This window comes from Buttiauxella brennerae ATCC 51605 (genome assembly GCF_001654925.1).
Classification (GTDB): domain Bacteria; phylum Pseudomonadota; class Gammaproteobacteria; order Enterobacterales; family Enterobacteriaceae; genus Buttiauxella; species Buttiauxella brennerae.
Genome location: NZ_LXER01000029.1, coordinates 1 through 115,343 on the forward strand (window position 1 = coordinate 1; position 115,343 = coordinate 115,343).

104 protein-coding genes, 3 tRNA genes, 1 pseudogene and 1 other annotated feature (1 of these 109 running past the window's edge) are annotated in these 115,343 nt (G+C 50.9%); of the genes and pseudogenes, 43 read left to right on the forward strand and 65 right to left on the reverse strand.

The window, feature by feature from the left end:
- Window positions 1–28: 28 nt before the first annotated feature.
- Complete coding sequence (gene folA, locus M975_RS15595) at window positions 29–508, reverse strand: type 3 dihydrofolate reductase (RefSeq protein WP_064560845.1); 480 nt, start codon at window positions 506–508, stop codon at window positions 29–31.
- Window positions 509–790: 282 nt separating this feature from the next.
- On the opposite strand from folA, the gene M975_RS15600 reads away from it, so the two are divergent.
- Window positions 791–1,405 carry a LysE family transporter gene (locus M975_RS15600; protein ID WP_064560846.1) on the forward strand — a complete coding sequence of 205 codons (615 nt, stop codon included), beginning with the start codon at window positions 791–793 and terminating at the stop codon, window positions 1,403–1,405.
- A gap of 53 nt (window positions 1,406–1,458) precedes the next feature.
- Here M975_RS15600 and kefC read toward each other — a convergent pair whose 3' ends face one another.
- From kefC to M975_RS15635, 7 genes are all read right to left on the reverse strand, one after another.
- Window positions 1,459–3,315 carry a glutathione-regulated potassium-efflux system protein KefC gene (gene kefC / locus M975_RS15605; RefSeq protein WP_064560847.1) on the reverse strand — a complete coding sequence of 619 codons (1,857 nt, stop codon included), beginning with the start codon at window positions 3,313–3,315 and terminating at the stop codon, window positions 1,459–1,461.
- Entirely contained in the window at window positions 3,308–3,838 is a 531-nt protein-coding gene (gene kefF / locus M975_RS15610; protein WP_064560848.1) for a glutathione-regulated potassium-efflux system oxidoreductase KefF, read from the reverse strand. Before kefF ends, kefC begins: the two co-directional genes overlap by 8 nt.
- A 129-nt stretch (window positions 3,839–3,967) precedes the next feature.
- Complete coding sequence (locus M975_RS15615; RefSeq protein ID WP_064560849.1) at window positions 3,968–4,201, reverse strand: YgdI/YgdR family lipoprotein; 234 nt, start codon at window positions 4,199–4,201, stop codon at window positions 3,968–3,970.
- Between the two features lie 152 nt (window positions 4,202–4,353).
- Window positions 4,354–7,578: a carbamoyl-phosphate synthase large subunit gene (carB, locus tag M975_RS15620; protein ID WP_064560850.1), complete on the reverse strand. Its 3,225-nt coding sequence runs from the start codon at window positions 7,576–7,578 to the stop codon at window positions 4,354–4,356.
- 18 nt (window positions 7,579–7,596) lie between these two features.
- Window positions 7,597–8,757, reverse strand: a complete 1,161-nt coding sequence (carA, locus tag M975_RS15625; protein ID WP_064560851.1) for a glutamine-hydrolyzing carbamoyl-phosphate synthase small subunit — start codon at window positions 8,755–8,757, stop codon at window positions 7,597–7,599.
- A 467-nt stretch (window positions 8,758–9,224) separates the two neighbouring features.
- Entirely contained in the window at window positions 9,225–10,046 is an 822-nt protein-coding gene (gene dapB, locus M975_RS15630; protein WP_064560852.1) for a 4-hydroxy-tetrahydrodipicolinate reductase, read from the reverse strand.
- Window positions 10,047–10,196: 150 nt separating this feature from the next.
- Window positions 10,197–11,264, reverse strand: coding sequence for a LacI family DNA-binding transcriptional regulator (locus M975_RS15635; protein ID WP_064560853.1), 1,068 nt, complete (start codon window positions 11,262–11,264; stop codon window positions 10,197–10,199).
- Between the two features lie 212 nt (window positions 11,265–11,476).
- Here M975_RS15635 and M975_RS15640 point away from each other — a divergent pair, with 212 nt between their 5' ends.
- Genes M975_RS15640 through M975_RS15660 form a run of 5 tightly spaced genes read left to right on the forward strand, consistent with a single transcriptional unit; the run spans window position 11,477 to window position 17,418 of the window.
- Window positions 11,477–12,652 (forward strand): Gfo/Idh/MocA family protein, encoded by a 1,176-nt coding sequence (locus M975_RS15640; protein ID WP_064560854.1) that lies wholly within the window; start codon window positions 11,477–11,479, stop codon window positions 12,650–12,652.
- Between the two features lie 2 nt (window positions 12,653–12,654).
- Window positions 12,655–13,722: a Gfo/Idh/MocA family protein gene (locus M975_RS15645; RefSeq protein ID WP_064560855.1), complete on the forward strand. Its 1,068-nt coding sequence runs from the start codon at window positions 12,655–12,657 to the stop codon at window positions 13,720–13,722.
- Window positions 13,722–14,741 (forward strand): Gfo/Idh/MocA family protein, encoded by a 1,020-nt coding sequence (locus M975_RS15650; protein WP_064560856.1) that lies wholly within the window; start codon window positions 13,722–13,724, stop codon window positions 14,739–14,741. Before M975_RS15645 ends, M975_RS15650 begins: the two co-directional genes overlap by 1 nt.
- A gap of 48 nt (window positions 14,742–14,789) precedes the next feature.
- Complete coding sequence (locus M975_RS15655; protein ID WP_064560857.1) at window positions 14,790–16,331, forward strand: MFS transporter; 1,542 nt, start codon at window positions 14,790–14,792, stop codon at window positions 16,329–16,331.
- Between the two features lie 10 nt (window positions 16,332–16,341).
- Complete coding sequence (locus tag M975_RS15660; protein ID WP_064560858.1) at window positions 16,342–17,418, forward strand: cellulase family glycosylhydrolase; 1,077 nt, start codon at window positions 16,342–16,344, stop codon at window positions 17,416–17,418.
- A 136-nt stretch (window positions 17,419–17,554) separates the two neighbouring features.
- Here M975_RS15660 and rihC read toward each other — a convergent pair whose 3' ends face one another.
- On the reverse strand, window positions 17,555–18,472 hold the full coding sequence (rihC, locus tag M975_RS15665) for a ribonucleoside hydrolase RihC (protein ID WP_064560859.1): 918 nt from the start codon (window positions 18,470–18,472) through the stop codon (window positions 17,555–17,557).
- A 100-nt stretch (window positions 18,473–18,572) separates the two neighbouring features.
- On the opposite strand from rihC, the gene M975_RS15670 reads away from it, so the two are divergent.
- The 9 genes from M975_RS15670 (at window position 18,573) to M975_RS15710 (ending at window position 28,102) form a co-directional block, all read left to right on the forward strand.
- The gene (locus M975_RS15670) at window positions 18,573–19,304 is read left to right on the forward strand and encodes a FadR/GntR family transcriptional regulator (protein WP_064560860.1); all 732 of its coding nucleotides are present in this window, start codon (window positions 18,573–18,575) and stop codon (window positions 19,302–19,304) included.
- A gap of 98 nt (window positions 19,305–19,402) precedes the next feature.
- The gene (locus M975_RS15675) at window positions 19,403–20,305 is read left to right on the forward strand and encodes a 2-dehydro-3-deoxygalactonokinase (RefSeq protein ID WP_064560861.1); all 903 of its coding nucleotides are present in this window, start codon (window positions 19,403–19,405) and stop codon (window positions 20,303–20,305) included.
- Window positions 20,302–20,949: a 2-dehydro-3-deoxy-6-phosphogalactonate aldolase gene (locus M975_RS15680; protein ID WP_064560862.1), complete on the forward strand. Its 648-nt coding sequence runs from the start codon at window positions 20,302–20,304 to the stop codon at window positions 20,947–20,949. The genes M975_RS15675 and M975_RS15680 overlap by 4 nt, the downstream gene beginning before the upstream one ends.
- 3 nt (window positions 20,950–20,952) lie before the next feature.
- Window positions 20,953–21,822: an SMP-30/gluconolactonase/LRE family protein gene (locus M975_RS15685; RefSeq protein WP_064560863.1), complete on the forward strand. Its 870-nt coding sequence runs from the start codon at window positions 20,953–20,955 to the stop codon at window positions 21,820–21,822.
- Between the two features lie 20 nt (window positions 21,823–21,842).
- The gene (locus M975_RS15690; protein ID WP_064560864.1) at window positions 21,843–23,258 is read left to right on the forward strand and encodes a sugar porter family MFS transporter; all 1,416 of its coding nucleotides are present in this window, start codon (window positions 21,843–21,845) and stop codon (window positions 23,256–23,258) included.
- 29 nt (window positions 23,259–23,287) lie between these two features.
- Window positions 23,288–24,694: an MFS transporter gene (locus M975_RS15695; protein ID WP_064560865.1), complete on the forward strand. Its 1,407-nt coding sequence runs from the start codon at window positions 23,288–23,290 to the stop codon at window positions 24,692–24,694.
- Window positions 24,695–24,708: 14 nt separating this feature from the next.
- Complete coding sequence (gene ilvD, locus M975_RS15700) at window positions 24,709–26,421, forward strand: dihydroxy-acid dehydratase (protein ID WP_064513792.1); 1,713 nt, start codon at window positions 24,709–24,711, stop codon at window positions 26,419–26,421.
- Window positions 26,421–27,323, forward strand: coding sequence for a dihydrodipicolinate synthase family protein (locus tag M975_RS15705; RefSeq protein ID WP_064560866.1), 903 nt, complete (start codon window positions 26,421–26,423; stop codon window positions 27,321–27,323). Before ilvD ends, M975_RS15705 begins: the two co-directional genes overlap by 1 nt.
- Window positions 27,320–28,102: an SDR family NAD(P)-dependent oxidoreductase gene (locus tag M975_RS15710; protein ID WP_064560867.1), complete on the forward strand. Its 783-nt coding sequence runs from the start codon at window positions 27,320–27,322 to the stop codon at window positions 28,100–28,102. Before M975_RS15705 ends, M975_RS15710 begins: the two co-directional genes overlap by 4 nt.
- Before the next feature lie 50 nt (window positions 28,103–28,152).
- Here the strand turns inward: M975_RS15710 and ispH are convergent, their stop codons facing one another.
- Genes ispH through ribF form a run of 5 tightly spaced genes read right to left on the reverse strand, consistent with a single transcriptional unit; the run spans window position 28,153 to window position 33,841 of the window.
- Entirely contained in the window at window positions 28,153–29,103 is a 951-nt protein-coding gene (ispH, locus tag M975_RS15715; RefSeq protein WP_064560868.1) for a 4-hydroxy-3-methylbut-2-enyl diphosphate reductase, read from the reverse strand.
- Entirely contained in the window at window positions 29,084–29,554 is a 471-nt protein-coding gene (fkpB, locus tag M975_RS15720; protein ID WP_034459386.1) for an FKBP-type peptidyl-prolyl cis-trans isomerase, read from the reverse strand. Before fkpB ends, ispH begins: the two co-directional genes overlap by 20 nt.
- Window positions 29,555–29,557: 3 nt before the next feature.
- Window positions 29,558–30,064: a signal peptidase II gene (gene lspA / locus M975_RS15725; RefSeq protein ID WP_064513797.1), complete on the reverse strand. Its 507-nt coding sequence runs from the start codon at window positions 30,062–30,064 to the stop codon at window positions 29,558–29,560.
- Window positions 30,064–32,880 (reverse strand): isoleucine--tRNA ligase, encoded by a 2,817-nt coding sequence (ileS, locus tag M975_RS15730; RefSeq protein WP_064560869.1) that lies wholly within the window; start codon window positions 32,878–32,880, stop codon window positions 30,064–30,066. The genes lspA and ileS overlap by 1 nt, the downstream gene beginning before the upstream one ends.
- A 28-nt stretch (window positions 32,881–32,908) precedes the next feature.
- Window positions 32,909–33,841: a bifunctional riboflavin kinase/FAD synthetase gene (gene ribF, locus M975_RS15735; RefSeq protein ID WP_064560870.1), complete on the reverse strand. Its 933-nt coding sequence runs from the start codon at window positions 33,839–33,841 to the stop codon at window positions 32,909–32,911.
- Between the two features lie 326 nt (window positions 33,842–34,167).
- Between ribF and rpsT the strand changes: the two genes are divergently transcribed.
- Window positions 34,168–34,431: a 30S ribosomal protein S20 gene (rpsT, locus tag M975_RS15740; RefSeq protein WP_064513803.1), complete on the forward strand. Its 264-nt coding sequence runs from the start codon at window positions 34,168–34,170 to the stop codon at window positions 34,429–34,431.
- 73 nt (window positions 34,432–34,504) lie between these two features.
- Here rpsT and nhaR read toward each other — a convergent pair whose 3' ends face one another.
- The 5 genes from nhaR to M975_RS23135 all read right to left on the reverse strand — a co-directional run bounded on the left by nhaR (window position 34,505) and on the right by M975_RS23135 (window position 40,197).
- Window positions 34,505–35,398 carry a transcriptional activator NhaR gene (gene nhaR / locus M975_RS15745; protein WP_064561074.1) on the reverse strand — a complete coding sequence of 298 codons (894 nt, stop codon included), beginning with the start codon at window positions 35,396–35,398 and terminating at the stop codon, window positions 34,505–34,507.
- A gap of 68 nt (window positions 35,399–35,466) precedes the next feature.
- The gene (nhaA, locus tag M975_RS15750) at window positions 35,467–36,645 is read right to left on the reverse strand and encodes a Na+/H+ antiporter NhaA (RefSeq protein WP_064560871.1); all 1,179 of its coding nucleotides are present in this window, start codon (window positions 36,643–36,645) and stop codon (window positions 35,467–35,469) included.
- A 221-nt stretch (window positions 36,646–36,866) separates the two neighbouring features.
- Window positions 36,867–38,006 carry a molecular chaperone DnaJ gene (gene dnaJ / locus M975_RS15755; RefSeq protein ID WP_064560872.1) on the reverse strand — a complete coding sequence of 380 codons (1,140 nt, stop codon included), beginning with the start codon at window positions 38,004–38,006 and terminating at the stop codon, window positions 36,867–36,869.
- 97 nt (window positions 38,007–38,103) lie between these two features.
- Window positions 38,104–40,023, reverse strand: coding sequence for a molecular chaperone DnaK (gene dnaK / locus M975_RS15760; protein WP_064560873.1), 1,920 nt, complete (start codon window positions 40,021–40,023; stop codon window positions 38,104–38,106).
- The gene (locus M975_RS23135) at window positions 40,024–40,197 is read right to left on the reverse strand and encodes a hypothetical protein (protein ID WP_167350543.1); all 174 of its coding nucleotides are present in this window, start codon (window positions 40,195–40,197) and stop codon (window positions 40,024–40,026) included.
- Between the two features lie 123 nt (window positions 40,198–40,320).
- On the opposite strand from M975_RS23135, the gene satP reads away from it, so the two are divergent.
- Entirely contained in the window at window positions 40,321–40,890 is a 570-nt protein-coding gene (gene satP, locus M975_RS15765) for an acetate uptake transporter (protein ID WP_064560874.1), read from the forward strand.
- A 55-nt stretch (window positions 40,891–40,945) separates the two neighbouring features.
- Here satP and M975_RS15770 read toward each other — a convergent pair whose 3' ends face one another.
- From M975_RS15770 to tal, 3 genes are all read right to left on the reverse strand, one after another.
- On the reverse strand, window positions 40,946–42,271 hold the full coding sequence (locus M975_RS15770; protein ID WP_064561076.1) for an MFS transporter: 1,326 nt from the start codon (window positions 42,269–42,271) through the stop codon (window positions 40,946–40,948).
- Between the two features lie 125 nt (window positions 42,272–42,396).
- On the reverse strand, window positions 42,397–42,984 hold the full coding sequence (gene mog / locus M975_RS15775; RefSeq protein WP_064560875.1) for a molybdopterin adenylyltransferase: 588 nt from the start codon (window positions 42,982–42,984) through the stop codon (window positions 42,397–42,399).
- A gap of 110 nt (window positions 42,985–43,094) precedes the next feature.
- Window positions 43,095–44,048, reverse strand: a complete 954-nt coding sequence (tal, locus tag M975_RS15780; RefSeq protein WP_064560876.1) for a transaldolase — start codon at window positions 44,046–44,048, stop codon at window positions 43,095–43,097.
- Between the two features lie 216 nt (window positions 44,049–44,264).
- Here tal and M975_RS15785 point away from each other — a divergent pair, with 216 nt between their 5' ends.
- Together M975_RS15785 and yaaA are read left to right on the forward strand one after the other, a co-directional pair.
- Entirely contained in the window at window positions 44,265–45,710 is a 1,446-nt protein-coding gene (locus M975_RS15785; RefSeq protein ID WP_064560877.1) for an alanine/glycine:cation symporter family protein, read from the forward strand.
- A 69-nt stretch (window positions 45,711–45,779) separates the two neighbouring features.
- A complete protein-coding gene (yaaA, locus tag M975_RS15790; RefSeq protein WP_064560878.1) occupies window positions 45,780–46,553 on the forward strand; it encodes a peroxide stress protein YaaA in 774 nt (257 codons plus the stop codon).
- 32 nt (window positions 46,554–46,585) lie between these two features.
- Here yaaA and M975_RS15795 read toward each other — a convergent pair whose 3' ends face one another.
- Window positions 46,586–46,894, reverse strand: coding sequence for a DUF2502 domain-containing protein (locus tag M975_RS15795; protein WP_064560879.1), 309 nt, complete (start codon window positions 46,892–46,894; stop codon window positions 46,586–46,588).
- A gap of 215 nt (window positions 46,895–47,109) precedes the next feature.
- Here M975_RS15795 and M975_RS15800 point away from each other — a divergent pair, with 215 nt between their 5' ends.
- The 3 genes from M975_RS15800 (at window position 47,110) to M975_RS15810 (ending at window position 50,663) form a co-directional block, all read left to right on the forward strand.
- On the forward strand, window positions 47,110–48,090 hold the full coding sequence (locus tag M975_RS15800) for a GlxA family transcriptional regulator (RefSeq protein WP_064560880.1): 981 nt from the start codon (window positions 47,110–47,112) through the stop codon (window positions 48,088–48,090).
- A gap of 78 nt (window positions 48,091–48,168) precedes the next feature.
- Complete coding sequence (gap, locus tag M975_RS15805) at window positions 48,169–49,179, forward strand: type I glyceraldehyde-3-phosphate dehydrogenase (protein WP_064560881.1); 1,011 nt, start codon at window positions 48,169–48,171, stop codon at window positions 49,177–49,179.
- Between the two features lie 143 nt (window positions 49,180–49,322).
- Window positions 49,323–50,663 (forward strand): AppA family phytase/histidine-type acid phosphatase, encoded by a 1,341-nt coding sequence (locus tag M975_RS15810; RefSeq protein WP_083967908.1) that lies wholly within the window; start codon window positions 49,323–49,325, stop codon window positions 50,661–50,663.
- A gap of 126 nt (window positions 50,664–50,789) precedes the next feature.
- Here M975_RS15810 and thrC read toward each other — a convergent pair whose 3' ends face one another.
- From thrC to yjjY, 6 genes and pseudogenes are all read right to left on the reverse strand, one after another.
- Window positions 50,790–52,076 carry a threonine synthase gene (gene thrC / locus M975_RS15815; protein WP_064560882.1) on the reverse strand — a complete coding sequence of 429 codons (1,287 nt, stop codon included), beginning with the start codon at window positions 52,074–52,076 and terminating at the stop codon, window positions 50,790–50,792.
- Between the two features lie 3 nt (window positions 52,077–52,079).
- Entirely contained in the window at window positions 52,080–53,009 is a 930-nt protein-coding gene (gene thrB / locus M975_RS15820) for a homoserine kinase (protein WP_064560883.1), read from the reverse strand.
- A 1-nt stretch (window position 53,010) separates the two neighbouring features.
- Entirely contained in the window at window positions 53,011–55,473 is a 2,463-nt protein-coding gene (thrA, locus tag M975_RS15825) for a bifunctional aspartate kinase/homoserine dehydrogenase I (RefSeq protein ID WP_064560884.1), read from the reverse strand.
- Window positions 55,474–55,499: 26 nt separating this feature from the next.
- Window positions 55,500–55,617 (reverse strand) — a sequence feature (Thr leader region).
- Entirely contained in the window at window positions 55,556–55,624 is a 69-nt protein-coding gene (thrL, locus tag M975_RS23010; RefSeq protein WP_072009468.1) for a thr operon leader peptide, read from the reverse strand. (Overlaps the previous feature by 62 nt.)
- 157 nt (window positions 55,625–55,781) lie before the next feature.
- A complete protein-coding gene (locus M975_RS15830) occupies window positions 55,782–56,510 on the reverse strand; it encodes a tRNA/rRNA methyltransferase (RefSeq protein WP_064560885.1) in 729 nt (242 codons plus the stop codon).
- Between the two features lie 403 nt (window positions 56,511–56,913).
- Window positions 56,914–57,055: pseudogene (yjjY, locus tag M975_RS23015) on the reverse strand (YjjY family protein).
- A 96-nt stretch (window positions 57,056–57,151) separates the two neighbouring features.
- Here yjjY and arcA point away from each other — a divergent pair.
- Window positions 57,152–57,868 (forward strand): two-component system response regulator ArcA, encoded by a 717-nt coding sequence (gene arcA / locus M975_RS15835; protein ID WP_034459438.1) that lies wholly within the window; start codon window positions 57,152–57,154, stop codon window positions 57,866–57,868.
- Window positions 57,869–57,937: 69 nt separating this feature from the next.
- On the opposite strand, the gene creD is transcribed toward arcA, so the two are convergent.
- From creD to creA, 4 genes are all read right to left on the reverse strand, one after another.
- On the reverse strand, window positions 57,938–59,296 hold the full coding sequence (gene creD / locus M975_RS15840) for a cell envelope integrity protein CreD (RefSeq protein WP_064560886.1): 1,359 nt from the start codon (window positions 59,294–59,296) through the stop codon (window positions 57,938–57,940).
- 87 nt (window positions 59,297–59,383) lie between these two features.
- Window positions 59,384–60,811 (reverse strand): two-component system sensor histidine kinase CreC, encoded by a 1,428-nt coding sequence (creC, locus tag M975_RS15845; RefSeq protein ID WP_064560887.1) that lies wholly within the window; start codon window positions 60,809–60,811, stop codon window positions 59,384–59,386.
- A complete protein-coding gene (gene creB / locus M975_RS15850; RefSeq protein ID WP_064560888.1) occupies window positions 60,811–61,506 on the reverse strand; it encodes a two-component system response regulator CreB in 696 nt (231 codons plus the stop codon). The genes creC and creB overlap by 1 nt, the downstream gene beginning before the upstream one ends.
- A 13-nt stretch (window positions 61,507–61,519) precedes the next feature.
- Complete coding sequence (gene creA, locus M975_RS15855; RefSeq protein ID WP_064560889.1) at window positions 61,520–61,990, reverse strand: protein CreA; 471 nt, start codon at window positions 61,988–61,990, stop codon at window positions 61,520–61,522.
- Between the two features lie 207 nt (window positions 61,991–62,197).
- Here creA and robA point away from each other — a divergent pair, with 207 nt between their 5' ends.
- Complete coding sequence (gene robA, locus M975_RS15860; protein ID WP_064560890.1) at window positions 62,198–63,067, forward strand: MDR efflux pump AcrAB transcriptional activator RobA; 870 nt, start codon at window positions 62,198–62,200, stop codon at window positions 63,065–63,067.
- Between the two features lie 146 nt (window positions 63,068–63,213).
- Here the strand turns inward: robA and gpmB are convergent, their stop codons facing one another.
- Complete coding sequence (gene gpmB / locus M975_RS15865) at window positions 63,214–63,861, reverse strand: 2,3-diphosphoglycerate-dependent phosphoglycerate mutase GpmB (protein WP_064560891.1); 648 nt, start codon at window positions 63,859–63,861, stop codon at window positions 63,214–63,216.
- Window positions 63,862–63,912: 51 nt separating this feature from the next.
- On the opposite strand from gpmB, the gene yjjX reads away from it, so the two are divergent.
- Window positions 63,913–64,428 (forward strand): inosine/xanthosine triphosphatase, encoded by a 516-nt coding sequence (gene yjjX, locus M975_RS15870; protein WP_064560892.1) that lies wholly within the window; start codon window positions 63,913–63,915, stop codon window positions 64,426–64,428.
- Here yjjX and trpR read toward each other — a convergent pair.
- Window positions 64,425–64,754: a trp operon repressor gene (trpR, locus tag M975_RS15875; RefSeq protein ID WP_064560893.1), complete on the reverse strand. Its 330-nt coding sequence runs from the start codon at window positions 64,752–64,754 to the stop codon at window positions 64,425–64,427. The genes yjjX and trpR overlap by 4 nt on opposite strands.
- A gap of 62 nt (window positions 64,755–64,816) precedes the next feature.
- Window positions 64,817–66,751 (reverse strand): murein transglycosylase, encoded by a 1,935-nt coding sequence (sltY, locus tag M975_RS15880; protein WP_064560894.1) that lies wholly within the window; start codon window positions 66,749–66,751, stop codon window positions 64,817–64,819.
- Between the two features lie 231 nt (window positions 66,752–66,982).
- On the opposite strand from sltY, the gene ettA reads away from it, so the two are divergent.
- The gene (gene ettA, locus M975_RS15885) at window positions 66,983–68,650 is read left to right on the forward strand and encodes an energy-dependent translational throttle protein EttA (protein ID WP_064560895.1); all 1,668 of its coding nucleotides are present in this window, start codon (window positions 66,983–66,985) and stop codon (window positions 68,648–68,650) included.
- A gap of 136 nt (window positions 68,651–68,786) precedes the next feature.
- Here ettA and nadR read toward each other — a convergent pair whose 3' ends face one another.
- The 3 genes from nadR to serB form a co-directional block, all read right to left on the reverse strand.
- Window positions 68,787–70,019 (reverse strand): multifunctional transcriptional regulator/nicotinamide-nucleotide adenylyltransferase/ribosylnicotinamide kinase NadR, encoded by a 1,233-nt coding sequence (nadR, locus tag M975_RS15890; RefSeq protein ID WP_064560896.1) that lies wholly within the window; start codon window positions 70,017–70,019, stop codon window positions 68,787–68,789.
- An 89-nt stretch (window positions 70,020–70,108) separates the two neighbouring features.
- Complete coding sequence (radA, locus tag M975_RS15895) at window positions 70,109–71,491, reverse strand: DNA repair protein RadA (RefSeq protein WP_034498619.1); 1,383 nt, start codon at window positions 71,489–71,491, stop codon at window positions 70,109–70,111.
- Complete coding sequence (serB, locus tag M975_RS15900) at window positions 71,491–72,468, reverse strand: phosphoserine phosphatase (RefSeq protein WP_064560897.1); 978 nt, start codon at window positions 72,466–72,468, stop codon at window positions 71,491–71,493. Before serB ends, radA begins: the two co-directional genes overlap by 1 nt.
- Window positions 72,469–72,575: 107 nt before the next feature.
- On the opposite strand from serB, the gene M975_RS15905 reads away from it, so the two are divergent.
- A complete protein-coding gene (locus M975_RS15905; RefSeq protein ID WP_064560898.1) occupies window positions 72,576–73,226 on the forward strand; it encodes a YtjB family periplasmic protein in 651 nt (216 codons plus the stop codon).
- 18 nt (window positions 73,227–73,244) lie between these two features.
- On the forward strand, window positions 73,245–74,261 hold the full coding sequence (lplA, locus tag M975_RS15910; RefSeq protein WP_064560899.1) for a lipoate--protein ligase: 1,017 nt from the start codon (window positions 73,245–73,247) through the stop codon (window positions 74,259–74,261).
- A gap of 58 nt (window positions 74,262–74,319) precedes the next feature.
- On the opposite strand, the gene deoD is transcribed toward lplA, so the two are convergent.
- From deoD to M975_RS15975, 13 genes are all read right to left on the reverse strand, one after another.
- Window positions 74,320–75,039, reverse strand: coding sequence for a purine-nucleoside phosphorylase (gene deoD / locus M975_RS15915; RefSeq protein WP_034459469.1), 720 nt, complete (start codon window positions 75,037–75,039; stop codon window positions 74,320–74,322).
- A gap of 141 nt (window positions 75,040–75,180) precedes the next feature.
- Window positions 75,181–76,404, reverse strand: coding sequence for a phosphopentomutase (gene deoB / locus M975_RS15920; RefSeq protein WP_064560900.1), 1,224 nt, complete (start codon window positions 76,402–76,404; stop codon window positions 75,181–75,183).
- Window positions 76,405–76,477: 73 nt separating this feature from the next.
- Window positions 76,478–77,797 carry a thymidine phosphorylase gene (deoA, locus tag M975_RS15925; protein WP_064560901.1) on the reverse strand — a complete coding sequence of 440 codons (1,320 nt, stop codon included), beginning with the start codon at window positions 77,795–77,797 and terminating at the stop codon, window positions 76,478–76,480.
- A gap of 181 nt (window positions 77,798–77,978) precedes the next feature.
- Entirely contained in the window at window positions 77,979–78,758 is a 780-nt protein-coding gene (gene deoC / locus M975_RS15930; RefSeq protein ID WP_064560902.1) for a deoxyribose-phosphate aldolase, read from the reverse strand.
- A gap of 235 nt (window positions 78,759–78,993) precedes the next feature.
- Complete coding sequence (locus tag M975_RS15935) at window positions 78,994–80,271, reverse strand: NupC/NupG family nucleoside CNT transporter (RefSeq protein WP_064560903.1); 1,278 nt, start codon at window positions 80,269–80,271, stop codon at window positions 78,994–78,996.
- Window positions 80,272–80,437: 166 nt separating this feature from the next.
- A complete protein-coding gene (locus tag M975_RS15940) occupies window positions 80,438–81,217 on the reverse strand; it encodes a TatD family hydrolase (protein ID WP_064560904.1) in 780 nt (259 codons plus the stop codon).
- Complete coding sequence (locus M975_RS15945; protein ID WP_064560905.1) at window positions 81,214–82,287, reverse strand: patatin-like phospholipase family protein; 1,074 nt, start codon at window positions 82,285–82,287, stop codon at window positions 81,214–81,216. Before M975_RS15945 ends, M975_RS15940 begins: the two co-directional genes overlap by 4 nt.
- A gap of 132 nt (window positions 82,288–82,419) precedes the next feature.
- Entirely contained in the window at window positions 82,420–82,581 is a 162-nt protein-coding gene (locus M975_RS15950; RefSeq protein ID WP_064513877.1) for a DUF1328 domain-containing protein, read from the reverse strand.
- Window positions 82,582–82,732: 151 nt separating this feature from the next.
- Window positions 82,733–83,350 (reverse strand): molecular chaperone OsmY, encoded by a 618-nt coding sequence (osmY, locus tag M975_RS15955; RefSeq protein WP_064560906.1) that lies wholly within the window; start codon window positions 83,348–83,350, stop codon window positions 82,733–82,735.
- A 342-nt stretch (window positions 83,351–83,692) separates the two neighbouring features.
- Window positions 83,693–85,282 (reverse strand): peptide chain release factor 3, encoded by a 1,590-nt coding sequence (gene prfC / locus M975_RS15960; RefSeq protein ID WP_064561080.1) that lies wholly within the window; start codon window positions 85,280–85,282, stop codon window positions 83,693–83,695.
- Between the two features lie 121 nt (window positions 85,283–85,403).
- A complete protein-coding gene (yjjG, locus tag M975_RS15965; protein ID WP_064560907.1) occupies window positions 85,404–86,081 on the reverse strand; it encodes a pyrimidine 5'-nucleotidase in 678 nt (225 codons plus the stop codon).
- 18 nt (window positions 86,082–86,099) lie between these two features.
- Window positions 86,100–86,543 carry a ribosomal protein S18-alanine N-acetyltransferase gene (rimI, locus tag M975_RS15970; RefSeq protein ID WP_064560908.1) on the reverse strand — a complete coding sequence of 148 codons (444 nt, stop codon included), beginning with the start codon at window positions 86,541–86,543 and terminating at the stop codon, window positions 86,100–86,102.
- Complete coding sequence (locus M975_RS15975) at window positions 86,512–86,934, reverse strand: DNA polymerase III subunit psi (RefSeq protein ID WP_064560909.1); 423 nt, start codon at window positions 86,932–86,934, stop codon at window positions 86,512–86,514. The genes rimI and M975_RS15975 overlap by 32 nt, the downstream gene beginning before the upstream one ends.
- A 209-nt stretch (window positions 86,935–87,143) precedes the next feature.
- On the opposite strand from M975_RS15975, the gene rsmC reads away from it, so the two are divergent.
- The 4 genes from rsmC (at window position 87,144) to M975_RS15995 (ending at window position 88,637) form a co-directional block, all read left to right on the forward strand.
- Entirely contained in the window at window positions 87,144–88,175 is a 1,032-nt protein-coding gene (rsmC, locus tag M975_RS15980) for a 16S rRNA (guanine(1207)-N(2))-methyltransferase RsmC (RefSeq protein WP_064560910.1), read from the forward strand.
- Between the two features lie 120 nt (window positions 88,176–88,295).
- A tRNA-Leu gene (locus M975_RS15985) sits at window positions 88,296–88,382 on the forward strand.
- A gap of 29 nt (window positions 88,383–88,411) precedes the next feature.
- Window positions 88,412–88,498, forward strand: a tRNA-Leu gene (locus M975_RS15990).
- A 52-nt stretch (window positions 88,499–88,550) separates the two neighbouring features.
- Window positions 88,551–88,637: transfer RNA gene (locus M975_RS15995), tRNA-Leu, on the forward strand.
- A gap of 46 nt (window positions 88,638–88,683) precedes the next feature.
- On the opposite strand, the gene M975_RS16000 is transcribed toward M975_RS15995, so the two are convergent.
- Window positions 88,684–88,923 (reverse strand): DUF1435 domain-containing protein, encoded by a 240-nt coding sequence (locus M975_RS16000; protein ID WP_064560911.1) that lies wholly within the window; start codon window positions 88,921–88,923, stop codon window positions 88,684–88,686.
- Between the two features lie 273 nt (window positions 88,924–89,196).
- Between M975_RS16000 and M975_RS16005 the strand changes: the two genes are divergently transcribed.
- Both M975_RS16005 and fhuF read left to right on the forward strand, forming a co-directional pair.
- Complete coding sequence (locus M975_RS16005) at window positions 89,197–90,261, forward strand: GGDEF domain-containing protein (protein WP_064560912.1); 1,065 nt, start codon at window positions 89,197–89,199, stop codon at window positions 90,259–90,261.
- 119 nt (window positions 90,262–90,380) lie between these two features.
- Window positions 90,381–91,169: a siderophore-iron reductase FhuF gene (gene fhuF, locus M975_RS16010; protein WP_064560913.1), complete on the forward strand. Its 789-nt coding sequence runs from the start codon at window positions 90,381–90,383 to the stop codon at window positions 91,167–91,169.
- Between the two features lie 85 nt (window positions 91,170–91,254).
- On the opposite strand, the gene M975_RS16015 is transcribed toward fhuF, so the two are convergent.
- Entirely contained in the window at window positions 91,255–92,601 is a 1,347-nt protein-coding gene (locus M975_RS16015) for a PTS sugar transporter subunit IIC (protein WP_064560914.1), read from the reverse strand.
- 431 nt (window positions 92,602–93,032) lie between these two features.
- Here M975_RS16015 and M975_RS16020 point away from each other — a divergent pair, with 431 nt between their 5' ends.
- On the forward strand, window positions 93,033–93,491 hold the full coding sequence (locus M975_RS16020; protein ID WP_064560915.1) for a YbaK/EbsC family protein: 459 nt from the start codon (window positions 93,033–93,035) through the stop codon (window positions 93,489–93,491).
- Window positions 93,492–93,538: 47 nt separating this feature from the next.
- Here M975_RS16020 and M975_RS16025 read toward each other — a convergent pair whose 3' ends face one another.
- From M975_RS16025 to pobA, 4 genes are all read right to left on the reverse strand, one after another.
- Window positions 93,539–94,243, reverse strand: a complete 705-nt coding sequence (locus M975_RS16025) for a helix-turn-helix transcriptional regulator (RefSeq protein ID WP_064560916.1) — start codon at window positions 94,241–94,243, stop codon at window positions 93,539–93,541.
- A 21-nt stretch (window positions 94,244–94,264) separates the two neighbouring features.
- Complete coding sequence (locus M975_RS16030) at window positions 94,265–94,933, reverse strand: helix-turn-helix transcriptional regulator (RefSeq protein WP_064560917.1); 669 nt, start codon at window positions 94,931–94,933, stop codon at window positions 94,265–94,267.
- 176 nt (window positions 94,934–95,109) lie between these two features.
- Window positions 95,110–95,997, reverse strand: coding sequence for a helix-turn-helix domain-containing protein (locus tag M975_RS16035; protein WP_064560918.1), 888 nt, complete (start codon window positions 95,995–95,997; stop codon window positions 95,110–95,112).
- A 45-nt stretch (window positions 95,998–96,042) separates the two neighbouring features.
- On the reverse strand, window positions 96,043–97,227 hold the full coding sequence (pobA, locus tag M975_RS16040; protein ID WP_064560919.1) for a 4-hydroxybenzoate 3-monooxygenase: 1,185 nt from the start codon (window positions 97,225–97,227) through the stop codon (window positions 96,043–96,045).
- A 293-nt stretch (window positions 97,228–97,520) separates the two neighbouring features.
- Between pobA and M975_RS16045 the strand changes: the two genes are divergently transcribed.
- From M975_RS16045 to M975_RS16060, 4 genes are all read left to right on the forward strand, one after another.
- Window positions 97,521–98,297, forward strand: coding sequence for a threonine/serine exporter family protein (locus tag M975_RS16045; RefSeq protein WP_064560920.1), 777 nt, complete (start codon window positions 97,521–97,523; stop codon window positions 98,295–98,297).
- On the forward strand, window positions 98,288–98,761 hold the full coding sequence (locus M975_RS16050) for a threonine/serine exporter (protein ID WP_064560921.1): 474 nt from the start codon (window positions 98,288–98,290) through the stop codon (window positions 98,759–98,761). Before M975_RS16045 ends, M975_RS16050 begins: the two co-directional genes overlap by 10 nt.
- Window positions 98,762–98,869: 108 nt before the next feature.
- On the forward strand, window positions 98,870–99,511 hold the full coding sequence (locus M975_RS16055; protein WP_064560922.1) for a TetR/AcrR family transcriptional regulator: 642 nt from the start codon (window positions 98,870–98,872) through the stop codon (window positions 99,509–99,511).
- Between the two features lie 116 nt (window positions 99,512–99,627).
- Window positions 99,628–100,128 carry a YjjA family protein gene (locus M975_RS16060; protein WP_064560923.1) on the forward strand — a complete coding sequence of 167 codons (501 nt, stop codon included), beginning with the start codon at window positions 99,628–99,630 and terminating at the stop codon, window positions 100,126–100,128.
- A gap of 42 nt (window positions 100,129–100,170) precedes the next feature.
- Here the strand turns inward: M975_RS16060 and M975_RS16065 are convergent, their stop codons facing one another.
- The 3 genes from M975_RS16065 to M975_RS16075 all read right to left on the reverse strand — a co-directional run bounded on the left by M975_RS16065 (window position 100,171) and on the right by M975_RS16075 (window position 103,832).
- A complete protein-coding gene (locus M975_RS16065) occupies window positions 100,171–101,187 on the reverse strand; it encodes a class I SAM-dependent methyltransferase (RefSeq protein ID WP_064560924.1) in 1,017 nt (338 codons plus the stop codon).
- A gap of 129 nt (window positions 101,188–101,316) precedes the next feature.
- Complete coding sequence (locus M975_RS16070) at window positions 101,317–102,483, reverse strand: M20 aminoacylase family protein (RefSeq protein WP_064560925.1); 1,167 nt, start codon at window positions 102,481–102,483, stop codon at window positions 101,317–101,319.
- A 14-nt stretch (window positions 102,484–102,497) separates the two neighbouring features.
- Window positions 102,498–103,832, reverse strand: coding sequence for an MFS transporter (locus M975_RS16075; protein ID WP_064560926.1), 1,335 nt, complete (start codon window positions 103,830–103,832; stop codon window positions 102,498–102,500).
- A gap of 170 nt (window positions 103,833–104,002) precedes the next feature.
- Here M975_RS16075 and M975_RS16080 point away from each other — a divergent pair, with 170 nt between their 5' ends.
- A complete protein-coding gene (locus M975_RS16080; protein WP_064560927.1) occupies window positions 104,003–104,938 on the forward strand; it encodes a LysR family transcriptional regulator in 936 nt (311 codons plus the stop codon).
- Window positions 104,939–104,986: 48 nt separating this feature from the next.
- Here M975_RS16080 and M975_RS16085 read toward each other — a convergent pair whose 3' ends face one another.
- Window positions 104,987–106,417, reverse strand: coding sequence for a 6-phospho-beta-glucosidase (locus tag M975_RS16085; RefSeq protein ID WP_064560928.1), 1,431 nt, complete (start codon window positions 106,415–106,417; stop codon window positions 104,987–104,989).
- 17 nt (window positions 106,418–106,434) lie between these two features.
- The gene (ascF, locus tag M975_RS16090) at window positions 106,435–107,892 is read right to left on the reverse strand and encodes a PTS cellobiose/arbutin/salicin transporter subunit IIBC (RefSeq protein ID WP_064560929.1); all 1,458 of its coding nucleotides are present in this window, start codon (window positions 107,890–107,892) and stop codon (window positions 106,435–106,437) included.
- A 403-nt stretch (window positions 107,893–108,295) separates the two neighbouring features.
- Between ascF and M975_RS16095 the strand changes: the two genes are divergently transcribed.
- Window positions 108,296–109,312: a LacI family DNA-binding transcriptional regulator gene (locus tag M975_RS16095; protein ID WP_064560930.1), complete on the forward strand. Its 1,017-nt coding sequence runs from the start codon at window positions 108,296–108,298 to the stop codon at window positions 109,310–109,312.
- Between the two features lie 33 nt (window positions 109,313–109,345).
- Here M975_RS16095 and M975_RS16100 read toward each other — a convergent pair whose 3' ends face one another.
- Together M975_RS16100 and M975_RS16105 are read right to left on the reverse strand one after the other, a co-directional pair.
- On the reverse strand, window positions 109,346–110,377 hold the full coding sequence (locus M975_RS16100; protein WP_064560931.1) for an NADP-dependent oxidoreductase: 1,032 nt from the start codon (window positions 110,375–110,377) through the stop codon (window positions 109,346–109,348).
- Between the two features lie 109 nt (window positions 110,378–110,486).
- Entirely contained in the window at window positions 110,487–112,007 is a 1,521-nt protein-coding gene (locus M975_RS16105) for a methyl-accepting chemotaxis protein (RefSeq protein WP_064560932.1), read from the reverse strand.
- Between the two features lie 293 nt (window positions 112,008–112,300).
- Here M975_RS16105 and proP point away from each other — a divergent pair, with 293 nt between their 5' ends.
- Together proP and M975_RS16115 are read left to right on the forward strand one after the other, a co-directional pair.
- Window positions 112,301–113,806 (forward strand): glycine betaine/L-proline transporter ProP, encoded by a 1,506-nt coding sequence (gene proP, locus M975_RS16110; protein WP_064560933.1) that lies wholly within the window; start codon window positions 112,301–112,303, stop codon window positions 113,804–113,806.
- Window positions 113,807–114,011: 205 nt separating this feature from the next.
- Window positions 114,012–115,343, forward strand: the 5' portion of a protein-coding gene (locus tag M975_RS16115) for an ABC transporter substrate-binding protein (RefSeq protein WP_064560934.1). Its footprint extends 237 nt past the window's final position; 1,332 of the gene's 1,569 nt are visible here — the first part of the coding sequence; its start codon is at window positions 114,012–114,014; its stop codon lies off the right edge, out of view.

Consider the following 115,343-nt stretch of genomic DNA (forward strand, 5'->3'; position numbering starts at 1 on the left):
CTAACCGTTTTTTTCATTCTTCAACGCCTTAACGACGTTCCAGAACTTCAAAACAGTAGCCGTGCGAGTTGAGCTCGTCGGCGTCGTGGAATTCGCTGAAGGTAGACTGCCATTCATCCGGATCGTAATCCGGGAAGTGCGTGTCCCCTTCCACTTCCGCATCAATATGCGTCAGATACAGGCGCTGTGCTTTCGGCAGGAACTGTTCGTAAACACGCCCCCCGCCAATCACCATAATCTCTTCCGCATCGCCACAGGCTTTAATGGCATCTTCTACAGATGAAACCCACTCAACGCGGTCATCGGTGCCAGGCTTGCTGCTAATAACGATATTCTTGCGACCCGGAAGAGGACGACCAATCGATTCCCAGGTCAAACGCCCCATGACGACAGGTTTATTGAGCGTAGTACGTTTAAACCATGCCAGATCGGCAGGGATATCCCAGGGCATGGCGTTTTCCATGCCAATTACACGATCTACCGCTAATGCAGCAATCAGACTGATCATTCTATTAACCCAAGGGTGGTGAAAAAATTGCCGCCACTATACGGAAAGCGCATTCTTTCGTCGACTGTCCGCAAGCCTGTCCGTAAGAATTTTTTTATTCTGCGACTGTAAACCTGTAACGCATTGCTTCCTGATACTGCTGGAACAATGAGTTAGCTTAAAATTGCCAGAAGGAACGTAAAAAATTCTTAACTGTGGAAGACCATCCACTATAAGTTTACGTGATAGCTGCGTTATAGTTGTCGCAGTTCACACTTTTCCTCTATTTTGCCGGATAAAACCATGCTGGAAACCACGCTTTTTGTCGCCACCATTGCCACTCTGGGGATGCTTTCCCCTGGGCCTGATTTCTTTCTGGTCATTAAGAATGCCGCCCGCTATTCACGCACTGCGGCAATGATGACTTCGCTGGGGGTTATCAGCGGCGTGGCAACACACATGACTTATTGTGTGGCGGGTTTAGCCGTGCTCATCACCACCACTCCCTGGTTATTCGACCTGTTGAAATATGCCGGCGCCGCATACCTGATTTGGGTTGGCTTGCAGGCGTTATTCGCACGCGGCAGCAGTAAGATGGATGTCAGCAACGTTGAGCGCCAGCAAACGACGCTCAAGAAAGCGTTTTTACAGGGCTATTTGTGCAACCTGTTAAATCCAAAAGCGACGCTGTTCTTCCTTTCGGTTTTCACTCAGGTATTGAGCGTGAACTCAGGCACCATGGAAAAACTGTGGTACGCCGGTGTCATTCTGATGCTGTCCGTGGTCTGGTGGCCGCTGTTGGTCGTGTTAATCCAAAGCGAACCCGTTCGCCGCGGCCTTGCTAAAGCACAGAAGATTGTCGATAAGCTGCTCGGTGGAATGCTGATTGCGCTGGGGATTAAAGTCGCGTTGAGTTGACTTTTACTCGAACCAATAGATTTAAAAAGCTCCCAAATTCGGGAGCTTTTTAGTTATTCCGGTTTCACTGGCGGCTCATCTGCCAGCTTCCCTGAATGAAGCCCTTCTTCCGTCCCCTGCCAACCATGACGTTGAATCACGTTGAGGTGCGCACGGTCTTCGTTAATCACCTCAGTTAGCATGGCACTGGTGCGTTTAAGCACATCGGCACGCGCCGACCAGTCGGCTGCTGGCACCATTTCTTCGACCATCTGCATATTGAAACGTCGGAAGTGATCAGCTCGTTCACGCGCCTCATAGCTGCCAACACCCAGCCCTTCAAGAGCCCGACGCCCCACTTTCAACGCCCCTTCAAATGTTTCACGCTCGGGTTGATCAACACCCAACTGGCGCAGGCGAATGAAGTGGTCAAGATCGCGTGCTCGCGCAATCACTTTCAGATGCGGGAAATGCTCCTGTACCAGCTCCGCCAGCTGCATACTGGCATCAGGATCATCAATGGCATTGATCAGCACTTCAGCTTTTGCCGCCCCGGCTGATTCCAGTAAATCCACGCGCGTTGCATCGCCATAAAAAACTTTGGTGCCAAACTTACGCAGCGTTTCTATGTGGTCCGGGTCGTGGTCGAGAACCACCATTTTCACACCGCTGGTGAGCAACAAACGCCCGGCGATTTGCCCAAAGCGCCCGAAGCCTGCAATGATGACCCGTGGTTGTTCTTCGTCGATTTCATCCGCTTCCCGAGCCTGCTCTTTACCTGATTTTTCCAGATGGTTTAGCAACACCAGCAACAAAGGTGTTGCCGCCATCGATAGCGCAACGGCAAGCGTAAGCGATTTCGCCCAGCTGTCGTCCAGCACCTGTGCCATTTTGGCGGTACCAAAAATCACGAAAGCGAATTCACTGCCCTGCCCCAACAAAACAGCAAACCAGCGCCGTTGCTTACGGGGTACGTTAAGCGGTTTTGCTACTATCCACAGCGTAATGATTTTTATCGCCAGGAAACCGAACAGCAGTGCGATGATACGCAACGGGTTTTCCTGTAGCGTCCCAAAGTCTATCGACATCCCCACGCCGATGAAAAACAGCCCCAGCAGCAAACCTTTGAACGGTTCGATATCACTTTCCAGCGCATGGCGATATTCGGAACTGGCCAGTAACACGCCTGCCAGAAAGGCGCCCATCGCCATTGAAAGCCCGGCCTCTTCCAGCAACAGACCAAAACCAAACACCATAAATAATGCCATGGCGCTGAAGACTTCACGCAGACCCGAACGTGCGACAAAACGCAGCACCGGGCGTGTGACGTAACGGCCTAACAACACGACAATCGCCAGAGCCCCCACCACTTTGAGTGCCGAAATCGAAAATGCCGCGAAGGTTGTGGTCGCGCCACTGCTCGCCAATAACGGAATCATCGCCACCAGAGGAATTGCTGCGATATCCTGGAATAGCAGCACGGCGAATGCACTGCGCCCCATTTGCGAAACCGTCAGGTTACGCTCGTTCATGGCTTGCATAGCGATGGCGGTAGAAGAAAGCGCCAGCGTCAGGCCGATTAAAACCGCCACCTGCCAACGCAGTCCTAAGAACATGCAGAACAAACCGAGCAGCAACCCACACGCCACCATTTGTAGCGCGCCACCGCCAAACACCGAGGCGCGTAGCGTCCACAGGCGTCGGGGGTCAAGCTCCAGACCAATGACGAACAGCATCAGCACCACGCCAATTTCGGCGAAGTGCAAAATAGTTTCTGCATCCGTCACCAGGCGAAGCCCCCAGGGGCCAATAATGCAGCCGGCAATCAGATAGCCCAGCACTGAACCGAGCCCCAGTCGCACCGCTATCGGCACAATTATCGCCGCAGCGCCAAGGTAAATCAGCACCTGCAACATGCTGTGGCTATCCATTGTTTGTCTCCTGCCAGTCGAGCAAGCGTTGTTTATACATTTCAGCTTCAACCTCGAGGGTATTTTCATCGCAGACAAACGTGAAATGGATGGTGAAGTGCGGTAGCCAGTTCATGCCGCAGTAAAGTGCTGTCGCTTGTAACGGCTGCCCGAGCACATCAAAACCGGGGTGGTCGCCCAGATCAAAGTGATGATCGCCGCCGCCGGTGGTCACTGCCCACATCACTTGCTTACCACGCAGCGCGGTTCCACCGTGACCATAAGCCCAACCGTGAGAAAGCACTTTATCTATCCACAATTTCATAAGAGGGGGCGTGCTATACCACTGCATCGGATGCTGCCAGATAACCAAATCTGCGCGGCTTAATGCTTCCTGCTCGGCGGCAATATCAATGTTGAAATCGGGGTATAACCCATAGAGGGAACGCACTTCTACATCGGGCAAAAGCGAGGCTTGCTCGAGCATTTTTCGGTTTGCGTGAGAGTGTTGCGGGTAAGGATGTGCATAAATAATCAAAATCATGTCGTTCTCTTGAACCGTGAGCTCTGCGTGTAAGCATAAGCCATTGTAAAAGAAAACGACACGTCACAATCCGGGCTAATCCACTGCGCACTCAGGCTGGCGGTGCGTTTTGGTTTGCAGCGCTCGCGATTAGTTTTTTAGTTCATTCATTGATTTCACCTGATCGCGGTTAATCTGCTCGGTCTTGCCTGTCTCTGCATTTTTATACGATACCATCCCGGTATCATCATCAACCTGTGGTTTGCCATCGGTCACGATAGTATTACCGTCAGTGGTTTTGACGGTCTGGTCAGATGAACACCCACTAACAAAGAGCAGCGCCAGAGCAGTCACAGATGTAGCAATCAGTTGTTTATTTCGCATGGTGTTTTCCCCGCTTAACAGTCAGTTTCATTCAATTGAAATTCAACTTTAGACTAACTAACTGAAGAGATAAGAAAAACCAGAACACTCTGAAGAATAAAGCGAGGGGAGAATGTCTGGCTGCGAAACCGCAGCCAGACATTTTGCGGCAATTACTTAGTAATTTGCGCGTGCATTTCCTGCACTGAAATGACTTTTTCTGTCGCGTCAGCGTTCAACGCCATCGCGGTGGCAAAGCCGCCGTTCAGCGTGGTGTCGTAATGCACTTTGTATTGCAGCGCGCTACGGCGAATGAGTTTGGAATCCTCAATCGCCTGGCGGCCCGCAGTGGTGTTGATGATGTAGGTGTATTCGCCATTCTTGATACGATCCTGAATGTGCGGACGACCTTCATGCACCTTGTTCACCAGACGTGGGTTAATGCCTGCTTCGCCCAACACAACCGCAGTGCCGTGAGTTGCATCCAGTTCAAAGCCCTGTTTCAGCAATTTAGCCGCCAGGTCTACCACACGTTTTTTGTCGCCTTCGCGAACAGAAAGCAATGCGCGGCCCGGTTTACGCATAGTGGACTGGCTACCCAGCATCGCTTTAGAGAACGCTTCAGCGAAGGTGCGGCCCACACCCATGACTTCACCGGTTGAGCGCATTTCTGGCCCTAACAGTGGGTCAACGCCCGGGAATTTGTTGAACGGCAGCACCACTTCTTTCACGGAGTAGTAAGGCGGGATGATTTCTTTGGTCATGCCCTGTTGTGCCAGCGTTTGACCAACCATCACACGCGCCGCCACTTTCGCCAGTGCCATGCCGGTCGCTTTCGAGACAAACGGTACGGTACGCGCAGCACGCGGGTTCACTTCAATCAGGTAGACTTCGTTATCTTTCACCGCAAACTGCACGTTCATCAAACCGCGAACTTGCAGCTCGAAAGCCAGTTTCTGCACCTGTTGGCGCATCACGTCCTGGATTTCCTGGCTCAGTGTGTAAGCTGGCAGTGAACATGCGGAGTCACCGGAGTGAACGCCAGCCTGTTCGATGTGTTCCATGATGCCACCAATCAGCACGGCTTCACCGTCGCAGATGGCATCAACATCAACTTCTACCGCATCGTCGAGGAAGCGGTCGAGCAGCACTGGCGCATCGTTCGATACACTGACAGCAGTCTGGAAGTAACGGCGTAAATCCACTTCGTCATACACGATTTCCATCGCACGGCCACCCAGAACGTAGGATGGACGAACAACCAGCGGGTAACCAATGTGTGCCGCTTTTTCTACGGCCATTTCGATGGCGGTCACGGTGGCGTTGGCAGGTTGCTTCAGCTTGAGGCGGTCAACTGCGTGCTGGAAACGCTCACGGTCTTCTGCACGGTCGATGGCATCCGGGCTGGTGCCGATAATCGGAACGCCTGCGGCTTCCAGTTCACGCGCCAGTTTCAGCGGAGTCTGGCCGCCGTACTGCACGATTACGCCTTTTGGTTTCTCAACACGGACAATTTCCAGCACGTCTTCGAGGGTTACTGGTTCGAAGTACAGGCGGTCAGATGTGTCGTAGTCGGTAGAAACCGTTTCCGGGTTACAGTTAACCATGATGGTTTCGTAACCATCTTCACGCAGCGCAAGGGATGCGTGAACGCAGCAGTAGTCAAACTCGATACCCTGGCCGATACGGTTCGGGCCGCCACCCAACACCATGATTTTGTCACGGTCGTTGTTCGGATTAGCTTCACACTCGTCTTCATAAGTGGAGTACATGTAGGCGGTATCTGTTGAGAACTCAGCCGCACAGGTATCAACACGCTTATAAACCGGGTGTAATTGGTATTGCTCACGCAGTTTGCGGATTTCAGATTCGCGAACGCCAGCCAGTTTAGCCAGGCGCGCATCGGCAAAGCCTTTACGCTTGAGGAAGCGCAGGAAGTCGTGAGTCAGGCCAGTAATGCCAATCTCTTCGACTTTCTCTTCCAGGCGAACCAGCTCTTCAATCTGCACCAGGAACCAACGGTCGATGTTGGTCAGGTTGAACACGCCATCAACAGACATGCCCGCGCGGAATGCATCAGCAACGTACCAGATACGCTCAGCGCCGGCATCTTTCAGCTCGCGGCGGATTTTGGTCAGCGCTTCCGGGTCATCCAGATTCACTTTCGGGTCAAAACCGGTCGCGCCCACTTCCAGGCCACGCAATGCTTTTTGCAGTGATTCCTGTTGCGTGCGGCCAATCGCCATCACTTCGCCCACAGATTTCATCTGGGTAGTCAGACGGTCATTGGCACCGACGAATTTTTCGAAGTTGAAGCGAGGAATTTTCGTCACAACGTAGTCGATGGACGGTTCGAACGATGCCGGGGTTTTGCCACCGGTGATATCGTTCATCAGCTCATCGAGGGTGTAACCCACCGCCAGTTTTGCTGCCACTTTCGCAATCGGGAAACCGGTCGCTTTAGAAGCCAGAGCTGAAGAGCGCGACACGCGCGGGTTCATCTCGATAACAATCAGACGGCCAGTTTTCGGGTTAACCGAGAACTGCACGTTAGAACCGCCCGTTTCCACGCCGATTTCACGCAGCACCGCCATCGAGGCGTTACGCATGATTTGGTATTCTTTGTCGGTCAGCGTTTGCGCTGGCGCCACGGTGATGGAGTCACCGGTGTGAATACCCATTGGGTCAAGGTTTTCGATAGAGCACACGATGATGCAGTTGTCGTTTTTATCACGCACAACTTCCATTTCGTACTCTTTCCAGCCAATCAGGGATTCGTCAATCAGCAGCTCTTTGGTTGGCGAAAGATCCAGACCACGCTCGCAGATTTCTTCGAATTCTTCACGGTTGTAAGCGATACCGCCGCCGCTGCCACCCATGGTGAATGAAGGGCGGATGATGCACGGATAACCCACATCAGCGGCAACAGCCAACGCTTCTTCCATGTTGTGAGCAATGCCAGAACGCGCAGTATCAAGGCCGATTTTTTTCATCGCCACGTCGAAACGGCGGCGATCTTCAGCTTTATCAATTGCATCAGCGGTAGCACCAATCATGGTGACGCCAAATTCTGCGAGAACACCTTCGCGCTCGAGTTCCAGCGCACAGTTCAGCGCAGTCTGGCCGCCCATGGTTGGCAGAACAGCGTCCGGGCGCTCTTTCTCAATGATTTTGCGCACCACTTCCCAGTGAATCGGCTCGATGTAAGTCGCATCGGCCATTTCCGGGTCGGTCATAATGGTTGCCGGGTTGGAGTTCACCAAAATGACACGGTAACCCTCTTCACGCAGCGCTTTACACGCCTGAGCACCGGAGTAGTCGAACTCACACGCTTGGCCGATAACAATTGGGCCTGCGCCGAGGATCAGGATGCTTTTTATATCTGTACGTTTTGGCATTTTCTTAGCTCCTGATACTTACTTGCTGGTAAAAGTGGCGGTATAACGGTATTGCTTAATCAATTCGATAAAGTGGTCAAACAGCGGCGCCGCATCGTGTGGGCCAGGGCTTGCTTCTGGGTGCCCCTGGAAGCTGAATGCTGCTTTATCTGTGCGATGAATGCCTTGCAGCGTGCCATCGAACAGTGACTTATGGGTCACACGGAGGTTCGCAGGAAGTGTTGATTCTTCTACTGCAAAACCATGGTTCTGAGCAGTAATCATTACGCAGTCGCGATCCAAATCTTTCACCGGGTGGTTGCCACCGTGGTGACCAAACTTCATCTTCACAGTTTTTGCACCGCTTGCCAGAGCCAGCAACTGGTGGCCCAGACAGATACCGAATACCGGCACGTCTGTTTCCAGGAAGGATTTTATTGCACTGATAGCGTAGTCGCATGGCGCCGGGTCACCAGGGCCGTTAGAAAGGAAGATGCCGTCTGGATTCATCTTCAGCACTTCTTCTGCTGGTGTTTGTGCCGGTACAACAGTCAGGCGGCAACCGCGGTCAACCAACATACGCAGAATGTTGCGCTTCACGCCGTAATCGTAAGCCACGACATGGAATGGTAAATCTTCTTCTTTAGCCGCTTCTGGCAACTCGCCTTCAAGCGTCCAGCTACCTTGCTGCCAGGCATAAGCTTCTTGCGTGGTCACTTCTTTCGCAAGGTCCATACCATTAAGGCCTGGGAAGGCTTTCGCTTTCTCAAGAGCCAGTGTGGCGTCCAGGTTATCACCGGCGATGATGCAGCCGTTCTGTGCACCTTTCTCGCGCAGAATTCGGGTCAGCTTACGGGTATCGATATCGGCAATCGCCACGATGTTATGGCGTTTGAGGTAAGAAGAAAGGTCTTCGGTATTGCGATAGTTGCTGGCAATCAGTGGTAGGTCACGGATGACGAGGCCTTGCGCATGTACCTGGGAGGATTCTTCGTCAGCAGCATTGGTGCCGACATTACCGATATGAGGATAAGTAAGAGTGACAATCTGGCGGGAGTAGGAAGGATCAGTGAGGATTTCTTGATAACCGGTCATTGAGGTATTGAAAACGACTTCCCCAACAGCCTGACCCGATGCCCCAATGGCCCGACCGTGGAATTGGGTTCCGTCTTCCAGAACCAACAGCGCTGACTTAATCAAAACGTCCTCCAGGGAATAAACAGTCAATTTATTTGCATATTAATTCAAAACCAATTCATGAATCAATGCAAAACAGCCTGTCATTTGGAATTTTGACAAACGGCGGCATTCTAGTGAGAGGCCGGGCAAAAGTCTACCATAAGCGCAACTTTTTATGTGTTTTTTAGCTCTCTGATGAGAAAAAGAGGAATTGAGCGGTGAAATCAACAGCTAACTCATAACGCGTAATCGGTTGCGGACCAGGATAACCCGTAACCTGACATGAAGGAGGGTAAAAAGTGGACCAAATGGTCAAAATTAACCGCTGAACCATGAATAATAGAAGGTAATCTTATGATTACTGGAGTTTGAAGAAAAAAATTACAATAACCCCTTAAAAAAACAAAAATAAAAAAGGGCAATAAAATATTGCCCTGTCAATCAAACAATTATGATTGTAATAACCACATCACGATGGGTAATAATGTTTACAAACTATTGAGATCCAGCACATCACGCATATCATAAAGGCCATTTTTCTTTGATTTCAGCCACAATGCCGATCTAACTGCGCCATTTGCAAAAGTCATGCGACTGGATGCTTTATGGCTGATTTCAATACGCTCGCCGATGTCCGCAAACATCGCCGTATGTTCACCAATAATGTCGCCCGCACGCACGGTGGCAAAGCCAATAGTGCCTGGAACGCGCTCGCCGGTGTACCCTTCACGGGAATAAACCGCACACTCTTTTAAATCTTTGTCCATGGCATGAGCAATGGCTTCACCCATTGCCAACGCAGTGCCTGATGGCGCATCGACTTTATGGCGATGATGCGCTTCGATGATTTCGATGTCGGTGTAATCACCCATCACTTTGGCGGCTTTCTCCAGAAGCTTAAGCATCACGTTTACGCCGACGCTAAAGTTGGCGGCAAAGACAATCGGAACCTCACCTGAAGCATCAGCAATCGCCTGCTTGCCCGCATCATCAAAACCGGTAGTACCAATCACCATGCCTTTACCGTGCTGGCGGCAAAACGCCAGGTGATTCAACGTACCTTCAGGACGGGTGAAATCAACAAACACGTCGAAATCATTCGCTACTGCTTCAAGGCTATCACTGACGATGACGCCCGTTTTCGCCACACCCGCTAATTCCCCGGCGTCACTTCCCAGCAAAGATGAACCCGTGCGCTCAAGCGCCGCACCCAGTTTTACGCCATCCAGCTGTAGTGCTGCCTGAATTAGTTGTCGCCCCATGCGACCACCCGCACCCGCGATTGCCACGCGGACTTGTGACTCATCCATATTCACTCTCTTTTCTTTATTCAAAATTCAATGAAACTGTTCTCAGATTAACCAGCCCAGGTGAGGCCCGCCACTCGAAAACACCGATAATAAGAAATTTATGACAAAACGGCGGAATTATCAGTAAAAGCCATTAATGCCTTAAAATAATTATGGAATTGTCTGCGAATGATACAATTCTCTGCGTCGCCAGTTCACATCAGCCACCGAACTCCCTAACTCAATGGAGCCCTGGAGCAATAAATTAAACCGCGAGCTAATGTTGCGCGTTAAGCGACTTTGTAGAATACACACGGCTTCACTACCCAGTTCGCGGCACGGCTGAAAAGCGGCGGTTAACCCTAATGATTTTATTTCATCCATTTCATGTGAGTAAGCGCAACTCATCACGGAGATATCTTCTGGAACCTGAAGCTGATGGGTTTTCAACTCACTGAGCACCGCGCGCGCAATGGCTCCCCCGCCACATAGAATGGCCGACGGCAGTTGTGCTAATGAACGCTGCTCAAGATATTTTTTAAAATTTGCCCGCGCTTCTGGCTCGCCGTAGCCTTTCGTCACCAGCAAATGTTCTGACTCATCAAAAACAAGGTGGTGATCCAGGCAGGCCCGTTTAAACCCTTCAAGACGCTGGATCATCGTTTCCCGGCGCAAATCGGTAAATAGAAGTACCTGACGGTGGCCTTTTTCTAACAAATATTTTGCCGCGCTGTAACCAATGGCAGAATGGTCTGGCGAGACACAATCAAGCCGCATCTTTTTATCTCTGGCATTAATGGTGACTACCGGTTTATTACTTTCTGCCGCCAGGCGATACAACGAATCATCATCAATACCAATGATTATTACGCCATCAACATCTTCCTCATTAATGTGTTTCATAAATAAAGTTGTGTCTGCTTCGTTAATATCTAGCGCGCATTTTTTAACATGAATATCGTAATGTGAAACCTCCGAAATAATACCTTGAATCACCTCGTAATAATAATGGTCGCCATTAGGTGTAAAAGCAGCAGCCGGAGCACAGACTAATAATGAATTCATCAGCAAACGGCTAGCGGGTATGTCACGCAAAATGCCCATATAGCGAGCGTGGTAAAAAACTTTTTCTTTTGCCTGTGGGCTGACATTATTTTTACCTGCCAACACCCTTGATACCGTGCTCGGCGAAAGCCCTGTCAGCACGGCTATCTCTTTGATTTTCAGCTTCCCCGTCATTTTGTGATCGCTGCCTCATTAGCACTTTGACATTATTTTCATGACTAACCCTTTCTCATCGCAAGCATTTTTGTTTAATCACAACCATGCCATTTACGCCGTGCAATTCCTGTCATAAATAGCGGTTGTGTGAAAAAAAAACCATAACTATGCTCTCAAAAAATGATTCTTGATAAAAATAAACCCTATTTTTTTGTATAAGTGAGAGCACAATGCAAAGAATCGCTATTATTGGAACTGGCAATATTTCCCACAATCATATTCAGGGGTATCTTGAATTTCCTGACCGCTGTCAGATTGTCGCGCTGGTCGATATCTACCCCGAAAAAGCCGAAGAAAAGAAAAAGCATTACGGGCTGATGGACGCAAAAATCTACAGTAACCATCAAGATATTCTTAATGACCCTTCAATTGATGTGTTTGATATCTGTACCCCGCCGTATGTCCATGCGGCTATTTCTATTGATGCGCTAAATGCAGGCAAACATGTGCTGTGCGAGAAACCCATGGCGGCTTCACTACAAGAATGTGATGCGATGATTGCTGCCGCCGAATCAAGTGGAAAAACGCTGTCGATAATCGCCCAGAACCGTTTTACCGATGCCTTCTGGCGTTTGAAAAAAGTGCTCGAAAGTGACCAAATTGGCAAAATTTGCCATGCACAAGTGGATTCATTCTGGTGGCGTGGACACTCTTATTACGACCTCTGGTGGCGTGGCACCTGGGAAAAAGAAGGGGGTGGCTGCACATTAAACCATGCAGTGCACCACATCGATGCCATTCAGTGGATGCTTGGTTTCCCATCAGAAGTGGTCGCCATCACGACCAACGTTTCCCATGACAACGCCGAAGTCGAAGATCTGAGTGCGACGATTTTCAAATATGACACTGGCGCACTCACGCAACTTACCGCATCGGTGGTGCATCACGGCGAAGATCAGAAGATCGTGATTCAGGGTGAGAAAGCACGTATTTCTGCGCCATGGGATAAATTCGCCAGCATTAGCGCGCCGAACGGTTTCCCGATTGAAACCCGTGATACAAAACTTGAAAACCAGCTTGAGGATAGCTTCCAGTCAGTTCCACACCTGAACTGGACGCTGCATATCGGGCAAATCGAAAACTTCCTTCATGCACTGGAAACCAAAACCGCACCGTTAGTCGATGGGCCCCAAGGCAAGCGCTCGCTGGAACTCATTACGGCAATCTATAAATCGGCCATCACCCGCAGCATTGTTTCGCTGCCAATTAGTACAAGCGACCCGTATTACCAGACTGGCGGCTTAGTGAAACTGGCACCGCACTTCTTTGAGAAATCAGCCTCGGTGGAAAACTTCGCTAATGAAGATGCTATACCGCTGGGCAAAAATATGGATCAGGGGGCATAACGATGAGCATCAAAGACGGTATGAATTACGCGCCAAAAGGCAAACCGCAGCCAGTTGTGCAGCCGGGTGATTTTGTTTTTGCCGCCGCCGCACTCGATCACGGCCATATCTACGGCATGTGCAACGGCCTGGTTGAAGCAGGTGCGACACTGAAATGGGTTTACGATCCTGAGCCGCAGAAAATTGAACAGTTCCTGAAACAGTATCCGCAGGCAAAAGTCGCCCCAACGCTTGAGGCTATTCTCAACGATCCCACGGTGAAGCTGGTTGCCGGAGCTGGAATTCCTGCCGAGCGCTGCGCCCTTGGGCTAAAAGTGATGGATGCCGGGAAAGATTACTTCACCGATAAAGCGCCGCTGACCACCCTTGAACAGCTGGCGGCGGCGAAAGCGAAAGTGGCACAAACCGGGCTCAAATACGCAGTCTATTACAGCGAGCGTTTGCATGTTGAAAGCGCGGTATTTGCCGGGCAACTGGTGCGCGACGGCGCAATTGGCCGGGTTATCCAGACGCTGGGAATGGGACCACACCGCGAAGGTACTGGCCGCCCCGACTGGTTTTACTTTAAAAAACGCTTCGGCGGCATTCTTTGTGACATTGGCAGCCATCAAATCGAACAGTTCCTGTTTTATACCGACAATAGCGAAGCCCATGTCGTTGCCGCGCAAACGCAGAACTTTGCCCATCCGCAGTATCCAGAATTTGAAGATTTCGGCGATGCGATGCTGAAAGGCGAAAACGGTGCCAGCGGTTATTTCCGCTGTGACTGGTTTACGCCGCAAGGGTTGAGTACCTGGGGTGATGGCCGCCTGACGCTGCTTGGCACCGAAGGTTATATTGAGATCCGCAAATACGTCGACATCACACGCCAGGAACAGGACGTGGTGTATCTGGTCAATAAAGAGGGTGAATTCCGCTATCCTGTGGCCGGAAAAGTCGGCTTCCCATTCTTTGGCGAGCTGATTCTCGATTGCCTGAATCGTACTGAAAATGCCATGACGCAGGCCCATGCCTTTAAAGCTGCGGAGCTGTGTGTGCGGGCGCAAATGCTGGCAAACGGGGTTGCGTAATGAAGGTGATGCAAGCCGCAGTCGTCGGGTGTGGTGCCATTCACACCCTGCACATCGAAGCCATTCAGTCGAATCCCGCCTGCCAGCTACGGGCGATTGTTGAAACCGATCCAACAAAAGGCATGGTGCTTGCCGAGCGCTATGGCTGCCGTTATTACGCCGATTACCGCGAAATGCTCTGCGATGCGCAGATTGATGTGGTACACGTTTGCACACCGCATTTCGCCCATAAAGAGATCATCCTTGCGGCCCTTGCCGCCGGAAAGCATGTGTTCACAGAAAAGCCAGTCGCGCTCAATCCAGGTGAAGTGAAGGAGATAAAAGCACGGCTAAGAACCGGTACCGTGCAACTAGGGGTTTGCTATCAAAACCGCCTGAATCCGAGCAGCCAGAAGATAAAAGAATTACTGGAAAGCAATGCCTACGGCAAAGTGCTGAGTATTAAAGCGGTGCTAACCTGGAGCCGTTCTTACGATTACTACGCCCAAAGCCCATGGCGCGGGAGTTTTGCAACAGAAGGCGGCAGCCTGCTCATCAATCAGGCGATTCATACGCTGGATTTAATGCAGTGGTTTGCTGGCGGAGTCGAGTCGGTAAAAGGCGTGGTGGAGAGCAGTTTTCTCAGCAATGCCACACAAGCCGAGGACACCTCGATGGCGAATATGCAATTAGCCAACGGGGCGCGAGGGATTTTTTACGCGACGAATTGCCACACCACCGACTCGCCGCTATTTCTTGAGATCCATTGCGAAGAAGGCCTGCTGCAACTTCATCACAATAATCTGTGGTTTATTGCTGGTGAGGAGAAAAATCTATTGGCCTGCGACGAAATACCACGTGAAGTCCAAAAGTGTTATTGGGGAAGCAGTCACCAGCAGGCAATCAATAATTTTTATCATTCATTACAAACACCCGACAATCATAATTACGTTGATATATACCAGGCGGAAACATCCCTGCGCATGGTCGAAGCAATTTACCAGTCATCTATAACCAGAAACTGGATAGACATTATCTAATTAACGCCTTTTCTTACTGCTACCCTAGATATAAAAGAAAGGAATAATATGAAACCTACAGCACGCAGAGTCGGCTATGGAACAGCCATAGGATATGGTGTTACTGATTTATTTGGTGGTGGGGCCTTTGCCATTATTGGCACCTGGCTGCTATTTTTCTACACCACCTATTGTGGATTATCGGTACTGGAAGCTGGTTCAATATTTGCCATAGCCCGCGTGATTGATGCGGTATTAAGCCCGATTATGGGTTATATCACCGATAATTTCGCCAATACCTGGCTGGGTAAAAAGTTTGGCCGCCGCCGCTTCTTTTTACTGCTAAGCGCCCCGCTGATGTTTTTATACGCCCTGCTTTGGGTCACCGATATGGGCTACTGGTATTACCTCGGCACCTATCTTTCCATTGAATTGCTGTCGGCGATGGTGCTGGTTCCGTGGGAAACACTGGCCGCAGAAATGACCAACCGCTACAGCGAACGCGCCCGTTTATCGGGTGTGCGGATGATCTGCTCACAATTGGGTGGCTTCCTGGCGGTTTCGGTTCCGGGCGTGATTATGCAGTTTACCGGCAAAGATAACTCTATGACCTACACCTACACCGGGTTAATTTTCTCTGCTATTTTTTGCCTCGCGGTATTTACCACCTGGATGTGTACCTGGGAAGCGAAAGATGTGCGTGAAGAGTTTGAGCCCGAACCTGAAGGGGCAAATAGCGGCAACCTGTGGCACCATCTAAAAAACCTGGTGTTAGATCTTTTCTCGTCATTTAAAATCAAGATGTTCCGCCAGCATATTATTATCTACATTGCTTCGTTTACGGCAATGGACGTCTTCGGTTCGGTATTTACTTATTATGTGGTTTACGGCTTGCATCAGGATGCAGCAACAGTATCAGGTTATTTAAGCGTGGCAGCATTTGTTTCTATTCCGGGAACATTTGTTTTCATGATGCTGCTGAGCAAATTAAATTTCACGCCATCCGGTGCGTTACGTTTATCTTATAGTTGTATCTTCGCTGTTTTAGCCTTCTTATTTTACGCCTATATCAACAACATCAATGTCTCAGTGATATTGTTCTCCGCTGTGTTTGTCATTTTAGGCCTTTCACGTGCAGGTCTTTATTTTATCCCGTGGAATATCTACAGCTTTATTCCCGATGTGGATGAAATCGTCACCAAAAAACGCCGCGAGGGCATATTTGCCGGCGTCATGGTGCTGACGCGTAAAAGCACCGTCGCGCTGGCCATTATGCTGATTGGTGTGGTGCTGCAAGAAAGTGGTTTTGTGAAAGGCCAGGGTGAGCAACCTATCGAAGCGTTGCATGCGATAGTCGGACTGATGGTCTTTGCCACCGCGGCACTCCTGGCAATCAGCTTCTATATGACCTTCAAATTCAAACTGACACGCGAATCCCATAAAACGCTTATCAAAGAGGTCGCACGCCTGAAACTCGGTGGCAAGCTCGAAGACTGCGATCTGGAAACCCGCAAAGTGATCAAAGATTTGACCGGTTATGAATACGACAAAGTTTGGGGCAATACGCCAGGGCGCAAAACTGCACCGGCTTTAACGCCAGAATCGCCATAGGAGCCACATCATGCGCACGCAATGGAGCAAACAGCAGGCCGCAGAGTGGCACAACAATCAGGGCTGGATTTGCGGTTTTAACTACCTGCCACGCAGCGCTGTTAACTGGACAGAACTGTGGCAGCGGGAAACTTTCGATGCCGAAACTATCGAACAGGAGTTGGGTTGGGCACAAGAAATTGGCTACAACCAGTTGCGTATCAACCTGCCATTTATTGTCTGGCGGCACGACCGCGACGGCCTGCTGGCGCGCATCGACCAGTTTCTGAATATCGCGCAGCGCCACAATATCAAAGTGATGCTCACACTGATGGACGACTGTGGTTTTTCCGGCGACGAACCTTTTTTGGGGCCGCAAAAAGCCCCTGAACCAGGCAAACATAACAGCCAGGCGGCGGCAAGCCCCGGGCGTGAGATTGTTTGTAACCGTGATATGTGGCCGGATCTTGAGCGCTATGTGCGCGACATTGTGCGCCATTTCAGGACCGACTCGCGTATCGCCATTTGGGATTTGTACAACGAACCCGGCAATCGCGGCACATTTGCGACCGGCCTCGAAGAAACGCAGTTTGATGAAAAACTGGAACGCTTTGCGCTGGAATTACTGCCGCTGATTTTTGCCTGGGCGCGGGGCGAAGATCCGCTACAGCCGCTCACCGTGGGTGCGTGGCATATCTCGCAAGATCTGGATCAACCGGCAAGCGAGCATTTCGCCCATCCTATCGATATTGCCGCCGCTCAACTTTCGGATGTGCTGAGCTTCCACGCCTATCTTGCCACACCGAAAATGCTCCAGGTTCTGCGTTTCTGGCAGAAGTTCGAGCGCCCGGTGTTATGCACCGAATGGCTGGCGCGCCATGTCGGCTGCGTGATGGAGGAACAACTGCCTCTGTTTGCCGCCCTGAATGTCGGCTGTTATCAGTGGGGCCTGGTGCGTGGCAAAACGCAAACCACCCTCCCCTGGCCGTCAGTGCGTAAAAGCGGCGTGGATTACGCGCATCTGTGGTTCCACGATGTGCTGGACGAATACGGCATTCCCTTCCGCCACAGTGAAATGGCGCTGGTGCGCCGATTAACGCGTAGATGATCTTGCCATGCGACTTTCGCGTCACTGTATGAAAGTGAAGTTATAATCATGCATCGGTTCTGAGCTTAAAACCAAACACCCAACCTAAAAGTTGGGTGTTTTTTGGCTTTTGCGCCCACCTCTCGCCTTTGGTTAATTAAGGCGCCAGAGCCAGCACTTCTGCCACCCACGCCTGAAAACCTTCGACATCCAGATCCAACGCCACTTGTGCGTTTGGCTCACGCTGATAACGCTCTTCAATATCCACAACCGTAGTGCCTGCGGTAAATTCACCACGAGTTTCTACGGCCACAAAACAGGGCTGAGTGCGGAATAATTCCGGTTTTACCAGCCAGGCTATCGCACAAAGGTCATGCATTCGTAAGCCAGTAGCCATGCTGCCGCTGCGGTAGTGACTAAATAGAGCGTGTAACATTTTGCCGGTTTGGTTGAGCTCAGAAAGGGTCGCCAGATATTTCGGGCTAAGCAGAGCCTGATTAGTCACGTCGAGGCCACACATGACAATCTCCAGCCCACTTTCGAATACGCGTGCTGCGGCTTCCGGATCGATCGCAATATTAAATTCAGCGTTTGGCGTGAAATTACCGCGCCCGGCCGAGCCACCCATGATAACCAGCCGTTTGATTTTCGCTTTGCAGTCAGGGTATTGCGTTAATAGCAGCGCGATATTGGTGAGCGGGCCGATTGCCACCAGCGTAATCGCTTCAGTGCTTTGGAGTAAGCATTCATAAATCGCCTGAAAAGCGGGTTTATCCAGCGGCTGGCGTTGGTGGTCGACAAACGCATAACCTTCCATTCCGGACTCGCCGTGCACGTAGGCCGCATCGCGCAATTTACGCACCAGTGGCGTGGCGGCCCCTTGAGCAACAGGAATATCCTTGCGCCAGAAGTGCATCAGTTGCAGGGCATTACGCGTGGTTTTCTCGACGCTGACATTCCCGGCAACCGTGGTCAGGAGCTTTAAATCCAGCTGTGGTGCGAAGAGTGCTGCGGCAATGGCGACCGCGTCGTCGATACCTGGGTCTGTGTCGAGAATGATTGGAGTTCTGCTCATACGTTGCTCTCTTATCTTTTAAGGACATACGGTGCGATTACGATGCGATTAGCTTACTATGTAGCTCATTTCCATGTTCAGACCCGACCGAGAAAGTGTAATGAAAGTCCCACAGACAAATATTTCAGAATCTGTCACCCAGCATCTTGCACGCCGTATCATGCATGGCGATCTCGCGCCGGGACTTTCTTTACCTGGTGAAAACGAACTGGCCGTGGAATATGAAGTTTCCCGTACTTCAGTGCGCAACGCCCTGCAGGTTCTGGCGGCAAAGGGGCTTATCTCCATTCAGGCCAAAAAACGCAGCACGGTAAATAATCGTGAACAGTGGAGCCTGCTGGATATTGACGTTCTGGGGTGGCTTGCCGAAGGTGAACTCGACCTGAAACTGGTTGAACAACTGATTGTGACACGCCTGATTTTCGAGCCAAATGTGGCAACACTCGCGGCATTAAACGCTAACGGACACGATCTGGCAGCGATGGAAGACGCACTCCAGTTGATGCGTAAAGGCCAGGTTGAAGCGCAAAAAGCCTTATTTGAAGAAGGCGATCTGGCATTTCACCATGCATTATTACGCGCCACGCATAACCCTTTTCTTTTAGCCCTCGGCAACGCGCTTTCTGCGGCCATGGCGCTGTCGTTTAAACAAACCCTCGAAAAAGATGTGCGTCAGACCAAAGCCGCCGTCGATGAGCACTACCAGTTATTCGATGCAATTCGCCTGAAGCAGGTCGATAACGCCCGCCTGAAAATGCGCGATATTTTGCTCAATGCGGCCAAAAAACGCATCTGGCAAGATCGTCCGGAAATGTTCGACCACATTATTTGATCCTCTCCTGATGTAATTTCGATCTCTCTCACAGATTGTGGGTGTTTTTTGCTCTAGCATTCTTGTATTACAAGATTACATGGTTTGTATTACTTGAAATGAAAAACAATTGGATCGCCATCGACTGGGGCACGACTAATTTCCGGGCATTTTTGATGCAGGGAAGTGTACAAGTCTCCCAAATCAATCAAGCCTGCGGGTTGTTGTCCATTGAACAAGGGCAATTTGCCAGCACGCTGCAAACCTTACTGCAACCGTGGCTTGAGCAGCATGGAGCATTGCCCGTCGTCATGGCGGGGATGGTTGGCTCACAGCAAGGCTGGCACGAAGTGCCTTACGCAGAACTGCCGTGCAGCGCCGGGGATCTGGCATCGCGCACGCTGGCGTTTCAAACCCCGTGGGGCAGCCCGGCGTGGATTATTCCCGGCGCTCATGGCATGAGCCAATTTGGCCAGCCGGATGTGATGCGCGGGGAAGAAGTGCAACTTTTGGGGCTGGCGGCACTTTATCCTGCAAGCCGCCATATCGCGCTGCTCCCCGGCACACACAGCAAACACGCGGCAATGCGCAATGGTGAGATTGTCTCGTTCTCCACCTTTATGACTGGTGAAGTTTTCTCACTCCTCACCCAGCACTCGATTCTTGGCCGGGCGTTGCCGGAACAACAAGATTCCCAGCAAGCCTTCTTGCTCGGCGTGAAAACAACAGGCGAGGGCGCGCCATTTACTCATTTGATCTTCTCCGCGCGCACCCGCCGCCTCGCAGGCGAAATAAGTGACGCCCATATACACAGCTATTTGTCGGGCTTAACCATCGGCTACGAATTACAGGCGATCCCTGGCGGGCAACACACCTGGGTGGTGGGCAGCCCATCATTAACCGCCCGCTACCAGCTTGCTGCAAGCCAGATGAATCTTGAACTCTCACCGGTCAATGGCGATGACTGCTTTGTTCATGGCCTGTGGCAACTCCTTCCTCTGCTTCAAGGAAATAAATCATGAGCCCGGAAAGTTTCATTGCCCAGTGGCAAAAAGAGCCATTACCGCTGGTCGCTATCCTGCGTGGTATCACCCCAGCTGAGGCAACGCAAGCCGCAGAGATCTTGCTCGAATGCGGTTTTCGCTACCTGGAAGTGCCGCTCAACAGCCCGTCACCGCTGGAATCTATCAGCCTGATGCGCGATGTGGTGGGTAAACGTGGCTATGTGGGTGCGGGAACAGTGCTCACGGTTGAGCAAGTCACCGCGGTGGCCGAATGCGGCGGGCAGTTGATCATCTCGCCAAACTGCTGCCCGGAGGTCATCCGCCACACGCGCCAGCTGGGCTTAGTCAGCCTGCCTGGCGTTATGACACCCAGCGAGGCATTTAGCGCAATGAACGCGGGCGCCAGCGCACTCAAACTTTTCCCCGCCGAACATATTTCACCGGCCATCACCAAAGCATTCCGCGCAGTGATTCCACCAGTGATGGCCTGCTTGCCAGTGGGTGGCATTCAAGCGGATGCCGCGCAAATGCGTAGCTATATTCAGGCAGGCGCCAACGGTTTTGGCCTCGGCGGCGGGTTGTATCAGGCAGGTATGAGCATGGCTGTATTACGTGAACGGGCACAGGCATATCAGCAAGCCTGGCGCGAGTGCGCAGAATAAACCATGGCCACCTTCATCAGCAGTAGCCTGCAAATCATTGGCGACTATCGCGCCGAACTCGGTGAAACCCCGATGTGGTGTGCTCGCAGCCAGTCATTGCTGTGGGTCGATATTTTACAGCAACGCCTGCTGCGCTACTGGCCTGATGAAGATGGGCGCATAGAAATTCATGCCATGCCGCCTTTCACCAGCGCGGTGCTGCTGACAGAACTCGCCGAGTGTTTTCTGGTGGTCAGCCAGCAAGGTATCGCGTTGTACGACTACGCCCACCAACACCTTGAATTTTTCTGTGCTTATCCGGCGAATGCACAAGGCACGCGCCCCAATGAAGCGGCAATTGCTCCAGATGGTTCACTGTGGTTTAGCAGCATGGATCCACAGGCTAAACGCGCGATTGGCAGTTGGTATCGGCTAAACGGTAAGTCAGATGACGTGCAGCATTTAACTGGAAACCTGCTGGTGCCGAACACCCTGCAATGGGTAGATGACGACATCTGGTTTGCCGACTCACTACACCACACTTTTTACCGTGCCACATTCCAGGCAGACAGCCTGAACATACAGCAGGAATATCCAGTCAGCGGGATCCCTGATGGCTCAACGCTGACGACTCAACGCCAATTAATTAATAGCAACTGGGGCGAGCATTGCCTTACACGCTACCAAATCAGTGGCGCTGAATTGCAGGAGGTTGATCGCTTTGATCTTCCCGTAAGCCAGCCGAGCTGCTGCACTTTCGGCGGATCAACACTTTCAGATCTTTATGTCACTTCCGCAAGCTGCGGGCTTCCCCATCCAAAAGCCGTTGATGGCGGCCTGATAAAAATAGAAACAACACTGACTGGCTCTCTGAGCCATCAATTTAAATTCTAAAAAATATAAAGGCCTTACCTATGAACCCTACAAAAACTAATCGGCAGACGATACTCGTTTGCTTTCTTGCCGCCCTCGCTGGATTGCTGTTTGGTCTGGATATGGGGGTGATTGCTGGTGCGCTGCCGTTTATCGCCAAAGAGTTTGGTTTAAGCAGCCACCATCAGGAAATGGTTGTCAGTATTATGATGTTCGGTGCAGCACTCGGCGCGTTGTGTAGCGGCCCGATGTCCTCTTCTTTAGGGCGCAAAAAGAGTCTTCTGTTAGGTGCCGTGCTCTTTGTTATTGGCTCTATTGGCTGTGCTGTTGCACACAATATGGAAGTCCTCAGCATTTCTCGCTTCATCCTTGGCCTGGCCGTGGGTGTCGCCTCTTTTACTGCCCCACTCTATCTTTCAGAAATTGCGCCAGAACGTATTCGTGGCAGCATGATTTCCCTCTATCAACTGATGATAACCATCGGCATTCTGGCGGCGTTCTTGTCTGATACCGCCCTAAGTGAAGGCGGCCACTGGCGTTGGATGCTCGGCGTTATCACCTTCCCGGCCATTATTTTGTTTGTCGGCGTGTTAACGCTTCCGGAAAGCCCGCGCTGGCTGGCAATGAAAGACAAGCACGAACTGGCGGGAAAAGTCCTCAAACTGCTGCGTAATTCCAATAAAGAAGCCCAGGACGAGCTTAATCAGATTCGTGAAAGCGTGAAGATGAAACAGCGCGGCTGGCAGCTCTTTCGGCACAACTCTCACTTCCGCCGCTCAACCTATCTTGGCGTGTTATTACAGTTCATGCAGCAGTTCACTGGCATGACAGTCATCATGTATTACGCACCTAAGATCTTCGAAATTGCTGGTTTCTCCACGACTCACGAACAAATGTGGGGAACCGTCATCGCCGGGCTGACTAACGTGCTTGCCACGTTTATCGCCATCGCACTGGTTGACCGTTGGGGCCGTAAACCCATCCTCAAACTGGGCTTTTCCGGCATGGCCATCTGCATGGGTATTCTCGGTTATATGTTCCATAGCGGGATCTCTAACCCAACGGAGCAGTACGCCGCCGTTATCGTCCTGCTTATTTTCATCGTCGGTTTTGCCATGAGCGCAGGCCCACTGATTTGGGTGCTGTGTTCCGAAATTCAGCCGCTGGCCGGACGTGATTTTGGTGTCACCTGTTCAACGATGGCGAACTGGATTGCCAATATGATTATTGGCGCGACCTTCCTGACACTCATCGACACCATCGGCAGCCCAAATACCTTCTGGCTTTACGGCGTGATGAATATCGTCTGCATTGTGCTGACGATCCTCTTTGTGCCTGAAACCAAAAACATTTCCCTCGAAAACATTGAAGGCAACCTGATGCGTGGCGCGCCGCTGCGCCTTATCGGTCAGCAAATTTTCAAGGGAATACGCCCGGATACCGCCGCGGCGAAATAACAATAAATCGAACCTCTGGAGCAGACAAAATGCAGAAAACTCTGGGCAACAACCCCACCGCTGCGGTGGAAGAATCAAAGGTCTACAGCAAGATAACGCGACGCCTGATCCCGTTTTTGATCTTGTGTTACTTCTTCGCCTATCTGGACCGCGTGAATGTTGGCTTCGCAAAACTACACATGCAGGATGCGCTAAATTTTAGCGATACCGTGTATGGGCTGGGTGCGGGCATCTTCTTTATCGGTTACTTCCTGTTTGAGATGCCGAGCAACCTGCTGATGCAACGTTTCGGGCCGCGTTTCTGGATTGCCCGCATTATGGCAACCTGGGCGGTACTTTCGGCTGGCATGATGTTTGTCACCACGCCGACGCAGTTTTACATAGTGCGTTTTTTACTCGGTGTGGCAGAGGCCGGTTTCTTCCCTGGCATCGTGTTCTATCTCACGCTGTGGTTCCCGTCGTGGCGCTCCGCTCGCACGCTCGGTCTGTTTATTCTGGTCACGCCGCTTTCGACCATTATCGGCAGCCCGCTTTCTGGCCTGATCCTCAAACTTTTCGAGGGCGTCGGCAGCTTGCACAACTGGCAGTGGCTATTCCTGGTTGAAGCGATCCCCTCTTTCCTGCTCGCTTTTGTGGTGCTGCGTTATCTCGATAACGATGTGAAGTCAGCGAAATGGTTAAGCGATGCCGAAAAACAGGTCGTCATTAACGATCTGGCAAAAGATGCCGCCAATCGTGCACGTGCCAACCAGGGCAAAGTGGATAGCAGCGTGAAAGGGATGTTGAAAAACGGCTACGTCTGGCTGCTGGCGGTGGTGTTCTTTAGCTTCAACATCGGTTACTACGGCATCAACTTCTGGCTGCCGTCGATCATCAAATCCTCAGGCGTCAGCGACGATTTCCATATCGGCCTGCTCGCGGCACTGCCGTATGTCTTCGGTGCCTGTTTTATGGTGTGGAACAGTCGCCACTCTGACCTGAAACAAGAACGCCGTTGGCATATTGCCATTCCCGCCATGATTGGCTGCGTGGGCCTGGCGCTCAGTGCTTATTGCAGCGGATCCACCTTCTGGATGATGGCGTGGATTTGCGTGGCGATGTCCGGCACCCTGGCATTGATTCCAACCTACATCAGCCTGCCTGGCGCCCTTCTTTCCGGCACAGCCGCAGCCGCAGGTATCGCCTTCGTCAACTCCATCGGCAACCTGGCAGGATTCTTTGGCCCGACAGTATTGGGCTGGCTGAAAGACACCACCGGGCGCACCGACACGGGCTTATATATCCTCGCGGCCTTCTTGCTGCTGTGTGCGCCACTCATTCTCGCCCTGCCAGCACGGCTGGCGAATCCGAAGAAAGTTATCGCTGTACCCGAACAGAGCGGTGAGCAGCTTGATGCTGCCCAACATATCAACGCGACTATTAATCGCAACGTTTAGAAGAGATAGAAACTATGAGTGGATGTGGCGGTGGCGGATGTGCCAGTTGTGGCACGCATTTCAACCCGATTCTTGAAGGTGACGATGGCGCACTGAAACGTGCGCTGTACAAATCAATGGGTCATACCGATGAACAACTGCGTAAGCCTGTAATCGCCGTAGTGAACAGCTACACCAATGCGACAGCAGGACATGCAAACCTGAATGAACTGACCGCCAAAGTGCTCGAAGGCATTGATGAGGCAGGTGGTGTCGGAATGGTGTTTGGCACCATCGCACCGTGTGACGGCATTGCTGAAGGGCATCTGGGGATGCGTTACATCCTCGCTGCCCGCGAAGTGATTACCGCGTCGATTGAAGTGATGATGCGCGCCCACCGCTTTGACGGCATGGTGTTACTCGGCTCGTGCGACAAAATCGTTCCGGCGATGTTAATGGCCGCGGCACGCCTGGATATTCCGGCGATTATGGTCAACGGCGGCCCAATGTACCCGGCTGAATACAAAGGCAAACACTGGGACGGCAATATCGTTACCGAAGCCATTGGTTGGAAAATGCGCGGTGAAATCAGCGAAGAAGAGTTCGCCCACATTGAAAATATCGCCGAACCCGGCCCTGGTTCCTGCACCATGTATGGCACCGCGAACACCATGTGTTGTATCGGCGAAGTGCTGGGCATGAGTTTACCGGGTAGCAGTACGCTGCCTGCTATCTCAAAAGAGCGCCGCGAATGTGCTGTGGAAACCGGTCGTCAGGCCGTCAAACTGGTATTGGATGGCGTTAATGCACGCCAGATTATTACCGCTGAATCCATCCGCAATGCGATGATTTATTTGCTGGCTACGGGCGGTTCGACCAACGCAATTCTGCACTTACAGGCAATTTATTATGAAGCAGAGCTGGGCCATTTGCCGCTGTCTGCTTTTGATGAGTTAAGCCATCAGGTGCCATTGGTTGCCTCGCTTTATCCGGCCTCCGAACACGACATGATCGACTTCTGGGAAGCCGGTGGTGTGCAAGCGGTCGAATATGAAATCAGCAAATTGATGGATCTGAATGCGCTGACCGTGGCCGGAAAAACCAAAGCCGAGTTGCTGACCGAAGCAACCCGGAGTTGCCGTCCGGAAGTCATCCATACATTAGCCATTCCCGTGCGTAACGAGGCTGGTGTTGCCGTGCTACACGGCAATCTGTCGCCACTCGGATGCGTGGTAAAACCAGCCGCTGTACCGGAAAACCTGATGGTGTTCCGTGGCCCTGCGGTGGTGTTTAACAGTGAGCAGGAATCTGTGGAAGCCATCATGTCCGGCCAAATCCAGCCGGGTAGCGTGCTGGTGCTGCGTTATGAAGGGCCGAAAGGCGGGCCGGGAATGCCAGAGATGTACAAGCCCATGAAATCGCTTGAAGGTATGGGGCTTTCTGACACTTGTGCGTTGATTACTGACGGGCGTTTCTCAGGCTCCAACCGTGGTCTGTTCGTCGGCCATATTTCACCGGAAGCGGTGGATGGTGGCGAATTGGGTCTGGTAGAAGATGGCGATGAAATCTCTATAAATATCCCAACCCGCACGCTGACATTGCACGTTTCAGAAACCGAACTGGCAACCCGTCGCGAGCACTGGAAACCGGTAGATAAAGAAGTGCCACGCGGCTTCCTGCGTTTGTATCGCCGTTGGGCACTACCCGCCGCACAGGGTGCCGTGCTGGCTGACCGGGAGGAAGACTGATGACTCAGCGCTATAGCGCGACGAATATCGTCGGGGTAAACCCTATTGTTGCCATGCCGTTCACCAAAGAGGGCGAGATTGATGAGGTGAGTTTTGTTCGTTTACTGGAACATCTCACCGATACAGGCGCACAAGGCACCACGCTGTTTGGCATCGCCAGCGAGTTTCCTAAACTGAGCGATCAGGAACGCGATCGTCTGGCGCAGATGTTTGTCTCGACGCTGGCAGGCAGTTCGCTCTATGGCGCGATGTCCGTGACGGACCACAGTACCGAGATGGCGGTAAAACGCGCCCGTTATTATGCAAGCCTCGGCGTTGATGCGTTGATGTTGCTGCCGCCGTTCTTCCTGCAACCTAACCCGCAGGCGATTCAGGATCATATCTTTGCGGTGCTGGAAGCGGTCGATATCCCGGTAATGGTCCAGTACGCCCCGGGTGAAACAGGTTTATCCATAACGCCTGAGCAACTGGCGGCTGTCGCCGCGCGTTACCCGCACGCGGTGTTCAAAATTGAATGCAATCCGCCGGTGGATTACACCCGTGAGTTTCTCCAGAAAGCCCCGCAAGCCAGTGTGCTCAATGGTTATGCCGGTTTGTACATGCTGCAAATGCTGGCCGCTGGCGGCAAAGGTGTGATGCCAGGTTGTTCGTTTACTGAGGTCTATGTGCGTATTTATCGCCACTGGCTCAACGGTGAACAGCAGCAGGCCGAAGCCTTACACAGCGCGTTATTACCGTACATCCAACGCTGGATGAGCCACTGCGAATACATCATTCAGGTAGAAAAAACGATCCTGATGAAGCGTGGGATTATCGCAACGGATTATTGCCGCAAGCCTGGCTGGCCGCTTTCGCCAGAGGATCATCAGCTTATCGATAATTTCATCAGGGACTTATTATGAAGATCCAACAATCTGCTCGTGTTGTAATTGTTACCGGAACCAGTCAGGGGATCGGCCAGGCGATTGCACAAAGCTATTTAGATAACGGTGATATCGTTATTGGTTGCGCTTTTTCAGCCCTTGAAAAAGCAGCAAACGCGCAAAAGATGCTGGCAGAAAACCCGGAGCATTATTTTTATTACTCTGTGGATGTGACGAAAACCGAGTCGATTAAGCAGTTTGTTAACGACGCCGAAAAGCTTTTTGGCCGCATTGATGTCGTGGTGTCTAACGCCGGGAAAAATGTATTCAAAGGTATCGACTGCGAAGAGAGTGATTGGGCGCATAACTTCGATTTGAATCTGCGATCCCATTGGTACCTGGCGAAATGTGCCCGCCCGGCGCTGCGCAAATCCAAAGGGGTGATCATTGTGATTACCTCTAACCATGCCTTCTCCACCATGCCAGGCTGTGCGCCCTACAACATCAGCAAGCGGGCGCTGTTGTCGCTGGTGCAAAGCCTGACTATCGAATGGGGGCCAGAAATCCGCACTGTGGGTATCGCACCTGGCTTTATCGATACCGATGGCAACCAGGTGTGGTTCGACTCGCATGCTGATGGGAAAATGGCACGCGAGAAAACCATCAAAAAGCACCCGGTTGGGCGTATTGGTCGCTCAGAAGAAGTTGGCGATCTTTGCCTGTTTTTATCCAGCGATAAAGCCGGATTTATTGCCGGGACAACGATTGTGATGGACGGCGGGCGCAGCGCGATTATGCAGGACGAGGAAGACGCATAAAGGAAAAGGGGAGCAAGCGCTCCCCTTTTGGAATGGGTGTTATATGTCGACTACTCGACTTCTTTCACATCCACACGCAGTTCACGCGGCACTTCGAAGATGATGTTTTCTTCGCGCCCGACCAACTCACGGGTTTCACTGCCGCCTAATTCACGCAGGCGCGCCAGAACGTTTTGCACCAGGATATCTGGCGCAGAAGCACCTGCCGTAACACCAACACATGCGGCATCTTTAACCCAGGATTCCTGGATATCCGTTGCATCATCAATCAGATAAGCGGCTTTGCCCATGCGTTGGGCAAGCTCTGCCAGGCGGTTGGAGTTGGATGAGTTCTTCGAACCAACGACCAACACCACGTCAGCTTCATCCGCCAACGCACGTACAGCTTCCTGGCGGTTGGTTGTCGCGTAGCAAATGTCGTCTTTGCGTGGGCCGATGATTTTCGGGAAACGTTTACGCAGCGCGTCAATCACGTCAGAAGTGTCATCAACGGAAAGCGTGGTTTGCGTCATAAACGAAAGTTTGGCTTCGTTTTTCACATCCAGCTTGCTGACATCTTCCGGTGATTCAACCAGATACATGCCACCTTTAGGGTTGCTGTACTGGCCCATGGTGCCTTCCACTTCCGGGTGACCAGCATGGCCAATCAGAATGGATTCTTCACCACGGCGACTGGCGCGAGCCACTTCCATATGCACTTTAGTCACCAGCGGGCAGGTCGCATCAAATACCGTTAAATCACGGCCTTTGGCTTCGTTACGCACCGCCTGGGAAACACCATGTGCGGAGAAAATCAGGATTGCGCCATCAGGCACTTCACTGATTTGCTCGATGAAAATCGCACCACGTTCGCGCAGGCTGTCTACCACGTAGCGGTTATGGACCACTTCGTGACGGACATAAATTGGCGCGCCGTAAATGGCCAGCGCGTTTTCAACAATGCTGATAGCGCGGTCTACCCCGGCACAAAAGCCGCGAGGGTTAGCCAACAGGATCTGCATTCAACGCCTCCAGTACCGGGTCAATTTCCAGTACTTCGATATCAAAATGAATGGTTTGCCCGGCGAGTGGATGGTTAAAGTCAACGGTGATGGAATCACCATTAACCTCACGCACAACCCCTGGCATCTCGCTGCCATCCATTGCAGTAAACAGCATAATCGCCCCTGGCACCGGCTCACCCGCATCAATAAATTCACGGCGCGAGAAATACTGAATCATGTCCGGGCTCGGAATACCAAACGCCGATTCAGGTGCCAGTGAGAAGGCTTTTTTGTCCCCTGCTTTCAGGCCGACAAGCTGGTCTTCCATGCCCGGTGACAGTGTTTCGTCACCCAGCGTGAAGAGTGCCGGTTTGCCGTTATTACGGGTCGACTCGGCTGTGGAACCATCTTCGAGTTTCAGCGTGAAATGCACTAAGACTCTGCTATTGGCCTGGATAGACTCAGCCATGGATTACCCTTTTTGCTTTGCGGGCTTGTCGGAGGAGACAAAGAACCCCTCCAGGACAATCAGCGCCGCGCCGATACAGATTGCCGTATCAGCTAAGTTAAACGTGGCGAAGTGCCAGTCGCCGACATAGAAATCAATCATGTCGACCACAAAACCGTGCCATAACCGGTCAAACAAGTTGCCGAGTGCACCGCCAATGATTAAAGCATAGGCGATATTATGCAGCTTCTGGCTTGCTTTGGCGCGATACATCAACACCGCCAGAATCACACAGATACCGATGGCGATACCCGCGAAGAACCAGCGCTGCCAGCCGCCTTTATCCGCAAGGAAACTAAACGCGGCACCGTAATTGCGGGCATAGTGCAGATTCAGCGACGGGAACAGCGATACGGTGTCCCCCAGCATGAAATGCTGGAGGATCAGGTATTTGCTGCCCAGATCGATAATCAGTACCACGACCACCAGCCACAGCCAGCTCAGTCCGGTCGAACAGATCGATTTACTCATCAGGCAAATTTACGCTTTTCGCCGTCACCGGCTACGTTGGTGACACAGCGGCCGCAGATTTCTGCGTGTTCCGCAACCAGACCGATGTCGGTGGTGTAATGCCAGCAACGCGGGCATTTTTCACCGTCGGCTTTACGCAGGGCAACTTTCAATCCTTTCAGGATTTCGCTTTGCTGTGCGTCTTCAGTTGCCTGTGAATAATCGGCAACTTCAGCACCTGAGGTCAACAGGACAAATCGCAATTCCTCGCCCAGGCTGTTGAGCTTCGCCGCCAGTTCGCTGTCGGCATACAGGGTCACTGCTGCTTCCAGAGAGCCGCCCACACGCTTATCAGCACGCGCTTGTTCGATAACTTTGTTCACTTCGCCACGCACGGTTAACAGCGTGTCCCAGTATTCATTGTTCATCGTTTCGCTGTCAGCCAAGCCGAACAGACCTTCGTACCACTCGCCAGTGAAGACGTATTTCTCACGATTGCCCGGCAGGAACGCCCAGATTTCGTCAGAGGTGAAGGACATGATTGGTGCCATCCAGCGGACCAGCGCTTCTGCAATGTGGAACAGTGCAGTCTGGCAGCTACGACGCGCTACGCTGTCAGGCTTCGCGGTGTACTGGCGGTCTTTGATGATGTCGAGATAGAACGAGCCCATTTCGATGGAGCAGAAACGCATCAGGCGTTGCACCACTTCGTGGAAATCGTAGTTTTCGTAAGCCGCGAGGATATCGGTTTGTGCATCCTGCGCACAGCTGACAGCCCAGCGATCCAGAACAACCATCTCTTCCGGTTTCACCATATCAGTTTCTGGATTGAAGCCGTTAAGGTTCGCCAACAGGAAGCGCGCGGTGTTACGGATACGACGATAAGAGTCAGCAGCGCGTTTCAGGATCTCATCGGACACCGCAATTTCACCGGTGTAATCCGTTGATGCCACCCACAGACGCAGAATATCCGCGCCCAGTTTGTTCATCACGTCCTGCGGAGAAACGGTGTTACCGATGGATTTGGACATTTTACGGCCCTGACCATCAACGGTGAAGCCGTGAGTCAGTACCTGGCGGTAAGGCGCTTTGCCTTTCATCGCCGTCGAAATCATCAGTGATGACATGAACCAGCCGCGGTGCTGATCCGAACCTTCCAGATACATGTCTGCTGCATGGCCATTGAATTCAGGGCGCACATCAACAACAGATGAATGCGTTGAACCGGAGTCGAACCACACGTCCAGGGTGTCTGGCACTTTGGTGTAGTTGTCAGCGTCGTCACCCAGAATGTCGCGCGGGTCGAGATCCCACCACGCCTGGATGCCGTCTTGCTCAACACGCTTAGCAACTTCTTCCATCAATTCCAGAGTACGCGGGTGCAGCTCTTCAGTGTCTTTGTGTACGAACATCGACATTGGCACGCCCCAGGTACGCTGGCGGGAAATACACCAGTCCGGGCGGTTAGCAACCATAGATTCGATACGCGCCTGGCCCCAGTCCGGGATCCACTGCACGCCTTTGATCTCTTTGAGTGACTGCGCGCGCAGGCCTTTTTGATCCATGCTGATGAACCATTGAGGTGTTGCACGGAAGATGATCGGTGTTTTGTGACGCCAGCAGTGCGGATAGCTGTGCAGCAGTTTCTCAACGTGCAGCAGAACGCCTTTATCACGCAGGATGTTAACAATCAGGTCGTTCGCTTTGAACACCTGTACGCCATCCAGACCTTCATAAGTGCCTGGCAGGTAGCAACCGTCCGGGCCAACTGGGTTAGCGATTTCCAGATTGTATTTCTGGCTGATCACATAGTCGTCAGGGCCGTGGCCGCCAGCGGTATGCACTGCACCAGTACCTGCTTCCAGCGTAACGTGCTCGCCAAGAATCGCCGGCACATCGAAATCTAAGAACGGGTGCTTGTAGCGAGTCAGTTCCAGATCGGCGCCTTTAGCGGTGCCCAGAACAGTCCACTCGGTGATAGCCGCGCTCTTCATTACGCTTTCGAGCAAATCTTTAGCAACGATTAACGCCTGGCCATCAACCTGCACCAGTGCATATTCGAATTCTGCATTCAGAGAAACCGCACGGTTAGCTGGCAGAGTCCACGGTGTGGTGGTCCAGATAACCATAGAAACCGGGCCATCAACCTGAGTGGCGCCAAATTTCGCTTTTACCGCATCAGCATCAACAGCCTGGAAGCTAACGAAGATAGATGGAGAGGTTTTGTCGTAATACTCAACTTCCGCTTCAGCCAGGGCTGAACGGCAGTCAACGCACCAGTGCACAGGTTTAGCCCCTTTATGCAGATGGCCGTTACCGACGATTTTACCCAGCGCACGGATGATGTTCGCTTCGGTTTTGAAATCCATAGTCAGGTATGGACGTGACCAGTCGCCCAACACACCCAGACGGATGAAGTCGGCACGCTGCCCGTCTACCTGCTCTGCCGCGTATTTACGGCATGCTGCGCGGAATTCAGCCGCAGAAACTTTCTCACCTGGCTTGCCGATCAGCTGTTCTACTTTCAGTTCGATTGGCAGACCGTGACAGTCCCAACCTGGAACATACGGAGAGTCAAAACCGGAAAGACCTTTGGACTTCACGATAATGTCTTTCAGAATCTTGTTAACTGAGTGACCAATGTGAATGCTGCCGTTCGCGTATGGAGGGCCATCATGCAGAATGAAGGATTTTTTGCCTTTCTTTGCATTACGGATGATGCCGTACAGGTCATCATCATTCCAGCGAGCCAGCATGCCCGGTTCGCGTTTGGCGAGATCGCCACGCATCGGGAACCCTGTTTCCGGTAAATTCAGGGTAGATTTAAAGTCACTCATTAGATTCTCGGTTCCGTAGTTAGCTTGCTCAGGTATTGGGCCCAAAAAATTCGCGGGCGGTTACCACATCTTTGGCGATTTGCGCTTTCAGTTCATCAAGCGAAGCAAACCGTTGTTCATTTCGTATTTTTTTACGTAGCACCACATCAATATGGTGCCCATATAAGTCCATTGCAACGTCCAGCAAATGGACTTCTAGCTGTTGGCGCAGGCCCGCCACCGTTGGACGAGTGCCAATATTGGCAACACCCGGCAGCAGTTTATCGCCAAGGCCTGCGACTTCTACCGCAAACACCCCTTTCACCGGGGAAACCTGACGACGCAGCGGTAAATTCGCCGTGGGGAAACCAATGGTTCTTCCCAGTTCATCACCATGGACGACACGCCCGGAGATAATAAACGGATGACCCAATAGACTTTCGGCAAGCGTTAAGTCGTCATCAGCCAGTGCCTGACGAACCGCCGTGCTGCTGATTCGCACGCCACCTTCACAGAAGGTTTGCGTACTGGTGACGTCAAAGCCAAATTCCAGACCAGCCTTCTGTAATAACAAGAAATCCCCCTGGCGACCAGCACCAAAGCGGAAATCATCGCCGACTGCGAGGAATTTTACCCCGAGGCGGTCTACCAACAGTTCGCTGACAAAACTTTGTGCCGTGAGTGCCGCAAAGCGGCGATCAAACCGCACGCATAGCACGTAGTCCACACCACACTCGGCCAGATAACGCAGCTTTTCGCGCAGACGAGTCAGGCGCGCTGGGGCTTTGTCACCGGCAAACAACTCAAGTGGCTGCGGTTCAAAAATCATGACCATCACCGGCAGATTGCGCGCACGCCCTTCCGCACACAGTCCTTTTAACAGGGACTTGTGGCCTCGATGAACGCCATCGAAATTACCAATGGTGAGTACACACCCGTGGTGCTTCTGGCGAAGATTATGTATGCCGCGTATCAGCTTCATGGCTGGCTCAAAACAGTGGAAATCGGCGGATTATATCAATTACCACGGTGAAGGTTAACCGGCGATTGTCCCCTTTGGCATAAAGCATTAAGGTTTTCATCGAACTGGCGCATGGTTTCTACATGGATGCGCATCACTGGACGATTTTTGTTGCTTAAAGCTGTATTCATGACCGTTATGCTGGTAGAATCCGCGCCATCACAACGTAAGAGGCTCCGGAAATTTAACGGCGCTTATTTGCACAAATCCATTGACAAAAGAAGGCTAAGAGGGCATATTCCTCGGCCTTTGAATTGTCTACATAGATCATATTTGGGAGTTGGACCTTGGCTAATATCAAATCAGCTAAGAAACGTGCTGTACAGTCTGAAAAGGCTCGTAAGCACAACGCAAGCCGTCGCTCTATGATGCGTACTTTCATCAAGAAAGTATACGCAGCGATTGAAACTGGCGACAAAGCTGCTGCACAGAAAGCATTTAACGAAATGCAACCAATCGTGGATCGTCAGGCTAGCAAAGGTCTGATCCACAAAAACAAAGCTGCGCGTCATAAGGCTAACCTTGTAGCGCACATCAACAAACTGGCTTAATCGCCAACTTGTTGTTAGCTTGAAAAAAACCGGCTTATGCCGGTTTTTTTATATCTGAAATTTGAGTCCTGATTTAAATCTCTTTAAACAAAGCCGAGTAATCCCGATTGCACACACGCTGCACCGCCGGGTGTTGAATCATTCGTTCAGCAAATATGGCGTGATACTCTTCCATCACATTCTCGATTCGCCCAATCTCAACAATGTTCTCGTCGTTATAGATGTCCTGCCCGTACAGGGTCGGCGCGACAAAAATCGCATTGTGTGCCGCACCAAAGGCTTTCATCAGCGCCGCATCATCAAACTCGCCGAGAATTTCAACCTTCAGCCCTTGAGTGTTAATCCAGTTGAGGATCTTGCGCCCTAACATCGAACGGCGACCCGGAATCAATAAACGTCGGGTTTCAAGGCAGGCAGGGAAAGGCAAATCAGGCACCGGGTTCTGGCTCCAGAAGCTGATGCCGCACTCACCGATTTTCACCGAGAACAACCCTTCTTGCTGGGTTGAGTCAATTGGGCAGTCGGAGATAATCATATCCAGCTTGTGCTGGCTGAGTTGCTCCAGCAGCATTTCGTGAGTCGATTCAAAACAGCGAAGATGGATTTGCTCATCTTCAACGACTGCCGCATCGAGCACACCGCTCACTAGTCGTTTAGACAATGCATCCGCAATCCCCACATCAAACAGCAAGCTGGACTCTTTGCGGTAGTTCACGATATCCAGCATTTCCTGGCTTAGCGTAAACATACGATCCGCATAGCGGAAAATAAGCTGGCCTAATTCAGAAGGCACCAGACCGCGCCCCTGGCGGCGGAAGAGTTTACCTTGCAGGCGTTCTTCCAACGCTTTTATCTGCCCGGTAATGGTTTGCGGCGTTAAATACAGCGCTTCTGCAGCACCCACTACTGAGCCTTCTTTGCAGACATGCCAGAAGTAATAGAGATGGTTATAGTTAATGTGTGACATACGTTTTTCACTCCCTGATAAACAGTCCATGTGTTAACGGCTCCTGATTAGGAGCCGTTAGTGGAAAATTAATGATGTTGTAACTGCGCGCTGAAGCGGCTTCTCAACATACAGTAGCCGACGACCGCTGAAAGCAATGACCCCAATAGAATGCCCAGTTTAGCCCAGGTAATCAGAGCTGGGTCAGCACCGTCAAATGCCAGGGACGCGATGAAAATAGACATCGTGAAACCAATCCCGCACAGCACGCCAACCGCCATGATTTCCTTGCAGGTAGTCCCTTCTGGTAACGTCGCCAGTTTAAATTTCAGTGCCGCCCAACAGAACAGGCTAATACCCAGTGGCTTGCCGATAAACAGACCCGCCATGATGCCCATCGGTAACAACGACGTTAAACCGGCAAAGGTCACACCGCTTAACGAAACGCCCGCATTTGCAAAAGCAAACAATGGCAGAATCAAGAATGCGACCCAAGGATGCAGCACATGCTCCAGTTCTTTCGCCGGAGAGCGACCATTTTCTTCTTTAAGTGGGATAAGGAAACCAATAATTACCCCGGCAAGCGTGGCGTGAACGCCTGATTTCAACACTGCGGTCCAGAGCACCACACCAACCAGAATATACAAACCCGTACGGCGCACATTACAGATGTTCAGCAACGCCAGGACAGCAATGGCTCCGGCGGCAACCGCCAGCGAAAGAATGGACAGATCGCTGGTGTAGAACAATGCGATGATCACAATCGCACCCAGGTCATCAATAATGGCCAGAGCCATCAGGAACACTTTCAGTGCGACCGGTACACGGTTGCCCAGTAACGCCAGGATGCCGAGTGCAAAGGCAATATCTGTCGCTGCCGGAATCGCCCACCCCTCACGGGTAATCGGGTCCTGGAAGTTAAACAGTAAATAAATGGCAGCAGGCACGACCATACCGCCCAGTGCAGCAATAACCGGGAACGATGCCTGACGCATGCTGGCAAGCGATCCACTCACCATTTCGCGTTTGACTTCGAGGCCAATCATCAGGAAGAAGATTGCCATCAACGCATCGTTAACCCACAGCAACAGGTTTTTACTGATATCCAGAGAACCGATACGTACTTCTACCGGTGTATCTAAAAACGACTGGTAAAACTCACTGGTGGAACCAAGGTTAGCAAGAACCATTGCCAGCACAGCGGCAAGGATCAAAAAGATGCCGCTGGAGGCGTCATTATTGAAAAAGTATTTTAGTTTTTTTGTCATTCTGTCATCCCGGTTGTCCGACTGCCTTAAATCATTTAGGGCATTAATATGTATTAATCATAGCCTGTCTAATACATCGAGAAAAGTAGATTATATTGCATTAAACACTCGGAAAAAACGAATCAAATCACATAAAAAGCTAATGAATACCTGACGCATAAAAAAAGCCTGAATCAAAAAAATTCGATTCAGGCTTTTTACTACCTATAAGGAAGTTAGCTTTAGCGGGTCAGGTCATCAAAGAATTTCTTCACGCCGTCAAAGAAGTTCTTTGAACGCGGACTGTTCTTTTCACCACTTGGCCCACCAAAACTTTCAGCCAAATCGCGCAGTAACTGCTTCTGCTTTTCATTCAGGCTGACAGGTGTTTCCACGACAACGCGGCATAACAGGTCACCCTGAGCCCCGCCACGTACGGATTTCACCCCTTTGCCACGCATTCTGAACAATTTGCCAGTTTGCGTTTCGCCAGGCACTTTCAGGTTCACACGCCCATCCAGCGTCGGGACTTCAATCTCACCACCCAGTGCTGCCATTGCAAAGTTAATTGGCACTTCGCAATACAGGTTATTACCTTCGCGCTCGAAGATTGGGTGCTGTTTGACCTGAACCTGAACGTACAAATCACCTGATGGTGCGCCGTGTTCCCCGGCTTCACCTTCACCAGCAAGACGAATACGGTCGCCGGTATCAACGCCAGGCGGGATTTTCACCGACAGCGTTTTGGTTTTTTCTACACGACCATGCCCATGACAGGTGTTGCACGGATCTTTAATAATTGAACCGCGACCCTGACAGTGTGGACAGCTTTGCTGCACGGTGAAGAAGCCCTGACGCATTTGCACCTGGCCTTGTCCATGACAAGTCGGGCAAGTTTGTGGCTTGGAGCCCGCTTTCGCGCCGCTACCGTGACAAACGCCACACTCTTCAAGCGTTGGGATGCGGATCTCTTTGGTGACGCCACGAACCGCTTCTTCCAGCGTTAAGTCCATGTTGTAGCGTAAATCGGCACCACGGGAAGCTCGCTGACGGCGGCCACCACCGAAGATGTCGCCGAATACGTCGCCAAAGATATCGCCGAAGTCAGCGCCACCGCCGCCAAATCCGCCATGACCGCCGCCACCCATACCGCCTTGCTCAAACGCGGCGTGACCATACTGATCATAGGCTGCACGTTTTTGCTCGTCGGTCAGGATTTCGTAGGCTTCTTTAATTTCTTTAAACTTCGCCTCTGACTCTTTATCACCCTGATTACGATCCGGGTGGAACTTCATTGCCAGGCGTTTATAGGCTTTCTTGATTTCACGCTCTTCCGCGTTTTTCGGAACGCCTAAAACCTCGTAATAGTCTCTCTTCGCCATCTTTTTTGTCTGCCCCTAACATGCGGGCACGGGCGCAGAGGAAAACCTCAACGCCCGTGCTTCTATTCACATCACACTTTAACTTACAAAAGGGCGATTATTTTTTGTCTTTAACTTCTTCGAACTCAGCATCAACAACATCGTCGTCTTTGCTCGTTGAGTTACCAGCATCAGTTGCGTTACCTGCTTGCTGCTCAGCGTGCTGTGCCTGAGCCAGTTCCATCAGTTTCTGAGAAACTTGCGCCAGTGCCTGCATTTTCGCTTCGATGTCTGCTTTGTCTTCGCCTTTCAGAGAAGTTTCCAGCGCGTTCAGTGCAGATTCGATTGCAGTTTTGTCGTCAGCTGGCAGTTTATCGCCCGCTTCTTCAACCTGCTTGCGAGTGCTGTGCATCAGGTGGTCACCCTGGTTGCGAGTCTGAACCAGTTCTTCGAACTTACGGTCAGCCTCGGCGTTAGCTTCAGCATCGCGCACCATTTTCTGGATTTCTTCTTCGTTCAGACCAGAAGAAGCCTTGATGGTGATTTTCTGCTCTTTACCGCTGTTTTTGTCTTTCGCAGACACATGCAAAATACCGTCAGCATCGATATCGAAGGTGACTTCGACTTGCGGCATACCACGTGGTGCCGGGCTGATACCATCCAGGTTGAACTGACCCAAAGATTTGTTATCAGCAGCACGTTTACGCTCACCCTGAATCACATGGATGGTCACCGCAGACTGGTTATCTTCAGCTGTGGAGAACACCTGGCTGTGCTTAGTCGGGATAGTGGTGTTTTTGTTGATAAGTGAAGTCATCACACCGCCCATGGTTTCGATACCCAGAGACAGCGGGGTAACGTCCAGCAGCAGTACGTCAGTCACGTCACCAGCAAGCACACCACCCTGAACAGCTGCACCGATTGCAACAGCTTCGTCCGGGTTAACGTCTTTACGTGGTTCTTTACCAAAGAACTCAGTCACTTTCTTCTGCACCATTGGCATACGAGTCTGACCACCAACCAGGATAACGTCCTGGATATCGGATACAGACAGGCCAGCATCTTGCAGTGCAACTTTCAGCGGCTCGATAGAACGGTTTACCAGGTCTTCGACCAGGGATTCCAGTTTCGCACGAGTCACTTTGATGTTCATGTGTTTTGGACCAGTCGCGTCTGCTGTGATGTACGGCAGGTTCACGTCGGTCTGTTGAGCTGAAGACAGCTCAATTTTCGCTTTTTCAGCAGCTTCTTTCAGACGCTGCATAGCCAGTGGATCGTTACGCAGATCGATACCCTGATCTTTCTTGAACTCTTCCACTAAGTAGTTGATCAGACGGCTATCGAAGTCTTCACCACCCAGGTGGGTATCACCGTTGGTCGCCAGAACTTCGAAGGTTTTTTCGCCATCAACTTCGTCGATTTCGATAATAGAGATATCGAAAGTACCACCACCCAAGTCGTATACCGCGATAGTACGGTTACCAACTTCTTTATCCAGACCGTAGGCCAGAGCCGCGGCAGTTGGTTCGTTGATGATACGTTTTACTTCCAGACCTGCGATACGGCCAGCATCTTTAGTTGCCTGACGCTGAGCATCGTTGAAGTATGCAGGAACGGTGATAACAGCTTCAGTTACTGGTTCGCCCAGGTAATCTTCAGCGGTTTTCTTCATTTTCTTCAGCACTTCAGCAGAAATCTGCGGAGGTGCCATTTTTTGGCCTTTAACGTCAATCCATGCATCACCGTTATCAGCGCCAATAATTTTGTACGGCATGATAGCTTCATCACGCTGCACTTCTTCATCCTGGAAGCGACGGCCAATCAGGCGTTTGATCGCGAACAGTGTGTTCTGCGGGTTAGTCACTGCCTGACGTTTAGCCGGCTGACCAACCAGAATCTCACCATCCTGGGTATATGCAATAATAGAAGGAGTGGTGCGGTCGCCTTCAGCGTTTTCCAAAACGCGAGCAGTAGTACCATCCATAATCGCTACACAAGAGTTGGTAGTCCCCAGGTCGATGCCAATAATTTTACCCATCTAAACGTCTCCACTTAAAATTTGTTCGTCATATGGTCGTGAACCTGTTATGCGGGCAAACAAGAGTCTTTCAACTGCCCAAACATGATTTTTTGCAGGTCCATCAACTGCGGTTGCATACAAGATGGGGTCACTCGGCTCGCCATCAAGGGGTAAGGCAAAAAAAATTTTCATCTTCACACCTGTTTAGATCATGGACTCAAGCCCTACACCTGATTATGATGCCGCGCCCCGCTGCCCTTTAGCAGTTGTGTGGCGACGACATATAATCATTTTTTGACGAATTTTAGAGGAACTATGGGCAACACTAAGTTGGCTAATCCAGCTCCCCTGGGCTTGATGGGCTTCGGCATGACCACCATTCTGCTCAATCTGCATAACACCGGCATCTTCCCTTTTGATGTCAACATCCTTGCAATGGGCATTTTCTACGGTGGTATCGCACAAATTTTTGCCGGCCTGTTAGAATTTAAGAAAGGTAATACTTTCGGCCTGACAGCTTTCGTTTCTTATGGCTCTTTCTGGCTGACTCTGGTCGCCATTCTGATCATGCCTAAGATGGGTCTTGCAGATGCTGCGAACGCACACTTCCTCGGTGCGTACCTCGGTTTGTGGGGCGTATTCACACTGTTCATGTTCTTCGGCACCCTGGCTTCTGCGCCACGCATGCTGCAGTTCGTGTTTGGTAGCTTGACCGTACTGTTTGCCCTGCTGGCTATTGGCCACCTGGTAGATAACGAAAGCATCGTTCGCGTTGCGGGTTGGATTGGCCTGGTTTGTGGTGCAAGCGCCATTTATCTGGCAATGGGCGAAGTGCTCAATGAGCAGTTTGGCCGTACCGTGCTGCCAATTGGTGAAAAACACTAATTCCTGCACTCACGTGTAAGAAAACAAAAACGCGGAGGCTAGCCTCCGCGTTTTTTTATGAATGTTGCAGCGGCCTTTCAACCACCTTCCCTTCATGCGTTAAATCATTTCGTAGCCAAATACCCAGCCCCAATCCCACCATTGCCAGAGCCAGCACGTACCAGGCCGGAGCCATCGGTGACACCGCCGAAAGCATGGTGACGAAAATGGGCGTCAGGCCGCCGAAAATGGCATACGACATATTGTATGAGAATGAAATCCCACTAAAGCGCACTTCTGCCGGGAAAGCTCTGACCATCACATACGGCACTGCACCAACCACACCCACGCTTAAACCCACCAGGCCATACAAGAAGAACAAATATTCAGGATGGCTTGCGGTGAGGTGATAGAACATCCAGCTACACACCGCCAACATCAGGCTACCCACGATAAAGGTTTTGCTGGCACCCACGCGATCGATAACCAGGCCCGCTAAAATACAGCCGATACACAGCATCACGATGGCGATGCTGTTGGCCTGAAGCGTTAATGCGGGTGCGATACCCAACTGTTTTTGCAGCCAGGTTGGTGCCATCAAAATAACGACCACAATTCCTGCCGACAGCAACCAGGTCAGCAGCATCGAAACCACGACAGCTTTTTTGTGGTTCACAATGACGGATTTCAATGGCAACTCTTCTGCCAGGGCTTTGCGTTGCTGCATCTCAAGGAAGATGGGGGTCTCTTGCAGCCAGCGGCGCAAATACATTGCCACCAGACCGAAAATCCCACCGAGGAAGAACGGTATACGCCAGCCGCCATCGTGAATTGCCTGCTGGGTCATCGAGGTATTAATAATGGTCGCGACAACGGAACCCAACAAAATACCGGCAGTTAAGCCAGCCGTTAGCGTGCCACACGCGATACCGATACGTTTATAGGGAACGTGTTCTGCCACGAATACCCAGGCGCCGGGCACTTCACCACCGATTGCCGCCCCCTGAAGAACGCGCATCAGCAGCAATAAAACGGGTGCCGCGATGCCCAGCGTTTCGTAGGTCGGCAACATCCCGATCGCCAGCGTCGGTAACGCCATCAGCAATATGCTCAGCGTGAACATCTTTTTACGGCCAACCAGGTCGCCGAAGTGCGCCATGATTATCCCGCCCAGCGGGCGTGCCAGATAACCTGCGGCAAAGATGCCGAAAGTTTGTAGCTGGCGAAGCCACTCAGGAATATCCGCCGGGAAGAAAAGTGCGCCAACGACGGTGGCGAAGAAGACAAAAATGATGAAGTCGTAGAATTCGAGTGCGCCGCCCAGCGCGGCAAGGGTCAGGGTTTTGTAATCCTGACGATTCAGAGGTCTTGTGCGTTGTGTTGAATGTAATTGTTGTGACATAAGAACCTGCGCATAAAAAAGAGTGTGGTTATTAGTTTCCATTTTGCTGTAAAGCAAGACTTACTATACCCAACCCCACTCTACACGCCATACCCACTACATTTTATGTCACAAACAACGTTGTTTCAGGAGTTTATTTCGCGGATTGCACTCTTCGGGCGAAAAGCTGCTACTACACGGCCATCTGTTTCAACGTACGGCCCATCCAGCAACTGTATACAATACGGTACACTTGCAAAGATACCTGGCACAACTACCTTACCTTCCGCATCTTTAACACCTTCGAGCGTTTCCTGAATTGACTTCGGCTGACCTGGCAAATTCAGGATCAACGCCTGCTTGCGAATCACCCCCACCTGGCGCGAAAGAATCGCCGTCGGCACAAAGTGCAGGCTTATCTGGCGCATCTGCTCGCCAAAGCCAGGCATCACACGGTCAGCAATCGCAAGCGTTGCATCGGGAGTGACATCACGACGCGCCGGGCCTGTACCGCCAGTGGTTAACACCAGATGGCACGCCATTTCATCCACCAGCTCACACAGCGCCTGTTCAATAAGCGGTTGTTCGTCAGGGATTAAGCGCGTTTCAATCTGGAAAGGAGTTGTGATGGTGCGCTCCAGCCAGTCAACGAGCGCCGGAATGCCTTTATCTTGGTATACACCGCTCGAAGCGCGGTCAGAGATGGAAACTAAGCCAATGCGTAAGGTATTCATATCATTCCTGGAGAGTCAAAACTTAACGGAATGATACACGGTGGAGGGAGTAGCAGACAGAGGTGAAACACTAAAAAGCGTGGCCGGAGAGAGCCAGCCACGCGTAATGATTACAGCAGGTCGCCGATCATTTTTTCCAGTTTTTCCTGGTCGATAGCAAACTTACGGATGCCGTCAGCCAGTTTATCAACTGCCATTGGATCCTGGTTGTGGCTCCACAGGAACTGGGATTCAGTCATACGCTCTGGGCGTGCTTTCACTTCACCCGTGTAAGACAGTTTACGCTCAACCGTACCTTCGCTTTCAGCCAGCTCTTTCAGCAGAGCAGGTGCGATGGTCAGACGGTCACAGCCAGCCAATTCGATGATTTCGCCCAGGTTACGGAAGCTTGCGCCCATAACCACGGTTTCATAGCCGTGTTCTTTGTAGTACTGGTAGATTTCAGAAACAGAAACCACACCTGGATCTTCATTCGGTGCGTACTCTTTCTTATCAGTGTTGGTTTTGTACCAGTCGAGGATACGGCCTACGAATGGAGAAATCAGGAACACACCCGCTTCAGCACAAGCACGAGCCTGAGCGAAGGAGAACAGCAGAGTCAGGTTACAGTTGATGCCATCTTTTTCCAGCTGCTCAGCAGCACGGATGCCCTGCCAGGTAGAAGCCAGTTTGATCAGGATACGGTCGTTGCTGATGCCCGCATCGTTATACATTTTGATCAGACGTTTTGCTTTAGTGATGCTGGCATCGGTGTCATAAGACAGACGCGCATCAACTTCAGTAGAAATACGACCTGGGATCAGTTTGAGAATTTCCAGACCAATATTCACCGCCAGCTTGTCAGTTGCATCCACAACTTGTTGTGCATGGTCGCTGCTCTGCTCACGTGCCCACGCAATCGCATCATCAATCAGTTTGCGGTATTCAGGAATCTGCGCAGCATTGAGGATCAGCGATGGGTTAGTGGTGGCATCTTGCGGTTGATACAGCTTCATTGCCGCAATATCCCCGGTGTCCGCAACAACTGTGGTTAGCTGACGCAGGGAGGTCAATTTATCCGTCATGATAGTGTTTCTCGTTAGATGTAACTTGTTAGGGGGATGTAACCGGTCTGGCTTGATGATATCACGACGCAAATCAGGTGCAACCGCAGTAACACATCGGTAAGAACTGAACGCGGAACTGATATATTCTGTGTATTATTCGCCTGCAATCTAAAGGAGCATGCGCGTCAGTTGCGCATTGGCTGTGCCCGCAACGCATGCAAACGAGGGATGTTAATGACAGATTTTTTTCTGTTTATCAATGAGATACTCTGGGGTTCAGTCCTCATCTATTTATTAGTCGGCGCCGGTCTTTGGTTTACCTGGCGATGCGGCTTTGTGCAATTCCGCTACCTGACTCAAATCCGCAGTATCGTTTTATCGAATAAAAGCGGTGATTCTTCCGGACTTTCCTCATTTCAGGCACTTTGTACCAGCCTTGCCGCACGCGTAGGCAGCGGTAACCTTTCCGGTGTCGCTCTCGCCCTGACCCTCGGCGGCCCAGGGGCTATTTTCTGGATGTGGGTGGTTGCCATGCTGGGTATGGCGACATCTTTCGCCGAATGTACCCTCGCCCAACTTTATAAAACTCGCGATAGCGAAGGCAATTATCGTGGCGGCCCCGCCTGGTACATGGAACGCGGCCTTGGAATGCGCTGGATGGGCGTGATGTTCTCCCTCTTCCTGATGGTTGCCTTTGGTTTGATCTTCAACGCGGTGCAAGCGAACTCCATCGCCAACGCCATGAATAACGCGTTCGACATCCCTAAAACCTGGGTTGGCATCGGCCTTGTGGTCTTAACCGCCGGTGTTATTTGGGGGGGAATGCGTGGCACCGCGCGCGTCGCCCAATGGTTAGTTCCGATTATGGCGCTTCTTTGGGTGCTGATGAGCCTTATCGTCATGGCGATGAATATCGAACGTTTACCCGAAGTGGTTTCCCTGGTGTTCAAAAGTGCATTTGGCTGGCAAGAAGCGGCATCAGGCGCCCTGGGATTCACCATCAGCCAGGCCATTACCACTGGTTTTCAGCGCGGAATGTTTTCTAACGAAGCAGGCATGGGCTCTTCACCCAACGCTGCAGCGGCAGCCGCCACTTGGCCACCGCACCCGGCATCACAAGGGCTGGTGCAAATGTTTGGCGTGTTTATCGATACGATTATCATATGCTCAGCCACTGCCGGGATTATTCTGTTCTCAGGGATTCTGGATACGCCACACCCGGAAATGAATGGTATCACCCTCGTACAACAAGCACTTAGCAGCGTCGTTGGCGGATGGGGAACCGGGTTCATTGCGTTGATTGTGTTGTTGTTTGCCTTCACATCCATCGTCGCCAATTATGCGTATGCAGAAAATAACTTGTTGTTCCTGCAACAAAAAAGCCCATTCGCCCTGGTTTTATTCCGTTGCCTGGCACTGGTGATGGTGATGTTTGGTACGCTGTCACCGTTGCCGCTGGTCTGGCAGATGGCCGATGTCGCGATGGCGTTTATGGCAGTCACCAACCTTACCGCGATATTGCTTTTATCGCCGATTGCCCACGATTTAAGTGCAGATTACCTGCGCCAGTTGCGGCTCGGTGTGACACCGGTTTTCGATCCGAACCGTTTCCCTGAGCTTAAAGGGCAGCTGGCACCCGGCATTTGGGACAACCCAAAGCCGCCTGAAACCAAACGCTAATCGCAACCATTGGCAGATACTTTCAGTAAATTTGCTAAAGTAGTGGGCATTAATCGGCAAGGAACAGATATGCTAATTCTAATTTCACCTGCAAAAACACTGGATTATCAAAGCGATCTCCCTACCGATCGTTATACCCAACCTGAGCTGCTGGATTATTCACAGCAGCTCATTGCGGTGGCGCGCAAGCTAAGCGCCCCGCAAATTGGTTCACTTATGCACATCAGCGACAAACTGGCGTCCCTGAACGAAACCCGTTTTCACGAATGGCAGCCTGACTTCACGCCACAAAATGCGCGCCAGGCAATTCTGGCGTTTAAAGGCGATGTGTATACAGGGTTGCAAGCTGAAGAGTTTAGCGACGCGGATTTCGAGTTCGCACAGCAGCATTTGCGGATGCTTTCCGGGCTGTATGGCGTGTTACGCCCGCTAGATCTGATGCAACCGTATCGTCTGGAAATGGGTATTAAGCTTGAGAACCCGAAAGGCAAAGATCTGTATCATTTCTGGGGTGACACCATCACCGAGAAACTGAACCAGGCGCTGGCGGCACAAGGGGATAATATCGTTATTAACCTGGCCTCCGACGAATACTACAAATCGGTCAAACCTAAAAAACTTAATGCCGAGATTATTAAGCCGGTGTTCCTTGATGAGAAGAACGGCAAATTTAAAGTCATTAGCTTCTATGCCAAGAAAGCGCGTGGCCTGATGAGCCGCTACATCATTGAAAACCGCCTGACTAAATCTGAGCAACTCACGGGCTTTAACACCGATGGCTATTTCTTCGATGAAACAACGTCGAGTAAGAATGAATTAGTGTTTAAACGCCACGAGCAGTAAAACAAAACGCCAGCGCAATGCTGGCGTTTTGTTTAGTGATGTTTGTATTGCCCGTAGTGATTGCCGTTGTCGTGATGGTCTTTATCATGGTGATCGTTGTCATGGTGATCATCATGATGGCGATCGTCATGATCATGCGGATGCCATCTGTTATCACGCCACTCATAGTGATCGTTCCACCAGCCATGGTCACGCCAGTTACCGCCATCCCAATAGTTACCACGGCTATCCTGATCGCCAATTTGCAGCTTCACTGCCGGAATCAGCGTAATTTCTGAAGCCTGTGCAGCCAGCGGAGCCACGACCAGAATCGACAAGGCCAGAATAATTGATTTCAACATAAGTTACTCCTTACTGCATTCGTGCCCGTTATGGGTTACTGAAGCCAGCATATGCCGAACAATACCGCCTTGTTATTCTCTGCAATCCTAATCTCTCATCGCCCGCATTTTATGGGAATTCCTACATTTTCCCTCCTTCTTTCCTGCATATTTCCTCCATGATTCAGACACACACCCACCTTGACTTATTTTGTTAAAAGCGTACTTTTCAGGACATGAAAACCTTTCTGATTATTGTTCCGGATGGCGGAGTACTGTTCGAAGCTGCCGGGATTGCCGACATACTGATGCAAGCCAACCGCTTACAGGCGGAAGGCTTGTCTCAACCTCGCTACCAGATAAGACTTGCGACCACTCAGCCTCATCAGGTGATCCACGGTCAATCCGGGCTGAACTTGCTGGCCGACCATCGCCTGCACGAACTTGATCCTTATGAACCCCGGGATACCATTATGATCACGGGAAGAGGATCAGATGAGTTAGAAGGTACCGCGGTGGTCGATTGGTTAAAGCTTGCCGCACCTCACGCTCAGCGCATTGTTTCCATTTGCGGCGGGGCAATGTTGTTGGCGCAGGCTGGGTTACTTAACGGCCGTCGTGCGACAACCCACTGGCATCTACTCGAAAAAATGCAATCCACTTACCCGCACGTCAAAGTCGAAAGTGGTCCGCTCTATCTTCAGGATGGCCCTATCTGGACTTCCGGCGGCGTAAGCTCAGGTTTTGATCTGACCCTCGCACTGGTCGAAGAAGATTATGGCTTTACGCTTGCTCGCGACGTGGCGCAGGATCTGGTGATGTATCTGCGTCGTCCCGGCGGGCAGATGCAATTCAGTCGATACCACCTCCAGCAAAGCGACATCTCCGGTCCGATAGGTCAACTGCAAAACTGGCTTCTTGAAAACCTATCCGCCGATTTGTCGGTTGAGAAACTGGCTGACCGGGTCGCGATGAGTCCTCGTAACTTCACGCGTGTTTTCAGCAAAGAAACGGGCATCACACCCGCGCGCTATGTTGAAGAAGCCCGCCTTGCTGCTGCCCGACATTGCCTTGAGCAAACGCGGGAAACGCTCGAGCAGATTGCGAGTAAAGTGGGCTTCGGCAATACCATCACTTTGCGCCGCGCCTTCGAGCGTCAACTACACCTCACACCGGGCGAATACCGTGAGCGTTTTCATTGCCGAAAAATGGCGTGAATTGATCCTTTTTTGTCATTTACGCCACTTTGCCTGAAGCCTACAGTGATTCCAGACATTTCAAAGAAGGAGTCAATCATGGTTAAGGTCGGTATTAATGGTTTCGGCAGAATTGGTCGTAACGTATTACGCGCCACGCTGGGCAATGCAGACGTAGAAATTGTAGCAATCAACGATCTGACAGACAGCAAAACCCTTGCTCACTTGTTGAAACACGATTCACTGATGGGAAGATTGCCTGTTCCGGTTGAAGCGGCTGACGGGCATTTGCAGGTGGACGGCAAACTTGTTCGCGTGTTTAGCGAAAGAGATCCGGCCAATATCCCGTGGCGTGATGTGGGCGTCGATATTGTTATTGAGGCCACGGGTTTCTTTACCAGTCGCGAGCAGGCCGCAGTACACATCAATAGCGGCGGAGCAAAACGCGTCATCATCTCGGCACCTGGTAAAGATGACGACCTGACGATAGTGATGGGCGTTAACCACCAGCAGTACGATCCGGAACGCCATTATGTCGTGAGCAATGGCAGCTGTACCACTAACGGCCTTGCACCTGCCGCACAGGTTTTGCATCAGCAGTTTGGTATTGAACACGGTTTGATGAACACGACTCATGCTTACACCAACAGCCAGGCGTTGCACGATCAGCCGGAAAAAGACCTGCGTGGTGCGCGAGCTGCCGCCCTCTCCATTGTTCCTTACTCCAGCGGCGCGGCAAAAGCGTTAGGCAAAGTCATTCCTGAACTGGACGGACGCCTGACCGGTTACTCATTGCGAGTACCTGTACCCGTCGTTTCTATCGTTGATTTAACGGTAACCTTAAAACGCCCGGTCACCGTAGCGCAGGTGAATGCAGCATTCCTGGAAGCAGCAACAAACGGCCCGCTAAAAGGTATTTTGGGCTACAGCGATGAACCGCTGGTATCGAGTGATTATCAGGGTGATCCACGTTCTTCTATCATCGACGGGCTTTCGACGCTGGTGATTGGCGGTAATCTGGTCAAGATACTGGCCTGGTACGATAACGAATGGGGCTTCTCTAACCGCCTGGTCGACCTTGCAGCAATGATGGCTAAACGCGGGATCTAAAAATGTTCCCGCAAGCCCTTTGAAGATCCACGCACCTGCGTGGATTTTTTTCACAGACAAAACAACAACGAGACGAACTCGACGTTACCGCTTTGCTTCTGGAGTATATTCATCAGACTCCCCCCAAAGCAAAGAGGCTGTAAATGACGATCTCTGCGTTTAACCACAAAAAACTGACGCTTCACCCTGGTCTGTTCGTAGCACTGAGCGCCATATTTTCATTAGGCTCTACGGCATATGCCAATGACACTCCCGCTTCAGGCTACCAGGTTGAAAAAGTGGTTATCCTCAGCCGCCACGGTGTGCGAGCACCCACCAAAATGACACAGACCATGCGCGACGTAACGCCTAATACCTGGCCCGAATGGCCAGTAAAACTGGGTTATATCACGCCACGCGGTGAGCATCTGATTAGCCTGATGGGCGGGTTTTATCGCGAGAAGTTTCAACAACAGGGCATTTTATCGCAGGGCAGTTGCCCTACACCAAACTCAATTTATGTCTGGGCAGACGTTGATCAGCGCACGCTTAAAACAGGCGAAGCTTTCCTGGCAGGGCTTGCTCCGCAATGTGGTTTAACTATTCACCACCAGCAGAATCTTGAAAAAGCCGATCCGCTGTTCCATCCGGTGAAAGCGGGAACCTGTTCAATGGATAAAACTCAAATCCAGCAGGCCGTTGAAAAAGAAGCTCAAACGCCCATTGAGAATCTGAACCAGCACTATATTCCCTCTCTGGCCTTGATGAACACGGCCCTCAACTTTTCGACGTCTGCCTGGTGCCAGAAACACAGCGCCGATAAAAGCTGTGATTTAGCGCAATCCATGCCGAGCAAGCTGTCGATAAAAGATAATGGCAACAAAGTCGCTCTCGACGGGGCCATTGGCCTTTCGTCTACGCTTGCTGAAATTTTCCTGCTGGAATATGCGCAAGGGATGCCGCAAGCGGCGTGGGGGAATATTCATTCGAAGCAAGAGTGGGCGTCGCTACTGAAGCTGCATAACGCCCAGTTTGATTTGATGGCGCGCACACCTTACATCGCCACACATAACGGAACGCCGTTATTGCAGACCATCAGCCACGCGCTGGAGCCGAAAGCCGACGTAAGCAAACTGCCTGATATCTCACCTGACAATAAGATCCTGTTTATTGCCGGGCACGATACCAATATTGCCAATATCGCAGGCATGCTCAACATGCGCTGGACGCTACCAGGGCAACCCGATAATACCCCTCCGGGCGGAGCTTTAGTCTTTGAGCGCCTGGCCGATAAGTCAGGGAAACAATACGTTAGCGTGAGCATGGTATATCAGACTCTCGAGCAGTTGCGATCCCAAACACCACTTAGCCTTAATCAACCTGCAGGAAGCGTTCAGCTAAAAATTCCTGGCTGTAACGACCAGACGGCTGAAGGATACTGCCCACTGTCGACGTTCACACGCGTGGTTAGCCAAAGCGTGGAACCCGGCTGTCAGCTACAGTAAATATCCGACGAAAAAAATGCCGCTCGCGATTAAGCGAACGGCATTACTTTATGGTTTCGTCGGTCGGATTAGCACGGCGACAGCCGACAAACCTATGCAACTATCGTTGTCAGCAATCCGAAAAACTTACGCTTTGTTCATCATCAATTCGCGCAGCGCGGCAAAATCGGCTGGCAGATTATGGGAAAGCAGCGGTAAATCAGCACGCTCGGCAAGTTCTGCAGGCAGCGGCAGAGTTTCGCCCAGAATCTCTTCCACGCTCTCTTTAAACTTAGCTGGATGCGCTGTTCCCAGGAACAGGCCGTATTCGCCCGGCTGAAGCTGGTCACGCAGCGCACGGTAAGCAATGGCAGCATGCGGCTCAGAAACATAACCCACTGCTTTCAGCTCTTGCATGGTGGCTTTGGTGGTTTCGTCAGTCACGGTCGCATAACCCAGGTCGGTCAAACGCCAGGTCTTACGGCGGAACAACTCTTCCACGCGCGGCCAGTTGTTCGGCTGGCTCACATCCATGGCATTAGAAAGCGTAGCCACGGTGGTTTTCGGGGTCCACTGACCGTTAGCTAAGAAGCGTGGAACGGTGTCGTTGGCATTGGTCGCCGCAATAAAGCGTTTGATAGGCAGACCGAGTGATTTCGCCAGCAGCCCCGCCGTCAAATCCCCGAAGTTACCGCTTGGTACGGAAACCACTAACTGGTTACGCGCTTCCTGAGGCAGTTGAGCAACCGCTTCAAAGTAATAGCAAATCTGCGCCAGCAAACGGCTGATGTTGATGGAGTTGGCAGAGTTTAACCCCAGCGCCACTTTCAGCTCTTCATCATCAAACGCTTGTTTCACCAGCGCCTGGCAGGCATCAAAATCACCGTCAATGGCGACAGTTTCAATGTTACCGCCGAGCGTGCAGAACAGTTTTTCCTGCAGCGGGCTGATTTTGCCACGCGGGTACAAAATCACCACGCGCACATTTTTCAAACCATAAAACGCATGCGCTACCGCAGCACCGGTGTCACCGGAAGTGGCGGTCAGGATAGTGACAGGCTTGTCGCCGCTGATATGGGTGAGCATCTGCGCCATAAAACGGCCGCCGAAATCTTTAAATGCCAGCGTCGGGCCATGGAACAGCTCAAGGCAGCCGATGTCCGGCTCAACACTTTTCACCGGAGCCGGGAAGGCAAACGCTGCGCGAACACGCGCTTCCAGCACTTCTTGCGGGATCTCATCACCGATAAAAGCAGACAGAATTTTGCTGCTGCGGGTGACAAAGTCCATCTTCAACATTTCGTCGACTTCAGTCAGTTCGAATTCCGGCAAATCATGTGGGAAAAACAGCCCCTGCTGCTTACCCAACCCCTGCACAATCGCCTGGGCAAAAGTGACCTGCTCGTTATGATCTTTAAGGTTATACAGTTTCATGCGTTATCCCAAAACTCGTGCGCCCGCCGTATCCAGACGGCAAATATGTACAAAACCTTCCTGGTTCTGCAAATAGTGTTGGCTGAGCCAGTCAGCCACGCGTTGTGCGGTATCAGTGTTATCGCACAGCGCAAAGAGAGTTGGGCCGGAACCCGAAATACCACTCGCCAGAGCACCAATATCCGCTGCGGCCTGGCGTGCTTCGTTAAAGCGCGGCAGCAATTTAGCGCGGTACGGCTCGGCAATCACATCACGCATTAGTTTTGCCGCAAGCTGTGGCTGGCGGGTATGACATGCGTGAATAAAGCCCGCCAGATGACGACCGTGGCTGATGCAATCCTGGCGGCGGTACTGCGCAGGCAAGATTGCGCGAGCTTCAGCGGTAGAGACTTTAATCCCCGGATACGCCAGCACCCACAACCACTCATCAAAACCCGGAACAGACTGGCTGATGATGCCATTTTCTTCAATCATCAACTGCATGCCGCCAAGGAAACACGGTGCGACGTTGTCATAATGAACGCTGCCCGAAATGCGCCCTTCCAGCTCGCCCATCAGGCTCAACAAACGGTTGTCGCTCAACGGCTTGCCGCAGTATTCGTTCATCGCCATTAAACCTGCGACCACGGAACACGCGCTGGAACCCAGACCGGAACCAATCGGCATGCTTTTTTCCAGTGTCATCTTCACCGGAATGTTTTTGCCGATTTCCTGGCAGAAGCGTTCCCAGCACTGATACACGATATTTTCACGTGGTTCGTCTGGCAACTTACTGGCAAAGCGGCCGATGTTATTCAAACTAAAGGTGTCTGCCGCTTCAACAGTCACATAATCCCCGAGCAGCGAGCCATCAATCGGCGAAACTGCCGCGCCCAGCACATCAAACCCGACGCTCATATTGGCACTGGAAGCCGGGGCGTATACTTTAACCATCTTAAACTCCTAACTTCCATGACAAAGTGCGCAATAAGTCGGCGAAAACACCGGCAGCAGTAACATCATTTCCTGCTCCGTAACCACGCAGGACGAGGGGTAACGGCTGATAGTAATGGCTATAAAACGCCAGCGCGTTTTCACCATTTTTAACTTTATACAATGGGTCGTTGCCATCCACGGCATCAATTTTAACTTTACAGCTACCGTCAGCCTCGATGACGCCAACATAGCGCAGCACTTTGCCTTCGTCGCGGGCTTTTGCCACACGCGCGGAAAACTCATCATCGAGTTGCGGCAAGCGCGCCATAAACGACTCGACATCACCTGTAGAATCAAACGATTCCGGTAATACTGGCTCAATGATGATATCCGAAAGCTCAAAATTACTGCCGGTTTCACGCGCCAGAATTAACAGCTTACGCGCCACATCCATACCTGAAAGATCATCGCGCGGATCGGGTTCGGTATACCCCATTTCACGGGCAACGTTGGTGGCTTCTGAAAGGCTCATGCCTTCGTCCAGTTTGCCAAAAATAAATGACAGGGAGCCGGAAAGCACGCCAGAGAAACGCTGTAACTCGTCACCCGCATTCAGCAGGTTTTGCAGGTTTTCGATAACCGGCAAACCCGCACCGACGTTGGTGTCATAAAGGAACTTACGGCGGGATTTTGCCGCCGCATTACGCATCTGATGGTAGTAATTCATGGTGGAAGTGTTCGCCTTTTTATTCGGCGTCACCACGTGGAAACCTTCACCAAGGAAATCTGCATACTGGTCAGCAACCGCCTGGCTGGAGGTACAGTCAACAATGACGGGGTTGAGCAAGTGATACTCTTTTACCAGACGAATCAGGCGGCCAAGGTTGAACGGCTCTTTTGCCTGAGCCAGCTCTTCCTGCCAGTTATCCAGATTCAGGCCGTGAATATTGGTCAGTAGCGCTTTCGAGTTCGCAATGCCGCACACGCGCAGGTCAATATGCTTCTGCTTCAGCCACGCCTGCTGGCGCTTAACCTGTTCAACCAGTGCTGCACCCACGCCACCCACACCAATCAGGAACACTTCGATAACCTGGTCGGTATTAAACAGCATCTGGTGCGTGACGCGCACACCTGTGGTGGCATCATCGTTGCTGACAACAACCGAAATGGAACGCTCTGAAGAGCCCTGTGCAATCGCCACAATGTTGATGTTGGCGCGCGCAAGGGCGGCAAAGAACTTGGCGGAAATGCCACGCAGAGTACGCATGCCATCACCCACTACGGAGATGATTGCCAGGTGCTCCATGATAGCCATCGGCTCAAGCAAACCCTCTTTCAGCTCAAGGTAAAACTCATCTTCCATCGCACGGCGAGCACGGGCACAGTCACCCTGCGGCACGCAGAAGCTGATGCTGTATTCAGACGATGACTGAGTAATCAGCACCACAGAAATGCCCGCGCGAGACATCGCGGCGAACACGCGAGCTGCCATGCCAACCATGCCTTTCATGCCAGGACCGGACACGTTAAACATCGCCATGTTATTCAGGTTAGTAATGCCCTTAACCGGCAAGCCGTCTTCATCGCTTTCCGCGCCAATTAAGGTGCCTGGCGCTTGCGGGTTACCGGTGTTTTTAATCAGGCAAGGGATTTGGAACTGTGCGATAGGGGTAATGGTACGAGGATGAAGGACTTTAGCACCGAAGTAAGAAAGCTCCATGGCCTCCTGATACGACATTGATTTCAGCAGCCTGGCGTCGGGTACCTGGCGCGGGTCGCAAGTATAAACCCCATCAACATCAGTCCAGATTTCGCAACAGTCTGCACGTAAACAGGCAGCCAGCACGGCAGCGGAATAGTCAGAACCATTGCGGCCCAGAACGACCAACTCACCCTTTTCGTTACCGGCAGTAAAGCCTGCCATCAGGATCATATGGTCAGCCGGAATGCGGCTGGCGGCGATACGGCGAGTGGACTCAGTAATATCAACGGTGGACTCAAGGTAATGCCCAACAGCAAGCAGCTTCTCGACCGGATTAATCACGGTGACGTTGTGGCCGCGAGCTTTCAACAGTTCAGCCATGATAGCGATAGAGAGCTTTTCACCCCGGCAGATGATGGCCGCGTTGATGCTGTCCGGGCATTGCCCCAGCAGGCTGATACCATGCAGAATGTGCTTCAGCTGCGCAAACTCTTGCTCAACAAAGGTTTTGAGCTGTGCCGCCGGGAAACCAGGTTGCGCCTTCGCAAGGCCGTTGAGGAGATCGCTAAAAATACGCTCGGAGTCACTGATATTCGGTGCAGCATCCTGGCCGCCAATGGTTTTTTCAATCATGGCAACGAGGTGATTGGTAATTTTCGCCGGGGCAGACAGCACGGTGGCGACCTGCCCCTGTTTGGCATTGCTTTCCAGGATATCGGCAACACGCAGAAAACGCTCTGCATTTGCCACTGAAGTACCACCGAATTTCAACACTCGCATTTGTTATTACCCTTGAGTTTTTAGTCCAAAAAAAAGCCCGCACTGTTTAGGTGCGGGCTTTTTTCGTTTTTCCTGGTATGCGTCAGCCCGCACCGTTACCTGTGGTAATGGTGGTTGTAATAATTGTGGTCATCGGGCTGATACGAATCATGGATGTTGTGTGCTCGTAATATGATTTACCTATATTGACTAAAGTATCCGAGGGTTTAAGTCAATTTATTTTTAATTTTACCACTGTTAGTGACACAGCTTCTGAACACTGATTAACCATCAAAAACCACGATCATTACGCTGAAAAAATGGGGGAATCACACCCCATCCTCACTGCCTTTAACGCGGTTATTAGCATTATTATCTGGCAGTTTTTTTTCAATATCATGAAGCAGACGATGCAACATTGCCGTATCGCGCTGAGCTAACAGGCCAAGACGCTGTTGTAACCAGTCGACCATTTTTTGGTCGCCTTTCGCCTCAACACGTTCAAGCAAGGTTGTGATGCGAGAACGCAGTGCATTTAACTGTTTAGCATCCACCACATCATGTTCCGGCGCAGGAAGCTGCATAAGCGCGGAGAGTTGGTAGCTATAAACCATTACCGCCTGGCCAAGATTCAACGATGGGTAATCAGCAACCATTGGCACGCCGGTTAAAACGTCTGCCAGTTCCAGCTCTTCATTGGTCAGCCCGGAATCTTCACGGCCAAATACCAGCGCTGCGGTGCCGACCCAGCTACGTTTTTCTTCCAGCAGGGGAACCAGTTGCTGCGGAGTGGCGTAGTAATGGAATTTCGCGCGGCTACGGGCGGTTGTCGCAATAGTAAAATCGACGTCATGTAAGGCTTGCGCCAGCGTATTGAAATGCTGCGCATTATCCAGCACGTCACCGGAACCATGTGCCACCCAGCGAGCTTCAGGTTGGCGGTCGGCTTCGCTGTCAACAACGCGTAATTCCGTAAACCCCATGGTCTTCATGGCACGGGCTGCAGCACCTACATTTTCAGCTCTGGCCGGTGCGACCAAAATAATTATAAAACGCATTAAAACTCTCTTTCGAAAAAGTGTCCAATATCGGATATTCACAAGATCCAAATGATAATACGCATCAAAAATTTACATTAAGGTAACATTTACCTATAGAATGTATGAAATGCGAATCATAAGCACCCTGAATACATATTGGTGGTTTGACCAGCTAGCAACGAAGCGATACATTCATATAATCTATTGTTTTAATAGATAAAAACAGACAAAAAGCATCATCAGCAATCAGATTTACGTTCTTTACTAATCAATTGCCGTAACTATATTGATTATTAAAAAAATGTGACGGAAGATTGCAAAACGCTGCGATGATTTCATCAAACTGTTAACGTGCTACAATTGAATTTGATATATGTCAACGAAGCGTAGTTTTATCAGATGTCTAAAGCGGTCCTGCCTGTTATGTTGCTGTTAAAATGGTTAGGATAACAATCGTTTTTGACACCGTCGGGTCCAGAGGGAAAAGTACCCACGACCAAGCTAATGATGTTGTTGACGTTGATGGAAAGTGCATCAAGAACGCAATTACGTACTTTAGTCATGTTACGCCAGACATGTTAATTTATGGCATGTATTAGGCAGGTCAGGGACTTTTGTACTTCCTGTTTTGATTTAGTTGGCAATTTTAGGTAGCAAACATGCAGACCCCGCACATTCTTATCGTCGAAGACGAATTAGTAACACGCAACACGTTAAAGAGCATTTTTGAAGCTGAAGGTTATGATGTTTTTGAAGCGACTGATGGCGCTGAAATGCATCAAATCCTTTCTGATAATGACATTAACCTGGTCATTATGGATATCAACCTGCCGGGTAAAAATGGCCTGCTGCTGGCACGTGAGCTACGCGAGCAAGCCAATGTGGCACTGATGTTCCTGACAGGTCGCGACAACGAAGTGGATAAAATCCTTGGCCTTGAAATCGGCGCAGATGATTACATCACTAAGCCATTCAACCCACGTGAATTAACCATCCGTGCGCGTAACCTATTGTCTCGTACCATGAATCTGGGTGCAATCAGCGAAGAACGTCGTTCCGTTGAAAGCTACAAATTCAATGGCTGGGAACTGGATATCAACAGCCGCTCATTGGTCAGCCCAAATGGTGAGCAGTACAAGTTGCCGCGTAGCGAATTCCGCGCCATGCTGCACTTCTGTGAAAACCCAGGGAAAATTCAGTCCCGCGCTGAATTGCTGAAGAAAATGACAGGCCGTGAGCTGAAGCCACACGATCGTACTGTTGACGTCACAATTCGTCGTATTCGTAAGCACTTCGAATCGACCCCTGATACACCTGAAATCATCGCTACGATCCACGGCGAAGGTTATCGCTTCTGCGGCGATTTACAGGAATAACCTGTAATCAAACATGATTGTTAAAGGGCGGATTTTTATCCGCCCTTTTCTTTTTCCCCGGCTAACCGACTACTTCCATAACCGAAACCTTTCTGAATCGTTCCGCGTATCACCTGCGGCGGCTGTCTGGGCTTTTCTGCCCATGCCATACCAGTCAATATTGCGCGTCAGCAGCATAATGGCGGACAGCGATACAAACAGCACCCCAGTACCTAACAGCAAAGCGCTATCTTCGGACTGAAGAAGCAGCCAGAGCACCGCATCGAGCACCAATAGCCCCATCGTGAACATCACACTCGCTTTCCCGCTTTTCAGTACCGCTTTGAGATAAAAACCGTTAATCCCTGCGCAGACCAGACTTGCCAGCAGCCACGCCGCGTTAAAGCCGGTGTGTTCCGACACCGCCAATAGAACCAGATAGAACATCACCAGTGACAGGCCCACCAGTAAGTACTGCATCGGATGAACACGTAAACCGGTCAGCGTCTCCAGCAGGAAGAAGCTCATAAAGGTTAACCCAATCAGCAAGATGGCATACTTTACGGCACGGTCTGTCAATTGATACTGGTCGACAGGGTTCGCTACAGTGACGCTAAAAGCAGGTAAATGGTCAACATCAATTAACTGACCATCATAGAAATGGGTATTCAGATTGTTGGCAAACCAGGTACTTTGCCAGTTGGCGCTAAACCCGCTTTCGTTCACCGTGCGCTGTTGCGGCAGGAAATCGCCAATAAAATTAGGGTGTGGCCAGTTACTGGTCAGGCTGAACTGGCTATTACGCCCAATCGGCACAACGGCGAGCTGTTTAGTCCCCATCAAATCCAGGTTAAAACGCAGGGTTAGTTTCTCATCCTTAAGCCGTTCAACAGGGAGAATGGCATGTAGCCCCTGCTCGATTCCAGGCAGATGACTGCCAGGTTCAATCGGATATGACTTACCGTTGATCGCAAGCTCACCCACTTTACCGATACCGCGAGAATCCCCTACTGCCAGCACGATATACGGTTCCCCAAACTGAGTGTTTTGGTCCGTGTCGTTTTCGAGTTGCTGGCGATTAAACGTAGCATCAAGCGTAATGGCAGTGCGCCAGATTTGCCCTTCATAAATACCAATGCGGCGTGGTTCAACGGTTTGCTTTCCCACAATATTTAAATTTTCTGGCAGGTAATAGCGGATAAACCGGCGCTCTTTTTTAACCTCTTTTTTGTCTTCTATTACGGTCGTCAGCTCCGTTACGGGAATGGCAATCAGCGGGCCAGTCAGGGTTTGCGGCCCGCTGGTGCTCTGACGCAGAGATTGTTCAACATCATCCCGGTAGCTACTGCGTTCGTTAATTAACGAACTGAGCATATTTAACGGAATCAACAGCACAACCATACATCCCAATAAAGTCATCACTTTCCAGAACAACGCAGATTTAAACATAATCCCCTCCATTTTTGATTTTGAGAGGATAGAGTGGTTGTGTGGGGGCTAAATGAAGTTGTGTGAAGGGAGAGTGAAGTGCCGCAATTATTTACCCGCTAACGCCAGCCGTGCCTGCGTGCCGCCTTCCGGGCGGTTTTCAAGAGTGATGCTGCCGCGATGGAGGCGTGCCACTTCCTGAACAAACGCCAGGCCTAAGCCACTGCTTTTCTGGCCATTACTGCGCGGCAAAGAGTAAAAACGCTCGAACACACGGTCTTGCGCGTAATCCGGGATGCCACTTCCGGTATCCGAAACAGTGATAACACTCTGCCCGCCGTAGTGCTCAACGCCCAACACAATCTCACCACCCGGCGGGGTAAAGTCGAGTGCGTTATCCAGCAAGTTCCCAACCGCTTGTTCCAGTAAGGCGGCATCACCTTCAACCACGGTGTCTACATCTAAACGTTCATCGACTCTTAAGGTTATTTGTTTGCCAGCGGCGACAACTTCGCGGCTATCGTAGAGCGCCGAAAATAGCGCCGGCAAACTGACTGCCTTGGGCGTAATTTCAGCACGGCTTTCTAATTTAGCCTGGCGTAATAAATTGTCGACGAGCTGTTGCATGCGCAGGTTTTGCTGAAGAATATTGGCTGAGAATTTCTCGACAACTTCCGGCGGAGGCCCTTCGCGCAGAATTTCTGCCGCACCACGCACTGCCGCCATCGGGCTTTTCAACTCATGGGTCAAAGCGTGAACGTACTGTTCAATATATGCCTTGCCTTCGAGTTTCAGGCGCATACTTTCAAGTGCTGAAGCCAGCTTACGCAATTCACTGCTGCCAGGTTCAGGCAGTGGTAATGGGTGCTGCGTCGTGACTGAATCTGCGTAACGCACCAGCTTCCCGATAGCCCGGTTAATCCATAGCACAAATCCCAAACCAATCAACAATGCGATGCCAAGTAATGCCACCCCAGCCCACAGAATGCGTCGCTCACTGCGGCGTATCACCGGGTCCATTGCACTGTTTGGCTTGCCAACACTCAACACACCAATGATATTTTGCCCATCACGCACGGGTGCAGCGACATACATCACGGTGCTTTCAGGGTTGTTGGCGTTTATCGGCGTGCTGCGAGCACCATACTTCCCCTGCAACGTCAGCCAGACATCGTTCCAGCGCGAGTAATCCTCACCAGTCGCATTTCCACTGGAATCAAACAAAACGATGCCTTTTACATCTGTCAGATAGACGCGGTATTCATTTTTGGATTTGGTAATGCCGCTGATATTGGCCTTGAAGGTGTGCTGACTAAGACGGGAAAAGGCTTGCGCGAGCTGGCCATGCTGCGTATTTCCCGCCAGCATGTCGGCTCGGGCAAATTCGGCAAGCAGTGTGGCGGTATCAATTAGCGTGCCCTCCGTTGCGCGTCGAACGCCAGGTTTCACTTCCTGTAAAAAAATCGACAGCACAAACCAGGCCGCAATTGCCACAATCAAAAAATAGCCCAGCAGCAGGCGCATCCCGATGCGCATTAATTCACTCCAAGGCTATAACCTAAGCCACGGTGCGTATTGATCGGTGAAAGATCGGGGTTGATCGCTCGCAGTTTGGCACGCAGCGTTTTAATGTGTGTATCGACCGTGCGATCAAAACTCTCTTCGGCGGTACTCCACACCAGATCCATCAACTGTTGACGGGAGAACACCCGGCCAGGCCATTGTAAAAAAGTCTTCAGTAACAGGTACTCGTAACGCGTAAGCAGCAAGGGTTGCTGGCACCAGGAGATCTGCGCGGCCATTTCATTGAACTCAAAAAGCCCAATCCGCTGGGTGTTTGCGGCTAAACTCTGGCGTTGTTTTTGCAGGCGACGCAACACGGTGCGAACCCGCGCACACACCTCACGTGGGGAAAACGGTTTAGCGATGTAATCATCAGCACCCATTTCCAGGCCAATCAGCCTGTCGACCTCTTCGCTACGCGCCGTAAGAAATAACAACGGTAGCTCCGGGTAGTCAGACAGCAGGCGGCGGCATAACTCGAAGCCATTAATATCTGGCAGGCCAATATCCAGAATAGCCAGATCCGGACGCTCAGAACGTGCAGCCTCCAGCACGGGCAAGCCGCGTTCGAAGGCTCGCACGCTAAACCCCTCTTGCTGTAACGTATAAATCAACGTATCGGCAATGCTGGTTTCGTCTTCAACTAACCAGATAGTGGCCTGGTTCATCGCATATTCCCTGTTACTTCCACGGCATAATCGGCACCGCACTCAGCGCATTTTTCGGTGAACCATCAACCACCTTGTCGGAGTATGCCAAATACGCCAGCGTGTTGCGTTTAGCATCATAAAAACGCACCACTTGCAGCTTCTTGAAGACTAATGATGTGCGTTTCTGGAAGACAACATCCCCCTGAGTTTTGCCTGCTTTTATTTTCTCGCTTAACTCAACCGGCCCAACTTGCTGGCAAGAAATCGCGGCGTCGGAGGTATCTTCTGCCAGACCAAGCCCACCTTTAATACCACCGGTTTTTGCACGGCTGATATAACAAGTGACGTTCTTCACGTCCGGGTCATCGAATGCTTCAACGACGATTTTATGATCAGGGCCGAACATTTTGAAAACCGTATCAACCGAGCCGATTTGCTCTGCCCGAACACCCAATGAAATCAACATCAATGAACTCAGCGCAACTAAAACTTTATATTTCATATTGTTACCATTGGTTAAGATTACTTGTGGAGACTATTAACTTTTTCGCCCAAAAAGTCGTTAAATATCACGTTATTAATAAAATTGTCAGAATGAGTAACTAGTTTAGGCACAACTTGTTAAAAAAAACTCTGAATGTCAAAACAACAAAAAATGCTATCATCGCCCACATTAACGGCACTCACCGTGTCAGGATGAGGATATTATATGGATCAGGCAGGGATCATTCGCGATCTATTAACCTGGCTAGAAAGTCATTTGGATCAACCTCTGTCACTCGATAATGTGGCGGCGAAAGCAGGTTATTCCAAGTGGCATCTACAACGGATGTTTAAAGAGGTGACGGGGCATGCCATTGGCGCATACATTCGTGCACGCCGTTTATCAAAATCTGCTGTGGCACTGCGTTTAACTGCAAGGCCAATTCTTGATATTGCGCTGCAATATCGTTTTGATTCGCAACAGACATTTACCCGCGCATTCAAAAAACAGTTTGCTCAAACACCCGCACTGTATCGCCGTTCTCCTGACTGGAGCGCATTCGGTATGCGTCCGCCGCTGCGTTTAGATGAGTTTACTCTTCCGCAGGCACAGTTTGTCACGTTGCCAGAAACTCATCTGGTGGGTGTGACACAAAGTTACAGCTGTACGCTTGAGCAAATTTCTGACTTCCGTAATGAAATGCGTATCCAGTTCTGGACGCAGTTCCTCGGGAACTCGCCTACGCTACCGCGTGTGTTGTACGGGTTACATGAGCCACGCCCAAGTATAGAGAAAGACGACGAGCAAGAAGTCTTCTATACCACGGCACTGACGCCAGAAATGGCGAATGGATTCTTGCCGGACTCTCATCCGGTCAGGCTGGAAGGTGGTGATTACGTTCAGTTCGACTACGAAGGCCCAGGCACTGGTCTGCAGGAATTTATCCTGACCATTTACGGCACTTGCATGCCGTCGCTGAACCTGACTCGCCGCAAAGGCCAGGATATTGAACGCTTCTTCCCGCAAGAAGAAGCGCGTGTTCAGGACCGACCAATGCAGATCAGATGTGAATATCTGATTCCGGTACGTCGTTAACGCTCTATACAATACCCTTCAGCATTCGAGTTGTAGCCAGGCGGCAAGGGAACTTATCCCCAGGAGCTTACTTGAGTAAGTGACTGGGGTAAGTGAGTGCAGCCAACACCCCTACAGCTTGAAGGATGAAGGGTATACGTCGTTAACTAACGCTGAAGTTCATCCAACGCAGGGGCGTCTAAATGTGAGATATCCCCTGCCGTTTCAACCACCCAGCCTGGGGCCAACCACGGGCTTTGCTGGTGATCAACACGGGAAATCGAACAGTTTCTTAAACGTAAGCGACGTTCAGCCCAGGCCGGTAATCCCAGAATCGTACTCACCAGGCAGCCTAACGCCATACCGTGGCTCACCAGCAACGGGCGACTACCCGCAGGCAAATCCAGGCAAGCATTTAAAGCCGCGTGCATCCGCTCGCTCATCTCTGACATGCTTTCGCCTTCCGGGATGCGGCCATCGGCTGTGCCGTTCACCAGTTGACGACGCCAGCCCTCTTCTTCTTCGTTTAGCGTGTCCAGATTGCGGCGCTCTAACACCCCCATATCCAGCTCACGTAAACGCGCATCCAGCGTAATATCCACACCACATGCCTGCGCGATGATTTCGGCGGTACGACGCGTACGCCCTAAATCACTGGCAATAACATGCGTGATGCCTAACGTTTTGACACGCTCAGCCACCTGCTCGGCCTGACGTTCTCCTTTTTCAGTCAGCGCACTGTCTGACTGGCCCTGAATGCGGCGCTGCGCATTCCACTGCGTTTCGCCGTGGCGAACAAGGTATACCTGTAACATGCGTTTTTTCCGTTATACTGCGGCAACAATTTCTTGAGAGTTTCACTGATTATGTACCATGTCGTCTGCGCTACAACTAATCCAGCCAAAATTCAGGCAATTCACCAGGCATTCGACGATATCTATGGTGAGGGATGCTGCCATATTGAACCCGTCGCCGTCGATAGTGGTGTGCCTGAACAGCCATTTGGAAACCATGAAACGCGAACTGGCGCACGATGCAGAATCATGAATGCCCGCCAGGTTCGTCCGGAAGCTGATTTTTGGGTTGCAGTTGAAGCAGGAATTGATGATGACAGTACTTTTAGCTGGGTTGTGATTGAGAACCAAAATAACCGTGGTGAAGCCCGCTCAGCCACGCTGCCGCTTCCTGCAATCATTCTTGAAAAAGTACGCTCTGGAGAGGCTTTAGGGCCAGTGATGTCGGACTATACCGGGATCGATAAAATTGGGCGTAAAGAGGGGGCCATTGGGGTATTTACCGCCGGGAAGCTTACTCGTAGTAGTGTCTACCACCAGGCGGTGATTCTGGCGCTAAGCCCTTTCCATAACGAAGTTTATCGTTAATTTTTACCGCTTAATAATTCCTGCTCCAGCCATGCACGCAACGCTGGCGGAGCAGATTTCAGGCTATTTGAACCACGCGTAATCGTCGCAATCCCCGCACCCAGTTCATTTTTAAGCTCGCGCTGGCTCATTTCGCCACGCAATAACTCTTCCACAATCCTGACTCGCGTCCCGAGAGCTGTGCGTTCGTCTGGTGTCAGTAATAACATCAGCAACGGCATATGTAGCTGCTTATCGAACGATTGCTGTAGCAACTCCACAAAGCGGAGCCATTCTTGGTTACTTTGCTCAGCATGTTCTGCCGAGTATTGAGAGTGCTGAGTCATGTTATGCCACCCTACATCATACTAATTGACTAGTACGATAGCATAACATGGACACCCCAAAATCAATAACGGCGTTGCCACTCAGTATCTGTCAGCAACGGTGCGGATTTACCCATGAAATACTGGTAATACGCATCATAAGCCAGCACGTTTTTCACATATCCACGCGTTTCTGAGAAGGGAATACTCTCGACAAATGCCACCGCATCTATCCGCCCGGCACTGTTGCCAAGCCAGGTTCTGACTCGGCCAGGCCCTGCGTTATAGGCGGCTGATGAGAAGATCCTGTTGTTCTCAAATTGCTGATAGACCGACTGCAAATACGTGGTGCCAATATTGATATTGGTTTCCGGGTCGAGTAGCTGAGAGGGGCTGCTGTAACCTGGAATGTTGAACACTTTGACAGTATGTGCAGCCGTCGCTGGCATCACCTGCATCAGGCCGCTGGCGCCAACAGGTGAGCGCACTTTCGGGTTCCAGGCACTTTCCTGGCGCGCAATCGCCATGGCATAACTTTGCGAGATATCTTTCCCGCTGACATAGCGAGAGAATGTCTCTTTGTAAGCCAGCGGGAAACGTTCTTCCAGATGATCCCAAAGTTTTCCAGCGATCGTAGCCTGCACGCTAAGATCCCACCAGTTTTGATCAAACGCGTAACGCGCTAACCCTTCCTGCTCAGGCTTGCTGCGGCTGGTGATTAAATTCGCCCATTCGCTGCGCGCAGTGTTATCCATGTTCCAGTACATCAGCTCGCGAACACGTGCCATTTCTGGCCCTTGCACCAGCGCCGGATTTACCGCCACCGCTTTATCGACACGCAACGGGTAGTCTTCCCCTAAACGCTGGGCCGCCACCATTGGGTAAAACCCGCGTTGCTGCATCAAAGCATGCAGGATCTCTTTTGCTTCCGCATCACGGCCACGTTCCAGTAACAGGTCAGCCTGCCAGTAACGCCATTCATCTTTCTCTTTGGCTTCCATCGGCAAACGCGCAAGCCAGGTATTCAGGCCAGTGCGATCGCCCGTTCCCAACGCCATGCGCACACGGCGCTCAACTAAGCTGGTTGATTCCGAACGCATAATGGCGTCATCACGCCACGCAGCCTGTTCAGCGGTGACATCGTTACCCATCAAGCGCCAGGCGACGGTATCTCTGAGTTCCTGCGCCTGCGAATCGTTGAGTTGCTGCGCTTGCACAAGTGAAGGGATCATCATGCGCGCGTTTTCTACGTCATCCCGCGCCACACGCGTAAACGCCACGGCGGCAGCCTGGCGCGTAAAGTCTGTTGCGCCAACCGTTTGGGCAAACGTCAGCACCGAATTTGGATTGTTTTGCAGGGTGATTAACGCGCTGGAAATAGTCTGATATTCCGCAGGCATCTGGCTGGCAAGATTGGTCACCAGAGAAGTGTTGCCCTCTTTCATCGCCAGGCGAATACGCTCCAGATAAGCTAGCGGATCTTGAGTCCCTGAGGTGCGCCACGCCGAGAATAAACGGTCACAGCTCGACGGCAAATTTTTCCCGGTCAGCCATAATTCTTTGGCTCCCGCCCATGCGGCATCCGTCTGGCCGGTGTTCCATTTCGCGTAGTAGTAATTACATTTGGACTCGATGGTGCCCGGCTGTTCAGGGCTAAACGCCAACAGCCCGCGCCAGTCTTCGCGGCGAGCCAGTTCATTCACAAAGCGTGACTTCAGTGAACGGGCCGGAGGGAGTGTCGGGTTTGCTTCAACAAAACGGCTGACGACGAGCGTTGGCTCATTCATTAGGTCGTCTGTTATCTGACGATATTCAAGATAGGGATAAAGCGGGTAATCCTGCAACGTGGGCATTATTTGCTGCACCACATCCATTTGCTTGCTATCCCACGCTTGTTTGATTTGTGCGTATCGGCTGCGTTGCTCGTCGAGCGAATCCGCACGAACTGCATGAGTTATTGCCGCAAGGCCAACAATTGCCACCAGCAATTGCCCCACGGCTTGTTTGGCTTTCCCCACAAGTTCTCCTCACATTTTCACAGGCAGCATCATGCCGCCATTAATTACTTCATGCTAACTCTCGCACCGTGGTTTCGCCACGTCAGAGGGCGTTATTTTGTCTATAAAAGTGTTAAGCCTGTTTCGGGTAACACATCCCACTTCCCCTGCTGGGATTACCCGCTGAAAAGGGCTACACTTCGCCTTTGATACGAACCATCTTAAATCACGAAAAAGAGGCGAAGTCGCACTGTGGCTCAATTCGTTTATACCATGCATCGTGTCGGCAAAGTTGTTCCGCCGAAACGTCATATTTTGAAAAATATCTCGCTCAGTTTCTTCCCTGGCGCCAAGATTGGCGTACTGGGTCTGAACGGTTCCGGTAAATCCACGCTGCTGCGCATTATGGCCGGCATTGATACCGACATTGAAGGCGAAGCTCGTCCACAACCTGGACTGAAAATCGGCTATCTGCCGCAAGAACCGCAACTCAACCTCGAACACACCGTCCGTGAATCGGTTGAAGAAGCCGTTGCTGAAGTGGTTAATGCCCTGAAAGGCCTCGACGAAGTGTATGCCAAATATGCTGAGCCAGATGCCGATTTCGACAAACTGGCTGCCCAACAGGGTAAGTTCGAAGAAATCATTCAGGCACACGACGGTCACAACCTGAACGTTCAACTGGAGCGTGCTGCTGATGCACTGCGCCTGCCAGATTGGGACGCAAAAATTGATAAACTGTCTGGTGGTGAGCGCCGCCGTGTGGCACTTTGCCGCCTGCTGCTCGAAAAGCCAGACATGCTGCTGCTCGACGAACCAACGAACCACCTGGATGCTGAATCCGTGGCGTGGCTCGAGCGTTTCCTGCACGACTTCGAAGGCACCGTTGTGGCGATTACCCACGACCGTTACTTCCTCGATAACGTTGCAGGCTGGATTCTGGAACTTGACCGCGGCGAAGGCATTCCGTGGGAAGGTAACTACTCCTCCTGGCTTGAGCAGAAAGACGAACGTCTGGCTCAGGAAGCCTCTTCGGAAGCGGCTCGCCGTAAATCCATCGAGAAGGAACTGGAGTGGGTGCGTCAGGGTGCAAAAGGCCGCCAGTCTAAAGGCAAGGCACGTCTGGCTCGCTTTGAAGAACTTAACAGCACTGAATACCAGAAACGTAATGAAACCAACGAACTGTTTATTCCACCAGGCGCACGTCTGGGCGATAAAGTCGTTGAGGTTACCAACCTGCGTAAATCCTACGGCGACCGCCTGCTGATTGAAGACCTGACATTCGCCGTACCGAAAGGCGCGATTGTCGGGATCATCGGCCCGAACGGCGCGGGTAAATCTACCCTGTTCCGTATGATGTCAGGCCAGGAACAGCCAGACAGCGGCACCATTGAACTGGGTGAAACCGTCAAACTGGCGTCTGTCGATCAGTTCCGTGACGCGATGGACAACAGCAAAACCGTGTGGGAAGAAGTTTCCGGCGGGCAGGACATCATGCGTGTCGGTAATACCGAGATGCCAAGCCGTGCGTACGTTGGCCGCTTTAACTTTAAAGGCGTTGACCAGGGTAAACGTGTTGGTGAGCTGTCCGGTGGTGAACGTGGTCGTCTGCACCTTGCGAAACTGCTGCAGGTTGGCGGCAACGTACTGCTGCTCGATGAACCAACAAACGACCTGGATATCGAAACTCTGCGCGCGTTAGAAAACGCCCTGTTGGAATTCCCAGGCTGTGCAATGGTTATCTCGCACGACCGTTGGTTCCTTGACCGTATCGCCACGCACATTCTGGATTACCAGGATGAAGGCAGAGTGGAGTTCTTTGAAGGGAACTTTACTGAGTACGAAGAGTACAAGAAACGCACTCTGGGTGCGGATGCGCTGGAACCTAAGCGTATTAAGTACAAGCGTGTAAGTAAGTAGTTGTTGTAACACCCTCACCCTAACCCTCTCCCCCAGGAGAGGGAATTATCCGGTTTTCTCCCTCTTTCCAGGAGAAGGTAATTAGCGGTTTTCTCCCTCTCCTAAGAGGGAAAGGGCCGGGGTGAGGGTTATTTTTCTACTCGCGTTCGCCAATCAAACCTTTCACCAAATCAACACAGCGTAAAAAGCGAGAATCGTAGTCAGGCTCTTCTACATGAACGTAGCTGATGTTGTTCTCGTCGAGCATCGAAACCAAAAGATTCTGGAAAGATTTACGATCGGTATCGCTGCCCAGGCTGCGCAAACCATCAGCCACCCACGGCGTGTTGTTTTCCAGCAAAATCACTAGATCAAAGCGGTACTCATCAATCAGCGCCTGCACAAATGGGTGCTCACGCCCTTCGTATTTTTTGCAGAATGCCTGCGTAGTGACAAAATCGGTGTCGATAAACGCAACTTTGTTAGCATATTTAACTGCAAAATCAACGTACTGTGCGTGGCCAATGGCGATTTTATCGTAGTCAGAATATTGCAACGCCATCTCATCACCACCGAGGTGTGAAAAGACGTAATCACGCCCGTATTCCCAGGCGCTGGTCGTGTTGAAGATATTGGCGAGCTTATTCACCATCCACGACTTACCGCTCGACTCGCCGCCCAGAATAGCCACGGCGCGCACAAAGAACGGTTTAACTTCGGTAGGAATGTATTCCCAATAGCGGAATGGGTTTTCGCGAATCTGCCCACCGCTGATATTCATGAATGTGCGTTTCGGGTCGATAAGCACCGTTTCAATACCGAGCTGTTCGATAAAGCGCGGCGCATCGCTCTCTTCCGAGGTATAGATGCAATCGGGGTTAATCCCTTTGCTCTCCATGAACGCTTTAATGCCACGGCTCCACACATCCCAACCGTGCGGATACGGCTCCATTCCCTCTTCGTTAAAAGAGTGAATACGGATATTTTTTTGATACTTGAAGGTCTGGAGTAACCAGCGCAGGCGGTCGCCCGTGGTCGGTTGCTGCGACATGGCGCTATCTTCAAACAGCAGGCGGTCGCGAGTTTCGTCATAACCCATGATGATATGCAGTTCATCAACCTGGCTTGCTGCGCGTTGAATCAAATAGATATGGCCGGTATGCAGCGGATAAAACTTCCCGAAGACAACACCCACTTTTTTCTCACGCCGGGGAAATTCCAGGCCGAGAAAACGATGTAATGCTTCCAGTTTCTGCGCACTTGGACTTTTGATTTTTGCGTTCAGTAACTGGCTAAGATAACCTTTGGTCATGCCGCAGGATTCTGCAACTTGCTGTAGCGTAACGTTCTGCTGACGAATAGCAGTCTTCAGGTACTCAAAAGACGACATGTTGCCTGCTCCTGCAAAATGGGAAATATACCCTAATTCATTCGAGTTGCAGCCAACACTGCTGCAACCTGAATTATGACGAGTATCAATTATAAGTCGTCAAATACCGACAGCGCATCAGCGAGTTTTTTGACGCCGAAGACCTGCATTCCTTCCGGTAGTTTTTTCGGTACGTTAGCCTGCGGCACAATCGCCCGTTTAAAGCCGTGTTTTGCCGCTTCAGAAATACGTTCCTGGCCGCTTGGAACCGGACGAATTTCCCCGGCCAACCCCACCTCACCAAACACCACTAAATCTTGTGGCAAAGCGCGGTTACGCAGACTGGACACCATCGCCAACAATAAGGCCAGGTCGGCACTGGTTTCCGTGACTTTCACACCACCGACCACGTTAACAAACACATCCTGGTCAGCCATTTGCAAACCGCCATGGCGGTGCAACACGGCCAGTAAAATGGCCAGGCGGTTTTGTTCGAGGCCAACAGCCACACGACGTGGGTTGGACATCATGGATTGATCCACCAGCGCCTGAATCTCTACCAGTAGCGGACGCGTTCCTTCCCACACCACCATCACTGAGCTGCCGGGTGTCACTTCATCACCACGGCTCAGGAAGATAGCCGAAGGGTTACTCACTTCACGCAGCCCCTGTTCCGTCATGGCAAATACGCCCAGCTCATTCACCGCACCAAAGCGGTTTTTATGGCTGCGCAGGGTACGGAAACGAGAGTCGGCATCACCATCAAGCATCACCGAGCAGTCAATACAGTGTTCGAGAACTTTTGGCCCGGCGAGCGACCCGTCTTTGGTGACGTGGCCAACCATGATAATCGCCACGCCACGTGTTTTGGCAAAGCGCGTCAGATAAGCGGCAGATTCACGCACCTGCGCCACGCTACCCGGCGACGATTGCACGTCAGCCATATGCATCACCTGAATGGAGTCGATAACCATCAGCTTCGGTGCTTCTTCTTCGGCAATCATGCAGATTTGCTCGATACCGGTTTCAGACAGCATATTCAGGTTGTTCGTCGGCAAACCTAAACGGTGCGCACGCATCGCCACTTGTTGCAGCGACTCTTCACCCGTGACGTACAGCGTTTTCATTTGTTCGCTGAGTTTACACAGCGTTTGCAGCAGCAATGTTGATTTACCCGCACCTGGATTACCGCCAATCAGAATGGCACTACCCGGCACCACACCGCCGCCCAGTACGCGGTCGAACTCTTTAAAACCGGTGGAAAAGCGCGGCAGTTCTTCGAGGCTGATATCAGAAAGTTTTTGTACTTTGCTGACGCCCGCGCTACCGGCATAACCTGACAAACGCTCGTTACGCGCAACTGTCGGAGAGGCGGCAATACGCACCTCCGTGATAGTGTTCCATGCATGGCAGGCGCTGCATTGCCCCTGCCAGCGAGGATAATCTGCACCACATTCGTTGCAGACAAATGCACGTTTCGGCGCTTTCGCCATTAGCGTTCTTCCTGAATAAGACTGCCTGAAAGAATACAGAATACACCCATCAAATCAGCATGACGGATGGTGATTTCTGTTTTCTCATTAACCTTTGGTTTCGCGTGAAAAGCGATGCCCAGCCCGGCAGACAGAATCATCGGTAAATCATTCGCGCCATCACCAATCGCAACGGTTTGCGCGACGGGGATTTCATATTTATCCGCGAGGCGCTTGAGTGTTTCCGCTTTGAACTGTGCATCAACGATTTGGCCGATCACTTCGCCCGTCAGCTTGCCGTCGCAGATTTCCAGTTCATTGGCGACAACCGCATGCAGATGCAGTTTGTCGCGCAGATACTCCGCAAAGAAGGTGAAGCCGCCAGAAGCGATAGCCACTTTCCAGCCGAGTGATTCGAGTTTAAGTACCAACGAAGTCAGCCCGGGCATCAGCGGCAGTTCATCACGGACCTGGCGCAAAATAGAAGCGTTCGCTCCTTTGAGGGTCGCAACGCGTTGTTTCAGGCTGGCCGCGAAGTCCAGTTCGCCACGCATAGCGCGCTCGGTGACTTCCGCTACCATTTCACCGGTGCCTGCCAGTTTGGCGATTTCATCAATGCACTCGATTTGAATGGCGGTGGAATCCATGTCCATTACCAGCAGACCCGGCGTGCGCAGATGTGGGATTTTACCCAGCGGCGCGACATCCAGCCCAGCCTCGTGCGCAAGTTTAGTTGCTCGCGGTGTTAATGAACCCGCCAGGCGAATAACCTGATAGTCTTCAACGCACCATGCGGTGACAATAACCATCGCCGCACCCAATTTACGTTGGTAGTGATTCAGGCACTCTTTATTCAGATTCCGACCATACAGAAGCCAGCCACTGCGGCCAGCACGGTAATCGAGTGGCATGACTTCATCACCACTTAACGATAGCGGCAACCCAGGCCAGAGAGAGACATCGGTCGGCAGGTCGCACCAGGTCAGACTATTTGGCATCACAACTCCAGAATAAAGATAAAGGCCGGGACAAAACAACGCATGAGGCTACCTTGTACTCGTAGCTTCTGGCAACATTAAAGTAAGCAATTTTCCTAAGGTGCATTATGGCTCGGGCAAAAATGAAATTCAGGCTGCATCGTGCAGTGATTGTGCTTATCTGCCTCGCACTTTTAGTCGCGTTGATGCAGGGGGCTTCATGGTTTAGCCAGGGGCACCAACAAGCCCGTAATGTACAGCTTGAAGAGCTGGCAAGAACGCTGGCACGCCAGGTGAGTTACAACCTGACCCCATTAATGAAATCTGAAAACCCTGATGAGAAAAAAATCTCAACTACCCTGAAATTACTGACTGAAGACAGTCGTATTCTGGATGCGGGCGTGTACGACAGCAATGGCGATCAAATTGCGCGTGCGGGTGAAGGAATCGGTGTGCGCGACAGACTGGCGCTGGATGGTAAGAAAGCAGGCAGCTATTTCAACCAGCAGATCGTTCAGCCGATTGAAGATAAAGATGGGCCAGTGGGCTATCTGCGCATCACACTGGATACGCACACCCTCGCCTCTGAAGCCAAGCAGGTGGATAACACGACGAATATTTTGCGCCTGATGATGTTACTGGCGCTGGCGATTGGCATTGTGCTGACACGTACTCTTTTGCAGGGTAAACGTACCCGCTGGCAACAGTCTCCTTTCCTTCTTACTGCGAATACCGAAGTTAAAGAAGACGAGGAAGAACAGAGCGCCAATAAACCTTAACAGGAAAGGAATTCTACGATGACGAGCTTGCGTCTGCTTATTTCTGACTCTTATGACCCATGGTTCAACCTGGCGGTTGAAGAGTGTATTTTCCGCCAGATGCCGGCCACGCAGCGTGTGCTTTTTTTATGGCGCAATGCCGATACGGTGGTCATTGGCCGGGCACAAAACCCGTGGAAAGAGTGTAATACCCGGCGCATGGAAGAAGATAACGTGCGTCTGGCAAGGCGCAGCAGTGGCGGCGGCGCGGTTTTCCACGATCTGGGGAATACCTGTTTCACGTTTATGGCCGGGAAGCCGGAATACGATAAAAGCGTATCTACCGCCATTGTGGTGAATGCACTAAATTCTCTCGGCATCAACGCGGCGGCATCCGGGCGTAACGATCTGGAAGTCGAAACACTTGAAGGGCCGCGCAAAGTTTCCGGTTCGGCTTATAAAGAAAACCTGGATCGCGGTTTCCATCACGGCACTTTGCTGCTCAATGCCGATCTCAGCCGTCTGGCGAATTACCTGAATCCTGATGAGAAAAAACTCCAGGCCAAAGGCATTACCTCAGTACGCGGCCGCGTTACCAATCTTGGCGAGATCCAGCCAGGCCTGACTCATGAGCAAATTTGTGATGCCGTGCGCGAGTCATTTTTTGACTATTACGGCGAACGCACAGAAGCAGAACATATCTCTCCGGACGCCCTGCCCGACTTACCCGGTTTTGCTGAAACCTTTGCCCGGCAAAGTAGCTGGGAATGGAATTTCGGCCAGGCACCTGCATTCAGTCACTTGCTGGATCAGCGTTTTACCTGGGGCGGTGTTGAGCTGCATTTCGACGTTGAGAAAGGGCATATCACGCGCACGCAAATCTTTACCGACAGCCTGAATCCAGCACCACTGGAAGCTCTGGCGGCGCGTTTACAGGGTTGTCTGTATCGCAGCGACATGTTGCAGCAGCAGTGCGAAACATTGGTTGCCGATTTCCCGGAACAAGAAATGGAATTGCGTGAGTTGGGCGCGTGGATTGCGCAGACGGTGCGCTAAATAGCGTCGTGAATCGAGACTAAAGGATTAAGGGCGCTTTGCAGCGCCCTGATAAAACTTACTCTTTATCGCCCAGTAACACAGATTCAAGAGCAATCTTGATCATGTCGTTAAAGGTAGTCTGGCGCTCTTCAGCAGTGGTCTGCTCGTGAGTACGGATATGGTCAGACACGGTGCAGATGGTCAGTGCTTTCGCGCCGAATTCTGCTGCCACGCCGTAGATACCCGCGGCTTCCATTTCCACGCCCAGGATGCCGTACTTTTCCATGACGTCAAACATGGTTGGGTCTGGCGTGTAGAATAAGTCTGCGGAGAAGATGTTACCTACGCGAGCGTCAACGCCCAGCGCTTTAGCTGCATCAACTGCATTGCGAACCATGTCGAAGTCAGCGATGGCTGCAAAGTCGTGGTCTTTGAAACGCAGACGGTTCACTTTAGAGTCGGTGCAAGCGCCCATGCCGATAACCACATCACGCAGTTTCACATCAGCACGTACCGCGCCGCATGAACCCACGCGAATGATTTTCTTCACGCCGAAATCAGTGATCAGCTCTTTGGTGTAGATGGAGCAGGATGGGATACCCATGCCGTGGCCCATTACAGAGATTTTGCGGCCTTTATAAGTACCGGTGAAGCCCAACATGCCACGCACGTTGTTCACTTCACGAACATCTTCAAGGAAAGTTTCTGCGATGTGTTTTGCGCGCAGCGGATCCCCAGGCATCAGTACGACGTCTGCGAAATCACCCATTTCAGCATTAATATGTGGCGTTGCCATATTTATATCCTTGTTTTAAGAGGTAAACGTCTGGGCGGATAAAACATCTCACCCAAATCTGTAATCCATATACCCTAAATAATTCGAGTCGCAGGTGAGCTTTTGCAGCCAACACCCCTGCGGCTCGAAGAATGACGGGTATTACAGCATGTTCTTACCGTAATCCATCGGAGACGTACCGAAATAGCTAGCAACCGTCTGACCGATATCAGCAAAAGTTTCACGGTGACCTAAAGAACCGGCTTTCACTTTCGGGCCGTAAACCAGCACCGGAATGTGTTCGCGAGTATGGTCAGTGCCTTGCCAGGTTGGGTCACAACCGTGGTCAGCGGTAAGGATTAAAATATCATCCTCTTTCAGCAGTTCCATCAGTTCTGGCAGACGGCGGTCAAACAGTTCCAGTGCTGCAGCGTAACCCGCTACATCACGGCGGTGGCCGTAAGATGAGTCGAAATCAACGAAGTTGGTGAACACGATAGTGTCGTCGCCCGCTTCTTTCATCTCTTTGATGGTGGCATCAAACAGCGCATCCAGACCGGTCGCTTTCACTTTTTTGGTGATACCGACTTCAGCATAGATATCCGCAATTTTACCGACAGAAACCACCTGACCATTTTTCTCATCAACCAGTTTTTTCAACACGGTTGGTGCTGGCGGTTCAACAGCCAGATCGTGGCGGTTACCAGTACGCTGGAAGTTACCGGCTTTATCGCCGATAAACGGACGCGCGATAACACGACCAATGTTGTAGCCGCCTTCGGTCAGCTCTTCACGGGCAATTTCGCACAGCTCATAAAGTTTATCGAGGCCGTAAGTTTCTTCGTGGCAGGCAATCTGGAACACGGAGTCAGCAGAGGTATAGAAAATCGGCTTGCCGGTTTTCATATGCTCTTCGCCCAGCTCATCGAGAATCACAGTACCGGATGAGTGGCAGTTACCGAGGTAACCTGGCAGGTTTGCACGCTCAACCAGTTTATTCAGCAATTCCTCTGGGAAGCTATTTTGGGTATCAGAGAAGTAACCCCACTCAAACAGCACAGGAACACCGGCGATTTCCCAGTGACCAGACGGCGTGTCTTTACCGGATGAAAGCTCATGCGCCCAACCGTATGCACCGATAACGTCTGCGTCACCGTCCATACCTGCTGGAATTTTGCCAGTTGAACCTTCGGCTGCTTTGACAAGGCCAAGGCTGGTCAGGTTTGGCAGATGCAGCGGGCCTTTACGACCTTTGTCTGCTTCGCCTTTGGCACAAGCCTGCGCAATGTGCCCGAAAGTATCAGAGCCAACATCGCCAAATTTTTCTGCATCTTCTGTCGCGCCAATGCCGAAAGAATCCAGCACCATAATAAATGCACGTTTCATAATTTCTCCTGCGTAGTCGCGGCCAAAACGCCCGGAGGCGTTTCAAAAAGTGATCAGATCAGTATGCCAGCATTTAGCTGATACGGCGATAGACGTCTGGTGTTTGAGCCGGTGCGGTATCGTTAACTTTAATTGCCGCTTTCACCGCTCGTGCCGCTTCCTGCCATTGGCTTTCGCTTGCGGCATGAATCACTGCCAGTGGACGTGAAATCTCAACGCTATCGCCCAGGCGCACCATGTCGGTAAAGCCGACGCTGTAATCCAGGGAGTCAGAAGCCTGACGGCGACCGCCGCCCATCGCCACCACTGCCATACCTAGCGCACGGGTGTCCATCTCGGAGATGAAGCCATTTGTATCGGCATACACCGCTTTGCTCAGCACAGCTGTTGGCAGGTATTTCGCATAGTTTTCGACGAAATCGGCCGGGCCTTTTTGTGCCGCAACCATACGCCCAAAGACTTCTGCTGCTTTACCGTTATCCAGTACCGCTTGCAGTTTGGCGCGTGCTTGCGCGTCGTCTTTAGCGAGGTTGCCGGAAAGTAACATTTCCACGCACAGCGCCATGGTCACTTCATGCAGACGCGGGTTACGGTATTCGCCCGTCAGGAACTGCACCGCTTCGCGAACTTCAACCGCGTTACCCGCGCTGGATGCCAGCACCTGGTTCATGTCGGTCAGCAATGCCGTGGTTTTAACACCCGCGCCATTTGCCACGCCAACAATGGCTTCAGCAAGCAATTCGGAAAGCTCGTAAGTTGGCATAAATGCGCCGCTACCCACTTTCACGTCCATCACAAGCGCATCCAGGCCTTCTGCCAGTTTCTTCGCAAGAATCGACGCGGTGATCAACGGAATGGAATCTACGGTCGCGGTAATGTCACGCGTGGCATAGAAACGCTTGTCAGCAGGAGCAAGGGAGTTTGTCTGGCCGATAATCGCCACGCCGACATTTTTAATGATGTCGCGGAAACGGTTATCGTCCGGGAAAATATCAAAGCCTGGGATCGCTTCAAGTTTATCGAGCGTACCGCCAGTGTGGCCCAAACCACGGCCAGAGATCATTGGGATATAACCACCGCATGCCGCCACCATTGGGCCGAGCATCAAGGACGTCACATCACCCACGCCGCCCGTTGAGTGTTTATCAACGATGGGGCCGTTCAGGTTAAGACTCTTCCAGTCCAGCACGGTTCCTGAATCTCGCATCGCCATGGTCAGTGATACGCGTTCTGGCATAGTCATGTCGTGGAAGAAAATGGTCATTGCCAGTGCGGCAATCTGCCCTTCGGAGATGGTGTTATCGCGAATACCATTAATGAAGAAACGAATTTCCTCATCATTTAGCGCATGACCATCACGTTTTTTACGAATAATTTCTTGAGCGAGGAACAAGGTAACCCCCTGAATTTATCAGGTTAAATGCGGCGGGAAGCCCGCCACGAATAAATATTACTCTAAATAATTCGAGTTGCAGGCAGGCGGCAAGAGAACGAACCCCCAGAGCTTACATGAGTAAGTGACTGGGGTGAGAGAGCGCAGCCAACGCACCTGCAGCTTGAAGTATGATGAGTAATTAGTAGCTGCTGGCGCTTTTGCCGTCGCCATGACCCAGCGCTTTCAACAGGCTCGCGAGCAGGCTGGATGCGCCAAAACGGTAGTGACGGGAATCAGCCCAGTCAGCGCCAAACAGGTCGTCAGCAATAGACAGGAACAACGCTGCGTCTTCAGCTGTACGCACGCCGCCAGCAGGTTTGAAACCAACTGTTTTTTCAACACCCATATCACGAATCACTTCCAACATGATGCGAGCGCTTTCAGGCGTGGCGTTAACGGGCACTTTACCGGTAGAGGTTTTGATGAAATCAGCGCCTGCTTTGATAGAGATTTCTGAAGCTTTACGAATCAGTGCTTCTTCTTTCAGCTCGCCAGTTTCGATGATCACTTTCAGCAAAACGTTAGCCGCAGCACAGGCTTCTTTACAGGCTTTCACCAGCTCAAAACCCACTTGTTCGTTACCGGCGATCAGCGCACGGTACGGGAACACCACATCAACTTCGTCTGCGCCGTAGGCGATAGCAGCACGAGTTTCAGCCAGTGCGATTTCGATATCGTCGTTGCCGTGTGGGAAGTTGGTCACCGTTGCGATACGGATATCAGGCGTGCCCTGTTCGTTCAGCGTTTTACGTGCGACAGGAATAAAGCGTGGGTAGATACAAATAGCAGCCGTGTTGCCGACTGAAGTTTTGGCCTGATGGCAAAGTGCGATCACTTTTTCATTAGTGTCGTCGTCGTTCAGGGTCGTCAGGTCCATCAGTTTCAGAGCGCGCAGGCTGCTTGCAGTTAAATCGGTCATAACATTCTCCAACAAAAGATATAGAATCAGTTGCGATGTTATAATTATAACATTCACAACCCAGATGGTTTTGCGTATAGCTTCACAAAAACCACGGTGAAATTACATAATTTGTACAGTATATGTGATTTAACAACGAGTGATAACGGAAAAGTCGCCGCCAGAAATAAAAAATGGCCGACGAAAGCGCCGACCATTGATTTCACAGGGATGTTATAATTTTAACATCACCTTTTTATAATGACAGGAAGACCCCGGCAATTGTTGCACTCATCAGGTTAGACAGCGTACCTGCTGCAACAGCCTTCAGACCTAACTGCGCAATGTCGTGACGGCGGCTCGGCGCCATGCTTCCCAGCCCACCAATCAGGATAGCGATAGAAGAAAGGTTAGCAAAACCACACAGCGCGAAGGAGATAATGGCTTTAGTGTGATCCGACAGAACTTGCAGGCCAGCAGCCGCTACGGTTGCATCATCTTTCAGGTATTCCCCGAAGTTAAGGTACGCCACAAATTCGTTGATAATCAGTTTCTGGCCGATGAAGGAACCAGCAACGTTAGCTTCGCTCCACGGAACACCGATAACCCACGCCAGCGGTGAGAACACCCAGCCGAGAATCAGTTCCATAGACAGTTGCGGGTAGTTGAACCAACCACCGATGCCAGAAAGCATGCCGTTAAGCAGGGCAATCAGTGCCACGAACGCCAGCAACATTGCGCCTACGTTCAGAGCCAGTTGCATACCTGAAGCTGCACCGGATGCCGCAGCGTCCAACACGTTTGCCGGGCGATCTGGGTCATTTTTCATGGAATCCAGTTCTGGTGCGTCATTTGGTGTTTCAGTTTCTGGCAGAATCAGTTTAGCAAACAGCAGGCCGCCTGGGGCTGCCATGAAGGATGCTGCAATCAGGTATTCCAGCGGTACGCCCATTTGTGCGTAACCTGCCAATACTGAACCTGCAACAGATGCCAGACCACCACACATTACCGCGAACAGCTCTGAACGGGTCATGGTTGCGATGTAAGGACGAACGACCAGCGGAGCTTCTGTCTGGCCAACAAAGATGTTTGCTGTTGCAGAAAGGGATTCTGTACGCGAGGTTTTCAGAACCTTACGCAGACCGCCGCCGAGAACACGAATAACTAACTGCATGATGCCAAGGTAGTAAAGCACAGCAATCAGTGAGGAGAAGAAGACAATAATTGGCAGAACGCGCAGTGCGAAAATGAAACCGCCGCCACCAAAAACTTCGAACATTTTGTCTGAAACCAGGCCGCCGAACAGGAAGGAGATACCTGCGTTACCGTAAGCGATAACGTTCGCGACACCTTGAGACATAGCGAGTAGAACTTGACGACCAACCGGAACATACAAAACCAATGCCCCGATACCGATCTGAATAATCCACGCACCAAGAACGGTACGAATATTAATCGCTTTGCGATTACTGGAAAGTAAAACGGCGATCAGCAGCAGAACGATCATGCCGATCAATCCCATGAGTAGTTGCATACAGAATCCCTGTGTATTAATTGAAAAATGAAAGCGAGCTAAAAATCTACAACGGGCGGGATTATAACGGCAGGTAGGCCAGCAAATGGAACGGCAATCACGTATTTATAGACATTCACGGAAACGTTTGTCTTATAAAGTGAGCCAGATCACATTTTGTTACTGACTATTTCATTCTGAATAATTCATGACAATTATTAATCAAGGTGTTCGCGATCGCTTCAGGAGGTTCTGAACGTAGTGTACAAAGTGCCTGAAAAACGTCTGCAATGCGCTCCGGGCGGTTGGGTTGACCTTGCCACCCATTAAGCGGCATGTCGGGCGCGTCAGTTTCCAGCACCAGCGATGTTAGCGGCAGATGTGCGAAAACATCCCGGGTTTTACTGGCGCGCGGGTAGGTAATCGTTCCGCCAACACCCATTTTGTAACCTAACGCGACGAAGCGTTCAGCTTGCTGCAAACTGCCTGCAAAACCGTGTACCACACCGGTTCGCGGTAAGTTATGGCGCTTTAAATGGGCAGCGAGTTTATCGTGGGTACGGCGGGAATGAAGAATAACCGGCAGATCATAACGTTTTGCCAGTTTTAGCTGTGCATCCAGCATCGCTTCTTGCTTATCAAAAAGTGGGTTTTGCATGTAGAGATCAAGACCCATTTCGCCAATCGCCACCAATTTCGCCGGGCGCTGTTGCAGGTGGTGCTCAAGCAAAGCCAGAGAAGCATCCTGATGTTTATGAATCACAATCGGATGCAAACCTAATGCGGCATACAGCGTCGGGTAGTTATCTGCCAGCGCAAGTACCTTGCTGAACCGGTCTGCTTCAATTGCCGGAACAATGATTTTTTCAACACCCGCTTGTGCGGCAAGCGCCAGGCTGTTGGTTTCATCGTCGCTAAAAGGCGGGAAATCGAAGTGACAGTGAGTATCGTAAAACTTCATCGTCACGCCGTGTCCTCATTATTAAAGGTGGAATCATTCGCTTCCGGTGTCTCAATGACCTCTTTGGATAAAGGCTCCTGAACCACCATGGCAGGTGGAACGACCATCGGCCCGGGCACGACAATGCGCGGGAGATGGCGCCTTATCGGCGGTTGATCCGCGAGTAATTTGCCCACCGTTGCGAGGAAATAGCGCCCGCATAAACGGCCGGTTTTGTAGTCGGTATTCAGCGCCGGTAATCGGCTACCCAATGCAGAACTCATCAACGGTTTCGGCGGGTAAATTTCGAAAATGCGCAGTTTACCCGGTGGTTTTTCAATGAAGCTCTGTATTTCGCGGTAACTGGCTTCATGATGATGCACCAGGTTTAGCAATGGCTGCAGGCTGCTGTCTCCCAACCAACGTTCCATACGTTTAAACCATTCAGGTGTGTAGTACATCTGCGAAGGCACGGTACGAATAACGACCAGGGTATCCGCCCCGAGGCGGACTGCTTCTCTCACAGGGATAGCATCACTGATGCCGCCGTCCTGATAACCGATGCCGTCAATCTCCACTCCGCTGCGGTAAAAACCTGGAATCGCGCTGGAGGCTTTGAGCAAATTCAGCCAGGTGCCGCTGTTGGGCAAGAAGTAACCCGGCGAGTAGTCATCGCTGCGACAGGCGCACATGTAAAAGGCTTTACCTGCTTCGAACAGCTTTTCAGCCGTCACCATTGAGAGCGGAATTTTGGTCGAAGTGGACTCGACCAGCCAGTCGAGATCGATAAGATGCCCTCCACGCACAAAGCGCAGCGGATCAAAAAATTCGCGGGTAGTGGTAAAACGAGTAATCACTCTTTTGGCATAACCGGGCTGGTTGCACACGTACGCAGAAAGGTTTTGTGCACCGGCAGAGGTGCCTAAGAAGAGGTCGAACGGGTTGAAGTTAGCGCGCATAAATTCGTCCAGCACACCGGCTGTAAATATCCCACGCTGCCCGCCGCCTTCACAAACAATGGCGAGTTTTCCGGGACGAAACTTTGGAAGCGCAAGCGGCGCAATGTTGCCGAGCGTTACGGGTATTCTTTGTCCCACCCTGCCTTCCTTAATCTAAAGGATATTTATTATTGGTTATTTATTATTTGTTAGTCGATTAAAAACGCGAGAGCCAGTCTAAATAGACTGGCTCTCTGGTCTGTCTCTAATGGTTATAGCACGTAAATATTGCTATGGGCGTTTTCGACCCATAAACAGGCTTACCAGGAACAGAATAATACCTACCACGAAGACAATTTTTGCTGCACCTGCCGCAGTACCCGCGAGAGTACCAAAACCCAGTGCTGCTGCAATCAACGCAATGACCAGAAAAATAATGCCCCAACGAAACATAAGCTTCTCCTTAACCATAATGAACCCGAATCGCTTCTGGATGAGCGCCAGAAACACACTCATTGGCGATATTGAGTAACGATGTTGCTGACCTACTCCCCCGGCGTTGCCGGAGGAGAAAGTTTCTATACCCTTTGGGTATTCAGTTCTGTTACTTCACTTTCAGGTCGTTTTTGACGCTTTTCACGCCATCAACTGCTTTTGCGATACTCTCGGCTCGTGCTGACTGCGCATTCGATTCCACGGTACCGGATAGCTGTACAACACCTTCAGTGGTTTCCACTTTCACATGGCGTGAAGGGACGATGTCATCAGCTAAAAGTTTAGCTTTAATTTCGCTAGTGGTTGCAGTATCGCCTGCATAACCGCTTACGGATTTATCGGTGCCATTACGCACATGGAGTTTGTCGCTGACGGAAGCAACGCCTTCCACGCCTTTCGCGACGGTTACGGCCTGCTCGGCCTGCGCCTGGCTTTCAACAAATCCACTCAGCGTCACCACTTTCTTGTCGGTTTTCACGGAGATATCGGTACTCTTGATATTGTCGTGATCGACCAGGGCGGCTTTCACTTTCGCCGTGATACTGCTGTCATCCATGAAATTACCGACGTCTTTTACGGAGCTATCAATTTTTTCGCCTGCTGTGTCCGCTGTCGATTCGGTTTTGTTAAGCATCTTGTCTTCTGCTAAAGCGCTACCGCTTGCCAATACAGAGCCAAGAACAACAGCTAACAGAGTTTTAGAAATCTTAGTCGTAGTCATAGTCATCGATTAATTCCTATAGTTTTGCTCACAATTTGAGCACAAGCCTTCAGATACCGGCTTTCCTTAAACATCAGGCCAAGTGGTACGGCCTAAAAATTTTGCGATCAGTTTTTAATAGCGCCAGGAAAATTGAGTACGAATGAACCCGCCAGAAATCTTCATTTACGTGGCATTTTCAACCAACCAATTTGTCATTGGTTTGTTAAATATAGACAACAATCACGGAATTGCATGGCGAAAGTGGGTGAACATGAGGGAAATGCGGGAAATTAAGAACATTCCGTAAGGGATTAATAAGACGGGAAAAGTAGCAGGACGCGACGGCTGCCGCGCCCTGAGAGACGATTAATGCTCGCGGGTTTTACGGAAGGTCACTTCCGGGTAACGGTCTTGTGTCAGGTTCAGGTTGACCATCGTTGGAGCGATATAAGCAAGGTTATCGCCGCCATCAAGCGCCAGTTGCATTTCGTTTTTCCGTTTGAATTCTTCAAACTTCTTCACGTCTGTGCTTTCAACCCAACGCGCCGTTGAGACGTTGACCGATTCGTAAATCGCTTCAACGTTGTATTCACTCTTCAGACGCGCAACCACCACGTCAAACTGGAGCACACCAACCGCGCCCACAATCAGATCGTTGTTAGCGATTGGACGGAATACCTGGACTGCGCCCTCTTCAGAAAGCTGTACCAGACCTTTCAGCAGCTGTTTCTGTTTCAGCGGATCACGCAGGCGAATGCGACGGAACAGTTCCGGTGCGAAGTTCGGAATACCGGTGAACTTCATCATTTCGCCCTGAGTGAAGGTATCACCAATCTGAATGGTGCCGTGGTTGTGCAGGCCGATGATATCGCCCGGATACGCTTCTTCAACGTGCGAACGGTCGCCCGCCATAAAGGTCAGCGCGTCAGAAATCACCACGTCTTTACCGGTACGAACCTGGCGCAGCTTCATGCCTTTTTCGTACTTACCGGAAACCACACGCATAAAAGCAACGCGGTCACGGTGTTTCGGGTCCATGTTGGCCTGAATCTTAAATACAAAGCCGGTGAATTTATCTTCCTGCGCTTCCACTTCACGCGTATCAGTTTTACGCGGCATTGGAGCAGGTGCCCAATCAACCAGGCCATCAAGCATGTGGTCAACACCAAAGTTGCCCAATGCAGTACCGAAGAAGACAGGTGTCAGCTCACCTTCAAGGAACAGCTCACGGTCAAATTCGTGGGAAGCGCCCTGAACCAGCTCCAGCTCATCACGCAGTTGCGCTGCCAGATCTTCACCAACAGCAGCGTCAAGATCCGGGTTATCTAACCCTTTAACAATGCGCACTTCCTGAATGGTGTGACCTTTACCAGTCTGATAAAGATAAGTTTCGTCTTTATAAAGGTGATAAACACCTTTGAACAACTTGCCACAACCGATTGGCCAGGTGATAGGTGAACAGGCGATTTTCAGCTCACGTTCAACTTCATCCATCACTTCCATTGGGTCGCGGATATCGCGGTCAAGTTTGTTCATAAAGGTGAGGATCGGCGTATCGCGCAGACGAGTGACTTCCATCAGTTTACGCGTACGATCTTCTACACCTTTCGCGGCATCGATAACCATCAAACAGCAGTCAACCGCGGTCAGAGTACGATAAGTATCTTCGGAGAAGTCTTCGTGCCCTGGGGTATCGAGCAGGTTGACCAGGCAGTCGTGATACGGGAATTGCATGACAGATGTGGTAATCGAGATACCACGCTGCTTTTCCATTTCCATCCAGTCAGATTTAGCATGCTGGCTGGAGCCACGCCCTTTTACCGTACCGGCGGTCTGAATGGCCTGTCCGAACAGCAGCACTTTTTCAGTGATGGTCGTTTTACCGGCATCGGGGTGAGAAATGATCGCAAAAGTGCGGCGTTTCCCCACTTCTTGCAAAAAAGGAGACAAAGTCATAATGAAATCTTCTGTGTATTCCGCCCAGACGTAACTGCGCGGCAAATGAACGTTACCTGACGGCTATTTTACCTATCAGGTCAGGTTTAACAATCGGCGTTGTACCCAAGGGTTGATGCAATTATGAATTACACAACAATCGCTCCAGTTCACTTAGTGAGGCCACTTCCCAGGTCGGCGTGATGCCTTCTGGCAAGCTTCGTCCGTGGGCGTTGAGCCAGCAGGTGGCAATTCCTGCGTTCATACCACCCAAAATATCTGATTCTGCGGTATCACCCACCATCATGACGCGATCGCGTGGCGGATAACCCATTTGCTCAAAGGTATAATCAAAAATCTTACGATCGGGTTTCGCGACGCCAACCTGCTCGGAAATCACCAGCAAATCGAAATAATCGCGCAAACCAGTACGCTCCAGACGAATTTGCTGCAAGGCAGTAAAACCGTTGGTGATAATACCTATTTTTACTTTACCTTTTAACGCATTAAGCAGCGAAACAGCCCCTGGCAACGGCACACAAATTTCGGCCATGGCATTGAGGAATGCAGCGTTTAAGTCACCCGCGGGCACTGATAACCTTTCGGACCAGCCCTCAAAACGCTGATGCTGTAACTGAAGAGCGCTAATGGCACCGTTCTGGTAATCGACCCATAAAGGCTTGTTAATTGCCTGGTAATCCTGGAAGTCTTCAGCGGTAAACGTCACGCTATAATCGAGAAACATCCGCTGCAAGCCGCCGAACGCGTCAAAGGTAAATAACGTTTCGTCAGCATCAAATAAAATCCAGTCCCAGTTCATCAACACACCTTTTTCAAATTAGCCTAACGGTAATGCCATGATGATGGCATCTTCGCGACCCTCTTTAGCCGGGTAGTAGTTACGGCGAATGGTCGCCTCGTTAAATCCCAGGCTTTCATAAAGTGCAATCGCAGCCGTGTTCGAGGCGCGCACTTCAAGCCACAGGGTAAACACATCGCGCTTTTCCAGTTCGCTGATCAAATGCTCCAGCAACTGGCGACCTAATCCCTGACGTTGAAAATCGGGATCGACCGCAATATTAAACAGCGTCGCCTCATCCAACACGACTTGTGTCACCGCAAACGCCGCCATTTTGCCGTCTACGTCGAGACGCAAATTGAGATAGCGTTCACCTTCATTACTGGCGAAGGTTTTTTCACTCCATGGGAAAGCATGGCTGCGCTGTTCGATGGCATAAGCCAGACTCAAGTCACTGGTGCTGAGGGAAGAAATCGTTTTCATATTCGCAAATTTGCTGCCACAGCGCCTGTCGAGCGGCGCCATTGTGATAAAGCTCGTTTAATTTGGGAGTCTCTAACTGTGCGCCAGGAATAGGGAGAGCTTCACTCACTCCTAACCGCCAGCTATTACACCGGCTGTCACCTGGCAGCATCGCGGCTCGCTCAGGTGTCAGTTGCATGACCTGCTGGGCATCCAGATTCAGGCTACGCAAAACATCTTTAACGAGCGGATCGCTTAAGTCCGGAAGGTCTTCGGCAATCATCAATAATTTAGTGTTTGCATGCAGTGAGACTGCAATTTCGCCCTGCAACGCGGCCGGGCGTCGCAGCTCCCACTGGGTTATTCCCAGTTGTTGTAACAACCAGTCACGTCGCAAAGGTATATGGGGCATAGCGAAACCTGGTGAGAGTGCCAATTGGGGCGCAAATATAGCAAATTCATCGAATATGCGCCATTAAAGCTCTTTCCAGGCAAATTCATCTGAGAGGCACCTGTGAGGGGCGAGACCTACGAATGGGCCGAATAAGAGTGCAGTCAACGCCGCTGCAACTTTGAGTAAGAAGTGTATAATCCCCGTTCTGATTTCCCAGGAGTAATTTGATGACTGCGTTAACCCCGGCAAGTGAAGTGCTGCTGCGCCATAGCGATGATTTTACCGAAAGCCGCGTGCTGTTTGCCGGTGACTTACAAGACGACCTGCCAGCCCGTTTCGAAACGGCAGTAAGTCGCGTTCATACCCAACAATTTCACCACTGGCAGGTATTGAACGCTCAGATGGGCGAAGATGCACAATACGGCCTGGTGGCTGACGCCAGTAGCATTGGCGACTGCAATACTCTGATCTATTACTGGCCGAAGAATAAGCCAGAAGCTCAGTTCCAGTTGATGAACATTCTGTCGTTGATGCCTGTTGGCAGCGATATTTTTGTCGTCGGTGAGAACCGCAGTGGTGTGCGTAGTGCTGAGCAGATGCTCGCCGAATTCAGCCCGCTGAATAAAATCGATAGCGCACGTCGTTGTGGTTTCTATCACGGTCGTCTGGAAAAACAGCCGCAGTTTGATGAAAATTCCTGGTGGGATGAATACCAACACGAAAGCCTGACCGTGAAAACGCTGCCTGGCGTGTTTAGCCGTGACGGCCTGGATACCGGCAGTAAACTGCTGCTCTCCACGCTGAAACCGCATACCCGAGGCAAAGTACTGGATGTAGGTTGTGGTGCGGGTGTGTTGGCTGTATCGCTGGCAAAACATTCTCCAAAAGTCCGTCTGACTTTATGTGATGTTTCAGCGCCTGCCGTTGCAGCAAGCCGTGCAACACTTGCTGCAAACGAGATTGAAGGCGAAGTGATTGCCAGTAACGTCTATTCCGAAGTGAATGGCCGTTTTGACATGATTATCTCTAACCCACCGTTCCATGATGGCTTACAAACCAGCCTCGATGCAGCTCACCAGCTGATTCGTGGTGCGGTTCGCCACCTGAATATGGGCGGTGAATTGCGTATTGTAGCCAACGCCTTCCTTGCGTATCCGGACGTGCTGGATGAGACCTTCGGTAACCACGAAGTGATCGCGCAGACGGGCCGTTTCAAAGTTTATCGCTCAGTTGTTGTGCGTGGCGTGAAGAAGCGTTAATACAATGCAGTGCCGCTTTTTCCAGCGATTAGAAAAGCGGCACCAAATTAACTGTTGACGACGCGCAGAAAACATCTAGAATGCGCCTCCGTGGTTACAATACTTCGGTGTTGTGGGTATGCGAAGGTGGCGGAATTGGTAGACGCGCTAGCTTCAGGTGTTAGTGTTCTTACGGACGTGAGGGTTCAAGTCCCTCTCTTCGCACCATTAACCACGCAAGATATCGTTCGCACTGCGCGAAGGTGGCGGAATTGGTAGACGCGCTAGCTTCAGGTGTTAGTGTTCTTACGGACGTGAGGGTTCAAGTCCCTCTCTTCGCACCAATGCGAAGGCGATATCAAAGATTTAAGTTTGAAAAGATAGTTTAAAAACTGTGCGAAGGTGGCGGAATTGGTAGACGCGCTAGCTTCAGGTGTTAGTGCTCTAACGGGCGTGAGGGTTCAAGTCCCTCTCTTCGCACCAATTTTTAAATGTCTGTTGTTCTCAATATCCCCCCTGCTTAACTCCTTTATTTCATACTTCCCAAATTCATCATCACCAGCGCAAGCCCACTGGCAAACGCAACGCATGATGGTAACAGCACAAAATGACGTAACCTTTTATGGTACAGCATTGCTGTGGTTGCCAATAAACCGAGTACTATCAATACGCGCCACTGGCTAAAAGAAAGATCCAGATACAATAGCGCAGCGACAATTCCCCCTGGTATTAGCACAGCCCACGCGCTTTCTAACTGCCGTTGTAACATTCTCGCTATCCTATCAATTGGTAATGATAACCAATATCATATGATATTATTTCTCGTTTGTCAGTGCCAGACTCCCCTTCTCATTACATTAGAAATGTTCAGCTTTTCTCATCACCAGATGACATATTTTCCCTAAGGTGATAGATTGAGCCGCGATATTAACGATATGATTAACAACAATATAATTACATTAGGTAATTATCCCCTCTGTGTATTTTTACATTAATATTCAACAACATAATGTTGTGCATGAGTAGAAAGAACTATTTTGATATGACAGCAACCACCTGGCGCGCTTTACACAAAGGGAAACATCAACTCTCGTTGCGTTTATTTTTATTACTAAACGCTTTTTCCGCGGGATTTAGTATGGTGTCTCCATCAGCCAACACGCGACACTTTACGCTGCCTATCATTCTGGTACTGGTGGTGAGTCTGCTGTGCCTGGCCTGGCAATTCATTAACAAAAAAAAGCTTATCAATATTAATGCGATATCGTTAACTATTGGAATGCTCTGGGCCTGGCATATCTATATAAAAGTTAGCGTCATGCCAATTAAGGACCTTAATTTTCTAATTATTGCTTTATTGGCGATATTATTTATTGGTTCAATCTCTTTTATTAATAATATACAAGCGTTTATAGCCTCCTGCTTACCAGCAACCGTGATGATATTATGGCTTGACCAAGGTGCTAACTGGCCACGAGTCTTGTACTCCATTGTCCTGCCGGGTATTGGCATCACCATTCAACATATCATTCAGCAGCGTAACGACAATTTTACCCGCCGCTTAATGGATAAATTACTCGAAGAAAAAGAAACTCTTAATGATTTGAGCATGTTAGATCCATTAACAGGTTTATATAACCGCCGGGGTTTCCGCAATCGTCTGGATACCATTCTGGCGCTGGGCAACGGGAAGCATTACGTATTGTTGCTGGATATCGATCACTTTAAAGCCTACAACGATAACTACGGACACAGCATGGGCGACCAGGCGCTGACACATGTTTCCGCGGTGATTCGTGATGCCGTTCGTTCACGGGATGTCGTTACGCGTTACGGTGGTGAAGAATTTATGGTGCTATTGACTGATATTGATGCCGAGCGCGCCCTGCAAACGGCTGAACGTATCCGCCAGCGCGTGTACGATTTAAAAATCCCGCATATGTTTACCGAAGATGTCGCCACAAACGTGACCGTCAGTATTGGTATCGCCCCGCTTGAGCAGCAAGATATTGAAGATGCTCTACTCAAGGCTGACAGCGCCCTTTATCGCGCTAAACGCCAGGGCCGTAACAGTATTCTGGCAAGCGAAATGCACTTAGCAACCTGAGCTAAAACAGCCGCTTAATTTTCCCTTCCCGCTTTGCTCACAGATTCGCCTTGCGAAAGGCTTTATCTATAGATAGGATTGGCAATCATTATCATTTGTATTAGTGGTCTTGTTTGCAGATGGCGCTTCATTCTTCACAGCTTAATGACGATTTTGGATGGCTACCGCCATTTGCGAACGCGCAGACGACGTTTGCGGATGAGCTGCGCACGCATTTCACTGCACATAAGCCGTGGTTCAATGACATCATCAAGCTTAATGAACCCGCTCCCGCAACCAGCCTGACGCTATACCAGTGGGCACAGCCCGCGACATTAACCTCTCTTCTTGCCTGTTATAGCGACCATATTTATCGCAACCAACCCAAGCTTGACCGTGAAGGTAAGCCGCTCAAATCCCTCTGGGCACAGTGGTATCTTGGTTTACTGGTTCCGCCATTGGTCATGGCGCTGATCACGCAAACGCGCGCGCTGGATATCGACCCGCAGCATATCCAGGTGGAGTTTCATGAAACTGGCAGGGCGGCAACTTTCTGGTTGGATGTTCAGGAAGACAGAGTCGCAACAACCATGCCGATATCTTTGCGCCTTGAAAAGCTCATCACCAAAGGGCTGATGCCCGTCGTTGATGCGCTGGAAAGCAGCGGTGAAATTAATGGCAAACTCATCTGGAGCAATACCGGGTATCTGCTGAACTGGTTTTTTGGCGAGCTGAGAGAATGGCTTGATGAACCAACGATAGCGGAGTTGCGCCAGGGCTGTTTCTTTGAGAAAAACCTACGCAACGGGCAGGACAACCCTCTTTACCGCACCGTGATCCCACGCGAAGGCTTGTTGGTGCGTCGCACCTGCTGCCAGCGTTATAAGCTGCCAGATGTGCAGCGTTGCGGTGATTGTACCCTTAAATAGTCAACGGTGGGTTTCCCCACCGTTTAGTCCCTTCATACTTCAAGCTGCATTTACGTTGGTTGCAACTCGAATCAGCCATTTATTATCACGCAGCTTCCTGGCTCGCTTCACCAGAGGCTTTCTGCGCTTCTTCCGCTTCTTGCTCCAGCAACTGCTTCTCGTACACTTTGAAGAACGGGAAATAGATGATAGCGGAAACAACCGCCAGCAGAATGACCAGTATTGCCGCCCGGAAATCCCAGCCCAGCGCCCACGCCGCACCAATTGGTGCTGGTGCAGTCCATGGGACAACCGAAATTACGCGACCAATCAAATCCATCTTCATCGCGCCCCATGCCAGCACGGCGTTCACCATTGGTGCCAACAAGAACGGAATAAAGAACACCGGGTTCATCACGATTGGTGTACCGAAAATCACCGGTTCGTTGATGTTAAAGAAGCTAGGCACCACGCTCAGTCGCCCAATAGACCGCAGGTGAGCCGATTTACTGCGCAGATAGCAAATCACCAGCCCCATCGTTGCACCCGAACCACCTATCACGATAAAGAACGTCCAGAACGCTTCCATAAAGATGTGTGGCAGTGGTGCACCTTGCGCCAAAGCACTCTGGTTCATCCCCAGGTTGGTCAGCCAGAACATTTGCAGCATGCCAGAAATGATTGCCGCACCGTGGATCCCTGCAAACCACAGCAGGTGGCCAATCAGCACCGCCAGCAGAATCGCAGGCAATGAATCCGCGGCGGAGACGAGCGGTTTAAACACCGACATAATCGCCTGTGGGATCAACATGTCGAACTGCGATTGAATCAGCAAACTCAGCGGATAAAGCGTTAAGACCACCACCAGAACAGGAATCAAAAGATCAAAGGAGTTTTTGATCATCGGTGGAACCTGATCCGGCAATTTGATCCCGATATTATGCGTCTTCAGGAAACGCATCATTTCGACACAGTAAATCGCGACCAGGATCGCGGTAAAGATCCCCGTGCCACCAAGGCTATCCATTGGCATCACGCCTTTGGTCTTAGGCGCGGCCACCAGCAAGAATGCCATCAGCGAAAGCATCGCGCACATGAACGGGTCCAGTGCGTGCGACTTTACATAGTGTTTGCCGAGGTTGTAGGCAATGGCCGCACAAATGTAGATAGACATGATGCCCATCGTCATATCAAACGGCGTTAGAATTTGCCCCTCAAACTGTTTCGCCATATCCAGCCATGCGCGAGCAAACCCCCAGGTGGTGGTTGGCGAGAAGGGTGGATAAGCAAAAACCAGTAAGAACGAACCGACAATCATAAATGGCATCGCAGAGATGAACCCATCACGAATCGCCATAACATGGCGCTGTGAAGAGATTCGACCGGCGACCGGGCTAACATAATTTTCTACAAAACGAAAAATCAGATTAAAAGCGGCATGATTGGTAGACATAGCGTAGCTCCTGTCAGGCTATCAACGCGGATGTATTAGCGGTGACAGTTTCGCCGCGTAACAATCCATAATTTATAGAGTTGATTCCCGTAACCGGGACCTTTTTAGTTAAAGCTTTAATCACTACAGCACTGCCAGGGGCATCAGTGGCACAGCATAAAAAAATATGTTTCATAGGCTGCTCTTATTATTGGGTACAGGTGTATGACCGATTCAGTATTCATTGCTAATTCATGCACTGCAACCGGTTACTGAAACCGGTTGCAGTGATTGTGAAGAAGATCGAGAAATCACTGAAACTTTAACTTCTTTAGGTATTTCATCTCACAGCAATACCTGATGACATTCGGGACAGATAAATCAAAGTTCTCTGGTTTACATATAGCACATGCTTATGCCAAATTATTTGCTACCAAAAATGGGAGAAAAGCATGAGCCTGCAGTCTGTCCGGCAATTCTTTGCCGAAAACGCCCCCGATATCGACATCATTGAATTAACTCAAAGCACGGCAACCGTTGCTTTAGCGGCCGTTGCCCATCACGTTGAACCAGGGCAAATTGCCAAGACATTGTCGTTGAAAGTGAAAGACGAGGTCGTGCTGGTTGTCGCGAAAGGTGACGCACGCCTGGATAATAAAAAGCTCAAAACGGCTTTAGGGGCAAAAGCCCGCATGCTCAGTTGCGATGAAGTCGTTATCTGGACCGGTCACCCGGTGGGCGGTGTTTGCCCGTTTGGCCTTGAAAACCCGTTAACGGTTTACTGCGATATTTCACTGAAACAATATGCAGAAGTACTGCCGGCCGCCGGATCAATTCACAGCGCGGTGCGTATTTCCCCTGAGCGCCTGGCTGAGCTCACCGCTGCGCACTGGGTCGACGTTTGCCAGTAATCAGGTGGCTGAGGAGATTTTAAATCCCTCAGTCATCCCCTTTCATTTCATATTCCCTGGCTATACGGCGGAAAGTTCAGCTCCTGCATGCCACTTTCACTGATCATCCACGCATACATTTCAGCATCCGTTTTAATCGACAACCGACGCATGGCACTGCTTTTCTGCGCACTAACGGTTTTATAGTTTTTCTCGAGTAGCGTCGCAATTTGGGCGATTTGCCAACCTTTGCTAATCAGCCGTAAAACGCGACGTTCGGAAAACGTTAAGTTCGTTTTGGCCGCCTCCGTTATGGGAGCCTGGGCCGCCTTCTCCTGCAAAAGGAGCTGGCTAATTTTATCGACTCCACCACTACGATTGAAAATGTGTTCGATAATGCTGCTCATCGGTTCATGTAACGACAGCAATGAGGTTTTAGCTGTCAGCAACCGTTCAATCGCAATATTGACCAGTTGCACAGGTAAAATAAAAATCCAGTGTATGTGGCGATATTGAGTTTGAAGATGGTTAATCGGGCCGTATTCATTGAAGATCTCCTGCAAGGAGCTGTCCAACTCAAGCACAACCACATCAACCTGTTCCAGTATTTCCGGGCTAAGCGCGGAATAATCCTCCAGCATAACCAGTGAAGAGCACGCTGATTCTTTTGCCATCACATACTGCAAACCTTCACGCATTAATGGCCGTTTACTGATAACCAGCGCACGGCAAAAGGGATTGTGCAGAAATATTTTTCCTTCGCGTTTCGACATCTTTATCTCCTTATGGAACAGCTACTTCCCTGATAATGCACAACCCAACACATAGAGATCTTTCTCGCAGCGCAAGCCCAGCTTTTCCATCGCATGTCTTTTATGTGCACTCACGGTTCGGATATCGCGCCCCAGCCTCTGAGCCACCTGGCTTACGTTGTTGCCTAAAAATAATTGCCCTAATACCTGAACCTCACATGCCGTCAGTTCAGCAGAAACTCGCGATGACAGGATGTTTTTAATAATCGGGCTATATAACATCGTCGTTGCCGAAAATGACTTTATTATCAAGTCGGTAAATATTGATGCAGTTTCATACTGAGAAATAATGACCCGCACACCTAAGGCTGAAATATAATTAATGATACTTAGTTCATGGTTTTGCACATAAGCAACAATGACCGTTCGGGGCTGAACGGTTTGGCACCAGTTAATAAATGCAATTTCATTGGATAACTGGCTTGAGGATTTACTGATATTTAAAATAACAATAGCATCAGGCACTTTCACAACTTCTGCAAATGCTTCATTAACGCTATTGATAACATTCACTCCATTGGCGATATCACCTGATCCCTTCAATTCCGCTGAAGCTTTGAGCTGGCACACAACGCCCTGCGCGGTTAGCACACAAGGTATAACGACCATTATCCGGTTCAATAAATATTTCGCAGTGATAGTATTTTTCATATCATTCCCTTTATGAATGTATAAACACTGAGATTAGGAATGATAATAGACCCACACCAAAAATAAACATAGAACGTAATATTAATGATGATGTTTTATTTAAATATAAACAACAGATCTAACGTCATTTAAAACAACAAAACATTAGTATATATAAATAGTAATTTTAAATATAATTAACTACCCTGCAGCTCACGCATAGGATGGTGACGAAAATCTTTTGGCGTGGTGTTGGCGTAGCGACGGAAAAAACGTGAAAAATAGGTCGCATCACTAAAACCAAGATAATCAGAGATTTGACTAATTGTCATGCTGGTGTAGAGCAAACTGCGTTTGGCTTCGAGCAACACCCGCTGGTGCAAAACATTAAGTGCGCTGTAGCCATAAAACTCATGGCACAGGTTATTCAGATGCACGCTCGATAACCCTACCTCGCAGGCGTAGTACGTCACCGGCAACTGCTCCCGATAATGCCTTTCGACCAACTGGTTAAATTGATGCATCACAGAACGTTTGCGCTCAACGCGTGAACTGCCGCTCGGGGCCGGAGCACACTGGCGGTTGAGCCAGACAAGCAGTGCGCTTATCAGTGAATGCAGCATCATATCCCGCGCTTCACCTTGCCCCTCATACTCACTTTGTAAGGTGCTAAATAACGTACTTATTTGCCGGCCAGAACTTTTCACCGGCACGCACCTCGCCTGAGTCAGCACTTGCAAAGGGCGGCCAAATTGCTGTTCAAACTGGGCGATTAAAGGTGCAGAAAATGACAGGGAATAGCCCTGCGCACCGGGTGAAAATTTAAAACCATGCACGCATAACGCAGGCACTATCTGAATACAGGCATGCCCGACCTGATGCTTCACGCCTTCAATGTCTATTTCCACCTGCCCCTTGCGCAAATAGAGCAGTTGAACCAAATCCGCATGCTGATGGGTACGAATATGCCACTGATAAAGACTGCTGCGGCTATGGATAGACTCGCAATGCAGCAAATCAGATGCAGGCCAGTTCCGGCTTTCACCATAAAGTTTGAATACCGGAATACTGGTGTTCGGGGTCATGACATCCTCATTGGTGATGATCAAATCCAATGCCGAAAGTATAGGTTATTCAACGGATTCGAAAGGCAACCCGACATAATTTTCGGCAATGGTCGTCAAACCCGCACGTGATGCCAGATAGTAGTCACGATCGGCCTGCTGCATCTTACGGTCAAACGCATCCATCCCTTCGAAATCGTGCAGAAGATTCGTCATAAACCAGCTAAAACGTTCACCTTTCCACACTCGTCGCAGCGCCATTGGCGAATAAGTTTCCAGTAAATCGGTTCGCCCTTCATGATAAACCTTGCTCAAAATCCGATAGAGATAGTTCACATCCGACGCCGCAAGATTTAACCCCTTCGCCCCCGTCGGCGGTACAATATGAGCGGCGTCGCCCACCAGGAAAAGGTTGCCATATTGCATAGGTTCAACCACAAAACTGCGCAAAGGCGCGATACTTTTCTCAAGTGAGTGACCAGTCACTAACTTATCAGCTAACGCCTGCGGTAAGCGCTGTTTAAGCTCACCCCAGAAGCGTTCATCAGACCAGGCTTCCACGCTATCAGTAAGCGGTACCTGCAAATAGTAGCGGCTTCGGGTTAGTGAGCGCTGACTACACAAAACAAACCCCCGCTCATGATGGGCATAGATTAATTCGTGATTCACCGGTGGCGTGTCCGCCAGCAGGCCCAGCCAACCGAATGGATAAACACGTTCGTATTCACGGGTTATCTGCGCAGGAATAGCTTTACGTGAAACGCCATGGAAACCGTCACACCCTGCAATGTAATCGCAATCTATGCGATAAGTTTCCCCCTGCTTGTCAAAGGTGACATAGGGCGAATCACTTTTAACATCAAACAATTGCACATTTCTCACGCCGTACATAGAGATAGCATCCGTTTGCCTGCGCGCCTCCATCAAATCACGGGTGACTTCTGTCTGACCGTACACCATCACGGTCTTTCCACCCGTCAGTTCTTTGAGCGGTACAGCGATACGCTTACCATCGACCAGAAACTCAACCCCTTCATGTACCAGCCCTTCGTCATCCATTCTTTTGCTGACGCCAGCCTCACGTAATAAATCTACGGTGCCATTTTCCAGAATGCCCGCACGAATGCGGCCTAGAACATGCTCGGGTGATTGCCTTTCAAGCACCACATTGCGAATACCTGCGTTATGCAACAATTGCCCCAACAGCAAACCTGATGGGCCTGCACCAATAATAACGACCTGAGTTTTCATAGGGTACGCTCGGTTATATAAATGTTATTTTTATGTTTAATAAAATGCTGACTCATGCATTTTTATCACCCATAGAGCGAAAAAGAAGGCCAAATTCCGTCTAAAACGTGCACTTTTCGAAAGTCATCTGCGGAGTGTGGACGAGTTCATATTTCGCCGAAAAAGCGTGCGAAATCGGTTATCTCGCCAAATGTTGATCTGGAGCGCCTGAGCTCAGGTAGCGGTCTATGTTAATAATGGGGAATGTTAAAATTTGAGCGATTACGCTCGCCTTCCATTTTTATAGGCCTGGCATGCAGACAGAAGTAAACACCCAACGTGATGTCACCCGTTTGTGTATCCAATGTGGTCTTTTTTTACTGCAACACGGAGCTGAAAGCGCACTGGTCGAAGAGCTTTCCAGTCGTCTGGGAATTGCGCTGGGTATGGATAGCGTTGAAAGCTCAATTTCAGCGAACGCCATCGTACTGAGCACAATAAAAGACAATCAGTGCCTCACGACCACCCGCAAAAATATCGACCGTGGCATCAACATGCACGTGGTAACGGAAGTCCAACACATTGTGATCATGGCTGAACATAAGCTTCTGGATAGTCATGATGTTTTAAAACGCTTCGAGCACATTAAACCGCTACGCTACCCGCGTTGGTTAGTGGTGTTGATGGTTGGGCTGTCCTGCGGCTGCTTTTGTAAGCTGAATAAAGGCGGCTGGGACGGTGCCTTCGTGGCATTTCTGGCCAGTTCTGTGGCGATGTACGTTCGCCTGGTGCTCACTTCGCGCCATTTACACCCGCAAATTAACTTCTGTATTACCGCGTTTGTCGCCACCACAATTTCCGGGTTACTCATCGCCAAAGGCCCGTTTGCCGCGACATCAAATATTGCGATGGCCGCAAGCGTGCTGCTTCTGGTACCAGGCTTCCCGCTGATTAACGCCGTGGCCGATATGTTCAAAGGCCATGTCAATACCGGGCTGGCACGATGGGCCATGGCCAGCCTGCTGACACTTGCGACCTGTATTGGTGTGGTTATGGCGATGTCATTATGGGAGCTGCGCGGATGGGAGTAATCGACTTTATACTGGCGCTGCTACAAGACATGGCGCTGGCAGCCATTCCCGCTGCAGGCTTTGCGCTGGTGTTTAACGTCCCGCAACGCGCTTTGCCTTACTGTGCGTTACTTGGTGCGATTGGCCACGGCTCGAGAATGGCGATGATGACTGCGGGGGTTAATATCGAGTGGAGTACGTTTATCGCCTCGATACTGGTGGGCAGCATCGGAATACAGTGGTCGCGCTGGTATCTTGCGCACCCGAAAGTATTCACCGTGGCCGCAGTGATTCCCATGTTCCCCGGCATTTCCGCCTACACCGCCATGATTTCTGCCGTCAAGCTCAGCCATTTTGGTTACACCGAAGAGCTCATGATTCAGCTGCTCACGAACTTCCTGAAAGCGTCATTTATCGTGGGCGCATTATCGATTGGCTTATCAATTCCCGGCCTGTGGTTATACCGTAAACGCCCGCGAGTGTGATGCGTTTCAGGGCTTCGCTAACTCAACCGTGCTTTGCCCGCGCAAACTTGTTTTAATGTCATCTGGCCTGGGCGGTACCCGCGGTCGGATGACATTAAGGAGTCTTGCGTGGAAACCCACGAAATTTATCTTCCTGAGCGTTTTGATGACGCCAGCCTGAAAGAAAAGATTTTCTTCAGCGCCATCAGTTTGTTCGCTGAATTTGGCCTTAACGGCGCACGCATGGAGCAAATTGCCGAAAAGGCGAACACCACAAAACGCATGGTGGTTTACCACTTCAAAAGCAAAGAGTTGCTTTACGTTCAGGTGCTTGAGTATGTGTATACCCAGATCCGCAGTTGCGAGCGTAAGCTGAATCTCTCAGACCAACCGCCCGTCGAAGCGATGGTTGAATTGGTGGAATGGACATTTGATTTCCACGCCACTCACCCGGATTTTATTCGCATCATCTGCATGGAGAACATGCAACGCGGGCGCTTTGTAAAAGAGTCAGCCTACCTGCGTGAAATTAACCGCAGCGCGCTCGAACTCTTGCAAGATGTGCTTTCACGCGGCCAGCAAAAGCAGCTGTTTAATCAGCTGGTCACCGCCAAAGATGTGCACCGCCTGATCAGCAGCTTTAGCTTCTACCATGTGGCGAACAGCTACACCTTCTCAAACTTCTTTGAAGAGGGAACGGAGCTGCTTGATAGCAACACGCATTACCGCGAAATGGCGGTAAAAGTTGTGCTGCGCTATATCGGGCCATAAAAATCGTATTATCCGGGTGCTTTAAGAAATCTCTGAACCTCGATGGGCCCAGAGAAAGCGGTATACTCGACGAAAATTCTCCTGCGATGCAGGGTTATCGATAAGAGTATAAATAGATGAAAGCAAGCAATCAGGTTCTATGTGCTATCGCACTGGCAACATCCGTATTCACAGGCCAGGCCTTAGCAGCAAGCTGGCAGGATCAACTGTCCAGCGCGGCCACAGAGTTGAGCAAAACCGCCACCACCAGCAGCGCCGGGACCACGGGTAACTCTGTTACGTCACTGACAAGCCTGCTCGGCGGCGGCACTAAAGCCCTGAGTTCAGACAGCATGACTAACGCTGCAGGTATTTTGCAGTACTGCATGAAGAACAAGCTGGTGTCCGCGACCAACCCGGACAACATCAAAAATCAGCTGATGGATAAGCTTGGTCTTGATAGCGGTACAAAACAGACCCAGCCACAGGATTACACCGAGGGCTTAATGGGCCTGCTGAATACCGGTAAGGGGCAGCAACTGAACCTGGCCACTATCGGCAGCTCACCGCTGGCTGAAAAAGTGAAAACTCAGGCGTGTGATTTTGTCCTGAAGCAGGGCGTGAATTACCTGTCATAATATTTTTCCTGCCCCGCAACACCGGGGCGGGTTTTAACTCTTTCATGGCACCACGTTAATTTCCATCACCGCATATACCCCATCACTGGGCAACGTCACGGTGACATTTTGCAAACCAATTCCCGCAGCCAGAATAATATCTCTCAACTCAAAAAGCGTTCGTGGATAAATCGTCGTCCACCCAACACAACGCAAGGCGAAATCAATTTGTGGGCTGGTTTTTAGCATATTAGAAATAATCAGCACCCCGCCGGGTTTTACCAGACGCAACGCGTGGCGAAGAAAATTCACCGCTTCCGATTGCGAAAAATATTCGAAAATCCCCAACCCATCGACCAGCTCCGCTGACTGCTCGCCCAGCTCCTGAACCAGCTTGTCACTGACAATCATCCGGTCGAACAAATTGCGCATCAGCAGCTGAAAATGGTGCCCTTCCACCAGCCCGTATTGTGTCGCCAGTCCCCGGGCAAATTTGAGCGACTGCCTATCGTGATCGATAAGCAACAAAGTGAATTTCTGCGCTTTTAATTTTGCCCCGCGCAACGTCTTCAACACGGGAACCGCCGCACCACAGGCGAGGCTAATCCAGTTTCCTGACACACGTGTGTTGAGGTGGATATCCGCAATGGCGGCCATCACTTTGGCGCGCGAGCGAATCCCACGCGCATCATTGGCGTGAATAAACCAGGGCCGGCTGTTGAGGTCCATTTCTCCACCGCTTATCAGGCGTTCGGCAAGAGGGTGTTGTACCGCCCACAGAGCCAACGCCGTGGGAACCAGCTGGCAGCGCCACTCCTCCAGTGCAGGTCGGTTGTGAAAGGCAAGTTCTGAGAGTTTGTTCCGGCACCGTATTCGCCGCATTCCCTGGTTACCCAGAATGATTTCCGGGGCTTCGAGAGAAGGATCGTTGACCAGCTGTTGGTTGATATCATCAATCTGCTCTGACACCTGATCCTTCATCGGCCAGTTGTCACTGATATCGCTGTAAGAGGTATGTTTAATGGCAAGATCCGCAGGCACCGATCCTGAGATCACGGTGAGAAAAGGTTGCCAGGACATGTTTAACCTCTGCAGACGTTTTCTCTGAGTGTAGAAAATACACCGTGATTATCCGTCAGCAGAAAGTCGTAATTTAACGCCAGTGAAAGAGCGTCCTCACCACGCCTGAAGCGGGGCGAGGGCGATAATTCAGCGTAAGAATGACTCAGTCAATTTGACCCAATACGTCGCGCCACCCGAAATACAGGCATCGTTAAATTGATATAAAGGATGATGAACTGAATAGTCATTTTTGCCCGTCGCTGTGCCAAGCCACAGATAACAGCCAGGAACTTCCTCCAACATAAACGAGAAGTCTTCGCTGCCCATCGCACTTTTCACCTGCGCAGGATCGGCAACTTTATCGGATCCAAATACGTCACGCGCGACCTGCAAAGCAAACTCGGTTTGTTGAGGATCATTCACCGTGACCGGGTAGCCAAAATCCACCGCGATTGACGCCTTCACTCCGAAGCTTTCCGCCTGAGCGTGCACCAATTTATCAATGCGCTGTTTTACCGCATCGCGTACTTCTGATTTAAAGGTACGCATATTCAGTTTAAGCACCGCACTGTGCGGGATAATGTTATGTGTGGTGCCGCTTTGCAGGCTCCCTACGGTGACCACCGCCGAATCCTGCGGATCCACATTGCGCGAGACTATCGTTTGTAGCGCCATCACGATCGAGGCCCCAGCAACGGTAGGATCAATACAATGCTCTGGCATCGATCCGTGCCCGCCTTTGCCTTCGAGTGTAATCGTCATGCTGTCTGACGAGGCCATTAGTGCGCCTGGTTTGGTGGCGATTTCCCCGGCAGGAAGCAGCGGAAAATTGTGCAAGCCAAACACCGCATCGCATGGGAACAGCTTGAATAAACCGTCATCAATCATGCGCTTTGCACCACCGATAGACTCTTCTGACGGCTGGAAAATCAGGTGCAGCGTGCCGTTGAACGGGCGGTGCTCTGCCATATAACGTGCCGCTGATAACAAAATCGCGCAGTGTCCATCGTGCCCACAGGCATGCATTTTCCCCTCATTCACGCTCGCCCACGGCAGCCCGGTTTGTTCCTGCATCGGCAGTGCGTCCATATCGGCACGGATCCCCAAACGCTTACCGCCCTTCCCAACTTTTAACGTCCCTACCACGCCTGTTCCGCCCAGGCCACGATGCACCTCGTAGCCCCAACCCGTCAGCAATTGGGCGATGCGATCGCTGGTGCGGAACTCCTCAAAACCTAATTCCGGGTGTTGATGGAAATCACGGCGGATAGCAATCATCTCTTCTTCGTGGTCGAGAATTTCTTTAATCAGCATAGGGTTATTCCTTTTTATTCATCACAGAAAGTTTTGCGTTCATGCCAGGCCAGCAATGCGCCGAATGTCACCACGGCACAGAACATCAAATACCAGGCTGGGGCCATGGGTTGCCCGGTGACTTTTAGCAGCCACGTCACGATCAATTGTGCGAAACCACCAAATAGCGTGACACCAATGGCATAAACCATAGCCATACCAGAAGCACGAACCGCTTTTGGGAAGGCTTCGAGGATCAACAAGAAAAAGGCGGCGGAACTGATATTGGCGAGGATCTGATCCACGGCGATCAGCGCCAGGGTAATGCCGAGCGGCGCACCGTGCAGAATGGTGGCGAAGATCGGCCAGATGAGGGCAAATGATCCTAATGCACAGGCGATCAAGATCGGTTTACGGCGCGGTAATTTATCCGCCAGTTTGCCGCCAAAGAAAGGCACCACCAGCGTTAATGCCGCCGCCGTCAAACTCACCCACCACGACGTACTGGCAGGCATATGCAGCGTGTTAACCATATAAGCAGGCATGTAGTAGATGATGATGTAAAAGGTCGTGGTGCCTTTCATCACCAGCAAAATGCCCAGTAACAAAGCGCGGCGATGTTCGCGCCATAATGTGAGAGTCGGGCTTTCTGCGCTAACGGTTGGCGCCACAGTATGCGTTTCAGCAAGCTGGCGGCGGATGTACAAACCAATCGGCATAATCGCGAGGCCAACAATAAACGGTATACGCCAGCCCCAGTCATAGAGCTGTTGCTCACTCAGGACGTGGCTTAATCCCGCGCCCATTGCCGCACCAAAAAGAGCCGCCCCACCCTGGCTGGTCATCTGCCAACTGACGCGTGCACCACGGCGAGATTTATCCCCCGCTTCCATCAACCATGAGGTCGCCGCCCCAACTTCCCCACCGGCAGAGAAACCCTGAAGCATACGCCCGGCCACCAGCACAACCGGCGCCATGATCCCCGCCTGCTGATAAGTCGGCGCAAAGGCCACCATCATGACACCTAAGGACATCAGACCGAGGATCAGCGTCATTGCCGATTTACGCCCATGTTTATCGGCATAACTCCCCAGGACCATACTGCCGAGCGGGCGCATCACAAAGCCAACCCCAAAGGTCCCGACAGCCAGTAACAATGAGGTGTAATCGTTGGAGCTTGGGAAAAACAGATGACCAATGATCACCGAGAAAAAGCTGTAAACCGCAAAGTCGTAAATCTCGAGGCCATTGCCGAGAGTGACCGCCGCCAACGACTTAGCGTTAGCGCGCTCCGGGACCAACGGCGCATCATACGGAAGCGAGGCTGACATCTCGGCATCCACCTGGGCATAGCTGACACGCTGTTTCATGCTCACGTCCTTTTTTGTTACTCAGATGTAAACAAACTGGGGTTGTTTTAACTATCTGCATAAAAAAAGAACATTACAATCATAAAAATTAGTTATGCCTTTGGTTATCTTATTTGTATTGTAAGAGAGCAAAATTTGCACCACGGTGATGATTCAGGCGGTACGGAATAATGAAAATCAAACTAAATCAGTTAGATATTTTGTTGGAAGTTGCCGCGCAAGGCAGCATCGGCAAAGCGGCAAAGGCGTTACACCTCACACAACCCGCCATTTCTAAAACCATTCAGGAAATGGAAGCTGAAATCGGCATGCCGATTCTGCAACGCTCATCACGCGGCGTAACGTTAAATGAGTATGGGCAAGTTTTACTGCGCCATGCGCGAGACATCGACCGCTCTTTGCACCAGGCGCGGGATGAAATCGACAATCTGCTTGGCAAAGCCATGCGTCAGTTACGGGTCGGTTTTACTTCGGCGGCCTCTTACGGGCCATTTACCAACACGCTGATTCAATTTCAGGCGCGCTATCCGGGCGTAAAACTGATTGTGATGGAAGGCAGGCCGCAGCAAATTCACGATGCGCTGGAGAACCAACGGCTGGATATTGCCGTCATCACCACGGCCAGTAATGTGGCGCCAAACGGCATGTATTACGAAACGCTGTACGCCCTTGGCAACACGGTGATTGCCGGTAACCAGCACCCCGTCACACATACAACTTCACTGAAAAATTTGATGGATTACCCGTGGCTGGACTGGGATGAACCCGGCGAGCACTCCATTCTTGGGCAAGTTTTTCGTCGTTATAACCTGCCGCTACCGCAAAATATTATCCACTGCTCATCACCCTGGATCATGGCGCGCATGATGGAACAAACGGATGCGGTAAGCATGTGGACATCCGTGCGACTGCGCTTTCCAGGCTACAGCCCGAACCTGCGGCCGCTGGTGCTGCGCGAAGTGCTTCCGGCCAGCAGCATCTGCATTTTGTGCCCAAATATTGCCAGGCTTTCAACCGCCGGAAATACCTTTATGGAAATGCTGAGGATTAATACGCGTGACTGGTTGCAGGATAGTGATGCACTGGAGATGGTGGCGCGGGTTTAGACGTTTTATTGCGGCCAGGCTATAAAACCAGGCCGCATGACTGACAAGTTAGCTCAAATCAGAGCCGTTGCTGGCAATCACTTTTTTATACCACCAGAACGATTTTTTACGCGTGCGGGCGAGTGTACCGTTGCCCTGGTCGTCGCGATCAACGTAGATAAAGCCGTAGCGCTTGCTCATTTCCCCGGTCGATGCTGATACCAAATCAATGCAGCCCCAGGATGTGTAACCCATAACCGGGATACCGTCGTCGATAGCATCTGCCATGGCTTTGATGTGCTCACGCAAATAACTGATGCGGTAATCGTCGTTGATTTCGCCCTGCTCGTTAATTTCGTCTTTTGCACCGAGTCCGTTTTCCACCAGGAATAACGGTTTCTGGTAGCGGTCGTACATCATGTTCATGGTGATGCGCAGACCGAGCGGGTCAATACCCCAGCCCCATTCGCTCGCTTGAATATGCGGGTTTTTCAGGGATTTCACGATGTTTGCCGCATTGCTGTTGTTATCGTTCATATCCGCTGAAGCGCAGCGCGAAGCGTAGTAACTGAATGAGACAAAATCGACGGTATTCTTGATAATTTCATCGTCACCTGGTTGGATTTCAAGATCAAAACCTTTCTCGCGGAACAGACGTTTGGTATACGACGGATAAGCTCCGCGTGCCTGAACATCAATAAAGAACAGGTTTTCGCGGTCTTTTTCCAGTGCCGCCCAAACATCTTCAGGTTTGCAAGAATACGGGTAGAAATTCCCCCCCGCCAACATGCAGCCAACCTGATTTATCGGGTTAACTTCATGGGCAATTTTTGTCGCCAGCGCGCTTGCCAACAACTGGTGGTGCGATGCCTGGTACTTAACTTGTTCTTTATTATCGCCTGCTTCGAATACCAGACCTGCGCCAGAGAATGGGCTGTGCAGCAAAATATTGATTTCGTTAAAGGTCAGCCAGTATTTCACCAGGCCATCAAACGCTTCAAAACAGGTACGCGCATAGCGGGTGAAAAACTCCACCATTTTGCGATTACGCCACGAACCGTACTCTTTCACCAGATACATCGGCACATCAAAATGGCACAACGTCACCAGCGGTTCGATACCGTACTTTTTGCACTCCGCAAACATATCGCGATAAAAAGCGATGCCTTCCGCGTTTGGCGTTAATTCATCGCCATTAGGGTAAATACGGCTCCAGGCAATCGAGGTGCGAAATACGGTAAAGCCCATTTCCGCCATTAACGCGATATCTTCTTTGTAGCGATGATAGAAATCGATACCGACATGGCTCGGGTAATATTCGTCATCACGTAAGTTAAAGCGTTTCTCGAGCCCTAATTTTACCGATAAGCGGTCTTTGCCATGTGGGATGGTATCGACCGTGGTAATCCCTTTGCCACCTTCAAGATAAGCGCCTTCAGCCTGGTTCGCCGCAATTGCACCGCCCCATAAAAAATCCTTTGGAAATAGAGATTCGCTCATGAGATTCCTCTTCTTAATTAGTTAGCGCTTGCGGGTGCAATAACGGCGTTTGGCTGTACTTGTTCTTTCTCTTTAGTTTGTTCTTGTTCAACCGGGATATCTTCGAAGCCCAGTAACAGTGTCAGGAAGAAAGAGAGCACAACCGCCAGAATCATCACGCCAAACACCCATACGATGCTCATTGGATTCGCCGGGTCAAAGAACTGCACGCTGGTAAATAAACCTGGAGAGGCCATCGAATGGCTCGCCAGCCCGCCGATTCCGGCGACCGCTCCGCAGACAAAACCACTGATGAGCGCCGCAATCAATGGGCGTTTAAGACGCACCGCCACACCGTAAAGCGCAGGTTCAGAAATACCCGCCACAATTGCAGAGGCTGCCGCAGCCAGCGCCGTCTGGCGCAGTTCAGGGTTTTTCGTTTTCCATGCCACCGCTAAAGATGAACCGCCGAGTGACAAGTTGGCACCGATTTCAGAGGGCATAACCATCCCTTCTTTGCCTGTCTCCGCGATGGTTTGAATAATAGACGGCGTGAATACACGGTGCATGCCTGTCATCACCAGCAGTGGCCACAGCGCGCCCATAATCGCCACCGACAACCAGCCAAGGTAATGGTGGATGGTGTAAACCAGTGAAGAAATACCGGTACCAATCCAGATACCCAGCGGGCCAATCAGCATGATGGCAATCGGTGCTGAGATAAGGACAATCAGCATCGGTTTGAGGAAGTTTTTCGTGACCGCAGGCGTGATACGGTCAACCCATCTTTCGATGTAAGACAGCAGCCAGGTCATGCACAGTGCAGGAATAACGGTGTAGGTATATTTCACCGCCGTGACCGTCATCCCCATAAATTCAACATGTTGCCCCTGGGCCGCTTTCGCCATCAGGTCGACAAAGTTTGGATGAACCAGAACCCCGGCAATCGCGATGGCCAGCGACATATTGGTTTTGAATTTTACCGCCGCAGAAGCCGCGACCATGACAGGCAGGAAGAAGAACGCGCCATCGCCAATCACGTTCAGAATGACAAGCGTTGAGGAGCCTTTTTCGAAGACGCCGGTCATGTCCAGAATCATCGCCAACAGTTTTACCATTGAGCCGCCAATAATGGCGGGGATCAGCGGTGACATGGTGCCAATCAGGGCATCCAGAATCCCTGCGCCAATGCGTTTCAGGGTGATTTTGCCTTTGCCTTGTGCAGGCTCAGCGGGCTGTATGCCTTCTGGCAAGAGTTTCAGCACTTCAGCATAGGCCTGAGAAACTGTGTTACCGATAATCACCTGGCACTGATTTTCGCTGCGCACCACACCCAGTACACCGCTGATCGCTTTGAGCTGTGCGGCGTCGACGCGACTGTCGTCATTTAACACAAACCGTAAGCGTGTCATGCAGTGTGTCACTGCTCGCACGTTACCCGCACCGCCAATTGCGTCGACTATCGACTGTGATACTGCCGCATAATTCTTAGCCATGAGCTACCACTCTTTCGTATTTAAATTCATTTAGTTATGAATGACTTATACCGGTAACACCGCGTCGACGTGTAGGGGTCTGAGAAATAGGTAACCGGTTCCACATTAGATTGTCCAGGTGAAACGAACAGATCAAACACTAATTTTACATATTGTTAATTTTGTGATTACGATCGCCATAATCAGCCTTTTAAGGCCACTAACACCGCTTTCATACCCTAAATAATTCGAGTTGCTTCGAGGCGGCAAGGGAACGAGTCCCTGGGAGCTTACTTAAGTAAGTGAACTGGGCGAGGTCACGCAGCCAACAAAGAAGCGGCTTGAAGTATGACGGGTATGGGGCAGTATTTTGTCGCTGCGGAATGTGTAAAATGGGCGCAATCAACAAAGCCAGGAAGCTCCCATGTCGACAATGCAAGAAGTGGCAAAAAAAGCCGGCGTCTCAAAAGCCACTGTTTCACGCGTTTTATCCGGCAAGGGATACGTCAGCGAAGCCACCAAAGAGCAGGTCTTTAAAGCGATTGAGGAAGCGGGATATCGGCCAAATTTACTGGCGCGTAACCTGGCAACGAATAAATCAGAATGCATTGGTTTAGTGGTCACCAACACGCTTTATCACGGCAGTTATTTCAGTGAAATACTTTCGCAGGCCGCCAAGAAATTAGAAGACAATGGTCGCCAGCTCATTCTGGTCGATGGCAAACACAGTGCACGAGAAGAACGTGAAGCGATTCAATTCCTGCTCGATTTACGCTGTGATGCGGTAATTATTTACCCGCGTTTTTTAACCATTGATGAAATGGATTCGATTATTGAACAGCACAAAACACCGATTATGGTGGTGAACCGAAAATTAAGAAAACACCAAAGCCACTGTGTTTTTTGCGACCACAAAGGTTCCAGTTTCCAGGCAACAAAATATCTCATTGAGCGCGGGCATCGCGATATTGCCTTTATTACCGGAGCGATAGATTCTCCTACCGCTATCGAACGCCTGGCAGGCTATAAAGAAGCATTAAATCAATATGGTATTGGCGTAAATGAAGCATTGATTGCACAAGGAAAATGGACGCCAGCCAGCGGAGTGTCGGCGGTTGAATCCTTGCTGGCGAATAAAAACAAGATCAGCGCCATTCTTGCCAGTAATGATGAAATGGCTGTCGGTGCCATGAAGAAATTAAACGATCTTGGTGTTTCTATTCCGGGTGAAATATCCATTATCGGTTTCGATAATATTCCTACGGCCGCTTATCTTTCACCGGCTTTAACCAGCATTAAAGATCCCGTGAGCGATATGATAAGCGAGGTTATCAACCGCTTAATATCCATGCTCGATGGCGGATATTTGTCGAAAGAGAATGTGTTTACATCAGATTTACTGGCAAGAAATTCAGTGATTGACGGGCCATATAAAGGTTAATAAAACGGCGCATTCGCGCCGTTTCAATAAAAATCAGCTCGCGACTTTTACAATTAATTTGCCGAAGTTCTTACCACTGAGCAAACCACGGAACGCTTCAACGCTGTGTTCAAGACCATCAACAATATCTTCACGGAACTGGATTTTGCCTTCCGCCAGCCACTGACTCATCTGCTTAAAGAATTGCGGGTAACTGTCGCTGTAATCCTGAGAAATAATAAAGCCTTGTACGCGCAGCCGTTTTTTCAGGATGGTGCCCATCAGCAATGGCAACCGGTCTTGTTCAAACGCGCTGTTCATGCCGTTGTATTGGCTGATAACGCCACACACCGGGATTCGCGCTTTGGTATTGAGTAGCGGCAGCACTGCGTCAAATACTGCCCCGCCGACGTTTTCAAAATAGACATCAATGCCTTTGCTACAGGCTTTTTTCAACTGCTCGGCAAAGTCCGGGGCTTTATGGTCAATACAGGCATCGAATTTCAGCGTTTCAGTGACGTAACGGCATTTATCCGCGCCACCTGCAATCCCCACAACTTTTGCACCCAGCAGTTTCGCTACTTGCCCAACAACCGAACCTACTGCACCGCTGGCAGCCGCGACCACCACAGTTTCTCCGACTTTCGGTTGTCCAATATCAGTCAGCCCCATATATCCGGTAAAGCCAGGCATGCCGAGCAAACCAAGCGCATATGAAAGGTGCTGCATATTCGGGTCGAGTTTTTGCACATCGCTGCCATCAGACAACGCGTAATCCTGCCAGCCGGTATAGGCCAGGACCAGGTCACCCGCTTTATAGTCCGCATGTTCGGATTTTTCGACCCGGCACACGGTGCCTGCACCAATGACATCGCCAATAGCCAGCGGTGCGGAATAAGACTCGGCATCATCCATACGCCCGCGCATATACGGGTCGAGTGATAAATAGAGCGTGCGCAGCAGTAACTGGCCTGCAGCGGGTTGTGGGACGGGCGCTTCTTCCAGCTTGATATCTTGACTGGTCGGCATACCTTGCGGGCGTTTCGCCAGCACAAAGCGGCGGTTAATCTGGGACGACTGAGTCATAACGCTCTCCATTGATAGGGTCGTGAGTAAAAATTCAATTAGTCCCAGACTAGCTAATAATCCACCGACATGGGGTGAAAAATGTGCCTTATCGCACTTCAATAAAACTCTAATGCAGTACCGTCACGGCATCTTCCAGGCGAGCCGCGCGGTGTTTGACCATCGCAGATACTTCCGCGCTCTCTTCAACTAACGCTGCATTTTTTTGCGTGATAGCATCCAGTTCAGCCACCGCGCGCGTTAAATCAGACAATCCTTCGGCCTGCTCAGAAGTGGCGTGGCTGATCTGCCCCAAAAGCTGAGTCACATTGCGCACCTGCTCGACAATATCATTCATGGTGCGCCCCGCTTCGTGAACCTGAACAGTACCCGATTGCACTTTGCTGGCGCTGGCATTGATCAGCTTGCGGATATCATTTGCCGCCGTCGCACTGCGCTGCGCCAGGTTTCGCACTTCACCGGCCACCACGGCAAAACCTTTCCCTTGCTCACCGGCACGCGCCGCCTCTACCGCCGCATTCAGCGCCAGAATATTAGTCTGGAAAGCAATATCATTGATGAGGCTGGTGATAGAGCCGATACGTTGCGTACTGTCGGCAATGTCATCCATGGTGGTCACCACAGTTTCCATCGCCTTTCCGCCGTGGGCTGCGGCCTGGCTCGCAGAACTCGACAGTTTATCGGCGGCGGCGGCTGTTTCTGAGTTGTTCTGTACCGACACCGCCATCTGGCCCATGGTGGTGACGGTTTGCTGCACATTCACCACGGATTGGCGGGTGCGTTCGTTCAATTCCACATTGCCTTTCGCCAGTGCCTCGCTGCCGCTGCGCACGTTTTCCACCTGATGGCTGACATCATGAATCAGCCAGCGGCACATCAATCCAAGCTGGCCGATGGCCCGCAACGTCATGCCAATTTCATCCGTTCGCGCAAAATGCTGCACACGCTGTTGATTTCCCGTGGCGACTTCCAGCGCCTGGCGTGCCACATTTTCCAGCGGACGGGCAATTTGCCACTCCAGCAAAGCGCAGGCCAGCAGGCTCGCTAACGCATTGATAACCACAGACAACGCCCCCTGCCCCAATGAAATAGAGGCTACCATCATCAGCAAAAACACACCGCTCATGATAAGCCGAATGCGGCCTCGCAGCGGGAGAGCGGGCAATTTACCCAGCCAACCTTTACGCAGCACTAATCCTTTAAATAAACGGCGTTTGCAGCGCCCTTCCTTGAGCGCCTTATACAGCGGCTCGACCGCTGCGATCTCTTCAGGCTTCGCTTTAGTACGAATCGACATATAGCCCGTCGTCTTGCCATTGCGAACCAACGGCACAACATTCGCCCTTACCCAGTAGTGATCGCCGTTTTTGCGCTGATTTTTGACGATGCCGGTCCAGGGTTCTCCTTTTTGCAGGGTGAACCACATATCGGCAAAGGCGGCTTTGGGCATATCAAGGTGGCGCACCAGGTTGTGGGGCTGGCCTGTGAGTTCATGAAGCGAGTAACCACTGACCTTCACAAATGCGTCGTTCGCATGGGTGATTGTGCTTTTTAAATCGGTTGTCGACATCAATGTCGTATCGTCATCAAGCAGGTATTCATGCTGTGTAGCAGCCGTGCGCGCAGTCATAGCAACTCCCTTGGCAGGTTATCCAATTGTTAATATTTTTAGTTGTATTGTTATTTCGGCGCTGCAAAAATTTCCTTTAGCGGTTAAACTTGACGACGATCACACTTTTTTAACTAAGCCATATTTTTTATAATGATTTTGGATGGGGAGCACATTTCCCATTAATTTCATGAAGTTATTAATGAAAATGTCATAGTGACGCTAAGTGCTGGAGTTTTGACCTTCAATTTGCAATCGGCACACTACACTTAGTACGGGGCCGTTTCGCCCCCGCAAGGAAAAAGAGGATAATAATGTTAAAAAGGAAAAAGAAAGTCAGACCTATTAAGGTCAGTGACGTCACCATCATCGACGATAGCCGTCTTAAAAAGGCGATTACCGCGGCCTCGCTTGGCAATGCGATGGAATGGTTTGATTTCGGCGTGTACGGCTTTGTTGCTTACGCCCTCGGTAAGGTTTTCTTCCCGGATGCCAGCCCTAGTGTGCAGATGATTGCCGCCTTGGGTACCTTCTCTGTTCCCTTCCTGATTCGCCCGTTGGGTGGCCTGTTCTTCGGCATGCTCGGTGACAAATATGGTCGCCAGAAGATCCTGTCCATTACCATTATCATTATGTCATTGAGTACCTTCTGTATTGGCCTGATTCCGTCGTACGCGACTATCGGTATCTGGGCGCCAATCCTGTTGTTACTTGCGAAAATGGCGCAAGGGTTCTCAGTCGGCGGCGAATACACTGGCGCATCTATCTTTGTGGCGGAATACTCACCAGACCGTAAACGCGGCTTTATGGGCAGCTGGCTGGACTTCGGTTCCATTGCCGGTTTCGTCTGTGGTGCGGGCGTGGTGGTGCTGATTACGGCGATTGTCGGCGAAGACAACTTCCTTGAATGGGGCTGGCGTCTGCCGTTCTTCCTGGCATTGCCATTAGGGATTATCGGCCTGTATCTGCGTCATGCACTGGAAGAGACTCCTGCATTCCAGCAGCACATTGATAAACTTGAACAAGGCGATAAAGAAGGCCTGGCTGAAGGCCCGAAAGTCTCCTTCAAAGAGATTGCGACCAAACACTGGCGCAGCCTGCTGACCTGTGTCGGCATCGTGATTTCAACCAACGTCACCTACTATATGTTGCTGACGTATATGCCAAGTTACCTGTCGCACAACCTGCATTATTCCGAAGAACATGGTGTGTTGATCATTATCGCCATTATGATTGGGATGCTGTTTGTGCAGCCGATGATTGGCCTGCTGAGTGACCGTTATGGCCGCCGTCCGTTTATCGTCTTCGGTAGCGTGGCATTGCTTGTTCTGGCGATCCCGGCCTTTATTCTGATTAACAGCAATGTGCTGGGGCTGATATTCGCCGGGCTGCTGATTCTGGCGGTCGTGCTGAACTGCTTCACCGGGGTGATGGCTTCGACTCTGCCCGCCATGTTCCCGACGCATATTCGTTACAGTGCGTTAGCCAGTGCCTTTAATATTTCGGTGCTGGTTGCGGGTGTGACCCCAACGGTTGCGGCGTGGTTAGTGGAATCGACCGAAAACCTGATGATGCCTGCGTATTATCTGATGGTGGTGGCGGCTATCGGTTTGATTACCGGTCTGACCATGAAAGAGACCGCTAATAAGCCGCTGAAAGGGGCAACGCCTGCGGCGTCTGATATTGCCGAAGCGCGTGAAATTGTTCAGGAACACCACGATAACATCGAGCAAAAAATCGAAGATATCGACCGTGAGATTGAAGAGTTACAGGCGAAGCGTACCAACCTGGTGGATCAGCACCCACGCATCAACGAGTAAGTTTTAGCAGCATTAAAAGCGCCGGGCCAATGCCCGGCGTTTTCATTTCTGGCTTTAACCCTCATTCCTGGAAGGCATTGGTTATCTCTAAAATTTATAAGCAAAGTATTTTTTGGACTTTGCGAATATCCATAACTCACCTAACGTAACCCAGTCCGCGAATAACAACTCATAAAGAATTCCTCTCTTTTACGCAGGGTGCAATATGCAAAGAAAATTACTGCCGTTAATGCTATTAGCTGCAATCTCCACGAGCAGCTTTGCCGCCACACCGCCAAATACTTTAATTGTTGCCCAGGGACTGGACGATATCGTCAGCCTTGATCCTGCTGAAGCGAATGAGCTGTCGAGCATTCAAACGGTGCCGAGCCTTTACCAGCGCCTGGTGCAGGCCGACCGTGAAGACCCGGCCAAATTAGTCGCGGTGCTGGCAGAAAGCTGGCAGAGCGATGCGGCTAACAAAAAACTGACCATTAAGCTGCGCCCGGATGCCAAATTCTCATCGGGTAACCCGCTGCGCCCGGAAGACGTGATCTTCTCTTATACCCGCGCGGTGACGCTCAACAAATCCCCGGCGTTTATTCTCAACGTGCTGGGCTGGCAACCAGACAACATCGCCAGCCAGCTGAAAAAGGTCGATGACCACACGCTGGAATTACACTGGACGGCAGACGTCAGCCCGGCGGTGGCGCTAAATATTCTCTCCACGCCGATTGCCTCAATCGTGGATGAAAAAGCCGTTACACCTAACGCGAAAGCGGGCGATTTCGGTAACGAATGGCTGAAAATGCACTCTGCGGGCAGTGGCCCATTCAAAATGCGTGTTTACCAGCCGCATCAGGCCATTGTTTTAGACGCCAACCCAACCTCACCGGGTGACGCGCCTAAAGTTAAAAATATCATTATCAAAAACGTGCCCGATCCTGCCGCTCGCCGCCTGCTGATTCAGCAAGGCGATGCCGATATCGCACGTGATTTAGGTGCGGATCAGACCAGCGCGCTGGAAGGCAAACCGGGCGTGAAAGTGTTGAGCATCCCTTCTGCCGAGCAGAACTATATGGTGTTCAACGCCGGTAATAACGCTAACCCGTTGCTGAAAAACCCGGCCCTTTGGGAAGCCGCCCGTTATCTGGTGGACTACGAAGGCATCACCAAAGATCTGTTAAAAGGCCAGTATTTTATCCACCAGAGCTTCCTGCCAGTCGGTTTTGCAGGCGCGCTGGACAACAACCCATTCAAATTTGACCCGGCAAAAGCGAAAGAGATCCTCGCCAAAGCGGGTATCAAAGATGCGCACTTCACGCTGGATGTGGAAAACAAACCACCGTTTATCACCATCGCTCAATCAATGCAGGCGAGCTTTGCTCAGGGTGGCGTGAAGATTGATCTTCTGCCAGCCGCAGGCAGCCAGGTGTACGCTCGCGTTCGTGCCAAACAACACCAGGCCGCGATCCGCTTGTGGATCCCGGATTACTTTGATGCCCATTCCAATGCCAGTGCCTTTGCTTACAACGACGGTAAAGCAAGTACCGTTGCG

What these genes read in the sequence shown, in the direction of transcription:
- pobA (WP_064560919.1), bottom strand. Translation starts at nt 97,227, where the DNA reads ATGAAAACTCAGGTCGTTATTATTGGTGCAGGCCCATCAGGTTTGCTG.
- M975_RS16015 (WP_064560914.1), bottom strand. Translation starts at nt 92,601, where the DNA reads ATGTCTACCAATCATGCCGCTTTTAATCTGATTTTTCGTTTTGTAGAA.
- M975_RS15660 (WP_064560858.1), top strand. Translation starts at nt 16,342, where the DNA reads ATGCGCACGCAATGGAGCAAACAGCAGGCCGCAGAGTGGCACAACAAT.
- M975_RS15905 (WP_064560898.1), top strand. Translation starts at nt 72,576, where the DNA reads ATGGCTCGGGCAAAAATGAAATTCAGGCTGCATCGTGCAGTGATTGTG.
- M975_RS15690 (WP_064560864.1), top strand. Translation starts at nt 21,843, where the DNA reads ATGAACCCTACAAAAACTAATCGGCAGACGATACTCGTTTGCTTTCTT.
- M975_RS15685 (WP_064560863.1), top strand. Translation starts at nt 20,953, where the DNA reads ATGGCCACCTTCATCAGCAGTAGCCTGCAAATCATTGGCGACTATCGC.
- thrC (WP_064560882.1), bottom strand. Translation starts at nt 52,076, where the DNA reads ATGAAACTGTATAACCTTAAAGATCATAACGAGCAGGTCACTTTTGCC.
- M975_RS16000 (WP_064560911.1), bottom strand. Translation starts at nt 88,923, where the DNA reads ATGTTACAACGGCAGTTAGAAAGCGCGTGGGCTGTGCTAATACCAGGG.
- M975_RS16105 (WP_064560932.1), bottom strand. Translation starts at nt 112,007, where the DNA reads ATGACTGCGCGCACGGCTGCTACACAGCATGAATACCTGCTTGATGAC.
- M975_RS15600 (WP_064560846.1), top strand. Translation starts at nt 791, where the DNA reads ATGCTGGAAACCACGCTTTTTGTCGCCACCATTGCCACTCTGGGGATG.
- fkpB (WP_034459386.1), bottom strand. Translation starts at nt 29,554, where the DNA reads ATGGCTGAGTCTATCCAGGCCAATAGCAGAGTCTTAGTGCATTTCACG.
- rimI (WP_064560908.1), bottom strand. Translation starts at nt 86,543, where the DNA reads ATGAAAACGATTTCTTCCCTCAGCACCAGTGACTTGAGTCTGGCTTAT.
- M975_RS15675 (WP_064560861.1), top strand. Translation starts at nt 19,403, where the DNA reads ATGAAAAACAATTGGATCGCCATCGACTGGGGCACGACTAATTTCCGG.
- ascF (WP_064560929.1), bottom strand. Translation starts at nt 107,892, where the DNA reads ATGGCTAAGAATTATGCGGCAGTATCACAGTCGATAGTCGACGCAATT.
- kefF (WP_064560848.1), bottom strand. Translation starts at nt 3,838, where the DNA reads ATGATTTTGATTATTTATGCACATCCTTACCCGCAACACTCTCACGCA.
- thrB (WP_064560883.1), bottom strand. Translation starts at nt 53,009, where the DNA reads ATGGTTAAAGTATACGCCCCGGCTTCCAGTGCCAATATGAGCGTCGGG.
- M975_RS16025 (WP_064560916.1), bottom strand. Translation starts at nt 94,243, where the DNA reads ATGTCGAAACGCGAAGGAAAAATATTTCTGCACAATCCCTTTTGCCGT.
- kefC (WP_064560847.1), bottom strand. Translation starts at nt 3,315, where the DNA reads ATGGATAGCCACAGCATGTTGCAGGTGCTGATTTACCTTGGCGCTGCG.
- lplA (WP_064560899.1), top strand. Translation starts at nt 73,245, where the DNA reads ATGACGAGCTTGCGTCTGCTTATTTCTGACTCTTATGACCCATGGTTC.
- dapB (WP_064560852.1), bottom strand. Translation starts at nt 10,046, where the DNA reads ATGGATGAGTCACAAGTCCGCGTGGCAATCGCGGGTGCGGGTGGTCGC.
- nhaR (WP_064561074.1), bottom strand. Translation starts at nt 35,398, where the DNA reads ATGTCACACATTAACTATAACCATCTCTATTACTTCTGGCATGTCTGC.
- fhuF (WP_064560913.1), top strand. Translation starts at nt 90,381, where the DNA reads ATGGCGCTTCATTCTTCACAGCTTAATGACGATTTTGGATGGCTACCG.
- ileS (WP_064560869.1), bottom strand. Translation starts at nt 32,880, where the DNA reads ATGAGTGACTTTAAATCTACCCTGAATTTACCGGAAACAGGGTTCCCG.
- serB (WP_064560897.1), bottom strand. Translation starts at nt 72,468, where the DNA reads ATGCCAAATAGTCTGACCTGGTGCGACCTGCCGACCGATGTCTCTCTC.
- lspA (WP_064513797.1), bottom strand. Translation starts at nt 30,064, where the DNA reads ATGAGTAAATCGATCTGTTCGACCGGACTGAGCTGGCTGTGGCTGGTG.
- arcA (WP_034459438.1), top strand. Translation starts at nt 57,152, where the DNA reads ATGCAGACCCCGCACATTCTTATCGTCGAAGACGAATTAGTAACACGC.
- M975_RS16085 (WP_064560928.1), bottom strand. Translation starts at nt 106,417, where the DNA reads ATGAGCGAATCTCTATTTCCAAAGGATTTTTTATGGGGCGGTGCAATT.
- M975_RS15785 (WP_064560877.1), top strand. Translation starts at nt 44,265, where the DNA reads ATGACAGATTTTTTTCTGTTTATCAATGAGATACTCTGGGGTTCAGTC.
- M975_RS15705 (WP_064560866.1), top strand. Translation starts at nt 26,421, where the DNA reads ATGACTCAGCGCTATAGCGCGACGAATATCGTCGGGGTAAACCCTATT.
- M975_RS15640 (WP_064560854.1), top strand. Translation starts at nt 11,477, where the DNA reads ATGCAAAGAATCGCTATTATTGGAACTGGCAATATTTCCCACAATCAT.
- M975_RS15680 (WP_064560862.1), top strand. Translation starts at nt 20,302, where the DNA reads ATGAGCCCGGAAAGTTTCATTGCCCAGTGGCAAAAAGAGCCATTACCG.
- M975_RS16095 (WP_064560930.1), top strand. Translation starts at nt 108,296, where the DNA reads ATGTCGACAATGCAAGAAGTGGCAAAAAAAGCCGGCGTCTCAAAAGCC.
- M975_RS16020 (WP_064560915.1), top strand. Translation starts at nt 93,033, where the DNA reads ATGAGCCTGCAGTCTGTCCGGCAATTCTTTGCCGAAAACGCCCCCGAT.
- M975_RS15975 (WP_064560909.1), bottom strand. Translation starts at nt 86,934, where the DNA reads ATGCCCCATATACCTTTGCGACGTGACTGGTTGTTACAACAACTGGGA.
- M975_RS15645 (WP_064560855.1), top strand. Translation starts at nt 12,655, where the DNA reads ATGAGCATCAAAGACGGTATGAATTACGCGCCAAAAGGCAAACCGCAG.
- folA (WP_064560845.1), bottom strand. Translation starts at nt 508, where the DNA reads ATGATCAGTCTGATTGCTGCATTAGCGGTAGATCGTGTAATTGGCATG.
- M975_RS16080 (WP_064560927.1), top strand. Translation starts at nt 104,003, where the DNA reads ATGAAAATCAAACTAAATCAGTTAGATATTTTGTTGGAAGTTGCCGCG.
- ispH (WP_064560868.1), bottom strand. Translation starts at nt 29,103, where the DNA reads ATGCAGATCCTGTTGGCTAACCCTCGCGGCTTTTGTGCCGGGGTAGAC.
- M975_RS16075 (WP_064560926.1), bottom strand. Translation starts at nt 103,832, where the DNA reads ATGAAACAGCGTGTCAGCTATGCCCAGGTGGATGCCGAGATGTCAGCC.
- yjjX (WP_064560892.1), top strand. Translation starts at nt 63,913, where the DNA reads ATGTACCATGTCGTCTGCGCTACAACTAATCCAGCCAAAATTCAGGCA.
- nhaA (WP_064560871.1), bottom strand. Translation starts at nt 36,645, where the DNA reads ATGACAAAAAAACTAAAATACTTTTTCAATAATGACGCCTCCAGCGGC.
- M975_RS15615 (WP_064560849.1), bottom strand. Translation starts at nt 4,201, where the DNA reads ATGCGAAATAAACAACTGATTGCTACATCTGTGACTGCTCTGGCGCTG.
- trpR (WP_064560893.1), bottom strand. Translation starts at nt 64,754, where the DNA reads ATGACTCAGCACTCTCAATACTCGGCAGAACATGCTGAGCAAAGTAAC.
- yjjG (WP_064560907.1), bottom strand. Translation starts at nt 86,081, where the DNA reads ATGAACTGGGACTGGATTTTATTTGATGCTGACGAAACGTTATTTACC.
- M975_RS16035 (WP_064560918.1), bottom strand. Translation starts at nt 95,997, where the DNA reads ATGACCCCGAACACCAGTATTCCGGTATTCAAACTTTATGGTGAAAGC.
- radA (WP_034498619.1), bottom strand. Translation starts at nt 71,491, where the DNA reads ATGGCGAAAGCGCCGAAACGTGCATTTGTCTGCAACGAATGTGGTGCA.
- prfC (WP_064561080.1), bottom strand. Translation starts at nt 85,282, where the DNA reads ATGACTTTGTCTCCTTTTTTGCAAGAAGTGGGGAAACGCCGCACTTTT.
- creA (WP_064560889.1), bottom strand. Translation starts at nt 61,990, where the DNA reads ATGAAATATAAAGTTTTAGTTGCGCTGAGTTCATTGATGTTGATTTCA.
- gpmB (WP_064560891.1), bottom strand. Translation starts at nt 63,861, where the DNA reads ATGTTACAGGTATACCTTGTTCGCCACGGCGAAACGCAGTGGAATGCG.
- M975_RS16070 (WP_064560925.1), bottom strand. Translation starts at nt 102,483, where the DNA reads ATGCTGATTAAAGAAATTCTCGACCACGAAGAAGAGATGATTGCTATC.
- osmY (WP_064560906.1), bottom strand. Translation starts at nt 83,350, where the DNA reads ATGACTATGACTACGACTAAGATTTCTAAAACTCTGTTAGCTGTTGTT.
- M975_RS23135 (WP_167350543.1), bottom strand. Translation starts at nt 40,197, where the DNA reads ATGAAAATTTTTTTTGCCTTACCCCTTGATGGCGAGCCGAGTGACCCC.
- M975_RS15795 (WP_064560879.1), bottom strand. Translation starts at nt 46,894, where the DNA reads ATGTTGAAATCAATTATTCTGGCCTTGTCGATTCTGGTCGTGGCTCCG.
- M975_RS15770 (WP_064561076.1), bottom strand. Translation starts at nt 42,271, where the DNA reads ATGTCACAACAATTACATTCAACACAACGCACAAGACCTCTGAATCGT.
- robA (WP_064560890.1), top strand. Translation starts at nt 62,198, where the DNA reads ATGGATCAGGCAGGGATCATTCGCGATCTATTAACCTGGCTAGAAAGT.
- M975_RS15695 (WP_064560865.1), top strand. Translation starts at nt 23,288, where the DNA reads ATGCAGAAAACTCTGGGCAACAACCCCACCGCTGCGGTGGAAGAATCA.
- M975_RS16030 (WP_064560917.1), bottom strand. Translation starts at nt 94,933, where the DNA reads ATGAAAAATACTATCACTGCGAAATATTTATTGAACCGGATAATGGTC.
- M975_RS15710 (WP_064560867.1), top strand. Translation starts at nt 27,320, where the DNA reads ATGAAGATCCAACAATCTGCTCGTGTTGTAATTGTTACCGGAACCAGT.
- dnaJ (WP_064560872.1), bottom strand. Translation starts at nt 38,006, where the DNA reads ATGGCGAAGAGAGACTATTACGAGGTTTTAGGCGTTCCGAAAAACGCG.
- M975_RS16100 (WP_064560931.1), bottom strand. Translation starts at nt 110,377, where the DNA reads ATGACTCAGTCGTCCCAGATTAACCGCCGCTTTGTGCTGGCGAAACGC.
- M975_RS16065 (WP_064560924.1), bottom strand. Translation starts at nt 101,187, where the DNA reads ATGTCCTGGCAACCTTTTCTCACCGTGATCTCAGGATCGGTGCCTGCG.
- tal (WP_064560876.1), bottom strand. Translation starts at nt 44,048, where the DNA reads ATGACGGATAAATTGACCTCCCTGCGTCAGCTAACCACAGTTGTTGCG.
- creC (WP_064560887.1), bottom strand. Translation starts at nt 60,811, where the DNA reads ATGCGCATCGGGATGCGCCTGCTGCTGGGCTATTTTTTGATTGTGGCA.
- mog (WP_064560875.1), bottom strand. Translation starts at nt 42,984, where the DNA reads ATGAATACCTTACGCATTGGCTTAGTTTCCATCTCTGACCGCGCTTCG.
- gap (WP_064560881.1), top strand. Translation starts at nt 48,169, where the DNA reads ATGGTTAAGGTCGGTATTAATGGTTTCGGCAGAATTGGTCGTAACGTA.
- M975_RS16060 (WP_064560923.1), top strand. Translation starts at nt 99,628, where the DNA reads ATGAAAGCAAGCAATCAGGTTCTATGTGCTATCGCACTGGCAACATCC.
- rihC (WP_064560859.1), bottom strand. Translation starts at nt 18,472, where the DNA reads ATGAGCAGAACTCCAATCATTCTCGACACAGACCCAGGTATCGACGAC.
- creD (WP_064560886.1), bottom strand. Translation starts at nt 59,296, where the DNA reads ATGTTTAAATCTGCGTTGTTCTGGAAAGTGATGACTTTATTGGGATGT.
- M975_RS15650 (WP_064560856.1), top strand. Translation starts at nt 13,722, where the DNA reads ATGAAGGTGATGCAAGCCGCAGTCGTCGGGTGTGGTGCCATTCACACC.
- thrA (WP_064560884.1), bottom strand. Translation starts at nt 55,473, where the DNA reads ATGCGAGTGTTGAAATTCGGTGGTACTTCAGTGGCAAATGCAGAGCGT.
- M975_RS16045 (WP_064560920.1), top strand. Translation starts at nt 97,521, where the DNA reads ATGCAGACAGAAGTAAACACCCAACGTGATGTCACCCGTTTGTGTATC.
- satP (WP_064560874.1), top strand. Translation starts at nt 40,321, where the DNA reads ATGGGCAACACTAAGTTGGCTAATCCAGCTCCCCTGGGCTTGATGGGC.
- yaaA (WP_064560878.1), top strand. Translation starts at nt 45,780, where the DNA reads ATGCTAATTCTAATTTCACCTGCAAAAACACTGGATTATCAAAGCGAT.
- dnaK (WP_064560873.1), bottom strand. Translation starts at nt 40,023, where the DNA reads ATGGGTAAAATTATTGGCATCGACCTGGGGACTACCAACTCTTGTGTA.
- M975_RS15800 (WP_064560880.1), top strand. Translation starts at nt 47,110, where the DNA reads ATGAAAACCTTTCTGATTATTGTTCCGGATGGCGGAGTACTGTTCGAA.
- nadR (WP_064560896.1), bottom strand. Translation starts at nt 70,019, where the DNA reads ATGTCGTCTTTTGAGTACCTGAAGACTGCTATTCGTCAGCAGAACGTT.
- M975_RS15950 (WP_064513877.1), bottom strand. Translation starts at nt 82,581, where the DNA reads ATGTTTCGTTGGGGCATTATTTTTCTGGTCATTGCGTTGATTGCAGCA.
- M975_RS15655 (WP_064560857.1), top strand. Translation starts at nt 14,790, where the DNA reads ATGAAACCTACAGCACGCAGAGTCGGCTATGGAACAGCCATAGGATAT.
- M975_RS15830 (WP_064560885.1), bottom strand. Translation starts at nt 56,510, where the DNA reads ATGCGTTTTATAATTATTTTGGTCGCACCGGCCAGAGCTGAAAATGTA.
- M975_RS15670 (WP_064560860.1), top strand. Translation starts at nt 18,573, where the DNA reads ATGAAAGTCCCACAGACAAATATTTCAGAATCTGTCACCCAGCATCTT.
- M975_RS16005 (WP_064560912.1), top strand. Translation starts at nt 89,197, where the DNA reads ATGACAGCAACCACCTGGCGCGCTTTACACAAAGGGAAACATCAACTC.
- M975_RS15810 (WP_083967908.1), top strand. Translation starts at nt 49,323, where the DNA reads ATGACGATCTCTGCGTTTAACCACAAAAAACTGACGCTTCACCCTGGT.
- proP (WP_064560933.1), top strand. Translation starts at nt 112,301, where the DNA reads ATGTTAAAAAGGAAAAAGAAAGTCAGACCTATTAAGGTCAGTGACGTC.
- ilvD (WP_064513792.1), top strand. Translation starts at nt 24,709, where the DNA reads ATGAGTGGATGTGGCGGTGGCGGATGTGCCAGTTGTGGCACGCATTTC.
- deoC (WP_064560902.1), bottom strand. Translation starts at nt 78,758, where the DNA reads ATGACCGATTTAACTGCAAGCAGCCTGCGCGCTCTGAAACTGATGGAC.
- deoB (WP_064560900.1), bottom strand. Translation starts at nt 76,404, where the DNA reads ATGAAACGTGCATTTATTATGGTGCTGGATTCTTTCGGCATTGGCGCG.
- deoD (WP_034459469.1), bottom strand. Translation starts at nt 75,039, where the DNA reads ATGGCAACGCCACATATTAATGCTGAAATGGGTGATTTCGCAGACGTC.
- rsmC (WP_064560910.1), top strand. Translation starts at nt 87,144, where the DNA reads ATGACTGCGTTAACCCCGGCAAGTGAAGTGCTGCTGCGCCATAGCGAT.
- ribF (WP_064560870.1), bottom strand. Translation starts at nt 33,841, where the DNA reads ATGAAGCTGATACGCGGCATACATAATCTTCGCCAGAAGCACCACGGG.
- creB (WP_064560888.1), bottom strand. Translation starts at nt 61,506, where the DNA reads ATGAACCAGGCCACTATCTGGTTAGTTGAAGACGAAACCAGCATTGCC.
- M975_RS15935 (WP_064560903.1), bottom strand. Translation starts at nt 80,271, where the DNA reads ATGCAACTACTCATGGGATTGATCGGCATGATCGTTCTGCTGCTGATC.
- M975_RS16050 (WP_064560921.1), top strand. Translation starts at nt 98,288, where the DNA reads ATGGGAGTAATCGACTTTATACTGGCGCTGCTACAAGACATGGCGCTG.
- carB (WP_064560850.1), bottom strand. Translation starts at nt 7,578, where the DNA reads ATGCCAAAACGTACAGATATAAAAAGCATCCTGATCCTCGGCGCAGGC.
- M975_RS15635 (WP_064560853.1), bottom strand. Translation starts at nt 11,264, where the DNA reads ATGACGGGGAAGCTGAAAATCAAAGAGATAGCCGTGCTGACAGGGCTT.